We start from the raw sequence: 99917 nt of genomic DNA on the forward strand, positions 1-99917 counted from the left end.
CTACCGGTACTAGGAGCCCCCCCGCCCGCGGGGACGGGCGGGGTGGGGAGCGGATTAGGACTCTGGGGGGGGGGGGGGGGGGGGGGGGGGGGGGGGGGGGGTGGGGGGGGGGGGGGGGGGGGTTGGGGGGGGGGGGGGGCCCCGGGCGGGCCCCCACCCCACCCGGGAACGGGGCCGTCAGGACTCATCTGACGGCCCCCCGCGTCGCCCCCGGTCGTCTATCTACTGGAGCCAGTCGGACTCGGCCGCGGCCGGTCCGGGCTTGCCGGGCTCACCGGGCTTGCCGGGCTCACCGGGCTTGCCAGGGCCACCGGGCTTGCCGGGCTCGGGCTTGTCGTTCGTGTGGATCACGACCTTGTCGACGGTGGAGCCGACCGGCGGAGCGGCGCTCGCGCCGTTGTCCGGGCCGCACCACGACTCCTGGCCCAGCTCGACCGCGGCGTTGGGGGCGGCGCAGGTGCCGCTGCGGAGGTTCTCGACGACGAGCTTGTCGCCGCGCACCTGGACCCGCACGTACGTACGGACGTGCTCCTGGTTCTCGACCGAGTTGGCCCAGTGGTTCTTGGGGTTCAGCGGGTCGGGACCGTAGTTCGGGTCCTTGGTCGCGTCCGGAGCGGTGAGGTCGTAGTACTTCGACCCCGACGCCGAGTTCGCCGTCACGTAGATGACGCCGCCCGGGCCCTTGACGACCTCGGTGTCGCCGGGCTGCTCGTTCGGGTTCGCCTTCTGCCCGTTCTTGATCACGTAGCTACGGGAGTAGCTGTGGTCGTGACCCTGCAGGACCAGGTCGACGCCGAGGTTCGAGAAGGCCGTCGGGAAGTCCTGACGGCGCACCTTGTTGTCGCCGTCGTTGGCGTGGCTGGCCGGCGAGTAGATCGAGTGGTGGTAGATCAGCACGATGTGCTTGGCGCCTCGGCCGTGCTTGTTGACGACGTCGGTGACGTAGTTGATGTGCGCGGCGTCGGACCCGTTGGCGTACGCGTTGCTGTTCAGGTCGACGAACAGGATGCTCTTGTACGTGAACCAGTAGTCGCCGCCCGACCGGGTGGCCGCGTCGCCGTTGTAGTACGGCGTGGAACGGTCGGTGTTGGGCGTCCAGAAGTGCTGCTCGTACGCCTTACCGCCGACGTCGTGGTTACCGATGGTGGCGACCCACGGGTGCTGGCGCAGCTTGTCGGAGGCGAGGAACGCGTTCCACTGCGTCTCGTTGTTGGCGCTCTCGATCTGGTCGCCGCCCGACACCAGCAGCTCGGCCTTCGGGTTGGCCGTGAGGGCGACGTTCAGGGTGTCCGCCCACCCGGCGCCGTCCTTCGCCACGTCGCCCGACGAGCCGATCTGCGGGTCGCCGAAGAACAGGAAGTCGAAGTCGTTGCCCTTGAAGTTCTGGGTCGTGAAGGAGTACGTCGGGGACCATGCGCCGGGGGTGCCGACGCGGTAGGAGTACTCCGTGTTCTGCTTCAGGCCGTCGATCGTGGCGTGCCCGTTGTAGCCGCCGTTGACGCTGTTCGCCGTCACGGTGGCGGGGAAGGTGACCGAGTTCTTCGGGAACTCACCGCCCACGAGGTTCTTGGTCGGCGCGACCTGGACCACCTGAGCGGCGCCTTCCGAGGCGTACCACGACACGACCCGCTGCGCCTCGTTGGCGCCCACGCCGAGGACGATGCCGCTCACCGCCGTGGCGGAGTCGGCGTGGGCCGCGGTCGCGAGGCCGCCGCCGAGCACGGCGGAGGCGCTCAGGGCCGCCGCGGCGGCGCTGACGGCCACCCGGCGCAGGACGAGCCCGGGGTTGTGTGTCCCCTTGTCGAGCTTCATGCTTTTCCATCCATGTGGGGGAATTGGAGCGATTTGCACGATTTCGAGGTCCGGTGTCGCGGAGATGAACATGGGGCGGGCGGGCACTTGCGCTTACCGGAAGTTGTGATGCGATCTCACGAGTGAGGTGCTCTCACAGCCCGAGAACTCTCTGCACGAACCACACCAGGCCCATGGCGGACACACCCGCCGCGATCGCCCCGGTCGTCCACAGCCCCGCCGCGGGCCGGCGGTGACGCAGCACGGCGAGCAGCGGGAAGACGGCCACGATGATGGTCAGCTGGACGGCCTCGATGCCCACGTTGAAGACGAGCAGCGACCACAGGAGCGTCCACGACCAGGCCTGGTCGATGCCCAGTGCCGCGGCGAAGCCGAGACCGTGCACGAGGCCGAAGCAGAAGACCACCGCGAGCCGTGTCCAGCCCGCGCGGTCGAGGCCGAAGTGGCCGTGACCGGCCGTCTCCAGGTCCGTGGCGTGCGACCGGCGTCGCCAGAGACGCCACAGATGCCAGCCGGCGACGACCGCGATCGAGAGGGCGATGACGGGCTCGACGAACGACGCCGGCACCTCGACGAGGCCGAGGGCGGCGAAGACGAAGGTCACCGAGTGGGCCAGCGTGAAGGTCGTCGCCGCCAGCACGATCTCGCGCAGGCGGCGTGATCCCGCGATGAGCGCGAGCAGGAACAGGATGTGGTCGAGTCCGCCGAGCAGGTGCTCGGCTCCGAGCCGGAAGAACTCCCAGAACCGCTCGAACCAGGACTGCTGCGTGGAGAACGACCGATGCTGGGCGTCGAGGGCGGTGCTGCCGGACGTCAGGTCGAGGTCGTAGGTGACGATCGTCTTGCTGTCGCGCACGTACCCCTCCGAGCCGGCGAACAGCGCGCTGCGCACCTCGTGCGCATCGGCGGGCTTCGGGCACCGGTAGTCGAGGGCCAGCCGTGCGTACGGGACGCCTTCGCGTTGCCCGATCGTGAAGCCGCCGTCCCTGGCCGGGACGCACGCCGTGCCCCCGGCGGTGACGCCGAAGCGCTGGGTGACGTACGCGACGACCGAGCCGGCGTGGGCGTCGAGCGCGGCGGCCTGCTGTGCCGCGTCACCGCCCTCGAACGCCGCGGTGCCCGCCTTGAAGAGCGGGTCGTCCTTCTCGTAGTCGGCGGCGGAGACGACGAGCAGGTCGTACTCCAGCTGGAGCTCGGTGCGGACGTGCCCGGCCTGGGGCGAGACGAGGTTGACGTACACCGTCGAGGTGAACCCGTGAGCGAGGGCGGGCAGGGCGCCCAGCAGAGTGGAGAGGGCGCTGAGCAGGACGGCCACGGCTGCGGCGGCGATGACAGCACCGACACGACGCCGAGCGGTGGGGGACATATGACTCCTTTTAGGCTTTGGTGTACGAAATCTGCTCGATAGAGGTGAACGAGCGGTATCTCGTACAAGAACCGTCAAGGAACCACGCCCGGCGGAGACCGCCTCGCCGCCGAAGGCCGCGAATCATGCGGTAGGAAATAGGCGCACTTCCCGGCGCTCCGAAGGACGATCCCCATGCGCTCTCGGCTTCTGCCTGCCTGCACGCTGGTTGCGGCGGTCGCGACCGCCCTGCTGGCCGGCGGATGCGGCTCCGGCGACGACTGGTCCGGGCCGCACGCGAAGCCCACCTCCGTCGGCACCCCCGGCCCGGGCTTCTTCCCGGCCGTGTCCCCCGCCCCGGAGGCGACGGTCACGCCCCGGCCCGGCTCGTGGAACGGGGTGCGTCCGCCGGAGGGCTACCGGGTGGTGCTGCTCACCGCGGGGGAGGACCGCCAGACCACGACGCTGGTGCGCGCGGTGACGGCGTGGGCCGAGGAGGAGGGCGTCAGCCTCAGGACCGTCACGGCCACGGGGCCGGACGGGTTCGTTCCGGCCATCACCAGGGCGATGGGCATGAAGCCCGACCTCATCGTCAGCGCCGGCGACGCCCTCGTCGACCCCCTGGCCCTGGTCACCCCCAACCACCTCGACCAGCAGTTCCTCGTGGTCGGCGCGGAGCTGGCCGAGCCCACGGAGAACGTCACCGCCGCCGACTGGGCCGGTGCGTCGTTCCGCGGCGAGGGGCTCGGCATGTCCTCGACGTACGATTCCGCCACCTTCACCCCCGAGCGCGCCGCGCGTGCGGTCCGGGCGGGGGCCGCGGCCGTGCTCAACGGCATGACCGGCGTCGTGCTCTGGCTCGACTGACGGCGCTGTGTGGCGCCGTCCGGGTCAGGGCCGGACGGCCAGCACCCGGAAACTGATCCCGCTGGTCGCGCGCGCCACCGACTCGATCGCGAAACCGGCCTGCTCAAGGTAGGGCCGGGGATCGCGCGTGAGGTAGTCGGCCTCGAACCGCACCGACAGCGGCTCCAGCAGCCGCATCCCGGCCCGGACGACCGGGTTGCTCGACGGTCCGTGCTCGGCCAGCACGAACCGCCCGCCCGGTTTGAGCACGCGATAGGCCTCGCGTGCCGCGGCCCGCGGATCCGGGATGGTGCACATCGTGAACGTGGACACGACCGTGTCGGCGACGCCGTCGGGCAGGTCCAGGCGCTGCACGTCGCCCTGCCGCAGCTCCACCCGCTCGCCGAGACCGGCCTGCGCCACCCGCAGCCGGGCCAGTTCCAGCATGCGCTCGGACAGCTCGATCCCCACGACCGTGGTGCCGGCGTCGTACAGCGGGAGGTTGAGCCCGGTGCCCACCGCCATCTCCACGACGTGACCGCGCGCCTGCCCGACGGCCCACTCCCGGCTGCCCGGGAACAGGCGGCGCTCCCAGGCCTGCATCTGACTGTCGTACCGGTCCGCCAGCCGGTCGAACACCCGGCGTACGTCGGCATTCGTGATGGTCCGCATCGAACGCCCCTTCGGAACGGGAGACTCCGCACATGCTGTCACGTGACGTGACGGCAGGCCATATCCGCGGCCATGCGTGTGCGGGGCGGAACTACCTCAGGGAGGTCAACCGGCTGCGGAACTCGGCGTTCGCGCTCTCGATCAACCGGTTCATGTGCTCTATCTCGGCCGCACTCGGTTTCCGGCGGAGCCGCACCTGGATCGCGAACTCGCCGTCATCGACGCCCACGTCGAGGTCCTCCAGGAGGTCTCCCGGCAACCTGGACATGACGAACTCGCGGAACGCCTCGGCGATCGTGCCCTGGACGTCTCCGCAGCCGCAGGCGCGTCCCTGGACGATGGCGCCGAGGTGACTGCGCCCCACGATCGCGTCGGGGTGCGCGACGTCCAGCGTCGACAGCCCGGCCTCCACCACCTGTCGTGCCTCGCCCAGCCGCTCTTCGTGCTGCAGGAACAGGCCGAGCGCGATCCGCGAGCGGCCGAGCATCTCGTGGTCGTGCCCGAGATCGGCCGCGGCCACGGCGTCGCGCAGACGCCGCTCCGCCTCGGCCGTACGGCCCGCGGCCGACAGGGCCAGCCCCCAGTTACGCAGCACCTGGGCACGCAACTCAGGACGGCCGATGCGGTCCGCCCGAGCCCACGCGTCCTCGAACGTCCGCAGCGCCGCGGCGGTGTCGCCGGTGTCGTCCTGCGCCATGGCGAGGCCGAGCGCCGCCATGAGCGCGTCCTCCGCCCGGCCCTGCCGGTCGTAGGAGGCGAGCACCTTCTCGATCGCCCGCACCCGCCCCGTCTCGTCGCCGATGTCGTGGCCGGTGTTCGCCAGCTGGGACAGTGCGTTGAGCGTCGTCTGGTGATCGGGGCCGAGCCGTTCCTCCAGGGCGGCGATCAGGCTGGTGAGCACCGCCCTGCCGGTCGCGGGGTCCTTGCCGGTCCGGCTCATCACGGTGTGCGCGATCTGTTCGACGACGTCGTCCGGCAACTGCTCCAGTCCTGTGAAGGCGGATTCGCCGGCGGCCGCGGCGACGACGATCTCCGCCCGCAGCGCGAGTGCGGTGGCGACCCGTTCGTGTCCGTTGCGCCAGAAGTTGCCGACCGCCTCTTCCACGAGCTGACGGGCCTGGCCGATGTCTCCACGTCTGAGCAGGACGTCGGCCAGGGGCTCCAGGGCGTAGGCGTAACCCGGATGCTCACGGCCGTAGAAATCGCGCCGCTCCTGGAGATTGCGGCGCAACTCGTCCTCGGCCTCGTCGAGCCGCCCGGCGGTCGTCAGCACCATGCCGAGGTTGAGCCGGTAGGTGAGGTGGTCCTTGTACGCCTCCGGGTCGCCCGCCGGCGGACGGGAGCAGGCGCTGCGATAGCAGTCCACCGCCCGGTCGAGCCGGCCGGAGCTGAACAGGAGGTTGCCGAGATCGCACTGGGCCGACGCCCACTGCGGGCTCCCGGGTCCGTGCTTACGCTCGGCCTTCCGCAGCTCCTTAAGCAGGAGCTGTTCCGCGTCGATCAACCGGCCCTCTTCCAGAAGGCCGTACGCGATGTCGAGTGAGGACGGCGATCTTGACATGCGGGGAGTATAGGGACCGGATCCGACAGAAGGGGAACGGCCGGGAAGCGTGGTCTGTCCGGCCGTTCCCGGGAGCGTCGCCGGGGCTCGGCGAGGTCAGTACGCGACGGTGAAACGGGTCCGGTGGTGGCGCGGGCGTTCGGCCTCGTCCAGCAGCGCCACCGCGAGGTCCTCCATCGAGATCCGGGACTCGCCGTCGGCGTCGACCACCAGCTCGTCGGCGCCCAGCCGATAGAGGCCGGTCCGCTCGCCCGGCACGAGCAGGTCGGCCGGGCTCAGATAGGCCCAGTCCGCCGTGGTGTCGGCCCGGCAGGCCGCCAGCTGCTCGACGCACGCCGACGCGATCGGCAGCAGGAAGGACGGATAGCCCTCCCGGTCCATCAGGCGACCGCCGCCTTCGACGGTCAGGCTGCCCGCGCCGCCGACGAGCAGCAGGCGCGCGCCGGTCTTGGCGCACGCCGAGAGCAGGGTGGTGGCGACCGCGACCAGCTGGCGCTCGTCGCCGGGCGCCGGACAGGTCGCGGTGATCACGACGTCCTGCCCGGTGGTCAGCGCCACGGCGTCGTCCACGTCGGTCGCGTCGCCGACCCGGGCGCGCGCCTCGCCGGGCAGCCCGGCGAGCCGCACCGGATTGCGGGCCACGCCGGTCACCTCGTACCCACGGGACACGGCCTCGGCCACGACGCGCCTGCCCACGTTCCCGGTCGCCCCGAACACTGTGATGCGCATGCCGCTACTTCCTCTCGATCTCGGGGGTGCCACGGGCGGTACCCTTGCGGTGTGCCGGATCATGTGGACCACGTCCTGCAGCAGTGGGCCGACGCCCGCCCTGACCTGGACGTGTCTCCCATGGCGGTCTTCGGCCGGCTGTCGAGGCTGACGCAGCTCGTCAACAACGAGCTGCGCCGCACGTTCGCCGCACACGACCTGGACCCCTCGTCGTTCGACGTCCTGGCCACCCTGCGCCGCGGCGGCCGGCAGGCCCCGGCGGAGCTGATGCGCTCGGCCATGGTCACCTCGGGGGCGGTCACCCAGCGCCTCGACCGGCTGGAGGCGCGGGGCCTTGTGACGCGGACGCCCAGCGACGTCGACGGCCGTGGTGTGCACGTGGATCTGACCGACGCCGGCCGCGAACTGATCGACCGGGCGCTGCCCGACCACGTGGACACCGAACGGCGCCTGCTCGCCGGGCTCACCCCCGCCCAGCGGGAGAACCTGGCCGAGATCCTCAGGCAACTGCTGACGGCGCTGGGCGACGAGCGGAGTTCCTAGACCCGCCTGGTGCCGGACACCACCAGCGACGTCAGGACCACGAGCCCCGCCGCGACCCACAGCACGCCGGTCACGGCGACCGCCCCGACGATGAGGCTGGCGAACAGCGCTCCCAGCGCGATCGCCAGGTTGAACATGCAGGTGTTGAGCCCGGTGGCGGCCTCGACGCCCTGCGGGGCCGCCTTGATGATCCAGGTCTGCACGCTCACCGGCAGGCCGCCGAACGCGAAGCCCCACGCGATCAACAGGATCGAGCCGGTGACCGCGTTGCCGCCGAGGAAGGGGAACGCCGCCAGGATGACCGCGAGCGCGACGCTGACCACGACGATCGTGCCGCGGACGTTGCGGCCCGCCCACGAGCCGGCGATGAGGTTGCCCGCCATCCCGGCCACGCCGTACGCCAGCAGCAGCGGGCCGACGAACGCCGCGCCGACCCCGGAGACGTCCTGCAGGATCGGGCTGACGAACGTGAAGGCGCCGTAGTGCCCGGACACCAGCAGGAAGGTGGCGACGACACCGACCCGGACGGCGGGCACGCGCAGCTGCTCGCCCAGCGTGCGCAGCCGGACGGGCTCGGTCGCCGGCATCCGCGGCAGCAGCACGCTCAGCGCGATCACCAGCAGGAGCGCGACCGCGGCGACCGCGCCGAACGCGATGCGCCAGCCGGTGAGCTCGCCGACGAGCGTGCCGGCGGGGACGCCGAGGACGTTGGCGGCCATGGCGCCGAAGAAGATCAGCGAGGTGGCCCTGGCGACGTGCGCCTCGGGGACCAGCCGGACGCCGAGGCCCGCGGCGAGCGCCCAGAACCCGCCGATGCTGACGCCCACGAACAGCCGGGCCACCATCAGCACGGCGTAGGTGGGAGTCACCGCGGACACGACGTTGGCCACCAGCGCCAGCAGGATCAGGCCGAGCAGGACCACCCGCCGGTCCAGCCCGCGGATCGCCACGGGGAGCAGCGGCGCGGTGACGGCGGCGACCAGGCCGGACACGGTCACCATCAGGCCGACTTCGCCGTCGGAGACGTGCAGACCGCCGCCGATGGCCGTGAGCAGACCCATGGGGAGGTTCTCGACGGTCACCACCAGGAAGGTCCCCAGCGCGACGGCGATCACCGCGAGCCAGTTCTTGATGGGGACGCGATCCGGTGTGCCGGTCCCGGCGGAGACGGACTCGATGACTGTCATCTGGTTCCTCCTGTGCGCGTGGGCCCGGTCCGGGCTGGCGAGAGCGAACGTCGTGCGTCGGTTGGGTCGAACGGTGGCGCCGATCGGCCCCGGCGGCCGTGGATCAGTGGCGGGCACATCGCTTAGCACTAAGAGACATTACCTTAGTGCTAAGCGATTGGCCAGACGTGGGCCGGCCGGGTTCGAGGTGCGCGGGCCACTGGCGGCACGTGGCCCCCGCATGGCCCCCGCGTCGGGGCGGCGTGGACGGACGCGAGATCCGGCGGTGGCGGTGCCCGGAAGCGGGGAACCGTGCCGGCGAATCGCCTGGGGAGATCGGTTGCTCGTGGTGCATTCTCACCACCGCCGTTTCTCACGCGTGCTCGTCGGGGCACTCCGAGACGGAGGCTAGTTTCGCGTTTCCCGCCGGGTCAACGAGAGTCGCGCGCGACTCGGGACGGGCCGTTTCTCTATAGGGGGTGTGAGGGGTTGTGGACCGTCTCTTGCGCACCCCTCCTGGTGGCTCCCGAAAAGTCCAGAGGTGTCCCGGATCGTCCTGACATGCTGTGGGGCCGCTAGGGGTTGTGAGGAAAGCCCGCCGGCGCGAATTCTGAGTAGGCCTCGCAGGCCGGAATATTCGCGCCGTAGCGAATTCCATCTCGAAAGGCCGCACTGTCGCAGGCTGCTCAATGCCATTGTTCGTGGCCGTTTGCAATTCGTTTCCGACCGAGGCCGCTCAGGCCGGTTCGAAAGGCGGGCAACATGCAGGGACTGATTCAGGTGGCCGGTGTCATCGACCAGGCCGAGGCGGACCTGATCCGCGAGGAAGGCGCGGACTGGCTCGGCTTCGCCTTGCGGCTGCCGGCGAAGAACGAGGACCTGTCCGAGGAGGAGGCCGCGGCGATCGTCAAGGAGATCCAGCCGGAGCACAGGGGCGTCGTGATCACATACCTGACCGACGCCGAGGAGATCAAGACCTTCTGCGAGGAGTTGGGCGTCACCGCGATCCAGCTGCACGGCGACGTGACGGGCGAGGAGCTGCGGAAGCTGCGGCGCATCGCCCCCGACCTGTACGTGCTCAAGAGCCTCGTGGTCAAGCAGGACAACCTCGACGAGCTGGCCGCGATCGTGGACGAGGCGGCCGAGTGGGTCGACATGTTCATCACCGACACCTTCAACCCGGCCACCGGTGCCAAGGGCGCCACCGGACTGCTGCACGACTGGTCGATCAGCGCGGAGCTGGTCCGGATCTCGCCCAAGCCGCTGATGCTCGCCGGTGGGCTGAACCCGGACAACGTCGCCGCCGCGATCACCGAGGTCCGCCCGGCCGCGGTCGACGCGCACACCGGCCTGGAGGACCCGGTGACCCGCCGCAAGGACCGGCTCAAGGTGCGCAAGTTCGTCCAGGAGGCCCGCCGGGCCTTCGCGCAGCTGGCGGCGGGTGAGCAGGCATGACCATCACGGCGACGCAGGCGGCCGGCCCCCTGAACGTGACCGTGAACGAGACGGTGAACGAGACAGTGCACCTGCTGCCGCAGACCAGGCAGCTGCGGGCGCTGCACACCGTCATCCGCGACCGGCACGCCGACCTGGGGCGTTTCGTCACCACCTCGGGCCGGATCATCCGCCAGCTCATCGAGACGGCCCTGGACCTCCTGCCGTACGAGCCGGTGGACGTGCAGACCCCGGTGGGGGAGACCTACCACGGCCTGCGGCCGGCCAAGCCGATCTGCGGGGTGCCCGTCGTGCGCGCCGGAGAGAGCATGGAGCACGAGCTGCGTGCGGTGTCGCCGGGAGTCCGGATCGGCAAGATCCTGATTCAGCGGGACAAGGTGACGAAGCTGCCGCGGCTGTACTACTCGGCGCTGCCCGCGGACATCGACCGGCACAGCGTGCTGCTGCTGGACCCGATGCTCGCCACCGGCGGGACCGCGCTGGCCGCCGTCGAGGTGCTGCTCGACCACGGGGTCGCGGAGGACGACATCGTCTTCGTCGCCCTGCTGTCGGCGCCGGAGGGCATCGCCGCCGTCCACGCGCGCCACCCGAACCTGCGGATCGTGACCTCGGCCATCGAGGAACGGCTGAACGAGAACGCCTACATGATCCCCGGCATCGGCGACTTCGGCGACCGGTACTTCGGCACGGACGTCCCACGCTGACACCCTCCCCTCCCCGAGGGGGAGGGGATCCCCGCCGTCGCCGGTTCGATCTTTCCGCGGCACCGGCGACGGCCCCCGGGACCGACCCACCCCGGGGTCTCGCGTGGCCTCTTCCACAGTCCGCACATCCCGCCGGTCCGGCGGCAGGCCCGACCGGCCCGCGGCGCGGCCCGGGCCGGTCACCCCCGCGGCGGAGCGCGGGACACGGGTGACGGCGCCGAGGGCCGCGGTTTCCCAGCAATCCTTGTCCGCCCATCGCAGGGGGAGGAAATGATCACCACTCCAGCCGTTGAAGCGAGACGGGAACCACCGGAGGACGCCTGTCTTCCCGATCTGCTCGATGCCCAGGCCCGGTTGCGCCCGGGCGCCATCGCGGTCGTCTGCGGAGAGCGGCGGCTGACCTTCCGCGAGCTCGCGGAGGGCGGCGCGGCCCTCGGCGGGCACCTGCGGGAGCTCGGCGTGGACCTCGACGAGTGCGTGGGGCTGTTCGTCGAGCCGTCGATCGACCTGATGGTCGGCGTTTGGGGAATCCTGCGGGCCGGCGGCGCCTACCTGCCGCTGTCCCCCGAATATCCCGAAGAGCGCCTCCGCTACATGATCGAGGACGCCGGCGTGCGGGTCGTCGTCACCCAGGACGAGCTCGTGGACAGGCTGACCGAGCTGGCGCCCGCGGAGACGAGGATCGTCACCCTGAAGGACGTGGAGGGGTTCGCGGATTCGCCCGGAGGCGACCGGCGCCCCGGCCGGCACCCGGGCCTGCGTCCGGGCAACCTCGCGTACGTCATCTACACCTCCGGCAGCACCGGCAAGCCGAAGGGCGTGATGATCGAGCACCGCAGCATCGTCAGCCAGATGCGGTGGCTGCGCGCCGGTTACGGGATCGACCAGGACAAGGTCATCGTGCAGAAGACGCCGATGAGCTTCGACGCGGCACAGTGGGAGATCCTCGCGCCGGTCTGCGGCTCCCTGGTCGTCGTGGGCCCGCCCGGGGTCTACCGGGACGCCGAGCGGCTGATCGACGTCATCAGGACGCACGACGTCACCACCTTGCAGTGCGTTCCCACGCTGCTGACGGCGCTGCTGGACACCGAGGAACTGCAGAGCTGCACCTCGCTCACGCAGGTCTTCACCGGAGGCGAGGTGCTGTCCAAGGGGCTGGCGACGAGCTTCCTCGACGCCATGCCCGGGTGCGCGCTGGTCAACCTGTACGGCCCCACGGAGTGCACGATCAACTCGTCGGCCTACACCGTGGACCCGGCGACCGTCGACGAGGGCCCGAACGCGATCTCGATCGGCGCGCCGGTCGACCACACCGACTATCACATCCTCGATCCGGCCGGGGGGCCGGTGGCCGTCGGCGAGATCGGCGAGCTGTTCATCGGAGGCGTCCAGGTCGCCCGCGGCTACCTGCACCGGCCCGAGCTGACCGCCGAGCGGTTCGTGGACAACCCGCTCGGCGAGGGCAGGCTGTTCAAGACCGGCGACCTCGCGTACTGGAACGCCGACGGCACCGTCCAGTTCGTCGGCCGCGCGGACAACCAGGTCAAGCTGCGCGGGTTCCGGGTCGAGCTGGACGAGATCAAGCTGGCCATCGAGACCCACGACTGGGTCAAGCACGCCGCGGTCATCGTCAAGAACGACCCGCGCACCGGCTTCCAGAACCTGATCGCCTGCGTGGAGCTGAACCCCAAGGAAGCGGCGCTGATGGACCAGGGCAACCACGGCGCCCACCACCAGTCCAAGGCGAGCCGGCTCCAGGTCAGGGCGCAGCTGTCCAATCCCGGGCTCAGGGAGGCCGCGGAGCTCGACGGCAGGCCGGTGATCGACCTGCCGGGCAGGCAGGCGACCGCGCGGCAACGCGGGCTGGCGTTCGCGCGCAAGACCTACCGGTTCTACGAGGGCGGGGAGCTCGGCCGGGGCGACATCCTGAAGCTGCTGGCCAGGAAGGCCGAGGGCGCGCACTCCCGCGGCCTCGACACCGTCGGCATGGACACGCTCGGCGAGATCCTGCGCTACCTCGGCCCGCACCACAGCGAGGAACGCCTGCTGCCGAAGTACGCGTACGCCTCGCCGGGGGCGTTGTACGCGGCCCAGCTCTACCTGGAGATCGACGGGATCGGCGACCTCCAGCCGGGCTTCTACTACCACCATCCGGTGGACCACAGGCTCGTGCTGGTCGGGCCGGCCGCCGGGGGAGCGCAGCCGAGGGTGAGGCTGCACTTCGTCGGCAAGAGGCGGGCGATCGAACCGGTCTACAAGAACAACATCCGCGAGGTCCTGGAGATCGAGACCGGCCACATGGTCGGCCTGTTCGAGGAGGTGCTGCCGGAGTACGGCCTGGACATCAGGCCCCTGGAGTACGCGCCGGCCACGATGGACCACCTGGACTGCGCCGCCGAGGACTACTACCTCGGGACGTTCGAGCTGGTCCCGTACGCCGGGCCGCGCCAGGACGAGATCGACCTCTACGTCCAGGCGCATCCCGGGAAGATCGCCGACATGCGGGCGGGCCAGTACGCCTACGAGAACGGGCGGCTGCGGCTGATCTCCGACGAGCTCATCCTGAAGAAGCAGGTCATCGCGATCAACCAGGCGGTCTACGACCGGTCGAGCCTCGGCATCTCGGTGATCAGCAGGAACAACGAGGAGTGGTTGCACTACATCGACCTGGGGCGCACGCTGCAGCGCCTGTCGATGAACGACGTGAACATCGGGTTCATGTCGTCCGGATACAGCTCCAAGTCCGGCGACGCCCTGCCCTCGGCGCGCAGGATCGACGACATCCTCCACGCCAACGGCCGGCCCACCGGCCCGTCCTACTTCTTCATCGGCGGCCGCGTGAGCGACGAGCAGCGGCTGAGCGAGGGGATGAAGGAGGACTCGGTCCACATGAAGGGACCGGCGGAGATGATCAGGGACGACCTCATCAACTTCCTGCCGGACTACATGATCCCGAACAAGGTCGTCGTGCTGGACCGGCTCCCGTTCACGGCGAACGGGAAGATCGACGTGAGGGCCCTCGCCGAGTCCTCCGCGACGGACGCGGACAACGCCGACCGGCCGTACGTCGCGCCGCGGACCATGACCGAGCGCCGGATCGCCGAGCTGTGGAAGAAGGCGATGAAGCGGGAGACGGTCTCGGTGGAGGACGACTTCTTCGCCTCGGGCGGCAACTCGCTCATCGCCGTCGGGCTGATCAACAAGATCAACCGGGAGTTCTGCGGCTCGCTGCCCCTCCAGGTGCTGTTCGAGTGCCCCACCATCGAGAAGCTCGCCCGTCGGCTCGACGGGACCGAGTCCGAGGCGTGCTCCCGGCTCGTGCCGCTGCAGCGGGAGGGCTCCGGGCGGCCCGTCTACTGCTGGCCCGGCCTCGGCGGCTACACCATGAACCTGCGCACGCTGGCCGCCAGGATGGGCGCCACCCAGCCCTTCTACGGGATCCAGGCGTACGGGATCAACCCCGAGGAGGTGCCGTACGCGACCATCGGCGAGATGGCGGCCGAGGACGTCAAGGCGATCCGCCGGCTGCAGCCGTCCGGTCCCTACACCCTGTGGGGATACTCGTTCGGCGCGCGTGTCGCGTTCGAGGCCGCCTACCAGCTGGAACAGGCCGGTGAGCGGGTGGAGCACCTGTTCCTGATCGCGCCGGGCTCGCCGAAGGTCCACACGGCGGGCACGTCCGAGCACGAGCGCGAGGCCGGTTTCGGCAACAAGGCGTACGTGACGATCCTCTTCTCGGTCTTCGCCGGCACGATCACGGGCCCGCTCCTGGAACGGTGCCTGGCCGAGGCCGTGGACGAGGAGAGCTTCGCCGCCTTCATCCATCGCAACTTCCCCGACCTGGACGCCGACCTCGTACGCCGGATCATGCGGGTGGTGGGCGAGACCTTCGAGTTCAGCTACACCTTCCGCGAGCTGGCCCGGCGGCGGATCGACGCGCCGATCACCATCTTCAAGGCCAGGGGCGACGACTACTCGTTCCTGGAGAACAGCAGCGGCTATTCGGCGACGGCCCCGGTCGTCGTCGACCTGGAAGCCGATCACTACGGCCTGCTCAAGGAACCGGAGATCGACGAGCTGGTCGCAGCCATCAGGGATCGTCTCGGGACCCACGGTAAGGAGATCATCATGCCGCACGTCAGCATCAAGCACTTCCCCGTCCCCCTCACCGAGCAGCAGCACTCCGACCTGGTCGCCGCGGTGACCAAGGCGATGACGAGCGCCTTCGGCTGTGAGGAGGGCTCGGTGTCGATCATCCTGGAGCCGGTCGCGAAGGAGCTGTGGGACGAGAAGGTCTACATCCCGGAGATCCTCAACCAGAAGCACAAGCTGAACAAGCTGCCGAACTACGGCCCGGCCGCGAACTGAGGAGCGACGATGACCCGGGAGCATGGACGCGTCCCGCTGGTGTTCAGCGACGAGGTCGCGGACGCACTCGCCGAGAGGCGGCCGGTGGTGGCGCTGGAGTCGAACGTCATCACCCACGGACTGCCCTATCCGGACAACGCGGCGACCGCGCGCAAGGTCGAGGACGCCGTCCGCGCGGGCGGCGCGGTCCCGGCCACGATCTGCGTCGAAGGCGGGCAGATCAAGGTCGGCATGACCGACGAGGACGTCGAGCGGTTCGCCTCGACGCCCGGCATCCCCAAGGTCAGCAGCCGGGACCTGCCGGTGATCCTGGCCCAGGGCGGGCTCGGCGCGCTGACCGTGGCCAGCTCGGTGGTGGCGGCCGAACTGGCCGGCATCCCGTTCTTCTCGTCGGCCGGCATCGGCGGGGTGCACCGGGGCGCGGAGAAGACGATGGACGTCTCCTCCGACCTGATCCAGTTCACCCGGTCGAAGGTCGCCGTCGTCTGCGCCGGGGCCAAGAGCATCCTCGACCTGAACCTGACGATGGAGTATCTGGAGACCCACTGCGTGCCGGTGGTGTCGTACCGGTCGGACGACTTCCCCGCGTTCTACTGCGTCTCCAGCGGCATCCGCAGCCCGCAGCGGCTGGACGACGAGCGGGTGATCGCACGAGCGGTGGAGAACCACTGGGCGCTGGGCAACGACAGCTCGTTCCTCATCACCACGCCGGTGCGGGAGGAGGACGCGATCGACGCGTCCGAGGTGGACGCCGCCATCGCCGGTGCGATGGCCGCGGCCGAGCGGGACGGCGTGCGCGGCAACGCGATCACCAAGTATCTGATGCGCGCCGTGGACGCGGCCACCGAGGGCCGGTCGTCGAGGGCGAACATGTCCGTGCTCGTCAGCACGGCCGAGGTCGGCGGCCGTCTGGCCGCGGCCCACGCGCGGTATCGGGAGGAGACCGCCTGATCCGAGCCCTGGTCCGAGCCCTAGTCCGAGCCCTGGTCCGAACCCTGAGCCGAGCGCAGAACCGCCCCGGAGCCCGCCCGCTCCGGGGCGGTTCTGCGTCCACGGAGGAACCGCCGGCGGAAAGTCAAGGGATAGCGCAGGGGCCGGTCCGCGCGGTACAAACAACCCACATATTTTTTCGGGGCTTGATACAAGGTCGGCTCAAGAGAGAGCGCTCTCTCGGCTGCGTACGCAGCGGAAAGGACGAACCGTATGACGACCCAGACTCCTGGAACTGGGAGTCCCCTGAGGTGGCGTTCCGGCCGCCGGTTGATCGGCCGGGCGTTCACGTTCGGTCTCGTGCTGACGACCGCCGTCGTGACGGCGGGAACGACCGCCGCCACCGCCGCCGCGCCAGCCCACGCGATCCCTGGAACTCCGGGAAGCCCTGGAGCTCCGGGAAGCCCCGGAGGAGTCGCCGATCTCGGGCCCGGCGTCACCGTCTTCGACCCGAGCATGCCGGTCGACCAGATTCAGGCGACCCTCGACGCGGCGCACACGGCGCAGGTCGACAACGAGATGGGCGCCGAGCGGCACGCCTACCTCTTCAAGCCCGGCACGTACGGCACCGCGGACCATCCGCTGCAGATCAAGGTCGGCTACTACACCGAGATCGCCGGTCTCGGCGCCTCGCCGACCGACGTCGTCATCAACGGCAAGGTCGAGGTCTACAACCGCTGCCTGGAGAACAACGGCACCGGCAACTGCCTCGCGCTCGTCAACTTCTGGCGCACGCTGTCGAACCTGTCGATCAACGTCAACGCCGCGGGCCAGGACGGCTGCCGCCAGACGGCGAACTTCTGGGCCGTCTCCCAGGCGGTCTCCATGCGCCGCCTCAACGTCACCGGCGGCACCCTGTCGCTGATGGACTACTGCACCGCCGGCCCGCAGTACGCGAGCGGGGGCTTCATCGCCGACTCCCGCCTGCCGTCCGTCACCAACGGCTCCCAGCAGCAGTGGCTGACCCGCAACACCGAGGTCGCCGGGTGGTCCAACGCGGTGTGGAACCAGGTCTTCTCGGGCGTCGTCGGCGCGCCGGACGAGTCCGGCTTCCCTGACCCGCCCTACACCACCGTGGAGAACACCCCCGTCAGCCGGGAGAAGCCCTACCTGTTCACCGACGCGCAGGGCAGGCTCAACGTCCGCGTGCCCGCCGCCAGGAAGAACACGCGCGGCGTCTCGTGGGCGGACGGCATGACGCCGGGCCGCACGGTGCCGTTGTCGGACTTCTACGTCGCGAAGCCGTCCGACTCGGTGCAGGCCATCAACAGCCAGCTCGCGCGCGGCAGGAACCTGCTGCTCACGCCCGGCGTGTACGACATCGCGCGGAGCATCGAGGTCAAGCGTCCCGACACCGTGGTCCTCGGCCTCGGGCACGCCACCCTCACCGCCTCACGCGGCGCGACCCCGCTCGACGTCGCCGACGTTCCCGGCGTGGTCGTCGCCGGCGTCACCGTCGACGCGGGTCTCCAGAAGTCCCCCGTGCTGCTGCGGGTGGGCAAGGAGCACGGCGAGCACGGTCACCGGACCCCGGCGGACAACCCGACGACCCTGTCCGACGTGTACTTCCGGGTCGGCGGCCCGCACGTCGGCAAGACCGAGACCGCTCTCGAGGTCAACAGCGACAACGTGCTCATCGACCACACCTGGGTGTGGCGCGCCGACCACGGCGTCGAGGGCTTCACCGACACGCAGCGCTGGAACACCAACATCGGCCGTTATGGCGTCGTCGTCAACGGCGACCACGTGACGGCGACCGGCCTGTTCGTCGAGCACTTCCAGCGCTACAACACGGTCTGGAACGGCGAGGACGGCACGACGATCCTCTACCAGAACGAGCTGCCGTACGACCCGCCGACGCAGGCCGACTGGATGAACGGCTCCGTGGAGGGCTACGCCGGCTACAAGGTCGGCGACCGCGTGAAGAGGCACAACCTCTACGGCGCGGGCGTCTACGTCTTCAACCAGAACAACCCGCAGATCCACACCGAGAACGGCTTCGAGGTGCCGCAGACCCCGGGCGTGCGGTTGCACCACATCATGACGGTCAACCTCAACGCCGGGACGATCGACCACGTCGTCAACGGCGTCGGCGACGCGGCCGACACGACCAAGGTCGGCGCGCCGCAGTACATCGCGGACTACCTGGCCCAGTAGTCACCCGCGTGGGCCGGAGTCCGGGGTCACGTCCCCGGACTCCGGCCCACGCCGGCGGAACCGCTCACACGGCGTCGCCGGACTCGCAGCGCCGTTTGAGGCTCTCCGCCTCCGTGCGTACGTACCTGCGGGTGCGGCCGCCGGCCAGCAGACTCATCAGCGGAGCCAGCGGCCCGGACTGGTCGATCCCGAGCAGGACCGACACCCCGCTCTCGCGAGGCGTGAGCACGTGCGTCCCGACCGTGGCCACGCCACCGCCGGTCGCCTGCCAGGCGAAGGAGACGCCGTCGGTGAACTCGGTCACCTGCCAGACCATCGGGGGAAGCCCCGGCTGCTTGATCCTGAACCGGCCGCCGAGGCCGAGCGGGCCGTCGCCGAGGGGCTCGACCGTGGTCATGGTGGGGGTGAACTCGGGCCACCTGGCGACGTCCGTCATGACCCGCCAGACCCGCTCCGCGGCGGCGTCGATGTCGACGCCGGTCTCGAACCGCATACCCGCCCTCACTCCCTCTTCGTCTCCCACCCGGATCGGCCCCGCGGCTCACGCGAGCGCCGCGGGCACCCTCATGATGACGCAGTGGTCCCCTGCGGCCGATCAACGGGAGAGCCCTCGGCCGCCCGGCCCCCGCGTACGGCGGCGGTCGCCGCCACGACGGCGGGCACCAGGATGACCGCCGCCGCGATGTTGACCGCGCGGAATCCGCCCCCGGCGAGGATCGGCCCGGCCAGCGCGGCCGCGGCGGCGCCCGCGTAGTTCATCCCGGCGTCCGTGGCGCCCTGCAACGGCACCCGCACGTGGTCCGCGGCGGTGCCGGCGAGCAGCGCGGAGGCGGAGATCAACGACACCGACCAGCCCAGCCCGAGCACGGTCAGCGCGAGCGCGGTGAGGGCGCTGCCCTCCGCGGCGGAGGCGGCCACGAAGCCGAGCACGACGGCCGCCGCGAGCAGCAGCATCCCGCCGCACGCCGTGCGGACCGCGCCGATCCGGTCGGCCAGCCAGCCGAAGACCGGGCTCAGGGCGTACATGCCGAGCACGTGCAGGCTGATCACCACGCCCACGAGCCGCAGTGACATGCCGTGGTGCTGCATGTGCAGCGGCGTCATCACCATGACCATGACCATCATCGCGTGCGCCACCGAGATGAGCACGACCGCGAACCGCGCCGCCGGGTCGGCCGCCGCCCAGCGCAGCGCCGCGACCGCTCCCACCGCCCGGGTGCTCGTGCCCGCCTCGCCGGTGCCCGCGTCGTTGGTGGCCGCATTGTTTGTGGCCGCGTCGTTCGTGTCCGGGGCGGACGACCGCGCGGCGGGCCGGAGGAACACCGCCACCACCGCGCCCGCCAGGGCGAAGGACACGACCGAGAACAGGTAGGGACCGGTGAGGCCGGGCAGCCCGAGCCACCGGCCGAACCGGTCGGCCACGTCGCTGAGGTTGGGGCCGGCCACGGACCCGATCGTGGTCGCCCAGATGACGATCGACATCGTCCTGGCCCTGGCGCCAGGAGCCGCGCCGTCCGCGGCGGCGTACCGGGACTGCAGGTTCACCGCCTGCCCGACGCCGAACAAGGCCAGCCCGGCGAGCAGCACGACGAGCTGCGCGACGACGGCGGCCGCGACGATCAGCACGCCGCCGAGCACGGCGATGGCGTAGCCCAGGGCGAGCGAACGGCGCCGTCCGTGCCGCGCCGCGACGCCGGCCAGCGGCACCGCGGCGACCGCCGCGCCGAGCACGCTCGCGGCCTGGCCGAGCCCGGCGACGGACGTGCCGCCGAGCCGCTCCAGGAGCAGCCCGCCGACCGCGATGCCGGAGGCGACCGCGACGCCGCCGAGCAGGTTGCCGGTGACGAGGGCGCCGATGCCCCTGCTGCGCTCCACGTTCGGCACGGACATCACCGCCGGGACCACCTTCCCCTCGCGCCGGTCCGGTGTGATCCGGGAAACGGCACTCGATCATATGTCCGGCATCAGGTGACGTGTCTCCCTATTTAGAGCGGCGTTCCATCCCGTGAGTTCCGTCTGATGCGGTTTCACGCACCTCACCACGAGGGGGGTGGATTCTCCTCGTCGGCCGTCTATCGCGTTGCGAGCGGGATCTCGGGGAACTCCACGGGCACGGCGGGCCGGCCCGCCTGGACGACCCAGGCACGCCCGGTTCGCCGATCGCCGAGGACGGACTGGACGGCGGCGGCGATCTCGCCGGGATCGGCCAGCAGCAGCCCGTGAGCGAGTATGGCCGTGCGCGCCCGTGCGAGGACGGGCGTGTCCACCAGCCCCGGGCAGACGATGTTGAGCCGGATGCCGTCGCGTGCCAGGTGCGGTGCGGCCGAGCGGACCAGTCCGATGAGGGCGTGCTTGGCGGTGGCGTAGAACACATCGGGCGATCCGGTCAGCCCCGCGAGGCTCCCCGTGACGACGATGTGCCCGCTCCTCTGCCGGCGCAGTCGGGGCAGGGCGGCGTGCAGGCCGTAGACGATGCCGTCGAGATCGGTGCGCATGGTTTCCCGGTAGTGCTGCTGCGTGAAGTCGTCCAGTCCGCAGCGACCCGCGATCGCGGCATTGAGCACGACCGCGTCCAGCCGACCGTGTGCCCGGACGGACTGCGCCACCGCGTGCTCGTTGTCGTGGAGCGAGGTGACGTCGGTGTGGATGAAGAGCCCGCCGCAGTCATCGGCGACACCGGCGCCGCGGGCGGCGTCGACGTCGGCGATGACCACTCGCCACCCCTCGCCGGCCAGCCGCCGAGCGGTCGCGGCTCCGATCCCTGACGCACCGCCGGTGATCAGCGCCACCGCGCCGGCCGTCACGCCGACTGCTCGGTGGCGGGTATGGGCGTGATCAGCAGCCCACGGCTGCGCAGCCCGTTGCGGCGCAGGAATGCACGCCCGAAGAACCGCTGGAAGGACAAGATCACCAGTACGGTGACCGCCAGCAGTACATCGTCGAGCACCGGAACCAGGTCGATCGGCAGGGTCATCGCCATGACGACCCGCACCGCGGTGTCGGCCAAGCACGCCAGGCCCCAGAACGCGCTGCAGATCCACAGGAGCCGACGGAACGCCGGATAGCGCTCCCAGTTCACTTCGAGCGTATGCCGCTTGTCCTCGTCCACGACGATCCTGGTCGCCTCGTACAGGAACGGCCGCCGGAACAGCAGCGTGCACAGCATCCACACGCCGATCGCGGCCATGCCCCAGCCATTGCGGATCAGCAGAAGGCGTGGGCTGCCGGTGACGAACGACATGGCGACGGTGAGGCCCATCGTGCCGAGCGTGAAGACGTCCAGCCCGCCGGCCCGGCGCTCGGTGACGATACGCCGGACCGCCCCGGTCGCCGGGATCGCGGCTCCTACCAGCAGCGCGAGGATCTGGTTCACACCGAGCCAGCGCAGGCCGTAGAAGAGGGCGAGCGGGACGATCAAATGGACCAGCAGCACACGGCTCAGCCCGGCGGGCCGCACCGAGAGTTGCGCACCGAAACTCCTTGCCATGGCACGACCTTCCTGTCGCGGGTCTTCGAGGGGGTTCGCTCGGGACACAAATTCAGCCGGAGCGGGCGGCGAGCGTGAACGCGGTGACCAGCTCGCGGGTGTACGCGTCGAAGTCCAGCCCCGGTTCCCCGCGCAGCCGCTGGGCCGCGGCGTCGATGGCGCCGCGGATCATCACCGCCATGGACCGGGCGTCGAAGTCACGGAACTCGCCGCTCCGCTGTCCCGCGGAGAGCAGGCCCTCCAGGCCTCGCACGCTCGGCTCCTGGGCACTCTGCGACGTGTAGGGCAGGCCGCTCGCGTCACGCGCATGGGGGCCGATCTCGGTGAGCGCCGCCATCTCCTGTGGGTGTTCCCGCAGGAACTGCAGGTTGGCCTCCAGATATGCGCGCAGCTTGCCGGTCATCGTCTCCTCGGCCGCCATCCGAGCGCCGATGAACTCCGCGCCGGCGACGAACACCTCCCGGACGATCTGATGGATCAGATCGTCCTTGTCGGTGAAGTGGTACGAGATCATCCGCGGACTGCTCAGCCCGGCCCGCTCGGTGATCTTGGCGAACGACGCCTTGGCGTAGCCAAGTTCGGCGATCACGTCCACTGCCGCCTTCACGATCTGCGCGCGCCGCGCCGCATTGGTAAATGTCCGCTTCGTCTGTCCGGTTGGTTCCACTGCCTACCCTTCAGATTTATCTAGCCAGATAAATCCTACGCCGACTGAATCAATTTGGCCAACGCGAGGGCCGCCCACCCTGTCTGCCGTCGCAGGCTGGGGCGTACGGCCCTGATACAAGGGATGTACGGGCGTGCGGAGGGGGATCCGATGCCTGGAGACCGGTGGCAGTTCTGGGTGGACCGCGGCGGGACGTTCACCGACGTCGTCGCCCGCCGCCCGGACGGGCGGCTGGTGACGCGCAAACTCCTGTCGGAGAACCCGGCGCGCTACTCCGACGCGGCGGTGGCGGGCATCCGCGCCCTGCTGGACGTCCCCGCGGGCGAGCCGATCCCGGTCGGGCGGATCGAGTCGGTGCGGATGGGCACCACGGTCGCCACCAACGCCCTGCTGGAACGCCGCGGCGAGCGGACGGCGCTGGTCATCACCAAGGGGTTCGGCGACGCGCTGCGCATCGGCTACCAGGACCGCCCGCGCATCTTCGAGCGGCGGATCGTGCTGCCGGAGATGCTGTACGAGCGTGTGGCCGAGGTGGACGAGCGGATCACCGCCGACGGCACCGTGATCCGGCCGCCCGACCTCGAAGGGCTCGCGCCGCGGTTGCGGCGGCTGCGCGAGGAGGGCGTCCGGGCGGTCGCGGTGGTCTGCCTGCACAGCCACCTGCACCCGGCGCACGAACGCGCGATCGGGAGCCTGGCCAGGAGCGCTGGCTTCGCCCAGGTGTCCTGCTCCAGCGAGGTCAGCCCGCTGATGAAGCTGGTGCCGCGCGGGGACACCACCGTGGCCGACGCCTACCTTTCTCCCGTCCTGCGCCGGTACGTCGAGGCGGTGGCCCGGCAACTGCCCGGCGTACGGCTGATGTTCCTGCAGTCGAACGGCGGGCTGGCGGAGGCCGGGCACTTCCGCGGCAAGGACGCGATCCTGTCCGGCCCGGCCGGGGGCGTCGTGGGCATGGCGAGCATGTCCCGGCTGGCCGGATTCGACAAGGTGATCGGCTTCGACATGGGCGGCACCTCGACCGACGTGTCCCATTACGCGGGCGCGTACGAGCGGGTCGTCCGGACCCAGGTGGCCGGCGTACGGCTGTCCGCGCCGATGATCGCCGTCCACACGGTGGCGGCGGGCGGCGGGTCCGTCCTGCGTTTCGACGGCGGGCGCTACCGGGTCGGCCCGGACTCCGCGGGAGCCGACCCCGGCCCGGCCTGCTACCGCAACGGCGGGCCGCTGTGCCTCACCGACGCCAACGTGATGCTCGGCCGCATCCAGCCCGGCCACTTCCCCGAGGTCTTCGGCCCGGACGGCGACCTGCCGCTGGACGCGGACGAGGTGCGGCGGCGGTTCGCGGAGACGGCCGCGGACATCCGCGGGCGGACCGGCGACGAGCGCGACCCCGAGCAGGTCGCCGAGGGCTACCTGCGGGTCGCGGTCGAGAACATCGCCAACGCGATCAAGCAGATATCCGTGCGGAAGGGCCGCGACGTCACCGAGTATGCCCTCACCACATTTGGCGGGGCCGGAGGGCAGCACGCCTGCGCGGTGGCCGACGCGCTCGGCATCCGCACCGTGCTGGTGCCCCCGATGGCGGGCGTGCTGTCCGCCCTGGGGATCGGGCTGGCCGACACGACCGTGCTGCGGGAGCAGTCGGTCGAGGCCCGGCTGGAGCCCGCCGCGACGCGGCGCCTGAGCGGCCTCGCCGACGCACTGGAGGCGGCGGCCCGCCGCGAACTGTCGGACGAGGGGGTGCCGGACGCGCGCATCCGGGTGAGCAGGCGGGTGCGGCTGCGCTACGACGGCACCGACACGCCGCTGCAGGTGGACCTGGCCGCGACGGACGCGATGGTGACGGCGTTCGAGGCCGCCCATCTGCGGACCTACTCCTTCCTCATGGACCGGCCGCTGGTCGCGGAGGCGGTCTCCGTCGAGGCGGTGGGCCTGACCGAGCGGCCCGGCCTCCCGGACCTCGCCGCCGGACCCGCTTCCGGACCCGCTTCCGGGCCCGCCGCCGGAGCCGGTTCCGGAGCCGCCGCCAGACGCGCTTCCGGAGCCGGCGCAGGGACGCGTACGGCGACCACCGTGCGGATGTACACCCGCGGCGGGTGGCGTGAGGTGCCGCTCCACCGGCGGGAACTGCTGCGCCCCGGCGACACGTTCGGCGGCCCGGCGATCGTGGCCGAGGCCGACGCGACCACCGTCGTCGACGACGGCTGGCGGGCCCGGGTGACGCCGTACGGGCACCTGCTCCTGGAACGGGACCGGGCACGCCCCCGCGCCACGGGCGTGGGCACCGCGGCCGACCCCGTGATGCTGGAGGTCTTCAACAACCTCTTCATGTCCGTCGCCGAGCAGATGGGCGCCCGGCTGGAGGCCACCGCGCAGTCGGTGAACATCCGGGAGCGGCTCGACTTCTCCTGCGCCCTGTTCGACCCGGGCGGCGATCTCATCGCCAACGCGCCACACATCCCGGTGCACCTCGGGTCGATGGGAGCGAGCGTCAAGGAGGTGATCCGCCGCCGGGGCGGCGGGATGCGGCCCGGCGACGTGTACGCGATCAACGATCCCTACCACGGCGGCACCCACCTGCCGGACATCACGGTCGTCACCCCCGTCTTCGACGACGCGGGCCGGGAGATCCTGTTCTTCGTGGCCTCCCGCGGCCACCACGCGGAGATCGGCGGGTTGACGCCCGGCTCGATGCCCGCGGGGAGCAGGAGCGTGCACGAGGAGGGCGTGCTGTTCGACTGCCGGCTGCTGGCGGACCGCGACGGCCTGCGCGAGCAGGAGACGCGGCGGCTGCTCACCGAGGGGCCGTACCCGTCCAGGGACCCCGCGACCAACCTGGCCGACCTGCGCGCGCAGATCGCCGCGAACGCCAAGGGCGTCGAGGAGGTCGGCGCGATGATCGGCCACTTCGGCCTCGACGTCGTGCGGGCCTACATGCGGCACGTGCAGGACAACGCCGAGAGCGCGGTCCGCGCGGTCGTCGACGCCCTCGGCGAGGGGAGCTTCCGCTACGAGACGGACTCCGGCGCCGTGATCTCGGTGCGGGTCTCGGTGGACCGCGCCCGCCGCGCCGCGACGATCGACTTCACCGGCACCTCGCCCCAGCTCGACACCAACCTCAACGCGCCGTCCGCCGTGGTCACCGCCGCCGTGCTGTACGTCTTCCGCACCCTGGTGGCCGACGAGATCCCGCTCAACGACGGCTGCCTGCGGCCCCTGCGGATCGTCGTGCCCGAGGGGTCGATGCTGGCCCCCGCGTACCCCGCGGCCGTGGTCGCCGGCAACGTCGAGACCTCGCAGGCGATCACCGGGGCGATCTACGCCGCGCTGGGCGTCCAGGCCGAGGGGTCGGGGACGATGAACAACGTCAGCTTCGGCGACGAACGGCGCCAGTACTACGAGACCGTCGCCTCGGGGTCCGGGGCGGGAGACGGGTTCGACGGGACGGCGGTGGTGCAGACCCACATGACGAACTCCCGGCTGACCGATCCCGAGGTGCTGGAATGGCGGTTCCCCGTGCTGCTGGAGGAGTTCGCCGTACGGCGCGGCAGCGGCGGCGGCGGACGGTGGCGCGGCGGGGACGGGGCCGTGCGCCGCATCCGGTTCCGCGAGCCGATGACGGTCAGCGTGCTGTCCGGCCACCGGCGCGTGCCGCCGTACGGCATGGCCGGCGGCGCCCCCGGCGCACTGGGCGTCAACCGGGTGCGGCGCGTGGACGGAATCGTCGTCCACCTGGCGGGATGCGACTCGGTGCGCGTCGAGCCGGGTGACGTGCTGGAGATCGAGACACCGGGCGGCGGGGGATACGGGCCCCCGACGGGCTCTCGTCGCGGCGCTGATCGCGGCTCTGGTCGTGGCTCTGGTTGAGCCTCCCGTTGGGCTCCGCCCTCCTCGGCCTTCGCGGCGAGGAGGGCGGGCTTCCAGCGGTTTCGCCGTTACCACACCGGGCGGCTTTTTCTGGCGATGAGCCGCGGGGTTCCGCACCTGACACGGCAGGCGCTTGCTCAGGAGTCTCTCACCCGGCCCTCACGTCCGGGTGCAAGCCGACTCCATGATCGAGCCAAGAAAGCGCCGGTCACAGCGTCGAGCAGACCGTGCCGTCCAGGCGGAACACGGTGGGAGAGGGGTAGGCCCCCTCGTTGGCGCCGACGAACCCGACGGTGATCGAACCACCCGCCGGGATCGTCGGTGCCTGCTGCCCTGCCTGCTCACCGGGGACGACCCGCACGTCCTGACCCTCGGACGTCCACGTGCCGCCCCATCCGCCGGAGACCCGCTCCCCGGCGACCGGGAACCGGAACGTCAGTGCCCAGCCGGTGAGGTCCGCGGTGCTCCGGTTGGTGACGGTCACCTCGGCGGTGAAGCCTCGCCCCCAGCCCTGCGTCACCCGGTAGCGGACCGCGCAGGTGCTGTCCGGCGGCGTGGGGGCGGTGAAGGTCACCGGCGCCGACGGCCGCGACAGCCGCCCGGCCCGATCCCTGGCCAGCACGTTGACGGTGTAGGAGGCGCCGGGCTCCAGGCCGCGCAGCGTCAGTGAGGTGCCCCGGGTGGTGCCCAGCAGGACGGTGTCCGTGCCCGTCTGCCGGTACACCTCATAGCTGTCCGCCCGTAGCCCGGCGGACGGCCAGCTCACGGTGACAGCGCCGGGGACGCCGCCCGCGTCGCCGCGTGCCGTCGGCGTGCCCGGGGCCGGCGCGGGCTTCGGGCCCTTCGCCGCCCGCACGGTCATCGTCGTGATCGAGTACGGCGGCAGCGTCCGGATGTACGGGTCGCCCTGCTCGGCCCGGACGATCCCGGTGGCCCCCCTCGTGAAGGTGTACGTCACCGGGCTCCGGCCGGAGGGCGTGAACCCGGTGTAGCGGAGCCGTACGGGATAGGCGGTGGCCGGATCCTTGTTGATCATCACGACGGCCAGGTCGCCGCCGACTTGCCGTACGGCGTGCACGGCCACCTCCGGCCGGCTGGAGCCGGCCCTGACCAGGCTGTCTCCCGGCCCGGCGGCCGCATGCAGGATCTCGATGCCGTGGTAGGCGGGAAACGGCGTGTTGAGCGGCGGCTCGCAGACGCCGTCGGCGCACTGGCCGAGCGACAGGAAGCCGATGTCCTGGAAGTCGGTCTCGCCGTCGATCACGGAGACCCTCTCCAGCGTGTTGTGGGTGTCGAACCAGTCCACGGTGAAGACGCCGTTCTCCAGCGCGGTCAGGTAGGTGTCGGCGGCGAACAGCCCGGCCGCGTGGGTGTTGCGCCCGATGTTGGAGGCGACCTCGGTCAGCGCGAGCGGGACGTCGCGCCCGCCCAGGGCGGCGACGTCGGCCCGCACCTGGGCCAGCATCTCGGCGAGGCCGGGCGGAGAGGCCAGCAGCGCGGCGACGTCGCCGCTGGTGTCCGGGATGCTCGTGCCCGGATACCAGTGCACGGTGAAGAAATCGATCTCGGGCGCCACCACCGGGATGACCGTGTGGTTCCAGTTCGCCGCGTCGCCTGCGGCGACCACGCCGTCCGGCCAGCTCCCGGGGATCGTGAGCACCGCCCCGATCTTGATCGTGGGATCGACGGCCTTCATCGCGCGGACGAACTCCAGCGTGGTGCGGGCGTACGCCGCGGGGCTCTTGTCCGGGTGGTCGTCGGCCTCCCAAGTGGCCCCGTAGTAGCCGTTGCCGTAGAGCTCGTTGCCGATCTCCCAGTACTTCACGCCGTACTTCTTGGTCACGTTGGCGTACCGGACCCACCCGGCGGCCTCCTCGGGCGTCCCCGTGCCGTAGTTTGCGATCACCACGGCCTGCGCGCCTGCCGCCCTGACCGTGCCCATGAACCGGTCGAACCCCGTGCCCGGTGCCACGGTCCCGCCCGGCGCCGTGTGGGTCTCCCAGTGGTAGAGGTCGCCGTACGACCCGCCGGGATAGCGCACTGCGGCGATGTGCGCCCGCTTGTACAGCCGCGCCACCTCCGGGTCGTTCATGTGCGGGTCCCAGACGGCGGCGTTGGCGCCGTACGCCGCCTCGTGGACGGTGCCGAGCCCGGCGTGCGCATCGACCGAGATCTCGACGGCGCCGCCCTGCGAGGGCGCCGGACTCTGGGCGGGGTCCGCCGCCGCGAGCAGGGAGGCGGCCAGGACCGCGGCGAGCGGGAGGGCCAGGGCTCTGCGCATCGATCGCTCCGGGGTCGAAGGGGACCGGTTCGTGGAGTCAGGCCCCGACGATCACCCGCGGCCGTGTCCCGGTCAAGCGCCCGGGACATCACCCCTGATCGGTACGCGTGGTTCTTTCATCGGCGGTCGCCCGTCGTGCCCTCGGGCAGCGAGTCGGCGAGGTACGCGCCGAGGTCGGGCCGGTCGGGGGCGAGCATGTGCCGCACCCACGCGTCGCGTTCGTGCAGGATCGGCGGCAGCTCCCAGACGCAGCCGATGAGCGGGCGTTCCAGCCGGACGAAGTGGGTGGGATCCCGGTCGGGGCACCCGAGCACCGGCTGACCGGCCACCGCGTTGCCGTTGTGCAGGGCGTTGTCCCAGGCCCAGGTGTAGGCGTTGATGTAGGCCCCGTCGTCCCCGCCCCTGTGAAGGACGACGAAGGCGGCCGGGGGCGTGCCGTCCGGATCCGGCAGCAGCTCGGGCAGGACGGCGTACGCCGCCTTCTCGACCTCCGGGTCGATGCCGGCCGGGTCTGCCGTGACGTGGTAGCGCTTGACGTGGTAGCCGCTCACCTTGATCGGGGGCGGCACGAAGAGCAGTTTCTCCGCGAAAGCCATGCCGGGAACGGTAGGGCCGCTTCACTGACACCTTCCGTCAGTGGAATCGTGCGATGGTGACATCGTGCGCGCGTCCCGGCTCCTGTCGATCCTCCTGCTGCTGCAGTCGCGCGGCCGGTTGACGGCCCGGCAGCTCGCCGGCGAGCTGGAGGTCAGCGTCCGCACGATCTACCGGGACGTCGAGTCCCTGCACGCCGCCGGCATCCCGTTGTACGGCGAGGCCGGGCACGAGGGCGGCTACCGGCTGATGGACGGTTTCCGCACCCGGCTCACCGGCCTGACCGAGCGGGAGGCCGCGGCGCTGTCCCTGGCCGGGCTGCCGGGACCGGCCGCCGATCTCGGCCTCGGCGCGCTGCTGGCCGCGGCGGAGCTGAAGATCGAGGCCGCGCTCCCGGCCGGTCTGCGGGAGGAGGCGCGGCGGGTGCGGGCGCACTTCCTCCTCGACGCGCCCGGCTGGTACTACGACGGCGACCGGTCGCCGTACCTGCCGGAGGTCGCGGAGGCCGTCTGGAACACCCGGGTCGTCCACGTCCGCTACCGCCGCTGGGCGGAGCCCTGCGAGGTCGAGCGGAGGCTGGAGCCGTACGGGCTGGTCCTGAAGGCGGGGAAGTGGTATCTCGTGGCGCGGTGCGACGGAGCGCTGCGCACCTACCGGGTCGGCCAGATCCTCGCCCTCACGGTGACCGATGAGACGTTCGAGCGCCCCGAAGGCTTCGACCTGGAGCGACACTGGCGCGAGCATCTGGCCGGCTTCCGCTCACGGCTGCTGCGGGGGCACGCGGTGGTCCGGCTGTCGCCGCGGGGCCGGGAGCGGCTTGGAGAGGTCATGAGCTCGGCCGTCGCCGGGGCGGTGGACGAGACGGCGGGCCCGCCGGACGAGCGGGGCTGGGTCGCGGCGACGGTGCCCATCGAGTCGGTGACGCACGCGCGGACGGAGTTTCTCAAGCTCGGGGCCGAGGTGGAGGTACTGGAACCGGCCGAGCTGCGGCGCGAGATGGCGGCGACCGCGCACGCTCTCGCGGCCCTCTATCCGCCTGCTTCGCGGCCTGCTTCGCCCCCTGCGGAGGGGCCTGTGCAGGGGTCGGCTGCGGGGCCTGCTTCGCGGCTGCCGTAGCGGCGCCGAGGAAAAAGCGGCCGTAATTCCGGCGGGTCCGATAAAAGGTGATACCAACTCGGCGAGTGCCCTGACAGCGTGCGGCCCGAGTTCTATCCTTGACGGCGTCACTGACAAGATTCTCGCGATTGCGGGAGAAAAAGTGCCCAAGACCACGCGTACGCCGCGAAGGGAGAAAGCGCGAAGCGAGGGCGCGCGAGTGGACGGGCTTCGTGATCCGGATGTCGAGACCTTCGTCGGCGCGATGGGGACGCGTATCCGCGCGGACGCCGAGACGGTCGGAGTCGGCCTCCGGACTCTGGAGATCCAGGTAAGACTGCACCTGCCCCGGTTGAGCAGGCCGGCCATCGCCGGCTGGTCTCCGGACAAGGTGTACGAGGAGATACGGCTGCAGGCCGTCGTCCGGGCGGCCCAGGTGCGCCAGTCGGCGGAGGACGCCGCCCACCAGGCGCACGCCTCCGTCCTCCTCAATGTGCACAAGGCGCACCGGGACCTGACCCTGTCGTTCGGCGACGGCTACCGCACCCGCCTGCGCTTCGCCGAGGTCAGGCCGAGCGCCGGCCATCTGGTGCAGTCGAGACTGCACTACCTCCACAGCGAGAGGGCCGACACCGTCGCCCAGTTCGGGCTCTTCCTGCCGGGCGCGACGATGCCGATCACGTACGCCGCCTTCTCGCGATGCGACCGCCAGTACGTCCTGGACGCGCTCACCGGGCACGGGCTGGACGTGAATCCGGACCGGATAATGGTCCTGACAAGAATGCACGGGCTGGCGGGAATTCCGGCGAACCTCATGAGCCTGACGATCGCCCGCGCGGTCCGGGAGATCAGGGCGGAAAACGCCGGGGATTATGTCATCACGGCATACAATCCCATGCTCGGTTTCGACGGCGCCTCATTCCTCGCATCGGGCTTCAAACCGATCGCCCTGTCGCCCGTGGCATATCGCTACGACGACAAAGGCCTTTTCCAGACCCGCCGCATGTCCGGAGAGTCGGTGCCGCAGCTCCTGGACACCCCGGACAACGTGCTCATGGTCCTCGGCGTCACCCCGGCCGCGAAGCGGAACGCCGGAGGGATCGGGGGCCTGATCAGGGTGTCGAGCCGGACCCACTCGGGCGGTGACCACGTGAGACCCCTCAAGGCGGACTTCGCCTCGCCGGAGTGGAGGGACCGCCTGCTCGGCTACCGCCGGATGCTGGAGCCCTCCTGGTCGGACCGCACGGTCCATCCGCGCTATCAGGAGTCGCCGGTCGCCGCGGGCGACCCCCGGGGCCAGTGCGGGGTCACCTCCGTCTGGCTCGCCCGCAGGCTCCGCACCGACCTGCTGCTCGAACCCGTCTACTGCTACGGCCGGCTGCGGGTCGGCCGCGACGACGGCCGTGACGACGCCGAGGACGTGAGCCACCACTGCTGGGTCGAGATCGGCCCGGCCCACGACCCCCGGCGGTTCGTCATCGACCTGACCGGCGACCAGTCGGACGGCGTACGCGAGCCGATCATCCTGGGCGAGCACCGGGCGCTGGCGGACCGGGGGCTGCGGTACGAGGCCGCGGCGAGCCTGCGCCTCGACGAACTGCCGAGGGACCGGGTGTGGCCGCGCTTCCTCGCGCTCGACGACCGCCTGCGCGATCGGGACGAGCTCCGGAGGCGGACATGACCCCCCGCATGGCCCCGGGCGCGACCGTGCCGCGCACGGCCGGAGTCCGGCCCTCGGTGCTGCTGCTGTCGTCCGACAGCAGGCGGCGGTACGCGGAGGACGTCCTGAGGGCGCTGGCCCTGCCCAGAGGGGCGATCATCCAGTTCCGGTACGAGACCGACTATGTGGCGGGCGCCCTGCAACAGGCGATCGCGAACGGCTCCGCCGTCGGCCGGCGGTGCCTCGTGACGTTCCTGGCCGACCGGGAGTCGCCCGAGACGGAGCCGTTCGTCGTGCCCGTGCGCTTCGCCACGGTGGTGGCGACCGCGTGCGTGGCGGACATGGCCGTGTTCCGGCTCCGGGTGGACGACTACGCGAACCTGGAGGAGTTCCCGCTGAGCGAGGCGGACATCAGGGCCAAGGGCGGCTGGTTCGTGGACCGGCTCGCGGAGGCCAACGGCGGGCGCTGGTATCCCGCCACCACCCGCTTCCCCGACCTCCACCTGCACGAGCGGCCGGGCGACGACCCCGACGCGTGGCTCGGGGTGGCCCGGCGGCTGGCCCGGCATCCCACCTACAGGTCCTCCTACTTCGTGCGCACCGAGGAACCGCTGCTGGGCAGGGACAGGACGGGCACGCTCGACGCCGAGGGGCGGCTGCATCTGAGCGACGGCGACTCGGTGAAGATGCGGGTCAGCTTCTACTCCGACGGCTACACGCCGGCCGCGAAACGGCTCGTGTGCGCGACCGACGGCACCTTCCTGAAGATCGCATCCGACGACTCCTACGACGTGGCGTCGCGATACGACACGGTGGAGTTCTGGCTGCGGCCCGAGACGCTGGGCTTCGACGCGCTCGCGCGGGTCGGGATCACCCTGGCCGCGGACACCCGGGCGGGCCCGGCGCCGGGCGGCGACTCACTGACGACGAGCGCCGGATTTCCCGTGGTCGTGCGCCGCTCGCGGTCGCGTCTCCTCGCGTGGGTGTCGGCCAGCGCGGCCGGGGCCTTCCTCGTCGCCCTGCCCGCCGTGCTCGGGCCGGGCGTCCAGTTGCCGCTGAGGGTGCTGTGCGCCGTCTGCGGAGCGGCCCTGCTCGCCGTCGCGAACATCGTCATCTCCCATGCCAGGTGACACCCCACCCGAGAACAGGTGCGGACGCCGTGCGAACTCCCGGCACAGCTCGTCGAACAACGGCAGCAGTGCCGGGCAGCTCATGCGTATCTTCCGCCTGGCCGTGATCTCCGTGCGCTTGTACGCCGCCCAGGTCGGCCGCAGCGGGTGGTGGTCGGCCAGCAGCACGTTGACGTGGGGGAGCAGCTTGTCGAGGGCGTAGACGAACCTGCTCTCCGGGTCGTGCTGCGCCGTGTAGCCGTACAGGTCCTCCACCAGCCAGGGGAACGTCCCGCCGAAGTCACGGCTGATGATCTCCCGCGCCTCCTCCTCGCGTACGGCCTTCTTCTCGCGTTCCGCCGGGCCGGCGTAGACCGAGACGTCCCCCGCGTGGACCTCGGGCAGGTCGTGGACCAGCGCGTACCTGGCGACCCTGCCCGGGTCGAGGGCGGGGTCGATCAGCGGGGCGAGACAGACCGCGGCCAGGCCCAGGGCGAAGGAGTGCTCCGCGTCGTTCTCCTGCCGGGTGACGTCCTGCGGCGCCACCGAGGACCGTTCGATCGCGTACGGAGGGAATACCAGTTCGCGCATGAGGGCCATCAGAGTGTTCGCGCCGACCGGGGAGCCGGTGTTTTCCGCGTCGTCCCTCGCCATCGGGCCGCCCTCGCATTGTTCGCCCGCACGCGGCCGCGGCGTTTCGCGCACGGCCTGATTCCCAGCGTAGCCGACCATTCATCGACGCCGTGGGAAGTGTTTCCCAGGGAATGGCCGCGGGAGCCGAATGCCTGTTCGGTAATCGGTATTTCCGCATTTCAGGCCGCATAGTCCTTGAGAGTTATCGAGGTGGCCGCCTTGGTGCTCAGCTTGTCGAGCACACCCATCAGCGGCCCGGCGGTGAGCACCCGGTAGGCCAGATTGCGCCGCAGGATCGCGCCCCGCGTCACCGGGGCGAGGAACGAGCCCGCGTTGCCCGCGACCCGCTGGCACGCCTTGGCGAACCCCCTGATCGTCCGCTCGTACTCGGGGAACGCGGAAGGTCACCTCCACGCCGTCCGGGGTCTCGGTCATGGACGCGATGGAGTCCGGAAGTCGACCGCCTGGCCGCCCTCGCGCAGGGCGGGGGCCCGCTCGAACCCCGGGCCCCGCGAAAAGTCCGAGCTTGCGAGGAGTTTTCGCGGGCGGGGCCACGGTGGGGGCGAAGCCGTGCCGGCGCAGCCAGTAGACGAGGGCGGGGCCGGCGATGCTCGCGCCGGAGATCAGAACCGATCGGGTCGTCATGTCGCGCTCCTCTGATCCGAGGCCGCGCTGGCGTCGCGGCCATGGGAGGAGCGTCACCCCCGGCGCTGAGGGACCGCCCACCGGCGGCTGACCGGACCTTACGGCCCCCTGACCGGATCACATGTTGATCATGTGCCCGGCCAGGCCGTGGATCGCCTCCTTCACCGCCTCGCCCAGGGTCGGGTGGGCGTGGACGTTGCGCGCCACCTCGTGCACGGTGAGGTCCCACTGCTGGGCCAGGGTCAGCTCGGGCAGCAGCTCGGTCACCTCGGGCCCGATGAGGTGGGCGCCGAGGATCTCGCCGTACTTCGCGTCGCTGAGCACCTTGACGAACCCGGTCGGGTCGCCCAGGCCGTGCGCCTTCCCGTTGGCCGTGAACGGGAACTTGACCACCTTCACGTCGAAGCCCTGCTCGCGCGCCTGGGCCTCGGTGTAGCCGAAGCTCGCGATCTGCGGCTGGCAGTAGGTCGCCCTGGGGATCATCACGTAGTCGAGCTCCATCGTCTCGGCGCCCGCGATCGTCTCGGCGGCGATGATGCCCATCGACTCGGCGGCGTGCGCCAGCATGAGCTTCGCGGTGACGTCCCCGATGGCGAAGATGTGCGGCACGTTCGTGCGGCAGAGGCCGTCCACGGCGATCGCGCCCCGCTCGGTCAGCCGTACGCCGGTGTGCTCCAGGCCGTATCCCTCGACACGCGGCTGGAAGCCGATGGCCTGCAGCACCTTGTCGGCCTCCAGCACGGACGTCTCGCCGTTCCTGGAGACCGTGACCCGCACCTTGTCGCCGCTGTCGTCGATCGACTCGACCCGGGTGGAGGTCAGCACCTCGATGCCGAGCCGCCGGTAGCGCCGCGCGAGCTCCGCCGACACCTCCTGGTCCTCCAGCGGCACCATCCGGTCGAGGAACTCGACGATCGTGACCTTCACGCCGTAGTTGTGCAGCACGTACGCGAACTCGACGCCGATCGCGCCGGCGCCCGCGATGACCACGCTCTCCGGCAGCGCCTCGCTGAGGATCTGCTCCTCGTACGTCACCACGCGCTCCGACAGGGACGTCCCCGGCAGCAGGCGGGTCGTCGCCCCCGCCGCGATGATGCAGTGGTCGAACGTCACCGTGCGCACCGAGCCGTCCGCGCCGCGCACCTCCATGGAGTCCGGCCCGGTGAAGGTGCCCCGGCCGTCGTACTCGGTGATGCCGTTCTTCTTCATCAGGTAGTGGACGCCCTTGACCCGCCCGTCCGCGACCTGGCGGCTGCGGCGGAAGGCCGCGCCGTAGTCGAGCGTGATCGGGCCGTCCACCTGGATGCCGAACGTCTTGGTCTCGTTCGTGAGGATGTGGGCGAGCTCGGCGTTGCGCAGCAGCGCCTTGGAAGGGATGCATCCGACGTTGAGGCAGACACCACCCCAGTAGCGCTCCTCGACGACCGCTGTGCTGAGCCCGAGCTGGGCCGAGCGGACCGCGGCGGTGTAGCCGCCGGGCCCCGCGCCGAGGACCACGACATCGTAATGATCGGTCATGCACCGGACCCTACGCCGCCGCGCGCCCCCGGCGGGGAAGGGGGTGCCCACCAGGCGCCGAGCCGGAGGATGGACCGGACCGCGGCGGGTAGGGGCCCCTACGTCGACAGAGGGAGGAGTGACGGATCATGACCGAGTTCGAGCGGTCCCGCAGGATGCCCGCCCCGGCCGACCAGGTGTTCCGGCAGGCGTGCGACGTCGGCAAACTCGATCTCTGGATGCCCCGTGAGCTGCACGTGCACGCCGAGGAGCCGCCCGCGGTCACCGTCCACGAGGACGAGACGGGTCAGGACGAACGCGCGCTGCTGCGGGCCGAGCAGGACCAGTTGCGGATGGAGTGGGGCACCCGCGACGTGGACCGGTACGCCGGATGGCTGCAGGTCGCCGGAATCGACGACGACAGCAGCGACGTGACGGTCCACCTGTCCTTCTTCGACGAGCGGCACGCGCCCCCCGCCGAGGCGGTGGAACAGGCGCTGGACGACAGCCTCGAACGGCTGGCCGAGCAGGTGCGTCAGGCGGCCTGACCGGCCTCCCGCCCGGCCCGCCCGGCACGCCGAGCACGCCGGGCCCGCTCGGCCAGCTCGGGCTACTCCGCGTTCCCGCCGTGGTCCGGGCCGTCCGCGTCCGCGGAACGACCCGGGTGGCCCGGGCCGGCGGGCGGGGAGGGCGGCAGCGGCGGGGTGAACGCGGAGGCCCGGGCGCCGGCCAGGCCGAGAACCTGGCGGATCCACGCCTCCAGTCTCGTCGGGTCCGGCGGGATCACCGGGCCCTGCCCGTTCTGCCCACCCTGCCCGTTCTGGCCGCTCTGCCTGTTCTGTTCGCTCTGCCTGTTCTGGCCGCCCTGCTCGCCGCGCCCCCGCCCGGAAGCCGCCGTGGTCACGACGTCATCCCAGGAGAGCGGGGGCCAGCAGCCGCAGGTGCTCGATCTGCGTGCCGACCGAGCCGACCAGTGGTTGCACGCACACGTGGTCGGCCCCCGCGTCGTGGTGGGCGCGTACCCGCTCGGCGATCGTCTCCGGCTCGCCCCAGACCACGATCGCGTCGATGAGCCGGTCGCTGCCCCCGCCCGCGAAGTCGTCGTCGGAGAAGCCCAGTTCGCGCAGGTTGTTGGTGTAGTTGGGCAGGGAGAGATACATGGCGGCGTACTCGCGGGCGATCTCCCGTGCGCGGTCCGGGTCCGTCTCGACCACCACGGCCTGCTCCGGGGCGAGGACCGGGTCCGGACCGAGGATCTCGCGGGCCTTCGCGCTGTGCTCGGGCGGCACGAAATAGGTGTGGGCGCCCTGGGTGCGCCGCGCCGCCAGTTTGAGCATCCGATGCCGGAGCGCCGCGAGCATCCGGGGCGGCGTCTCCGTCTGCGGGAGCTCGATCGAAGCCCGGTCCATCCCGTCGAGGTAGTCCCACATGTACGCGAGCGGCGCCGAGTAGTCGTGGCCGCGAGGGGTGACCAGCGGCTTGTGGCTGACGCCGAGGCCGAGCACGAACCGCTGGTCCCACGCCTCCGCGAGGGTCGCGGCGGCGTTGGCGGCGGCGACGGGGTCGCGGCCGTAGATGTTGGCGATGCCCGTGGCCACGTGCAGCCGCGCGGTGGCCGACAGCAACAGCGCGGCGTGCGTGAAGGCCTCTCGCCCGAACGGGGTCTCACCGATCCACAGCGCCGGGTATCCGAGTTCCTCGATCTCCGCCGCGGCACTCCTGGCCTCCGCCGCGGGGATCGCCGCCAGAGAGGACAGCCACACTCCCGTACGGCCGAGGCGACGCCTCAGCTGGGACGGTTCCACGGTGGGCGGTTGCGTGCGCTCGGCCATCCGGACGCTCCTTGTCTGTCACGCGAGATCGGGCGAAGGGGGCGGTTCGCCGGGGACGTCGCCCCCGCGGGCCGGACGGCCGCGCCGGCGGGCGTCGCAGCCTCAGCATGGCATCGCGCGCGCCGGTGACCTCGGCACCTCCCCGCGATCGGTTCACGTGTCGGGGCGCACCGCCGCGCCCGTACGGCTTACTCCGATTTCCCCGAATCCTGCGGTTCATCCGCGTTGGTGGTGGATTCACCCCGAGGGTGGCGTGAGGCCTGTGAGCCGCAACCCACGAAACGGCAAAGGCCTGTCCTGGATCTTCGCGTCCGGGCGGCGGGGCCGCCGTCGCCGCGTGTGTCCTTGGAGCCGACTCGCTCACTTCTCAGGAGGCCGAACATGAGGAAACTGCTGTATGCCGGCGCGGTCGCGATCAGCCTGCTGGCCGCCGGATGCGGCGGTGCCGGCGACGAGGGCGCCAGCCGCGTCGCCAACGACCAGCTCAACGAGTCGCAGACGCCCGAGCCCTCCGAGAACACCTCGGAGACGACGCCGTCCGCCACCGGATACTCGGCGTCTCCGACATCTCCCGTCCAGGCGTCCCCCACGGGGCCCGCGCGCATCGACGCGGCGCCCACCTCGCTCGGCAGCGTGCTGGTCGGCGTGGACGGCCGCACGGTATACCTGTTCACGAAGGACAAGGGCGGCGCCTCCGCCTGCACCCAGGCCTGCGCCGCCGCGTGGCCGCCCGTGCTCACCGCCGGCGCGCCGCAGGCCGGCACGGGCGTGCACGCGAACCTGCTCGGGACGCTCCACCGGGAGGACGGCACCACGCAGGTGACCTACAACAAGCACCCGCTCTACTACTACGCGAAGGACCAGAAGGCCGGCGACGTGCTCGGCCAGGACGTGAAGGACTTCGGCGGCGAGTGGTACGCCGTCACCCCCGAGGGCAAGAAGGCCAAGCGCTGATTCCTGGGCCTGGCCATGCTGTGCGGCAGCCGGGCGAGCAGGGCCGATGACTGCCCGCACTCGTCCGGCGAACAGCCGCCTTCCCGGCCCGTTTTCCGATCCGCCTTCCCCTGCGGGAGGGCGGATTTCTCATGCCCGTCGCAGTACGGGCGGCCCACCCTTCCGGCAACCCTCGGGTTCACCTGGCTACCACTGCGTGGAGCCCACTAGGCTTAGGGGCACTCCGCCCTGTGTCCGCGGCCGCTTCATCATTTGAAAGTGGGCTCGCGATGGCATCGGACGCGCCGTCTGTTCTCGAGAACGTCCTCACCGGCATGGCCGGCCTCTTCGGGGTCGACGGCGCCGCGTTGATGCTGCTCGACGGCCAGGACCGCCTCCGTGTCGTCGGGGCGACCGACGACGACGGCCTGCTGCTGGAGTCCGCCCAGGAGTCCGTGGGCGACGGTCCCGCCATCGAGAGCGCCGCCAGCGGCGGCCTCGTCGCGATCCCCGACCTGCATGCCGCGAGGCCCATGGGGTTCCCGCACGTGGCCGTCCACGCCCCGCCGGTCCGGGCCGTCCTCTCCGTGCCGCTCATCGAGGATCGCGAACTCATCGGCGTCCTGGATTTCTACGCCCGCGACGGACGCCTGTGGGACCGCACGGAGGCGGAGGCCGGATCACGCCTCGGCGAGCTGCTGGTCATCGTTCTTCAGGTCCTGGCAGAGATCAGGACTGATCGAGCCCCCTCCGGGCAGTTGTGATGGCTGAATCGGCGCCTCTTCCCCAGGCCACGGCGGTGCGAGGTGAGGTTCACGAGAGGATACGGAATGACCCATATCGATCCTGAGGCTCTTGTCGCCAGCCTGCGACGTCTGCAGAAGGACAGGGCGGCGACCGGGATCGTGCACCACCTTGAGCGCATCGTCCAAGTGGTGGACCGGCTTTTCGGATACTCCGGCGCCGGCCTGATGTTCGCCGAGGAGGACCGCACACTTCGCTACCTCTTCGCCACCGACGAGCGTGGCCGCAGCCTGGAGCGCGCTCAGGCGGTGACGGGCCAGGGCCCGTGCGTGGCGGCGTACGCGGGCGACACCGCGGTGACGACGGCCGACGTGCGGTCCGACCGGCGGTGGCCGGCCCTGCGCGAACTGCTGCATCCCGAGGTGCGCGGAGTGGCGGGAGTGCCGATCCGGCTCGGCGGCGTGCCCGTGGGCACCCTCAACGTCTACCAGGACGCGCCGCACGAGTGGCAGGAGAGCGACACCCAGGCCCTGCACGCGTACGCGCACGTGATCGAGCAGGTCCTCGTGGCGTCGATGGAGGCGGACGAGAAGGCGGTGCTCGCCGACCAGCTCCAGTACGCCCTGGACTACCGCGTCGTCATCGAGCGGGCCATCGGCTATCTCATGGGCAAGCACGACCTGACGGCCTCGCAGGCGTTCACCGGGCTGCGCAAGCAGGCCAGGGACAGCAGACGGAAGGTGTCCGAGCTCGCGGCGGAGCTGTTGGGCGAGCAGGGCCAGAGGAATGTTGCGAATCCAGACCACGTCGTCTGAGGCCGGCGTCCGCATGGCCGTGCACGGCGACCTCGACGTGTCCGCGGTGCCGGAGCTCCGTGCCTGCCTGCGGCAGGTGCTGGGGACCCGCCGCCCCGGGCACGTCGAGGTCGACCTGGCCGGGGTCGGCTTCCTCGACTGCGCGGGCGCGCGGAGCCTCCTGTGGGCCGACGCGCGCGTGCGGGAGCAGGGCGGCCGCGCGACCTTCGTCCGCCCCGCCCCGCCGGTGCTGCGGCTGCTGCGGCTGCTGGGCTTCGACTCCATGCTGACCATCCGTACGGCGTCGCACGTGCCGCTGCCTCAGCCCACGGCCCAGGCCCGTCCCCTGCCCGACTGACCGGACGTACGGTCGTGGGCCCTGCGGGCCGAGGTGCGCCGTGACCGGGCGATAGTCTTGCCGTGATGTATCGACTCGTGTTCACGCAGGTCCTGAGCCGCCTCGACGCGGAGGCCGTCCACCACCTCACGATCAGGCTGCTCCGCCTGCTCGGGATGTTTCCGCCCCTCGTGCGGCTGCTGCACCGGCTGCTCGCGCCGAGGGCGGAGTCGCTGCGCGTCCAGGCGTTCGGCGTCCACTTCGCCTCGCCGTTCGGGCTCGCCGCCGGGTTCGACAAGGACGCCGGATGTGCCGAGCCGCTGTCGGCGCTCGGATTCGGATACGTCGAGGTCGGCACGATCACCGCGCACGCCCAGCCGGGCAACCCCCGGCCGCGGCTGTTCCGCCTGCTGGAGAGCCGGGCGATCATCAACCGGATGGGCTTCAACAACGCCGGTGCGGCGGCCGCCGCCAAGCGGCTGCGCAGGGTGCGCCACATCCCGGCCGTGGTCGGCGTCAACATCGGCAAGACCAAGGTCGTGCCCGAGTCCGAAGCCGTGCGCGACTACGTGGACAGCGCCCGCAGGCTCGCGCCGCTCGCCGACTACCTCGTGGTCAACGTGAGCTCGCCCAACACCCCGGGCCTGCGCGACCTGCAGGCCGTGGACCGCCTGCGCCCGCTGCTGTCGGCCGTGAAGGAGGCGGCCGGGCGCACCCCGCTGCTCGTGAAGATCGCGCCGGACCTGGCGGACGAGGACGTGGACGCCGTGGCCGAGCTCGCCGCGGAGCTCGGGCTGGCGGGGGTCATCGCGACCAACACCACGATCAGCCGCGAGGGCGTCGCGAGCACCGAGGCGGGCGGCCTGTCCGGACAGCCGCTCAAGGCCCGCTCGCTGGAGGTGCTGCGCCGCCTGCGCCAGAAGGCCGGCGACCGGCTCACGCTCGTCTCTGTCGGCGGCGTGGAGGACGTCGACGACGTCTGGGAGCGGCTGCTCGCCGGCGCGACCCTCGTGCAGGGATACACCGGCCTGATCTACGAAGGCCCCTTCTGGCCGTCCAGGATCAACCGCCAGCTCGCCCGCCGGCTGCGGCGGCACGGCTACGGCTCGGTCCGCGAGATCGTCGGCCGCACCGCATGAATCCCCTTTCCCCGGAAACGGAGAGCGCCATGAGCGTCAAGACCTACACCGTGCAGGGCATGACCTGCGGCCACTGCGTGAGCTCGGTCAAGGAGGAGGTCGGCGAGGTCCCCGGTGTCACCGGCGTCGACGTCGACCTGGACAGCGGCCGGCTCGACGTCTCCGGCGACGTCGCCGACGACGCCGTGCGCAAGGCGGTCGAGGAGGCCGGCTACACCCTCGTGTGAGCGCTCGGCCGCGCCCATGCCGTGATCGATAAGGTGACCGGCATGGGCGTTCTGGTCGACTACTTCACCGCCGACTCCGAGCGATCCGCCCGGCGTGCCCTGTCCGCCGGGCCGGGGGCGGCCGGCCTGCCGTACGTGGACTGCAAGGGATGGCTCGACGAGCTCGACACTCTGGTCGCCGAGCTCAGCGGGCGCGACCTCAGCGAGTTCGGCGACACCCGGACGATCGCGGGGGACGACGAGGGGCCGGCCCTGGAGCGCATGGCGTCCGACACCGTCGAGGCGCTCGCCGCCGTGGACGACGCTCGGCTGCGCGAGTACGCCGAGGAGGAACTGCTCGACGAGTTCGAGGTCGAGCGCGTCACGGAGCTGCGCGACCTGGCCCGCACCGCCGTACGGCTCAACCAGGAGATGTATCTGTGGATGAGCCTGTGAGCGCCTCGAACAGCTCCTGACGGAGGGCGGGCGGCAGCCTGCGGCCCATGTCCAGAGGGCTCACCACCGCATGGTCGTCGTTGCGCTCCATGGCATTGCCGGCGAGGAACTCCAGGCTGAAGCGGGCCTCCTCCCGGTGTTTCGGGTCCGGCCACGCCTCCACGAGCGGCAGCACCGCCCGCACCCGCGCGCTCACGCGGGCGAGGAGCGCGTAGCCGGGCGGGCCGGGCCAGCGCTGCGCGTGCAGGTCGATGTGCCTGAAGGCGACGTCCTCCAGCTCGGCGGCGGTGAAGTCGTTGCCGCTGAACGCGTTGCGCTCCCTGCCCAGCGCGGCCTGCTCATCGGTGGGGCGCCCCCAGAAGTTGGTCTCGCGGAGCCGCCCGGAGAAGACGCAGCCGACGAACTCGGCCTCCGTCGTGAATGTCTGCCGCCTCAGCCGGGACCGGTCGAACACGCACCTCTCGAACCGCACGTTGCCGAACGAGGTGAGCGGCGCGAAGCGCGTACGCCGGAACACGCAGTCGCGGAAGACCGACTGCGGCCACCTGTCACCCCTCCACGTCCGCCGGAGTCCGGTGCCCATCGACAGGTTGTCGAAGGCGGCGCCGGAGAAGTCGCAGCCGACGAACTCGCTGCGTTCGACGATGACGTCGGCGAACCGCATGCCGGAGAAGTCGACGTTCACCAGCCGCGCCCGGTCGAAGTAGACGCTCGACACTTCGGGCGGCAGCTCGAACCGCTGGTCACGAAGCTCGCCGCTGGCGACCCAGTCTCGCCGCCACTCCTCCCGGCTCGGCCGCAGGCTGAACCGCTCGGGCCTGCTCACGCGGCCCGCCCGCCGGGGCCTTGGCCCGGGGAGAGGCGAATCACGATCATGCGCTCCGAAAGTACGAGATCATGCATGAGCGGAGTCTCGCAGCCCGCCCCGACAAAGCTAAGCGAGCGACCCCTCATGAGCGCCATCTACGACCAGGCCGACGGCGAGCGGATCGCCGTGGCCGACAGCGGTGATTCCGTGAGCATCATCAACCGCTCCGGGAGGATCGTCGTCGCGAAGAAGGACGTGCGCAGGCTCGCCGAGCGGGTCCTCGCCGCGGCGGGCCGGATGGCCGTCGTCCTGTTCCCGCCGGCCCTGCGGAAGGACACGCTGTCGGTCTCCGGCCCGTCCGGGCGGTGGAAGGTCCGCGTCTCACCGAAGAACGGCGCTCGCGTCCTCGTCGAGGTCGATCCGCAGGGTCTCGGGCCGGCCGAGGCCTACGAGCTCGCCGCCGCCGTCGCGGTGGCCGGGCGCCACATCGGCGACGCGGAACAGGCAGACCTGAGCCTGACCGCGAGGATCCGCGACGTGATCGACACCTACCAGGGCCTCGACCCGGAGAAGATCGCGGCCGCCATCGTCGCCGAGGTCCTCGACGGAGCCTGACACCCCGTCCGCCGCCTCCCGGTGCGCCTGATCGTGCCGCACCCCCTGAATCCCCGCACGCCTGATCGTGCCGGCCCGCCGCCGTCCGCCGCGTCTCCACGGGCACCTGCGGCCCGCACAGGCGCCCGATGACGCGGGGAAAAGCCGTTGCCCCGCGCGACGGAGCCCGCGGAGGATGCCGGTCATGGGAGACGGGCACGTGCGCGGGCTGGAGCTGTCGCGGCGGTTCTACCTGGAGGCGGTGGCACCGCTGCTGGCGCGGCGCTTCGGCGGCCTCACGCACACGGCGGCGCTCCTCGGTGCGGGCTCGGAGGTGCTCGGATACGACACCGAGCGATCCACCGACCACGACTGGGGCCCCCGGCTGCAGCTGTTCCTGAGCCCCGAGGACGCCGCCGCGTACGGCGAGGCCGTGGACGCCGTGCTCGCCGGGAGCCTGCCGCCGCGATTTCTCGGCTATCCCACGAACTTCGGCGCGACGGGGGCCGGCGGCACCCGGCACATGGAGACGACGGACGGGCCGCTCCGCCACGGAGTCGTGGTGGCCGATCTGACCGCATGGCTCACCGGGCACCTCGGGTTCGACCCGATCGCGGGCGTCGGCCTGTCCGACTGGCTGGCGACGCCCACCCAGACGCTCGCGGAGATCACGGCGGGAGAGGTCCTCCACGACGGCCTGGAGCTGCTCCTGCCGGTCCGGCGGCGCCTCGCCTGGTATCCCGGCGACGTCTGGCGCTACGTCCTGGCCTGCCAGTGGCGGCGGATATGCCAGGAGGAGGCGTTCGTAGGCCGTGCCGGCGAGGTCGGTGACGAACTGGGCTCGGCCGTCACCTGCGCCCGTCTGGTGCGGGACCTCATCCGGCTCGCCCTGCTCATGCACCGCCGCTACCCGCCGTACGGAAAGTGGCTGGGCAGCGCCTTCACCGCCCTGCCGTGCGGCCCGGATCTGGCGCCCGTGCTCAGGGCGGCCGTGTCGGCCACCGGCTGGCGGGAGCGCGAGAGCCACCTCGCCACCGCCTACGAGGCCCTCGCGGCTCTGCACAACGACCTCGGCCTCACCGCGCCCGTCGATCCGCGCACCCGGCCCTACCACAGCCGCCCCTTCCGGGTGCTGCACGCCGAGCGCTTCACCGAGGCGCTGCTGGAGACCATCGCAGATCCGGAGGTGCGGCGGCTGCCTCTCACCGGCGCGGTGGACCAGTACGTCGACAGCACCGACGTGCTGGGGGCCCGCTCCCGGGTGCGGCGCGTCGCCGGTGCGGCGCGACCTTAGAGACCGCACCGGGCCCTCAGAGGCCGGGTCTTCAGAGGCCGTGCCGGCGCCCTGGAGACCGGGCCGGGGTCAGAGACTGGGCCGGGTGGAGTCGGCCGACAGGCTGAGCTCGTGCAGGTGGCGCATCACGTCGTGCACGGCGACGGCGCCGGGGCGGTGGCGACGCCATCCCGTGCCGCCCCGCTGCCAGGGCCGGGGGCCGGACAGCGGGCGATACTCCACGCCGAACGCGTCCAGCCGCGTCAGATGGGCCTCGACGCGGCGGAAGAAGTCCTCGGGCCCGGCCGGGCCGCCGGTCCACGCCACCTCGGCAGCCGCGCAGCCCCGGGGCCACGCGCGATAGTCGAGCGTCCGGCCGTCAGGGATGCGCTCGCTCCAGAGCTGGAACTGGACGCCGATCACCCGGGCGCGCTCCTCCTCCGGCCACTCGGACGGCGCGGGCGCGAAGGCCGCCACGTCGGCCACGGTGATCGCGTCTCCCAGCCCGGCCGGCTCCTCGGGCGAGGCCGCCTCGGCGTAGTCGAAGTACATCGGGAAGACCGGCGTCGCCACCACGTCATGGCCGGCCGCCGCGGCCCGGCGGGCCACGTGCTCGCCGCGCCAGGGCATCACGACCGTGTCCGGCCTCAGCCTGCCGCTGACGAACGCCTCGTCCCACGCCACCGTGCGGCTGCCGCGTTCCGCCAGCGCCTCCGAGAGCCGCCGCAGGAACCACGCGTGCAGGTCACCCGTGCTCTCCAGGCCCAGCGAGGCCTGGTACGCCGAGATCTCGGCCGACGCTGCCCAGTCGTCGAGCACGCACTCGTCGCCGCCGATGTGGAAGTAGGGCACGTCGCCCAGGGCGTCGGCGATCTCGGCGAACACGGCGGTCAGGAAGTCGACGGTAGCCGGAAGCGGGGACAGGATCGCTGGCGAGATGCCCCACCGGTCCAGCACCTCGTAGCGCTGCTCCGGCCGGGACGCCAGCGCGGGATAGGCGGCGAGCACGGCGGAGGCGTGCCCCGGCACGTCGATCTCCGGCACGACGGTCACCGCCCGCGCCCGGGCGTACGTGGCGATCTCCCTCAGATCGGCGAGCGTGTAGTGGCCGCCGTGCGGGACGCCGTCGAAGGCGAGTGCCTCACCCCTGTGGCTGGTGATCGTCCGCGGGCGGTGCGAGCCCACCTCGTGCAGCAGCGGGAACGCCCTGCTCTCCACCCGCCAGCCCTGGTCGTCCGCCAGGTGGAGATGCAGCCGGTTCAGCTTGTGCAGCGCCATGAGGTCGATCATCCGCAGCACCTCCCGCTTCGGCAGGAAGCTGCGGGCCACGTCGAGGTGCGCGCCGCGCCAGGAGAACTCCGGCGCGTCCTCCACCCGTCCGCAGGGAACCGTCCAGGACGTCCCGGGCACGAGGGCCGACCGGAACGCCTCGGACGGCAGGAGCTGCCGCAGCGTCTGCGCGGCGTAGAAGGCGCCCGCCCGGTCTCCCGCGGCGATGCGCACACCGTCGCCCGCGATCGTCAGCGCGTACGCCTCCGGCCCGAGCCGGGGGTCCTCCTCCACCCGCACGGCCGCCGTCGCGGCGTCGCCGGGCCTGAGGTCGAGCACGGCGAGCGCGAGACGTACGGCGTCGGTGAGCGGGGCCGGGCCCGACACGGCGGAGCCGGACGCGATCTCAGCCGACCCCGGGCCCGTCTCGACGAGCCTCGGCAGGGGGAGGAGATGCTTCATTCCGCCGATGATGCCAAACCCCTCCGACGGTTCCGCCACTCGGTCCACAGCCCGCTGAGAGCCGCATGAGAGCCGTCTGAAGCCGCTGAGAGCCGCGGAGGCGCGGTCAGCGGGCGGAGGTGAGGTAGTTCTCCAGGCCCTTCGCCAGCGACCGCGCCATCTTCGCCCGGAACGCGGAGTCCTTGAACCTGGCGGCGTCCTTGGCGTTGCGCATGTTGCCGCACTCGATGAAGATCTTCGGCACCGTCGACAGGTTGAGCCCGCCGAGGTCGCTGCGGTAGTTCAGCGCCTGCCTGCCGATGTAGTTCGAGTACGGCAGGCCGGTGCCCTCGTGGAAGGCGTCCCGCACGTTCGTGCCGAGCCGCGCCGAGTCCTTCACCACCCGGTCGACCGGACCGCCGATCTTCTTCGGCATGATGATGTGGAACCCGCGGAGGTTCGCCCCCGCGCCGTCGCCGTGGATGGAGATCGCCGCGTCCGCCTTGGCCTTGTTCCCGACGGCGGCCCGCTGGTTGATGCAGGGCCCCCACGCGGTGCTGCTCGTCCGGGTTAGCTTGACCGTGGCCCCCTGGGCCCGCAGCAGCTTGGCGAGCCTGTTGGACACGTCCCAGGTGAAGGCCGCCTCGGTGTAACCGTCGTTCGTCGACGTGCCGGTCGTGTCGCAGGCCTTCTTCTGGTTGGAGATGTCGACCAGCTGGTTGATCTCCCTGGTGTGGCGGAAGTTGCCGCCGTTGTGGCCCGGGTCGATCACCACGACCTTCCCGGCCAGCGGCCGCGCCTCCGTCTCGGAGGCGGCCGCCGTACGCGTGGTCGGGGCGGCCGTCCCGGCGGAGGCCGTGTCCGCGGAGGCCGTGTCCGCCGCCTGGTCCTGGGTCGCGGCCGGCCGGCCGAGCCGGGACGAGGCGGCGGGAGCCGAGGCCCCCGTGCCGGAGACCTCAGCGCCGCCGCAGGCGACGGCTCCGACCCCGCACAGGGCCAGGGCTGCGGCGGCGAGTGGTCGTCTGATCACGGTCGAAGTCCCTTCCCGGAGGTGTGGTCTCCCCAACCTAACCGGGGCGGAGTCGTGATCAGACCGTTATGCCGGAAACCTGGCCGCCCACGCCGGCTCGGGGACCTCCTGCCGATGCAGGAGAGCGGCCAGCTCACGGGCGTCCTCGGCGTCGAGGCCCAGCACCACGCGCGGCCGTCCCCAGGGGTGGTCGATCGAGTGGGCGACATAGCTTGCCACCGACTCGGCGACGTCCTCGCTGCCGAGCCCCCGGCTCTCCCTCCAGTGCGCCCAGGCCCGCTCCAGTTCGCCGGCGGCCCGCTGAGCGCAGGAGACCAATTCAGGATCACGCATGAATCCCCCCGATTTCCGGTCGCCGGCCTGCGGGCAGCCCTTCCGCGACCCGCCGGGGCCCGGCGCCACGGCTGCAGTCAACACCGGCCGCGAGGGGACACGTCGGTGATTGACCTAGCTTTGGCCGTCGCTTGGAGCGGGCCCGGTGCTGCGCCGTACGACGAGTTGCGGGCTGACCTGCCGCAGCCGGGCGGTCTTGCCGGGCTCGGTGATGCGGTCGCTCAGCAGCGCCGCCGCCGAGCGGCCCATGGCCCGCCGGGGCTGGTCCACGCTGGTCAGCGAGATGTGGGTGACGGCCGCGAGATGCGTGTTGTCATATCCGACGACCGACACGTCCTCGGGCACCCGTAGCCCCAGCTCGCTCGCCGCGGTGAGCACGCCCATGGCCACGATGTCGTTCGCCGCGAAGATCGCCGTCGGCCGGGGCTCGCGCTTGAGCAGCGCCAGCGCCGCGCGCCGGCCGCCCTCCTCGCTGAAGTCCCCGTGCTCGACCATGATGTACGGCGCCAGCGCGTGGCGGCGCATGGCCACCAGGTAGCCCTCGCAGCGGCAGCGGGCGGCCGACGAGGGGGCGCCCTCGATGTGGGCGATGCGCCGGTGGCCCAGCTCCACGAGGTGGTCCACGGCGAAGCGGGCGCCGAGCTGGTCGTCGTCGACGACGATGTCCACGCCCTCGAGTTCGACGTCGCGCTCGCCGACCACCACGGTGGGCGTGTAGGCCGAGGCCTCGGCCAGCGTGTCGCTGGACGGCGCGACCCCGAGCAGGACCAGGCCGTCCACCCGCAGCTCGAGGAACGCCTCGACGGCCTCGTCCTCGAACGCCGGGTCCCAGCGACCGCTGCCGATCAGCAGCCGCAGCCCGTCGCCGTGCAGGCTCTCCTGCAGGCCGTCCAGGAACTCCGCGTAGAAGGGGTTGTGCAGGTCGGCCACGAGCGCGCCCACCAGGTGGGTGCGCCCCTCGACCAGACTGCGGGCGACCGCGTTAGGCCGGTAGCCGAGCTCCCGGGCGGCCTGGAGGACCGCCTCCCTGCGGTGCTCGCTCACATGCGGGGAACCCCGCAGCACGAGAGACACCAGCGACTTGGAGACTCCTGCCCGCTCGGCCACGTTGCGGATCGTCGGGCGTGGCCGCGGGCTGAACCCATCGGACAGTCCCCCGGTGGGGATCGCGACCCCGACGTCTTTCCGGGCAGTGGTCTGCATGGACGGTCCTGACATGGTTCTCCCCACGATGCGTGGACGTGCACCTGACACACCAAACGATCGAGTTGCCCTGAGGGTACGGGTTGATCGCGGTTAGACAGGAACCTTCCTCTAATCGGGCGTTGGGAAGGTTAGCCGTAGCACGGGTAGGAGGGCGGAGCCGGGAGGGGGTTCGAGGGCAACCCTTGATTCGGCCGCTCCTCCTCCCAGGGAGGCGATTCGCTAAGGTGCGAGGTGTGAGTGCCACACGCCAAGCGGAAGACGGGGCACGGCCGGCGCGACGCAGGCTCAGCGTGGACCGGCGGCGTGAGGAACTCATCGCCGCCGCGCTCGAGCTGTTCAGCAGGCACGACGCCGAGGACGTCTCGATCGACGATGTGGCGGCTTCCGCGGGCGCGTCGAGGGCGCTCGTCTACCACTACTTCGGCGGCAAGCAGGAGCTCTACGTGGCGGCCCTGCGGAGCGCGGCGGCCGAACTGCAGGCGCGGTTACAGGCGCAGGGCGAGGGCGGGCCGCTGGAACAGCTCAGCGCGGGCCTGACGCGTTACTTCGACTTCGTCGAGGAGCACGCGGCCGGTTTCGCCGCGTTGCTCAGGGGAGGCCCGGCCAATCGCACCGGGGAGATCGGGGAGATCGTCGACGGGGTGCGGCAGCGCATGCTGCGCATGATCGTTCATCAGATGGGAGTCGACGCGCCCGGTCCGGCGTTGCGCGTCACGCTGAGGTCGTGGGTCGCCTCGGTGGAGACGGCCGGCCTCGACTGGCTGGAGCACCGCGACATGGAGCGGGCCGAGCTGGAGCGCCTTCTGGTGGACCAGATGGTCGCGCTCCTGCGGGCGGCGAGCGAGCACGATCCGGGGGTGCGGGTGCTGCTGGAGACCCTGCTGTCCGGGCACGCGGCTTCCGAGAACCGGGCACCTGGGAGCCCGGCATCTGCGAACCGTGAGGCCGTTTCCTGAGCCCTCGCCGCGTGTGTTCACGAGACGTCCCGAGGTGCGGCAACCGGGGCGACGCAGCGGGAGACGGCAGCGGGAGACAGGGGAACCACCGGGGGCGGACGAATCGCGTACGCGGGGAGGCGCCGGGCGGGCGGCGCCGACCCCAGATCCCCTCCCATGACCCGTAGCGGTCACGGGAGTGTGGTGGACGCGCTCACATCCCCGACGCGAGCGCGCCGTCGTTCCCCCCGTGGCGTGACGGCCACGTCCTACTCGGACCGCTGCTGCGGAATCCCCGCGAGCAGTGCCCGGACCTCGGTCTCCCGGTACCGCCGGTGACCGCCGAGGGTGCGGATGGACGTCAACTTGCCCGCCTTCGCCCACCGGGTGACGGTCTTGGGGTCGACGCGAAACATCGTGGCGACCTCCGCCGGGGTGAGCAGTGGCTCGGCCTCGGGTGTACGAGCTGACATTTGTGCGGCCTCTCCTCCGTGTGGACCGCCGGCAGCGATCCTGCGACTTGTCTGGCGCAAGTGCCCCTTCCGCCAATCCCTGCCTCGTCGCGTCGGCCAGAGCGGCGTTGTCCGCCTCGACGCCGCTGCGTTCGGGCAAATCTTGTCGGTCGCGGCACTGTCACGGATGTCCTTCAATGATCCAAAAACGTGCGGTTTCTGGGATCATTTACGGCATCACCCGATGTGACCATACAGCCACGTAGCGCGATTGGCGAGCCCTCTGGGCACAACGTCTCGACCACGGGTTGATGTCACGCTCGGTGATTCTAGCGACACGTTTCGTGGTATCGCAGTGAAAACGGCAAACTACTCAGTTCGTAGATGTGAGATCGACGATGTCATGACCAGAATCGGCAGGTCAGGGCACGTTCATGACCGTCAGTTTGCCGACTCCAAAGCGCGGATCGACCTCCAGCGGAGAATCACGCGCTGATACATCGCGAAGGCAAGTTCTTCCTGACCGTTGTCCAAACCCGCGAGGGCGGTCGCCACCTCCGCGACGGACTGGTCGCCCTGGAGGGTCCGGTCGTCCATCAGGTGGACGAGGCCGCCGTAGTCGAGCTCCACCAGCGAGTGGGGATGGAACTCCTCCAGCCAGCGGCCCACCTCCTCGACCTCGGTGAGGGCGGCCACCTGCCCGACGTGCCTGCGGATCACCACCAGCGCCCGGGCCACCCGGCGCCGGGCCTGCGCCATCGAGGTGACGTACAGCATGTTCCTGGGCGGCGCGGCGGTGGTCTGCGCGCCCGTCTCGGCCGGCTGTTCCGAGCCCAGCACGAGCCAGCGCTCGGCCGAGTCGAACGGCACGAACCACGCGATCGGCACATGCCAGGTGCTCGTGCGGATGTGGGTGCGCAGGGACGGCTCGCCCCGCTTGAACCGATCGAAGTCGTCGGCGGTCTGCTCCGCGATGGCCTGCGGCACGAACCGGGAGGCGAGCTTGACCGGGACGCTGCCGCGGAACGACGCGAACGCCAGCCATGACCGCAGCCTGCTCTGCCAGGGGCAGACGTACAGCGTCTCCTCCACCCGGCGCAGGTACGCGTTGGGGCTCTCCCGCTCGGGCGCCGGCAGCGGCGGGACCGGCAGCAGGCGGCGGACCGCCTCGCCGTGTTCGACCTCGAGCGCGCCCGCCCGGCGCGGCCGGTCGCGCGATTCGGCGTACCGGGCCCACCGAGCCTGATCTTGCGGGGCGAAAGCGGTCAGCGGCTCGTACACACGGAGATAGGCGGCGTAGGGGAGCACACCAGAATCGTGCCACGTCGTGGGACGCCTGTGCAGCACCGTCCCGGCTTTTCATGATCGTTTTGCGGGCACATCCGATAAGCTGGAGGCCGATCGCCGCAACGAGGCGGCGTACACGATCAGGAGTCACTACCGTGACCGACGTTTTCGGGCTGTCCCACAAGGATTCCAGCTCCGGCGGCGACACGAACCCCGCCCAGCCGGTGCGACATGAACAGGTCGTCTTCTGCTCAGACGAGCGTAGCGGCCTGTACGCCATCATCGCGATCTACAGCACCGCCCTCGGACCGGGGCTCGGCGGCACCCGGTTCTATCCCTACCCGAGCGAGCAGGCCGCGCTCGCCGACGTGCTCAACCTCTCCCGGGCCATGGCGTACAAGAACGCGCTGGCCGGCCTCGACCTCGGCGGCGCCAAGGCCGTCATCATCGGCGACCCCACGACCGACAAGAGCGAGGCCCTCCTGCGGGCCTACGGCAGGTTCGTCCAGTCGCTCGGCGGGCGCTACTACACGGCCTGCGACGTGGGCACCTACAGCGAGGACATGGACGTCGTGGCGCGCGAGTGCTCCTACGTCACCGGCCGCACCCAGGCGCACGGCGGCGCCGGGGACTCCTCCATCCTCACCGCCTTCGGCGTGTTCCAGGGGATGCGGGCCGCCGCCGACCACACGTACGGCACCTCCTCCCTGAGCGGCAGGCGGGTCGGCGTCGAGGGGGTCGGCAAGGTCGGCCACCGCCTGGTCGAGCACCTGCTCGAGGACGGCGCCGAGGTCGTGATCTGCGACGTGAACGAGCAGGCCGTCGAACGCGTGCGGCAGCGCCACCCCGCGGTCGAGGTCGTGCCCGACGCCGCCACCCTCGTGGCCTCCGACATCGACGTGTACGCGCCCTGCGCCCTCGGCGGCGGGCTGGACGACGCGACCGTCCCCCGGCTGAAGGCGAAGATCGTCTGTGGTGGGGCCAACAACCAGCTCGCCCATCCCGGTGTCGAGAAGCAGCTCGCCGAGCGGGGCATCCTGTACGCCCCGGACTACGTCGTGAACTCCGGCGGGGTCATCCAGGTGGCCGACGAGATCGAGGGCTTCGACATGGACCGGGCCCGCGCCCGGGCGGCGAAGATCTTCGACACGACCTTGAAGATCTTCCGCTCGGCCGAGGAGGAAGGCGTCCCTCCCGCGGTCGCAGCGGATAGGCTGGCAGAGCGGAGAATGTCAGAAATCGGTCGGCTAAGGGGTATTTGGCTCCGGCGCTGACCGCCACCGCTCGTACGACGTACCGAGCGGCGCACAAACCAGGTACGGTAATAGGCGAACGAGAGACTGACGCCTGAAGTCAGGTGGCGTCGGTGCGCGGTGCGTTAGTGACGAGGGGTCGGGCACGGCCCCGCATGAGGGGGTCGAGCCAATGGGGCGCGGCCGAGCCAAGGCCAAGCAGGTCAAGGTCGCCCGTCAGCTGAAGTACAACAGCGGCGGTACGGATCTTGAGCGCCTGCGCGCGGAGCTCGGAGTCGTGGACGCCGACGATTCCGGCCACAGTGACGAGCATGACCCTTACGACGAGTTGGCTGATCGCTACGCCGATTACGCGACCGTCGACGACGACGACGGCGACGACGACCGCCGTGGGCGGCGTTGACCCAGTTCTGATCGCCAAGTGAGCGACCCGGCGGGGACGTTCCCGCCGGGTTCTCTCACTGTCCGCGAGTCGCTCTTCCGCGAGCCCCTCGCCTCCGGCACGGGGACGGACGGGGGAGAGCCGGGTTCGTCACACCATTGCGGCCGGCCGTATAACCGCACCATTGTGGTCGGCCGTATATGTGGCCGGACACGGTCACAGGCGGTCGGCGTCGTCAGGCGGGTCTCCTCGTCATCGAAAACGTCGAGATCGTCGAGTCGGCCGGGCCGGGACCATCAGCCGCGGACTCCGCGAGCCGGATGATCGTTATGTGGCGGGACCGTCGTGGTCGCCGCCACGTTGCCGTACCCGGACGCGTGCACGGCTGCTCGCGGCGGCGCGTCCTCGAGAGTGCTCGCGGCGAACCCGGGAGAGGCCGCCAGCCGTGGCCGTCGGGGGCCGTCAGGCCACGACCTCCGCCCGGTGACCGTTCATCGTCCGGTGACCGTTCATCGCCGGGCCGGGCGGCCGGGACCTCACTGGCGGAAACGGGCCTGTCCCTCGCCCGCGACGACCTCGCCCAGCACCCAGGCGGGCAGGCCGCGACCGGTCAGCAGCGCGAGTGCCTTGTCGGCCTCCGCCGCCGGGACGATCGCGCACATGCCCACACCGAGGTTGAACGTCTTGTCCATCTCCGCCTGGGGCACGCCGCCGCGCCCGCCCAGCACCTCGAAGATCGCGGGCGGTGTCCAGGAGCTCCGGTCGAGCAGGGCGTCCACCGTGCCGGGCAGTGACCTGGCCAGGTTGGCCGCCAGCCCGCCGCCGGTGATGTGGGCCAGGGCGTGCACCTCGGTCTCTCGGATGAGCGCCAGGCAGTCGAGCGAATAGATGCGGGTGGGCTCCAGCAGTTCCTCGCCGAGCGTACGGCCCAGCTCGGGCAGCTCCTGCTCCAGGCCCAGCCCGGCGGTCTTGATCACGTGCCTGACCAGCGAGTAGCCGTTGGAGTGGACCCCGCTGGAGGCCAGCCCGAGCACCACGTCGCCCGGCACGACCCGGTCGGGGCCGAGCATCTCGTCCGCCTCGACGACCCCGGTGCCGGCGCCCGCGAGGTCGTACTCGTCCGGGCCCATCGCGCCGGGGTGCTCGGCGGTCTCCCCGCCGACCAGCGCGCAGCCCGCGAGCCGGCACCCCTCGGCCACGCCGCCCACGATGTCGGCGATCCGCTCGGGAACGACCTTGCCGCACGCGATGTAGTCGGTCATGAACAGCGGCTCGGCCCCGCAGACCACGAGATCGTCCACGACCATGCCGACGAGGTCGATACCGATCGTGTCGTGCTTGCCGAGCTGCTGGGCGAGCATGACCTTGGTGCCCACGCCGTCGGTGGACGTCGCAAGCAGCGGCCTGCGGTAGCGCAGGAACGCCGAGGCGTCGAAGAGCCCGGCGAAGCCGCTGGCGTCGTCCACGACCTCCGGGCGCCGGGAGCGCGCCACCCGCGACTTCATCAGCTCGACCGCGCGGTCGCCGGCCTCGATGTCGACGCCGGCGTCGGCGTAGCTGGTCATCGCTGAGCCTCCAGCACGAACTTGCCGACCCTGTCGTCCTCGATAGGAATGGGATACTCACCGGTGAAGCAGGCGCGGCAGAGCCGGTCCGCCGGCAGCGTCGTCGCCCGGGTGAGCCCCTCCAGGGAGATGTACCCGAGGGAGTCGGCGCCGAGCGAGGAACGGATCTCCTCGACCGACAGCGACCCGGCGATCAGCTCCGCCCGGGTGGCGAAGTCGATGCCGTAGAAGCACGGCCAGGCGACCGGGGGCGAGGAGATCCGCACGTGGACCTCGCTGGCCCCGGCCTCGCGCAGCATCTTCACGATGGCCCGCTGGGTGTTGCCGCGGACGATCGAGTCGTCCACGACCACCAGGCGCTTGCCCTCGATGACCTCGCGCAGCGGGTTGAGCTTGAGGCGGATGCCGAGCTGGCGGATGGTCTGCGACGGCTGGATGAACGTCCGGCCCACGTAGGAGTTCTTCACCAGGCCCTGGCCGTACGGGATGCCGCTCTGCTCGGCGTAGCCGATCGCGGCGGGCGTCCCGGACTCGGGCGTCGGAATCACGAGGTCGGCGTCCACCGGGTGTTCGCGGGCCAGCACGCGGCCGACCTCGACCCGGGTGGACTGCACGCCGCGCCCGGCGATCGTGGTGTCGGGACGGGCGAGGTAGACGTACTCGAACAGGCAGCCCTTGGGCTCGGCCGGCGCGAAGCGCTGCGAGCGGACCCCGCGCTCGTCGATGGTCAGCAGTTCGCCGGGCTCGATCTCCCGGATGAACGACGCGCCGACGATGTCGAGGGCGGCGGTCTCGGACGCGACCACCCAGCCGCGCTCCAGCCGGCCCAGCACGAGGGGGCGGATGCCCTGCGGGTCGCGGGCGGCGAACAGCGTCGTCTCGTTCATCCAGACGAGCGAGTAGGCGCCCTTGACCTCCGGGAGCAGCTCGGCCGCCACGTCCTCGACCGGGCGCGAGGAGTCCTGCGCCAGGAGAGCGGTGAGCACCTCGGTGTCGGTCGTCGCCCGGGTGGAGCCGGGCGGGAGCCGTTCGGCGAGGTAGGCGGTGTTGATCAAGTTGCCGTTGTGGGCGAGCGCCAGCCCCTTGCCGTCACTGGAGTTCAGCGTGGGCTGTGCGTTCTCCCAGACGCTCGATCCGGTGGTGGAGTAACGGCAGTGCCCGATGGACAGGTGCCCCCGGAGGGTGCCGAGGATCGACTCGTCGAAGACCTGGGCCACCAGGCCCATGTCCTTGTAGACGAGGATGCGGTTGCCCTCGCTGACCGCGATGCCCGCGGACTCCTGCCCGCGGTGCTGCAGTGCGTAGAGGCCGTAGTAGGTGAGTTTGGAGACGTCCTCCCCGGGCGCCCATACTCCGAAGACGCCACAGGCGTCCTTCGGAGCGCGGTCCTGGGGGTCGAGGTCATGGCCTAGCCGGCCGTCGCCCTTCAACACGTACTTGAGTCTATTTGGGCATTGGCGCTGCTCAAACCCGGGCATGCCCGTCAGGCGCCGGAAGCATCACCCGCCCTTTGCCGTGTCACCCCTGCTCACACGCGGATTTCGGGGCAGCCTGGGCCTTCGGGAAGGCCCTGAGAATCGGATCCTGTCCGAAATCGGTAGGGGAGGGATGATCGTGACGACACCCGACGATCCCGGGCGCCCGCGGGAGCCGTACGGCCCGGGGGTTCCGGAGGAGCGGGAGCCGTCGGCTGGAGTGCCCGAAGGACCCGCAGGCCCGCCGTACGGGGGACCGCCCTACGGCCAGCCGCCGTACGGGCAACCCCCGTATGGGCAGCCGCCGTACGGTCAGCCCCCGCATGAGCAGCCGCCGTATGGGGGGCCGCTGCCGCCGCCCCCGGGACCCGGCGGACCTCCCGGCAGGCCTTGGGGGCCCCAACCGGGCGGCGGGCTCGGGACGGCCGCGCTGGTGCTCGGGATCTGCTCGATCGTCCTGCTGCTGGTCTGCGGAATCGGCACGCTCGTGGCCATCGTCGGGCTCATCATCGGCATCGTGGCGATCGCCAGGAACTCCAACCGGGGCAGGGCGGTCGGAGGAGTGGTGCTGAGCACACTGACCCTGCTGCTCGCCGTGATCGTGAGCGTGGCGCTCTACAACTGGTTCACGACCAGGCATGTGGGTGAGTGCTTCGACCGCCGGATCTACCCCACGCAGGAGGACGCGCAGCGCTGCGTGCAGGACAAGCTCTCCGGGTTCCAGTGACCCGGACGAGAGTCACCAGAGAGGGAGCAGCGCGGACAGGTCGGCCCTGGCGCCGCTGGCCGCGATCTTCCCCGCGGCGGTGGCGTCGGCCCAGGACAGCCGGCCCGTGGCCAGTTCGAGCCAGGTGCGGGGGTCGGTCTCGATGACGTTGGGCGGGGTGCCCCGGGTGTGCCGGGGCCCCTCCACGCACTGCACCGCCGCGTGCGGGGGGACCCGCACCTCCACCGACCGTCCCGGCGCCCGCTCGGCCAGGTCCTCCAGCAGGTGCCGTACGGCCGCGCGGGCGGCGGCCCTCAGCGGCGTGAGCCCGGCCTCGTAGGCGTCGAGCACGGCCAGCACGCACGCGTTCCCCGCGGCGCTCTCGGGACCGTCGAACGGTGGCCGTCCGAGATCGGCGAGCTGGGCGTCGAGCGCCTCTCTGATCTTCCCTGGGTCGAGTCTGCGTGCCGGCACCGGCCCATTGTCCCGGATCCCGCCCCCGCTCGAACTCGCGGGAAATGATGGGCGGTCTCCGTACATGAGAGGGGTGTCCGCAGGAACACCACAAGGGGAACGATCATGGGAACCGCCCGTGGATGACGAACCGTCGGCCCGGTTCGAGGCCGTCTACCGGGAGACGTACGGCCGGCTCACGGCCTATGCCGCGCGCCGGTGCGACTCGCCCCAGGACGCGGCCGACGTGGTGGCCGAGGTCTACACCGTCGCCTGGCGGCGGGTGGACGACTTACCGGAGGGGGACGAGGCCGTCCTGTGGCTGTATGGCGTGGCCCGCAACGTGGTGGCCAACCACCGCAGGGGCGAGGCCCGCCGCCGGGCGCGCATCACCGAGCTGGACGCCGAGCTGGCCGACCTGTACGGCGACACCCCCGCGAGCGGAGTCGAGCTGACCGCGATCGGCGAGGCGTTCCTGAGCCTGTCCGATGACGACCGCGAGTTGCTGTCGCTGGTCGCGTGGGAGGGTCTGGGGCGCGAGGAGATCGCCACGGCACTCGGCCTGTCGCGCAACGCCGTACGCATCCGGCTCCACCGCGCCCGTAGGCGCTTTTCCCGTGCGCTCGCCGAGGCGGGCGTCCAACTCACGTCACGCAGCCGGCTGGCGCCGGCGGGGAGGTCGCTGTGAAGGACGTCGAAGCGATGATCCGGCCGCTGGCCCGGGTCGAACCCGATGCGCCGGGCGGCCGCCCGTCCGACGCGGGGGCGCGGGCGTTGCTGGCCTCGATCACGGCCGAGCCGCCGGGCGGCGGCGTGGCTGTATCTGCGCGTGTGAGGCGCCGCGGCCCACGCCGGTTGGCGCTGGGCCTGGCGGCCGCCGCCGTGGCCGCCGCGGGCATCGTCGTCGGCCCGAGCCTGTTCGACGACGGAGCCCTCACCACGCCTTCTTATGCCGTGACCAAGGACTCCCACGGAGTCGTGTGGGTCAGGGTCCGCGACTTCCGCGACGTCGCCGGGCTGACGAAGCAACTGCGTGACCTGGGGGTCCCCGCCATCGTCGACTACGCGCCTCTGGGGAAGAAGTGCCGGGAGCCGCGTGCCACCTACGTGGAGGACATCCCCCAGGGCCTCTACGACCCGCCGACGAACATCCCGGGCGAGAAGGAGGGCTGGCAGATGCGGATCGACACCAGGCTGTTCAAGCCCGGCCAGACCTTCGTCTGGACCCTCACGGCCCTGCCGGACGGGGGAAGCGGCACCAGCACGATCCTCATGAACGACCCGGTGAAGCCGTGCGTGCTCGTGCCCGACGACACGAAGAGCGAGATCATCGAGAACCCTCCGTACCGCTTGGCGACTATGAAGGGCCGCTCGCTCGCCGGATTCCGGGTGGACGGGAAGACGGTGGGCGAGGTCGTGCCGGAGATCGAGAAGCGCGGCCTGAAGGTCGCCTATTGGATCATCGAGCCCAACCCCCGGAATCTCGGTGGCTACACCATTGATCCGCATAAACAGGACATTCCTGTCGGGAAGGACTGGACTGTCTGGGAGGCGGAAGAGTCCACCCGGAAGCCCAAACTGATCCGTCTGCTCGTGACCAAGGAGCACCTCGACTGGAATCCGCTCTACGACGGCGGTTCGCGCGACAGCGTGATCAAGGAGTAGAACCTCCCGTACGGCTCCGCGGCGTGCGGAGCCGTACGGGGGACTCAGATCGGGAGCGGGTCCTGGCCGAGGACGCGAGCGCCGTTGGCGGCGGAGGAGCGGACCGCGGCGAAACCGGAGTCGATCATCTCGCGCTCGTACGAACGCAGTGCCGGGATCAGGGGACGGCCACCGGCGAGAGCGGCGGCGAGGCCGGCGGCATCCCGGAGGGCGAGGTTGGCCCCGGCTCCCCCCGCCGGGCTCATCGCGTGGGCCGCGTCGCCGAGCAGCGTGACGCGGGTGGTGTCCCAGGGATCGATCGGAACGCTGGTCCGCAGCACCAGCGGGAAGATCTCCCGCCAGTCGGCGAGCATCCGGCGGATGCGGGGATGCCAGCCGGACGTCATCTCCATGACGAGGGATCTCAGCAGGTGCGGCTCCGAAGGCAGCTCTTCGCTTCGGGCGCTGAAGGAGAGGGTGGCGTAGTCGCGGGTGAGGGCGATGCCCACCAGACGGTGGCGGGGCCCGGTGACGGCGCTGAACACGTGGTCCAGGTCCTCGGCCGACTCTCGCGGGATCTTGCCGTAGAGCTGGGTGAGGCCGGTGCCCACGACGCGGGCGTGCGGCAGGTACTGGCGGCGGACGGCGGAGCCGGCGCCGTCGGCGCCCACCAGCACATCGCCGGCGGCCGTGGTGCCGTCGGCGAAACACGCGGTCACCTGCCCGGCCTCCACCTGGAAGGCGGTGAGGCGCTTGCCATAGGTGATCAGGCCCTTCACGTCGGCCAGCAGGGTGTCACGCAACTCCTGCCGGTCGACCGACAGGTGCCGGCCGCCGAAATCGTGCTCCTCCAGCACCCGGAGTGCCGGATCGAGACGGACGAACCGCGGCTTGGGAACGTGGGCGGCGGCCACGAACGCGGCCCGGCGCTCGGGCGCGAGCACGGATGCCAGCGCGTCGATGCCCACGTCGCCGAGATGAAGACGATATCCCTGCCCACGGATCACGGGCGAGGCGTCGCGTTCGTAGACGGCCACGTCGACGCCGGTCCCGCGCAGTCCGTTGGCCAGGGCCAGGCCGCCGAGGCCGGCTCCGATGACGATCACTTTCATCGCGGTTCACCACCGAAGTCGGCCGCGTGCTCGGCGGCCCACGCCGACAGCGGCGTGGCGGGAGCACCCGTGATGCCGAGCACGGCAGTGCTGACGGCGGGTGGCGGGTTGGCCATGAAGGTGCTGGGGCTGAGGACCTCGGGCCCGGCGAGGCTGTATCGGCGCCCGGCGTGCCAACGGGCGACCGCGGTGGGCTGTCGCTCGGGTGCCACCCCGGGACGTGCGTCGCCGCCCGTCATGAAGACGACCCGGCGGGCGTGGCGCTTGAGCGCGTCGACGAGAGGCCGGGCGGGTTCGGCCGAGTGGAACGGCCACATCAGGAACGCCGCCCCGAAAACCAGGTAAGTGCTCATGCGCCCACGATCACTGGTGACCGGCAGCACGGGCAGGCCAGAGGCATCATGGCGGCGGAAAATCGCATGAGATTATGAGATATGGCGGAAAGCGGCGTGTTGGATGACCTCGATCGTGCTCTCGTGCACGCGCTCCAGATCGACGGCCGGGCTTCCTTCCGGCAGATCGCCGAGGTCGTCGGCACCTCCGAGCACACCATCGCCCGCCGCTATCGCAGGCTGCGCTCTCAGGGGCTCCTGCGGGTGGTCGGCATGCTCGACGGCACCCGCTTCGGGCAGACCTCCTGGGCGGTCCGTCTGGTGTGCACGCCGGACGCCGCCGGGCCGGTGGCCGAGGCGCTGGCCCGGCGCGAGGACACCGTCTGGGTGCGCCTGCTGTCCGGCGGCACCGAGATCGCCTGCGGGGTCCAGTCCGGTGGGGACGGGGACGACCTGCTGCTGAAGAAGCTCCCCAGGACCCCGCGCGTCGTGTCGATGTCGGCACACGCCACGCTGCACATGTTCGCCGGATGGCGCAGCCGGGCAGCCGTGCTCTCGGATGAGCAGGCCGCGCGCCTGCGCCCGGATCGCGTGGACGAGTGCGAGATCACCCTCGGCGGCGAGGACCGTGCCCTGCTGCCGGTGCTGGCCCGGGATGGCCGGGCCGGCTTCGGCGAACTGGCGGCGGCGGCCGGGTGTTCGCAGACCACGGCCCGCCGCAGGCTGGAGCAGCTGCGCGCGAACGGCGCGCTGCGCTTCGACGTCGAGATCCCCGCCCGGGCGCTCGGCTACCACGCGGAGGCGTGGTTGTGGATGAAGGTCGAGCCCCGGGCGCTGACCGCGGTCGGTGCGGCCATGGCCGGGCACGCCGAGGCCGACGTGGTGGCCGCCACCACCGGCCCGACCAACCTCATGGCAGGGGTGACCTGCCGGGACACCCGGGCCCTCTACCACTACCTGACGGAGCGGGTGGCGACGCTGGACGGGGTGCGCGAGGTGGAGACCGCCCCGGTGATCCGCACCGTCAAGCGGGTGGGCACCCTACTGCCCTGAACGAACTCCGGGAGTCAGCCGACCGGCTCGGCCACGGCCGGTTCGCTGGGCTCGGCGGAGGCGGCGGCCCGCGTGCGGCGCAGGGAGTAGACGCTGACCGGAACGCCGACCAGCACGATCGCGGCCGCGATCAGCAGCGTGAACCGGTAGGCCTCCAGGAAGGCGTGCAGCGGAGCGCCGCCGACCGCGCTCTGCCGTGCGCTCAGGATCGCTCCCAGGATCGTGATGCCGAGCAGGCCGAAGACCTCGCGGGAGACGTTGAGCACGCCCGAGGCCACGCCCGCCCGCGCGGGGGGCATCGCGTTCAGCACGACATTGGTCAGCGGGACGAGCAGACCGGCGCCCGCGCCGTACAGCAGGAACCAGGGGAACAGGTCGCCGTAGTGGGAGCCCTCGCCCGCGCTCGACAGCCCGCCGATGGCCACCGCCATCAGACCGAGGCCGACGGCGACCGTGCCCGCGCTGCCGAAGCGCTCGGCGATCCGCGGTGAGACGCTCGCGATCACCGCCATGAGCAGCGCCATGGGCACGAAGCCCGCGCCCGCCTCCGTCGGGGAGAACCCGAGGGCGCTCTGGAGGTAGAGCGCGGTGAAGAAGTAGATGCCGAAGACGCCGAACGACCACAGGCCCATCGACAGCAGGCCGCCGCTGAAGACCCGCTCGCGGAACAGGCTGAGGTCGATCATCGGCTGCGCCGTACGGGACTCGACGACCAGGAACGCGACGGCGGCCACCGCGAAGGCCGCGAACGCCCCGAGGATCGGCGCCGAGGTCCACCCACGCGACTCGCCCTCGATGAGCGCGTAGGTGAGGGCGAACAGCGCCACGGCGGAGGTGACCAGGCCGGGCAGGTCGAGGGACCTCCGCCCGGACGCGGCCCGCTCGACCCTGATCGAACGCAGGCCGATCGCGGCCGCGACCACGCCGATCGGCAGGTTGATCAGGAAGATCCAGCCCCAGTCGGCGTTCTCGCTGAGGAACCCGCCCGTGAGCGGACCGATCGCGAGGGCCAGAGCGCCGACCGCACTCCAGATGCCGACGGCCGTCGCCCGCTCGCGCGGATCGGGGAAGATCCGCGGCAGCAGGGCCAGCGTCGACGGCGTCACCATCGCCGCGCCGAGCCCCTGCACCGCCCGCGCCGCGATCAGCGTCTCCTGGCTCCCGGCGAGGCCCGCCGCCACCGACGCGAGCGTGAAGACCGCCAGGCCGCCGAAGAACGCCGTCCGGGGGCCGAAGACGTCCGCCAGGCGTCCGCCGGCGAGCAGCAGGCCCGCGAACACCAGGATGTACGCGCTCACGATCCACTCCAGCCCGGAGATCGTCAGCGCCAGGTCCCGCTGGATCGTCGGCAGCGCCACGTTGACCACGTTGTTGTCCAGGTAGGTCATGAAGGTCGCGAGCGACACCGCGACCAGCGCCCACCATCGTCCGGACATGTGTCCTCCTCTTGTACGGAGTACATGTACGGCGTACATGTACGGTGCATAGGAGAACTTGTACGGCGTATAGTTGTCAAGTGCCGAGGAGGTAGGGAGGCTGCGGGCCATGGCGAACGCGGAGCGGCTGAGCCGTCTGAGTCTGATCGAGAAGGCCCTTGAGCTGGCCGACGCCGAGAGCCTGGAGTCGGTCACGGTGCGGCGGCTCGCCCATGAGCTCGGGGTGACGCCGATGGCTCTCTACTGGCACGTCAAGAACAAGGACCAGTTGTTCGTCTGCCTCGCCGACCACCTGCTCGCCACGGTCACTCCCGAGTTCGACCCGGCCGCGCCGTGGAATGCGCGGCTGCGGGTGATGGTCGAGGCGCTGATCGGGGTGATGCGGCGGCACCGGTACATGCCGGGGCTGTTCGCGATGGTCGAGAAGCAGGAGCTGTCGAGCTTCAACCGCGCGACCGATACCGCGCTCGACCTGCTCTCCCAAGGGGGTTTCACGCTGCGCGAGGGCTACGCCGTCTCCACCTACCTGCTGCACGGCGCCATGGCCCTGGTCGACAACGAGCCCGGCTGCCCCGGCGCGTCCAGTCCGGCGGAGGCGGCCGAGTTGCGCCGGCAGAGGCGGCTGACCCTGGAACGGCTCCCCGCCGACGAGTTCCCCCGGATCGTCGAATACGCCAAGGCGATGGAGGAGGAGCCGGACCTCGACGCCTACTACGCCTTCGGCCTGGATCTCCTGATGTCCGGGGTGGAAGCGGTGGCCGCGAAGAGGACGCCGAGCGGTGCGACGCAGACCGACGCGGAGTAGGTGGCGCGGAAGCCGACGGTCGCGCCACCGATGAGCGCGACCACCCCCGGCGGGAGATTGCAGCCCGATGAGGGCGGAGCGCGGTGACGGAGCAGACCGCCCGCCGGCGTGGCGCCGAGCCGGTTTGGAACGTTCTTGACCGCTGGGGCTTACGGATAGCGGAGATGCGTATACGTGATGTTTGGCATGACAACCTCCATATCCCTCGACGCGTGAATAACGTGCGTAACTTCTGTATTACGCGCCCTTCGTGAGCTTCAGAGAGGGAACTCCCGTGGCTATCAAGTTGCCGGGCGGACGCACCATCGGCCTGATGACGGCTGGTGCTCTGGCTGGATCGGTCCTGGTTTTGGGTGGCGCGGCCACCGCTTCGTCGGCGAGTGACGCGCCGCTGTATGCGTGTGTGAACAAGAGCACGCGGTATATGCGTCTGGTGAATGCCACGGCGACGTGTAAGGCGACCGAGACGAAGGTGTCGTGGAACAGGACCGGTCCGCAGGGTCCGGTGGGGATCGGCGGCACCGGCCCGAAGGGCGACACCGGAGCCCAGGGCCCGCGCGGTTTCCGTGGCCCGCAGGGTCTGCGTGGTCCGCAGGGGGAGCGCGGTCCCGCCGGCCCGCAGGGCCTGAAGGGCGAGACCGGCGCCCCGGGCAAGGACGGCAAGGACGGCGCTCCCGGCAAGGACGGCGAGCGCGGCCCCGCCGGTCCGCAGGGACTGAAGGGGGACAAGGGCGACCGCGGTCTCACCGGTCCGGAGGGGGAGCGCGGTCCGGCCGGCCCCGCGGGCGCCAAGGGTGACACCGGTCCGCGCGGCCTGCCCGGCGAGCAGGGCGACCGGGGCCTCAAGGGCGAGGCCGGCGACAACGGCAAGAGCGCCTGCGACATCTGGAAGGGGCGCGCCTGCACCTCCAAGGACGAGGCCGACTTCCTCAAGTGGCTCAAGGGGCAGGGCGGCAGCGGAGGCGACGCGCCCGTTCTGAGCTCCCGGATGGCGAGCCAGACCATCTCCGGAAACAGCGCGACCGCGTCCTGCGCGAGCGACGAGAGGGTCACCGGCGGCGGCTTCAAGACCAGCTCGAGCAGGACCGTCACGGGCAGCTACATGAGCGGCAACGGCTGGACCGTCGAGCTGACGGGCAACGGCGGTGGGAGCGGCAGCAACGGCCTCGTCTACGCCGTCTGCACGAAGATCTCGTAAGTCCGCCGGAGCGTTCCGGCGGAGTCCGTGGGGGCTCCACCGGACGCACCGCCCCTGCTTGCCGTACGCGACGAGGCGTTGGCGTACGGCACTGCGAAGGCCCTTCCGGAGGGGTTACCGGAAGGGCCTTCGTCGGTCTTCGGCGCTGTCGGTCTTCGGCGCTAGGGTGCTCGGTCATGACCGAGCCCTCCTACCTGCGGGTCGCCCGAACGGCCTATGACGCCGTCGCCGCGGACTACGCCGATCGCCTTCGCCGCCGGCTGGACGAGGAACCGTTCGAGCGCGCGATGCTCGCCGCGTACGCCGAGATCGTGCGGGCGTCGGGCGTTCCCGGGCCGGTGGCCGACATCGGCTGCGGGCCCGGGCGGATCACGGCGCACCTGCACGCGCTCGGCCTGGACGTCTTCGGCGTCGACCTGTCGCCTGGCATGATCGCGGTGGCCCGGCGCGAGCATCCGGACCTGCGGTTCGAGGAGGGGGCGATGGCGGCTCTGGACATCGCCGACGAGGCCCTCGGCGGCGTCGTCGCGTGGTACTCGATCATCCACACCCCACCGGAGCGGCAGCCGGCGGCGCTGGCCGAGTTCCACCGGGTGCTGGCGCCGGGCGGGCATCTGCTGCTCGCCTTCCAGGTCGGCGACGAGCCCTTCCACGCGGCCGAGGTGTTCGGTCATCAGGTCGCGCTCGACTTCCACCGCCTGTCGCCGGACCGCGCGGCGACGATGCTGGCCGAGGCGGGACTGCCGGTGGTCGCGCGGCTGAAGACCGAGCGCCGCGAGTTCGAGCGGACCCCTCAGGCGTACCTCGTCGCCCGAAAACCAGCGCCTCCGCGGTGACAGGACCGGCAGATGCGGGGTGGCCACCGGGAGACCGCATGGGACCTTCACCGAGTTAGCACGGACCGGTCGTTTCGATCTCGACGGGGAGGGGGGACGGGCGGTAGCGGCCGGAGAGACGGGCGAGCTTGAGGCTGAGATGCAGGCTCAGCCGCTCCTCGCCGTCCCTGAGATCGGTCTCCGCGAGTTCCTCGACGCGGCGAAGGCGGTAGTAGAGCGACGTACGGTGCAGGCGCAGGCGGCGGGAGACGGCCTGGGCGTTGCCGGCGAGGTCGAGGTAGATCTCCAGGGTCTCCAGCAGCGGCCGGTGCTGGGCCTCGTTCAGCAGCCGTGCCAGCCCCGGATGGAGGTTGCCGTGCGGCACTCCGGACAGCATGCGATAGACGCCGAGGCGGTCCCACTCCGCCGAGGGCCCGAACTCCGGCACGTTCGCGACGACCTCGGCGGCGTGCAACGCCTCCTCGTACGACTCGGCCGCGAGGGAGAGCGAGGGGCGTGGCGAGCCGATCCCGACCAGGACCGGCGTCCCGAGGGCCGCGTGCATCTCCTCGGGAAAGGCGCGGGTGCCCGCGGTGAGCAGCACGGCGTGGTCGTAGCGCACCAGGTGCAGGGGATGATGCCGGGCCAGAAGCCGCCGCAGGGCCAGCAGCCCGCGCTCCAGCGTCAGCCGCAGGGTCTCGTCGGCTCCGCCGCGGACGGGCCGGGCGACCGCCACGGTCACGGGCTGATTGTGCGGGAACGCGCCCGCCTCGATCAGGGTCCTGTCTGCGTCGGGCTCGCGAAGCAGCAGGCCGGTCACGGCCTCCAGCTCGCGGCGCGAGGCGAGCTCGGAGGCCATGCTCTCGTGGAACAGGGTCAGGGCGAGGGTGGGCGCGACCTCCGCCGCGACCGCGATCTCCGGCTCGGTCATGGCCGGGGCCGCGTCGATGAACCAGAGGAAGCCGAGCGGCAGGCCGTCGTGCCGCACGGGAACGCAGACCCGGGGCAGCAGCCCCAGCTCCGGGGCGCCGGGCGTGCGCAACGGCCTGGTCGCCTCATGGATGCCCGTGGCGCGCAGGAAGGCGCGTACGTCGGGGGTGGTGTGGCGGCGGAGGATCGAGTGGCGGCGGACGTCGTCCATCGGCCCGTCCTGCTCGCTGTAGGCGACGACGCGCTGGCGGCCGTCCTCCAGCAGCAGCGGTCTTTCCAGGCGAAGGGCGAGGTCGTCCACGACTCGCTGCAGATCCACCACTCGGCCTCCACCTGGGCGCCTCGACATCTGTAGGAGAAGGCCCCGCTGGTCTTCCCTACAAGTGACCGATGATCTACGTCAATAGTCTCTATAGCGTCATAATTCGTGAAACTCTCAAAAACACTGTTCCCGGGCATAGTGGCGGCCCTCGCGCTCGCCCCGCTCGCGCTGACGGCGGCGCCCGCCTCCGCGGCCCCCGGCGGAGACCCCGATCTTCCCTGGCGTCGTGACCACTGGCCCCAGACCCAGCCCTGGCAGCGCGACCAGCCGGACGAGGCGCAGGCCCTGCGCGGCCGCGCGTCGCGGGTCGTCACGCCGATCGACCCGCAGAACTGGAAGAACCCCGACCACATGACGTGGACGGACTACAAGAAGATCCCGGGCACCGACTGGGCGAACCCCGCCGTGAAGGGCTCGGCGCGCACCTTCAAGGGCGCGCTCGTGCTGCTGGACTACCCCAACCAGCCGTTCGTGGTCACCCAGCCGCAGAACTCGACCGTGTTCGGCAACCCCAGCTCCCAGGCCCACGACATCCCCCGTGACAAGGTCGCCAAGTTCTACCAGGACTTCCTCAACACCCCCGGCCAGCTCAACCAGGGCCACACCCTGCACGAGTACTGGATGGAGGACTCCGGCGGCCGGTACGGCGTCGACCTCACCGCGTTCGGCCCCTACACCATGCCGGGCAAGTCGCACGAGTACGCGATGGAGTACCAGCGTGACGCCTGCCCGGCGGGGGACAACTGCAACAGGAACCTGCGCACGGACGGCAAGGCCGCCTGGGTCGCCGACGTCGGCCAGGACGTCGCCTCCCAGTTCGACTTCGTCTTCTACCTGAGCGCCGGCCAGGACGAGTCGTCGACCTGGCAGGAGTTCGGCATGATGAAGTTCCCCACCAAGGAGGACGTCACCGACGACTTCGGGCCGCCGGACCCGAACCTGCCCAACTGGTCCAAGACCCGCTACGTGGACTGGACGTCCTGGGCCGCCGGCTCGACGTTCTGGCCCAACGCGAACATCGGCGTCGACTCCGTCCAGGCCGAGAGCTCCGGCCAGGGGGTCTTCGCCCACGAGTTCAGCCACATCCTGGGCGTCCTGGACAACTACAACAACCCGTACGGCAACCCGCCGGTCCGGGCGTACACCGGCATCTGGGAGATGCTCAGCCGCGGCAGCTTCAACGGCCCCGGCGGCCCGCACAGCCGCTGGCTGATCCCGCCGACGGCGGGCGCGTCGATGGGCGCCCAGCACATGCTGCGCAACAAGATCAAGCTGAACATGGTGGACGAGCAGAACGTCCTGCGCCTGTCGCGTGAGGCGCTCCGCGACTCCGGCATGGTCGTCGCCAAGGTGACCGCGCGCGAGATCCAGCCGGGCAAGAACGGCCTGACGGGCGTCAACGTCTCCTTCGACACCGGCGACAAGTCCACCGGGGCGTGCAGCCAGCGCACCGACCCGCTCTGCGACGGCGGCGGCTACGACAACTACACCGTGGAGGTCGTCGACCGGATCGGCAGCGACTCCTTCACCCCCGACTCCGGAGTGCTCCTGGCCAAGACCAAGAACCAGGACCGGGCGCCGTTCGAGTGGGTGATCGACGCCAACCCGCAGGACATCAACATGACCGACTACGTGCTGCCCGACGGCACCGAGGTCCCGATCGCGGTCGGCGACTACCGGCAGCTCGCCGACGCCCTCTTCCACGCCGGCACCGACTCGGGCAGCCAGTACGAGTACGTGGACCAGGCCAACCGCCTGCACTTCTACGTCACGGACGTGCAGCGCGACGCCAAGGGCATCCTGTCGTACACGGTGGCGATCAAGTCCCTCGACGGCGCGGGTCCGCAGAAGCGGGGCGTGAAACTGCTGCCGGGCGCCGGCGTCCCCGGCGCCGAGAAGGGCGTGTCGATGTGCAGCTTCCCGCTGTTCAACACGGGCAAGGCGGCGCCCGCGCAGGGACAGCACCCCGAGGACGTCAGCGCGTACCTGAACAGCGACGTCTACCGGCTGAAGGCCGAGGTCGAGGGGAGCGGCTGGACGACGATCACGCCCAACGCCCTCGCGACCGTCGACTTCGGTGACAAGGAGACCGTCACCGTCTTCGCCCAGCAGTCCGCGGGCGGCAGCCGTCACGCCACGGTGAAGCTCACGGCCACCTCCGAGAGCGACCCGTCCACGACGATGACCGCCACCTGCCGCGTCAACGCCGTCTGACGGCACGCGCCCGCCCTCCCGGCCACCCCTCCCGCCGTGTCGGCGGCGCCCTGTGCCGGCGCCGCGACCACCGGTCTGGGGTGCGCCGGAGGGCTCGGCGCCGCCGCGCCCCGGTCGGTCACTCCGATGGCCGGGGTGCACTGGATCGTCAGGCTCAGATCAGCGCCGCGACGGCGGTGTCCACGTCGGCTTCCGTCGTGTAGAGGTGGAAGGCGAGGCGTGCCGCGCCGTTGCGGACGGATGCGCGGATGCCGGCCTCCGCGAGCCGCTGGGCCGCGCCCGGGCGGGTGACGGTGACGATCGCGCTGTCGCCGGGCGGCATGCCGAGGCCGGTCCGGAACCGGTTGGCCAGCCGTACGTCGTGGTCGTTGATCGGACCGATGCCGATCTCCAGGAGCAGCTCCAGCGTGGGGGCGGCCGCGACGTAGGAGAACCAGGGGGCGGCGATGTCGAATCGCCGGGCGTCCTTCGCCAGCCGCAGGGGCGGGCCGTACGACGCGTCGCCCTCGCCGGCGTACCAGTTGGCGGCGATCGGCCGGATGCGGTCGCGCACGGCCGGGCTCACGTAGCAGAAGGCGGTGCCGCGCGGGCACATCAGCCACTTGTACGCCGAGACGGCGAGGACGTCGAAGGGCGTCGCCTCGACCGGCATCCAGCCGACCGCCTGGGTGGCGTCGGCGACGACGAGTGCGCCGTGCGTCCGCGCCGCCGCGACGACCTCGTCTGCGGCCGCGACCTCACCCGTCGCGGACTGGACCAGGCTGAAGGCGACCGCGTCCGTGCGTTCGTCGATCGCTCCGGGCAAATCCGCGGGCGGCACCGTGCGCACGTCGAGATCGTGCGCGAGCCAGGGGAACAGGTTCGACGTCTGCTCGATGTCGGGGACGACGACGCGCGAACCTGGCGGCAGCGAGGCCGCGACCGGGGCCAGCACCTGCGACGCGGAGGCGCCCACGGCCACGTCATCGGCCGCGACGCCGACCAGCCGCGCGAACGCGGCGCGCGCGCGATTGGTGGACCGGTCCCACTTGTCCCAGCCGTTGGCCCCGCGACGCCACTCGGCCAGCGCGCTCTGTAGCGCCTCGAAAGCCGGCTCGGGCGGTATGCCGTAGCTCGCGGTGTTCAGCCATCCCGGTTCCGGATCCCACAGACGTACCGCCTCGTCAAGTTTCATCCTGGTAAGGCTAGCTCTGATCTTGGCTCGTGCAGGGCTCGTGCACGGCTCGCCGCCGGTGATGGCCGACGGCGAACTGGAGATCCTGCCGTACCCGCCCGCCCGCACCGCTCGGCACGCGTCGGCGACTCGGCGCGATCCCGCCGCTCGTGCGGGCACGACACCACGATCGCTGGTTTCCCCTGACCGTCGCCGAGCAGCACTCCCGCTTCGTCAGCGACGTCCCGGACGGGCACCCGCCCGTGCTGACCCCGCAGTTCGACCAGTGGGCGTCGGAATGGCTGGCGACCGACCCGGTCTCCGGCGGGGGCAGCACGCCGAGTGTGCGTACTCCCAGCGGGCCACGGGCCGACATGCTCGCCGCGTGGTCGGGCGATCCGCCCTACGAGCCGGGTCTGATCGAGGCGCCGACCTGCATCGTCCGGGGTGAGTGGGACTCGATGTGCACGGACGAGGATGCCCGCGGCCTGTTCGCCGCGATCACGTCATCGCCGCTGCGGCAGGACGTCAAGATCAGTGAGGGAGGTCACCTCATGCATCTGGAGTCCGGCCATCGCGCACTTTACCGCGCAGCCGCGGGATTTCTGCTCGTGTGATCGTCCGCGCCTGGGCTACCGGTCCATCGTGCGGGCCGGGGCGGAGGGCGGCCAGAGCTCTGTTCGACCGGGGCTGCTCCTGCCTGGGTCTGACAGAGCCAGGCGGGAGCCAACAAGCCGCCACTTCCCTGCGCCTGCTGGCGAGCCTCGCCACCGGGCCCGGGTACGCCGCCGAACCCGAAGGCCGGGCCGGTCAGGCGGAGCGACGGACGCTGTGGAAGTAGGCGTTGGCCGTGCTCACGGCGACCGTGACAGGCGAAGGCCCTTCCGGACGACGGACGATCCGCTCCGGAAGGGCCTTCACTCGATCAGAATCAGCCGAAGACGCGCGGGAGCGCGGACGAGTGGACCTCGCGAAGCTCCTCCACCGGGACGTCGAGGACGCCCTCGACCGTGAGCGCGGAACCGCCGGTGAGGCCCAGCCCGGAGCAGGGAACGTCGTGGCGCACGCACAGGTCGGCGAAGGCGTCGAACGCCTCGGGCCGCACGCACACCAGCGCCCGCGCGGCCGACTCGCTGAACAGCTCGACGAAGGCGTCCTCGCCCGGCAGGGTCACCGCGCAGCCGACGCCCTGGGCCAGGCACGACTCCGCCAGGGCGACGGCGAGACCGCCGTCGGACAGGTCGTGCGAGCCCTCGAGCAGCCCGCGGGCCGCCGCCTCGGTCAGCACCGCGGCAAGGGCGCGCTCGGCCTCCAGGTCCGCCTGCGGCGGCAGCCCGCCCAGGTGCCCGTGGGCGACGTGCGCCCACTCCGAGCCGCCGAACTCCTCGCGGGTCTCGCCCAGCAGGAGGACCCGCAGGCCCGGAGCCGTGAAGCCGGACCTGACCCGCTGGGCCACGTCGTCGATCACGCCGAGCACCCCGACGACCGGCGTCGGGTTGATCGCGGTCGAGCCCGTCTGGTTGTAGAACGACACGTTGCCGCCGGTCACCGGCACACCCAGGGTCCGGCAGGCGTCGGCGAGCCCGCGTACGGCCTCGGAGAACTGCCACATGACCTCGGGGTCCTCCGGCGAGCCGAAGTTGAGGCAGTTGGTGACGGCGAGCGGCTTCGCGCCGGTCACCGCCACGTTGCGGTACGCCTCCGCCAGCGCGAGCTGGGCCCCCGTGTACGGATCGAGCTTCGCGTAGCGGCCGTTGCCGTCGGTCGCGAGCGCGATGCCTCGCGTGGTCTCCTGCGCGCCCGGCATGACCTCGGAGATGCGCAGCATGCCGGAGTCGGCGGGCTGGGCCAGGACCGTGTTGCCCCGGACGTACCGGTCGTACTGGGAGGTCACCCACTCCTTCGACCCGACGTTGGGCGAGCCGAGCAGCGTGAGCAGGGTCTCCCGCAGGTCCTCGGGCCGCGGCAGGCGCTCGGGGCCGTCGGCGTTGAGGGCCGCCTGCCCGGCGGGCTCGTGGAACGGGCGCTCGTAGACCGGGCCCTCGTCGGCGGCCGTGCCGGGCGGGATGTCGACGATGACGTCGCCGTCCCACGTCATGACGAGCCTGCCGGTGTCGGTGACCTCGCCGATCACGGTCGCCGGCACGTCCCACTTGTCGCAGATCGCCATGAAGGCCGGGATGTCGTCGGGCGTGACGACCGCCATCATGCGCTCCTGCGACTCGCTCATGAGGATCTCCTCAGGCAGCAGCGTGGGGTCGCGCAGCGGCACGAGGTTGAGGTTCACCTCCATGCCGCCGGTGCCCTTGGCGGCCAGCTCGGTCGTGGCGCAGGACACCCCGGCCGCGCCGAGGTCCTGGATGCCGACGACCACGTCCGCCTGGTACAGCTCAAGGCAGCACTCGATCAGCAGCTTCTCCATGAACGGGTCGCCGACCTGCACGGCGGGCCGCTTGGCATGCGACTCGTCCTCGAAGGTGGCCGACGCCAGCACGGACGCGCCGCCGATGCCGTCCGCGCCGGTCCTGGCGCCGAACAGCACGACCTTGTTGCCGGGGCCGGGCGCGGTGGCCAGCTTGATCTGGTCCTTGCGCAGCAGGCCGACGCACAGGGCGTTGACCAGCGGGTTGCCGATGTAGCAGGGGTCGAACGCGACCTCGCCGCCGATGTTCGGCAGGCCGAGGCAGTTGCCGTAGTGGCTGATGCCCTCGACGACCCCGGGCAGCACACGGCGCGTGTCGGGCTGGTCGGCCCCGCCGAAGCGCAGCGAGTCCATGACCGCGACAGGCCGGGCGCCCATCGACATGATGTCGCGCACGATGCCGCCGACGCCGGTCGCGGCGCCCTGGTGCGGCTCGACGTACGACGGGTGGTTGTGCGACTCGATCTTGAAGGTGGCGGCCCAGCCGTCGCCGATGTCGACCACGCCGGCGTTCTCGCCCATGCCGACGAGCAGGGCCTCCGACTTGGGCGCCTTGGTCCCGAACTGCCGCAGGTGCACCTTGGACGACTTGTAGGAGCAGTGCTCGCTCCACATGACCGAGTAGATCGCCAGCTCGGAGCTGGTCGGCCGGCGGCCGAGGATGTCGCGTACGCGCTGGTACTCGTCGTCCTTCATGCCCAGCTCGGCGTACGGCTGGCGCTCGGCCGGAGTCTCCAGCGCCCGCCTGACCGAATCGGTGCTCATGCGTTCACCAGCCTCTTGAGGATCGAGGTGAAGAAGTGGCGGCCGTCCACGCTCGGCGCGCCGGTCAGCTCCTCGACCGCGTGCTCGGGGTGGGGCATCAGGCCGACGATGTTCCCGGCCTCGTTGGTGATCCCGGCGATGTCGTTGAGCGAGCCGTTCGGGTTGCCGCCGGCGTAGCGGAAGACCACCCGGCCCTCGCCCTCCAGCGCCGCCAGCGTGTCGGCGTCGGCCACGTAACGGCCCTCTCCGTGCTTGATCGGCAGCACGATCTCCTGGCCGTCGGTGAAGTCCGCCGTCCACGCCGTACGCGTGCTCTCCACGCGGATGCGCTGGTCACGGCAGATGTAGTGCAGACCCTCGTTGCGGGTCAGCGCGCCCGGCAGCAGGTGCGCCTCGCAGAGGATCTGGAAGCCGTTGCAGGTGCCGAGCACGGGCAGCCCGGCCTGGGCGGCCGGGATGAGCTCGGTCATGAGAGGGGAGAACCGGGAGATCGCCCCGCAGCGAAGATAGTCGCCGTAGGAGAACCCGCCGGGCAGGAAGACGGCGTCGACTCCCTTGAGGTCGTGATCGGCGTGCCACAGGGGCACCGCCTCCGCTCCGGCCAGCCGTACGGCTCGCGCGGCGTCCTGGTCGTCGAGTGTTCCGGGGAAGGTGACGACGCCCACCCGGGCAGCGCTCATGACAGTTTTCCCTCCAAGGGTCCCCACCAAGCCGTACGCCACCGTCATCTGGCCGGACGGCGGTCTGTGGCGGTACACCTCAGGGTATCGGAGCCGCCAAATCGGCTCCCCCCGCGGAGGTCACTTCGGATCACGCGTCACGCCGGGCTTTCCCGGGCCCGGCGTGCTGCGGAGCCGGGGTCCTCAGACCCCGGCGAGGTGACGGTCGAGAGTGAGGTGGTGGGCGATGGCGTCTTCGTCCCAGTCGAGTTCCTTGCACAGGCGCACGGTCGTGCCGCGCCCGGGCGTGATGTCGAACGAGAGGTCGTCCACGACGGCACGCATGATCAGGATGCCCCGGCCGTTCTCGGTCTCGGCCGGCGGGTACTGGCGGGGGATCATGTGCAGCCCCTCGCCTCCGTCGGCGACGCGCAACTCGCAGCGGCCGTTGCCTATGGTGGCCATGACCTCGTAGCGGTTGGCGGGACCACCGTGCCGTACCGCGTTGGCGCACGCCTCGGACGTGGCCAGGAGTATGTCGGACACGCACTCCTCGGTCACCCCGAGAGACCGCAGCGCGTCTCCCACCACTCGGCGAACCATCGGGATGCCGATCGCGTCCCGTGGCATCGCCAATGAGAACTCAATGTCCACCGGACCCCTCCCCGGCGTCGAAGGTCACCAAGGTAGGCTTCCCCGATGAATCAGGGCTAACCGCAAAATCACGTCCCCGTTATTCAGCACGCACTGGATAGGTGGGTTCGAGACGGACCGATGCCTGATTAGGGGTGGACACGCCGCGGAAATAGGTATGTGAAATGTGTCACTTCACCCTTCGACCCGGATCGAGAAGTCCTCGATGACGGTGTTCGCGAGCAGGGTTTCGGCCATCTTCCGGACATCCGAAAGCGCGGCCTCGTCGGCCGGGCCGTCCAGCTCCACCTCGAACCGCTTGCCCTGCCGCACCTCGGAGACGCCGGAGAAGCCGAGTCGCGGCAGCGCCCGCGCGATCGCCTGGCCCTGCGGGTCGAGGATCTCCGGCTTGAGCATGACGTCGACGATGACGCGCGCCACGATGTTCCTCCAATTCGAGTGAGGGCCCGCCGATTCGGGAAGGTCGGCCCGTTCGGGGGTCCGTTTGGGGTCAAGCCTAGTGCCGCCCTGCCGGCTCGCCCCCGACGCGTCTCCCGTTGACGTCGCCCGGCGGTCCGGAGCGGGTGTGGCGTTCCGCAGTCCGGGAATCGGAGAAGTGTGGACGGGCGGGCCGGGGCTTGCGCTCAGGGGTGTGAGTTCTGCCACGATGTCCACATATGCGCCCGGTCGTCCACCCCAACGACCGTACGCCAGACGACCCGGCCTTCCTGCGGGGGTGACCCCACCCGCGGGGGCCCGACACGCACAGGAGTGGCACGTGACAGCCGACGCCCCTCGTGGTGTAGACGCACCCCCGGAGCTCGTCCAACTGCTCACCCCCGAAGGGGAGCGGGTCGAGCATCCCGACTACGACATCGAGCTGACCGCGGAGGAGGTCCGCTCCCTCTACCGTGACCTGGTCCTCGTCCGCCGCATCGATCTGGAGGCCGTCGCGCTCCAGCGGCAGGGCGAGCTCGGCATCTGGGCGTCCCTGCTCGGTCAGGAGGCGGCGCAGATCGGCTCGGGCCGGGCGCTCACGGACGCCGACATGGCCTTTCCCACCTACCGGGAGCACGGCGTGGCCTGGTGCCGCGACGTCGACCCGGTCAAGCTGCTCGGCCTCTTCCGCGGCGTGAGCAACGGCGGGTGGGACCCGGCCGAGCACAACTTCCACCTCTACACGATCGTCATCGGCTCCCAGGCTCTGCACGCGGTCGGCTATGCCATGGGCATCCAGCGCGACGGCGCCGAGGCGGCCACGATCGTCTACTTCGGCGACGGCGCGACCTCCCAGGGCGACGTGAACGAGTCCTTCATCTGGGCCTCGGTGTTCAACGCCCCCGTCGTGTTCTTCTGCCAGAACAACCAGTGGGCCATCTCCGAGCCGCTGGAGAAGCAGTCGAAGATCCCGCTCTACAAGAGGGCGTCCGGCTTCGGCTTCCCCGGCGTCCGGGTCGACGGCAACGACGTGTTCGCCTGCCTCGCCGTGACCCGCCGGGCGCTCCAGAACGCCCGCGAGGGGCAGGGGCCGACGATGATCGAGGCCTTCACCTACCGGATGGGGGCGCACACCACCTCCGACGACCCCACCCGCTACCGCCTCGCAGACGAGCTGGAGGCGTGGAAGCTGAAGGACCCCATCGAGCGGGTCAAGGCGTACCTGTTCAAGAACCAGCTCGCCGACCAGGAGTTCTTCGAGAAGATCGACGCCGAGGCCGACGCGCTCGGCAAGGACGTGCGAAGCCGGTGCCTCGCGCTGCCCGACCCGCCACCTGGGGCTATCTTTGATCACGTGTACGCCGGCGCCCACCCACTCCTCGACGAGGAACGCGAGCAGTACCTGACCTACCTGGCGGGGTTCGAACGATGACCACACTGACACTCGCCAAGGCGTTGAACGAGGGCCTCCGCCGTTCGATGGAGGACGACCCCAAGGTGCTCGTGATGGGAGAGGACGTCGGCAAGCTCGGCGGCGTCTTCCGCGTCACCGACGGCCTGCAGAAGGACTTCGGCGAGGACCGCGTGATCGACACGCCGCTCGCCGAGTCGGGCATCATCGGGACGGCGATCGGCCTGGCCCTGCGCGGCTACCGGCCGGTCTGCGAGATCCAGTTCGACGGGTTCGTGTTCCCGGCCGCCGACCAGATCATCACGCAGCTCGCCAAGATGCCGCTGCGGTCGCTCGGCACGCTGAAGCTGCCGGTCGTCGTGCGCATCCCCTGCGGCGGCGGCATCGGTGCGGTCGAGCACCACTCGGAGTCGCCCGAGGCGTACTTCACCCACACCGCGGGGCTGCGGGTGGTCGCGTGCTCGAACCCGGCGGACGCGTACACGATGATCCAGGACGCCGTCCGCTGCGACGACCCGATCATCTTCTTCGAGCCCAAGCGCCGTTACTGGGACAAGGCCGACGTCGACCTCGCCGCCCCCGGCCTGTCTCTCGACCGCGCCCGCACCGTACGGCAGGGCCGCGACATCACGCTGGTCGCGTACGGGCCGATGGTGAAGACCTGCCTGGAGGCCGCCGCGGCGGCGGAGGAGGACGGGCGAAGCATCGAGGTCATCGACCTGCGCTCGCTCAACCCCCTCGACGTGGACGTCCTGACCGAGTCCGTGACGCGGACCGGACGGTGCGTCGTCGCCCACGAGGCCCCCGTCTTCACCGGCTTCGGGGCCGAGCTGGCGGCGCGCATCACCGAGCGCTGCTTCTACAGCCTGGAGGCGCCGGTGCTGCGGGTCGGCGGGTTCTCCACGCCCTACCCGCCGTCGCGGCTGGAGGACCACTATCTGCCCGACCTCGACCGCGTGCTCGACGCCGTTGACCGCTCGTTCGCGTACTGAGGGGAGGGATTTCTGATGCTCCGTGAGTTCAGGCTCCCCGACGTGGGCGAGGGGCTGACCGAGGCCGAGATCGTCAAGTGGCACGTCGCCCCGGGCGACGCGGTGAAGATCAACCAGACGATCGTGGAGATCGAGACGGCCAAGGCCGTCGTCGAGCTGCCCTGTCCGTACGAGGGCACGGTCTCCGCCCTGATGGTCAGCGAGGGCCAGACCGTTGACGTCGGCGCGCCGATCATCTCGGTCCAGGACGGCGAGGGCGGTGACGGCGCAGGCGGTGACGGTGCGGACGCGGGCCGCAAGGCGCTGGCGGACGACATGGTGCCGGATGTGCGGAAGGCCGCTCCGGCGAAGGAGGAGCGCCAGCCGGTGCTGGTCGGGTACGGCGTCAAGACGAGCGCCACCCGCCGCCGCCCCCGCAAGCCCGCCGCTCCCGCTCCGGCCACGTCCGCTCCGGCCGCTCCGCCGGTCGTGTCAGCTCCGCCGGTCGTGTCCGCTCCGCCGGTCGCGCCGGTTCCCCCCGCTCCGGCGCGAGGTGCCGCCGGTCCGGTGCAGGGCAACGGCTCCGCGGCGCCCGTACGGGCGCGCGTCCTGGCCAAGCCGCCGGTCCGCAAGCTCGCCAAGGACCTCGGCGTCGACCTGACGACCCTCACGGGCACCGGCCCCCAGGGGTCGATCACCCGGGCTGACGTGGAGGCCGCCCTGGCGGCGCCCGCCCCCGTTGCCGCCGCCTCGCGGTGGGAGGCCGGGGTGCGGGAGGAGCACATCCCGGTCAGGGGGGTCAGGAAGGCGACCGCGCAGGCGATGGTGGCCAGCGCCTTCTCGGCCCCGCACGTGACCGAGTGGCTGCAGGTCGACGTCACCGAGACGATGGAGGCGGTCCGGCGGCTGCGTACGCTGCCCGAGTTCGCCGAGGTCAAGGTCTCGCCGCTGCTCCTCGTGGCGAAGGCCCTGATCACCGCGGTGAAGCGGCACCCGATGGCCAACGCCACGTGGACCGGTGAGGAGATCGTGGTCAAGCACTACGTGAACCTCGGCATCGCCGCCGCCACCGATCGCGGGCTGATCGTGCCGAACGTCAAGGACGCCGACGCGATGTCGCTGCCCGAGCTCGCCCGGGCCCTGGGCGAGCTCACCGAGCGGGCGCGGGCCGGCAAGTGCCAGCCCGCCGAGCTGAGCGGCGGCACGATCACGATCACGAACGTCGGCGTCTTCGGCGTCGACGCCGGCACGCCGATCCTCAACCCGGGAGAGGTGGCGATCCTCGCCGTGGGCCAGATCAGGGACATGCCCTGGGTGGTCGACGGGCAGCTGGCGGTCCGCAAGGTCACCACGCTGGCGCTGTCGTTCGACCACCGCGTGGTCGACGGCGAGCTCGGTTCGTACGTCCTGCGTGACGTCGGCGCCATGCTGGAGGACCCCCTCCGCATGCTGGCCTGGAGCTGAGCGGGGACCGCTCAAGTCGGATGCAAGATCCGAACCAGTGAGGCGCAAGCTCGGATTCCTACCGTTCGCCTGTGATCCTCATACTGAGCGACCGGGAGGACACCACCGTGCGCCGTGTCCTCCCGGAGATCGAGCACCGGTGCGTGCCCGTGACCTGGTGCGGCAGTGGTGAGTCCGCCGCCAGGTCACGGGTGACCGCGGCCTCCGGAGGCGAGCACCTGCCCCTGGAGATCGATCCGGACGGCGCGCCGGCGCCGGTGGAGAAGCGCGCCGGGCCGCCGGTCAGAGAAGCCGTCGCCGCCTGGCCGGCGGCATGACCGCCGTGCCGGTGACGGCGTTCGCCGCGGTCCTCACGGTCGACCGCGTGCGCCTGCGCCTCGCCGAGGCGCTCATGCTGCTGCCCAGGCGGCCGTACGGCGATCGCGACGTCCACGACGAGATCGTCGAGCAGTGCCTGCTGATGAACGAGACGCTGGAGGACGGCGAGCCCCTCGGCGACGCCGACATCCGGGCCGCCACCGAGGAGTTCCGTGCGGGCCACGGCCTGTGTGACCGCGCCTCCACGCTGGCCTGGCTGGCGGAGATGTCGCTGTCGGGCGAGCAGTTCGAGGCGTTCATCGCCGGGATCGCGCGACGGCGGCGCTTCCGGCGGCGCAAGGAGGCCGAGCTCGCGCCGGGTCACCTCGCGGCCCACCGCGGCGACTTCGACCGCGTACGCGCGCTGTGGGTGATCGGCTCGCAGCCGGTGAACGGGGAGTCGCTGCGCGGGGGCGGCCTGGTGGCCTGCGCGGAGGCCGTGGTGACCGTCGGTGAGCGGTGGGCCAGGGACCTGCCCGCACCCCTGCGCCGCGCCGCGCACGACACGCTGGTCGGCCCGGTGACGTACGGCGACGGCTACCTGACCGGGATCGTGCTGGAGCGCCGGGCGGGGCGGGACGACCCGGAGACGCTGGCCGCGGCGGGGGAGACCGCCTTCGGCGAGTGGCTCGCCGACCGGCGCAGGCGGGCCTCCATCGAGTGGCACTGGCTGTGAGGACCTGACGGAGGCGGGCGACGGCCAGGCGCCGGGCATCGGCGGGCCGGCCGTCGCCGCGTCCCGGGTCCGGGGAGGACCCGGGGCCCTCCCGTCAGGCGGCGTCGAGAGCTTCGGTGATCTTGCGGGCCATGTCGGCCATGGTGGGGCCGGGCTCGCCCTTCTGGGCCCGGGCGGCCGCTTCGACGGCGACGAGGACGGTGCTGCGGAAGTTGTCGGCCTCGGCCGGCGCCTGCCGCTTGAGCAGGTGCACGGATGCCGTCAGGGCCGGCAGCACACGGTCGGCGAGTTCGGCGACGGACTTGCCGCTCAGGTCCATGCCCGTCGACTTGTCGGCGAGCACGTGCCCGACGAGGCCGGTCGCGGAGGCGAGGGCGATGGAGCCCTGGGTGGCGACCTTGTGGGGCGAGCCGGTGGCGCCGGCGGCGGCCAGCAGCGAGACGGCGCCGTAGGCGGCGGTCCGCAGGGTGATCTTGTCCTGGTCGGTGAGGGTGACGGACATGGTCGTGTGGTCCTTTACATCTGATGCATGGATGGGGGAAGGGGTCCCGCCGGTGCCCGGGAAAGGGCTCGGGGCGGGGCCGAGGGGGCTGAGGGGGCTGGGCTGAGGGCGGGTCTGCCGCGACGCGGGCCCGGTGTCAGTCGTCGATCGCCTGGTAGAGCGTGGTCCAGAAGTCGTGGATGAGCTGCATCGAGTCGGGGGTGGACGCGCCGACCTGGGTGAGCAGGAGTCCGGTGAGCTGGTTGGCCGGGTCGGCGTAGGCCGCGGCGCCGCTTCCGCCGTCCCAGCCGAACTGGCCGACGGGGGCGTAGTCGCCGCGGTAGGTGCGCACCGCCATCCCGAAGCCCCAGCCGCCGTGCTGTCCTTGGCCGTGCGAGATGTGGACGTTGTCGACGGCCATGGCGGTGCGGGCGGCGTTCTGCTCGGGCGTGAGGCGGTTGGTGGTCATCAGTTCGACGGCGGGCCGGGACAAGATGCGCTTCCCCTGGTGCGTCCCGCCGTTGAGCAGCATGCGGAAGTAGGCGTGGTAGTCGTCGACGGTGGAGACCAGCCCGCCGCCCCCGCCCTGGAACGCCGGAGGCTCGCTCCACCGTCCGCCCTTGGCCTCGTCCCACACGAGGAACTCGCCGGTCTGCGGGTCGGGGGCGTAGAGGGTCGGCAGCCGGTCGATCTTGTCGGCGGGCACGTGGAAACCGGTGTCGGTCATCCCCAGCGGATCGAAGATGCGCTCGCGCAGGAACTCCTCGAACGACTGGCCGGTGACCCTGGACACCAGCACGCCGAGCAGGTCGCTGCTGATGTGGTACTGCCAGCGCTCTCCGGGCTGGTACATCAGCGGGAGCTCGCCGAGGCGGCGCATCCACTCGTCCTGCTCGGGCATCGGCACCGGCAGGTTGGGCGTGAGCCCCTGCTCGAAGACCGCGTTCATGATCGGGGTGCCCAGCGAGGTCATGTCCATGCCGAGTCCGAAGGTGGAGGTCAGCACGTCCCGCACGGTGATCGGCCGCCGCGCCGGCACGGTGTCGTCCAGCGGACCGTCGATCCGCTTCAACACCCGGCGGCCGGCCAGTTCCGGCAGCCACGGGTCCACCAGGTCGTCCAGTCGCAGCCTGCACTCGTCCAGCAGGACCATCGCCGCCGCCACCGAGACCGGCTTGGACGTCGAGGCCATCCGGAAGATCGTGTCCCGGCGCATCGGCGCGCCGCCGTCATGACGCATCGTCCCGATCGCTTCCACATGTGTCCGGCCGCTCCGGCTGACCAGGGCGACAAGCCCGGGAATCCGCCCCGAGTCGACATATCGCGTCAGCACCTCGCGCACCCTGCGCAGCCCGGTCGCGGAGAAGTCGCTGTCTCCGGTTCTCATCGTCAATCTCCTCACACAGTGATCGATCGGCTTTCGCCGGGACTCCCTCCGCGGTGCCATCGGCACTCACGTGTGTTCGGGAATCTCTGAACGTCTGCGACACTACATTGCATTCACCAAACGGTCAACAAGCAAAGATGGCCTTTTATCCCTTGTAGACGGAGGAATGTGGGAGGCTCTTTGCAATGAATATGAAGCTGAATGCAATGGATGATCAGATGCGCATTGCAATGGACTGCGAGTGAATGCATACTGTGCAGCGTGCGAGCGCCGAGCTCCACGCGTGTCGGGAGACAGGGGACGAGCGCCGATGCCCGGAGGCAGACTCACCAACGAGGACCGTCAGCAGATCGCTGAGGGGCTGGCCGAGGGGCTCGGATACGCCGAGATCGGCCGGCGCCTGGGACGGCCCGCCTCGACGATCATGCGGGAGGTCACCCGCAACGGCGGACCCGACGACTACGGAGCCGACCGGGCGCACGAGGCCACCCGGCACCGGGCGCGGCGGCACAAGCAGGCTCGGCCTCCGGCGCCGCCGGTGTCCGACGGCGGCCATGGGCGTGACCCCCAGGCGGTGCAGGACTTCACCGAGTCCTTCATCGCCATCCTCGTGCAGCAGGGGCTGCCCCGGATGGAGGCCAGGGTGCTGGTCTGCCTGTACGTCACGGACTCCGGGGCTCTCACCGCCGCCGACCTGGTCCAGCGGCTCCACGTCAGCCCTGCCTCGATCTCGCACGCCATCACCTTCCTCGAACAGCAGGGCATGCTCAGGCGGGAACGGGTCCCCGGTGCGCGGCGCGAACGCTATGTCATCGACGACGAGATCTGGATCCGGTCCATGCTCGCGTCCATGCAGATGAACGACGCCCTGGTGGCCGCATCGCAGCGCGGAGCCGAGGTCCTCGGAGCGGCGACCCCGGCGGGCGCCCGCTTCGAGTCCTCCGCCGAACTTCTGTCTCTTGTGAGCGCGGCGTTCCGGCAGGTCGTGGAGCAGTGGCAGGGCCGGAGCGCTCGTCGATCGGTCCCCCCGCCCGGCGATTGACGCGGGCTCCGGCTGATGGCCGGTCGGGCCGATCGCCCGGCCGGCCACCCCGAACACCCACCGCGCCTACGCCTCCGTCATCGATGATGAGAGGATGAGCGCCGTGAAGGCGGCCGTCCGGCCGCGTGCGTCTCATCCCAGGGGGAGTGCATGTTCCGCCACGTCGTGCTGCTGCAGTGGACCGAGAACGCCACCGAGGAGCAGCGGGCCGAGGTGGCAAGGCGGCTGAGCGGGCTGCCGGATGCCATCCCCGAGGTGCGCTCCTACCGGATCGGTCACGACGCGGGCGTCAACGAGGGCAACTACTCCTTCGCCGTGGTCGCCGACTTCGACTCCCCCGAGGACTACGTCGTCTACCGTGACCACCCGGTCCACCTGGCGGTGGTCGACGAGTGCATCGCGCCGATCCTCGCCGCCCGCGCGGCCGTGCAGTACGTTCTCTAGGGTCACGAAGGCGTGCCTCCGGCTCGCCTTCGGCGGGCGTCGGGGCTCAGCCCTGCACGTGCAGTGATTCGACCGCTTCGACCAGAGGGGCGAGCCGGGGGTTCCGGGCCGCCTGGTCGAGAGCTTCCCGCAGGGCGGCGTCGTTCGTGGGCCGGGCCTCGGCGAGCAGCGCCAGGCCCGCGGGGCTGACGTCGGTGTAGATCCCGCGGCGGTCGGTGGGGCACAGGTAGCGGGTGAGCAGTCCCCGCTCTTCGAGCCGGGTCACCAGGCGCGTCGTCGCGCTCTGGCTGAGCACCACGGCGTCGGCGACCTGCTTCATCTGCAGGTGGCCGCCGGGGCCGTCGTGCTGCCGGCTGAGCGTCTCCAGCAAGGAGTACTCCCGCACGCTCAGGCCGTGCTCGCTCTGCAGGGCGCGCTCGATGTGCGCCTCGATCTTCTCGTGCAACAGGGAGAGGGCGCACCAGCCCTGCGCGAGAGCGGTGAGGGCGGGGTCCGTGGCCGTCATCGACTCTCCTCCGTTCGCGTGCGACTCAGTCGAGGATACTGCACCCCTGCAATAGCCCGCGCTTGCAAGTATCGAGCGTCTGCAACTATTGTCGGCGCGTGTTACTTGCTCGTGCAATCGTTGGGGGACGTTCATGCCGCTCGCACTCGTAGCCCTCGCCATCGGGGCCTTCGGGATCGGGACCACCGAGTTCGTGATCACTGGGTTGCTCCCGCAGGTGGCGTCCGACCTCGGCGTCTCCATTCCGACCGTCGGCCTGCTCGTCACCGGCTACGCCCTGGGCGTGGTCGTCGGTGCCCCGCCGATGACTGTGCTGGGGACGGCCATGTCCCGCAAGCGCGTGCTGATGCTGCTGATGGCGCTGTTCGTCGCGGGCAACCTGCTCTCGGCCCTCGCGCCGGGCTTCGGGGCGATGCTGGCCGGCCGGGTGATCGCCTCGCTCGCGCACGGCGCGTTCTTCGGCATCGGCTCCGTGGTCGCGGCGGAACTGGTCGCCCCGCACCGGAGGGCCGGTGCGATCGCTCTGATGTTCACCGGTCTGACCGTGGCCAACGTCGTCGGCGTCCCCCTGGGCACCCTGGTCGGCCAGGTCGCCGGATGGCGGACGACCTTCGCCATCGTCGCCGGGCTCGGCGTCGTCGGCCTGATCGGCATCGCCGTGCTCGTGCCCGAGATGCCGCGGCCCGAGGGCGTACGCCTGCGCCATGAAGTGGCCGCACTCCGCGACGTCCAGGTGTTGCTCGCGATGGGCATGACCGTGCTCGGGTTCGGCGGCGTCTTCGCGGCCATCACGTACATCGCGCCGATGATGGTCCGGGTCGCGGGCTACCCCGAAGGCGCGGTGACCTGGCTGCTGGTCCTCTTCGGTCTCGGCATGGTGGCCGGCAACCTCGTCGGGGGAAAGTTCGCCGACCGCGCGCTGATGCCGATGCTGTACGTCTCGCTGGGCGCCCTCGCGGTCGTCCTCGCCGCCTTCACCCTGACCGCGCACAGCAAGATCCTCGCTCCGGTGACCGTCGCCCTGGTGGGGGCGCTCGGCTTCGCCACCGTGCCGCCGCTGCAGAAGCGCGTGCTCGATCTCGCCCACGGCGCGCCGACGCTGGCCTCGGCGGTCAACATCGGCGCCTTCAACCTCGGCAACGCCCTGAGCTCCTGGCTCGGCGGCCTCGTCATCGCGGCGGGCCTGGGCTACACCGCGCCCAACTGGGTGGGCGCCCTCCTCGCCGCCTCCGCGCTCGTGCTCGCCGTCCTCTCGGCCGCGCTCGAACGGCGCTCCGCCGTGGTCGCGGCCGTCTGACCCGCTCTCCCGTGCGCCCGGGCGTGCTCATGCGAGGGGTGGGCGTGTTCAGGGAGGGGTGGGGCGTGCTCTTGCGAGGGGCGGGCGTGCTCGTGCGAGGGGCGGGCGGCGCCCCTTGTCCTCCTCTCCAATCGCGCACGTCCGCTGCCGGACGATCACCGGTGCCAGGCGGTGACGGGTCCGTTCTGTGCCGCTTGCTGGAATCTCATTTCGCCGCACACTTTCACCCTCCACCCGGTGCGAGATCAAGGCCGTTCCTGATAACGATTCAGATACACGAAGCTGGTTCAGGAATATGAACGCCCTGTGACCTGCGTCACGAGTCCGGCCCGCTCTCGCGTACGCCCGTGACCTGCGACACCGCCATTGACGCCGGGCGGGGGGCGGGCGCATCGTAACGAGGCCAGGCGGTTGTCGGTCCGGGTGCCGCCGTTCACCCGGAGGTACGACGCGCGTGAACCCATTGGACTGGTGCGTTCTGGGCGCCTATTTCGTCGTCATGGTGGCGATCGGCGTCTACTCGCACCGGCGTATCGGCAACATCAGTGACTTCTTCACCGCCGGGGGCAAGATGCCCTGGTGGCTGGCCGGCATCTCGCACCACATGTCCGGCTACAGCGCCGTCATGTTCACCGGGTACGCCGGGATCGCCTACCTCTACGGCGCCACCTCGTACGTCACCTGGGCCTTCCCGATCGCGATCGGCATCGCGATCGGCTCGGTGCTGTTCGCCCCGAGGCTGAACCGGATCCGGTCGAAGCTCAGGGTCAGCTCGCCGCTGGAGTTCCTCGCCAAGCGCTACAACGTGCCGACCCAGCAGGCGCTCGCCTGGTCGGGCGGCCTGCTGAAGATCGTGGACGTCGGCGCGAAGTGGGCCGCGATCGCCACGCTGCTGTCGACGTTCACCGGCCTGTCGCTCAACCAGGGCATCCTGATCACCGGCATCGTCACCGCCGTCTACTGCACGGTCGGCGGCCTGTGGGCCGACGCGCTCACCGACTTCGGGCAGTTCGTCATCCAGCTCCTCGCCGGCGTCGTGATGCTCTTCGCCGTCCTCGCCAAGCTCGGCGGCATCGGCGCGGTGGGGGACATGTGGGACCGGCTGCCGCCCGATCACGCGAATCCGCTCAACGGCCCCTACACGATGACGTTCTTCCTCGCGTTCCTGTTCATCAAGACGTTCGAGTACAACGGCGGCATGTGGAACCAGGCGCAGCGTTACATGGCCGCGCCGACCGCGGCGCAGGCGGCCCGCGGCGCGCGGCTGTCGGCCGCGCTGTGGGCGGTCTGGCCGCTGCTGCTGTTCTTCCCGATGTGGGCCGCGCCGCTGCTGGTCCACGCGACCAAGCCGGACGCGAGCGACTCGTACGCGCTGCTGACCACGCAGCTCATCCCGCACGGCCTGCTCGGACTGGTGATCGCCGGCTTCTTCTCGCACACGATGGCGATGGCCTCCTCCGACGCCAACGCGATCGCCTCGGTCTTCACCCGCGACGTGCTCCCTGTGCTGTCCCGGGCGGCGCGGGCCTGGGACACCAGGGCCGCCCTGGTCGCGGCCCGGGTCACCACAGTGGCCTTCATCGCGCTGTCGATGGCCGTGGCCACCCAGGTCAACAGCCCGGTGCTGAAGGACATCATCACGGTCGTCATCAAGTGGGTGGCCGGGCTCATCGGCCCGATCTCGATCCCGCTGCTGCTCGGGATGCTGCCGCTGTTCCGCAGGTCCGGCCCGACGGCCGCGCTGATCTCATGGGCGGCAGGCCTGTTCGTCTTCTGGCTCACCAACTACGGCATGAGCGGCGTCTCGACCGCCGTGGCGACGGCCGCGCCCGTGGCCACCTCGCTGGTGCTTTTCACGATCATCGGCTTCATCCGCCCCGAGAACACCCCCGAGCGCGAGGAACTCCTCCAGACCGTCAACACCGACGACCACACCACCCCCCACCCCCTCCCCGCGTGATCTTGTAGTTTGTCGCACATAAGCCTTCGACCTCGGGCGATACCGTCCGCACGACCGGGGTTAGAAGGAGTCTTCGGGCAATTCCATGAGGTCCTGGCCGGTGGCGGCGAGCACGCGGCGCTCGGCGGCCAGACGGGGGAGCACGGTCTGCACGAAGAACGAGGCCGCGGCCACCTTGCCCGTGTAGAACGCCTTGTCCTCCTCCGAGGCGGACAGGGCGTTCAGCGCGATCTCGGCCTGGCGCAGCAGCAGCCAGCCCAGCACCAGGTCGCCCAGCCCCATGAGGAACCGGGTGGTGTTGAGGCCGACCTTGTAGACCTCCTGCGGCGTCTCCATGGAGGCGATCGCCCAACCGGCCATCGTGTCGGCCATCGCCTTCACCTCGTCGGCCGCCTCGTCGAGCAGGCCGCGCTCGACCTTCAGCCGTCCGTTGCCCGCCTGGGAGGCGGCGAACGCCTTGATCTCGCCCAGCAGCGAACCCAGCGCCGCGCCCTGGTTCTTGAGCACCTTGCGGAAGAACAGGTCCTGGCCCTGGATCGCGGTCGTGCCCTCGTACAGCGAGTCGATCTTCGAGTCGCGGATGTACTGCTCGATCGGGTAGTCCTGGAGGAAACCCGAGCCGCCGAGCGTCTGCAGCGAGCGGGCCAGCAGCTCGTACGACCGCTCGGAGCCGACGCCCTTGACCAGCGGGAGCAGCAGGTCGTTGAGCGCCTCGGCGGCCTCGTCGCGGCGGCCCTCGAACTCGGCGATCTGGATCTGGTCCTGGATCGTCGCCGTGTAGATGACCAGTGCCCGCATGGCCTCGGCGTACGACTTCTGCAGCATGAGCTCGCGGCGTACGTCGGGGTGGTGGGTGATCGTGACGCGCGGGGCGGTCTTGTCGCCCGAGCGCGTGAGGTCGGCGCCCTGGACGCGGTTCTTCGCGAAGTCCAGCGCGTTGAGGTAACCGGTGGACAGCGTGGCGATGGCCTTGGCACCCACCATCATGCGGGCGTTCTCGATCACCATGAACATCTGCCGGATGCCGTCGTGCGCGTCGCCGACCAGGTAGCCGATGGCGGGGTGCTTCTCGCCGAGCGTGAGCTCGCAGGTCGTGGAGACCTTCAGACCCATCTTCTTCTCGACGTTGGTGACGTAGACGCCGTTGCGCTCGCCCAGCTCGCCGGTCTCCAGGTCCACCAGATACTTCGGCACGAGGAACATCGACAGCCCCTTGGTGCCGGGCTTGGCGCCCTCGGGCCGGGCCAGCACGAGGTGGAAGATGTTCTCGGCCATGTCGTGCTCGGCGCTGGTGATGAAGCGCTTGACGCCCTCGATGTGCCAGGTGCCGTCGGGCTGCCGGACCGCCTTCGTACGACCCGCGCCCACGTCGGATCCGGCGTCGGGCTCGGTCAGCACCATGGTCGCGCCCCAGTGCCGCTCGACGGCCAGTTCGGCGAACCGCTTCTGCTCGGGGGTGCCGAGCTCGAAAAGCAGGCGGGCGAAGGCCGGGCCGCAGGCGAACATCCACACGGCGGGGTTGGCGCCGAGCACCATCTCGGCCATGGCCCACACCAGGCTGCGCGGGGCGGGCGTGCCGCCGAGCTCCGGCTGCAGCTCCAGGCGCCACCACTCGGAGTCCACCCACGCCTGGTAGGAGCGCTTGAAGCTCTCCGGCATGGTCACGCTGTGGGTGGCGGGGTCGAAGACGGGCGGGTGGCGGTCGGCGTCCTCGAACGAGGCGGCGAGGGGGCCGGTGGCCAGCCGGTTGACCTCGTCCAGCACGCTTCGCGCGGTGTCCTCGTCGACCTCGGCGAACGGGCCGGTGCCGAGGATCTCCCCGCGGCCGAACACCTCGAAGAGGTTGAACTCCAGGTCGCGGACGTTGCTCTTGTAGTGACCCATCTGTGTGCGCTCCTAGAACCGAACCCGGGGGTAACGTACTGGTCGGTAACTCTAAACGAATGCTACCCGCGAGTAACCGGTGGTATCCATGGTCTGCGCCATAGATCGCACGGTTTGGTGACGCACAACAGGTATGGTCCCGTTGTGAGAAGGCCGCGATCCGCGGTCTCCCCGGACGAGGTGCCCGCCGTACCCGGCCCAGCGAAGACGGTGGGCGGAAGGACATGGACCAAGTTCTGCAGATCGCCGGCGCCGTTCTCATCCTCGGCGCGTTCCTGCTCTCCCAGATGAACGTCCTCGACAACCGCTCGAAGATCTACCTCGTGCTCAATCTCGTCGGCTCCGCGGTGCTCGCGTGGCTCGCGTACGCGGGCGACGACTGGGGATTCCTGCTGCTGGAGGGGGTCTGGGCCCTGGTGTCCGCGGTCGGCCTCGCCAGGGAGCTGCGACCGCGACGGGCGGCGACGTAACTTGCTTGACACCTTTGCCGGTGTCGGGATTGGGTGGGCGCATGATTGAGATCCACACGATGACGATCGACTGCGCCCGGCCGTACGAGCTGGCCCAGTGGTGGAGCGAGGCCCTGGGCTGGCCGCTCGTCGACTCCGAGCCGGAGGACGACGAGGTCATGCTGGACCGTCCGGAGGGCGCTCCGCACCTGCTTTTCATCCGGGTGCCCGACGGCAAGACGGTCAAGAACCGCCTGCACCTCGACGTGACCCCCACCGGAGACGGCACCCGGGATCAGGAGGTGGAGCGGCTGCTCGCGCTCGGGGCCAAGCCGTACGAGGACCATCGGACGCCGGACGGCGCCGGATGGGTCACTCTGCTCGACCCCGAGGGCAACGAGTTCTGCGTCTGCCGCAGCGCGGCGGAGCGAGAGGACTGAGGGTCAGGCGCCCTTGGCCCGGCCCCGCATCGAGAACGTGAGGACGGCGGTGATCAGCAGCACGAGCGCGCCGCCCCACAGCGCGTCGAAGGCCGCGCCGAAGAGGCCCTCGCGGTCGATCACCAGCTGCACGGGATACATGAGGGCCGCCGCGCCGAGGCCCGGGTAGAGCGAGAAGCGCCAGGGGTGGCGCAGCGCCCACAGACGGGCCTGCCGGGTCACCCGGTCGCCGGTGTCCGGCTTGGAGATCGCGCCGATCGCCGCGACGAGGGCGAACACGGTGATCCCCGCGCACAGGGCCCACGTCAGGTCGGCCGGGCCGGGCAGGATGACGCCCAGGATGAAGCTCGTGGCCGCGACCGCCCCACCGGACGTCGCCGCGGCTCGCCAGGGCGCGCCGCGCAGGGCCGCGCCGGCCAAGGACATCTCGTCCATGCGGGTCAGTTCGTTCATGACTACAGCGTGCCCTTTCGGGCGTTTCAGCGGCATCGGGGAAGTCCCTGAGCCGCCCCTGACACCCCCCGGTTAGGCTCCCCGGCATGGATCTGCGATTCCGTACGGCCCGGCGTGAGGACGTCCCCGTCATCGTCAACCTGATCAACGAGGACCCGATCACCGCCGCCCGCCCGTCTTCGGGGGAGCCGGACTACTACGCCGCCTTCGAGGCGGTGGACACCGACCCGCGCAACGAGCTGATCGTCGTCGAGTCGGACGGCGAGGTGGTCGGGACCATGCAGATCACCTACATCCCCGGACTGTCGCGGCGTGGCGGCGAGCGCGCGCTGATCGAGGCGGTCAGGGTCGCCGTGCCCCACCGCAACCGGGGGATCGGCCGGGAGATGATGCGGTGGGCGGTCGAGCGGGCCCGGGAGCGCGGCTGCGCGCTGGTGCAGCTCACCTCCGACAAGGCCCGCATCGAGGCCCACCGCTTCTACGGCTCGCTCGGCTTCGCCGCGTCACACGAGGGGTTCAAACTGCTCCTCGCTTGAGAGCGGGGCGACGTCGACGAAGTTGTCGTGGTAGACCGGGCCCCGGCCCATGTCGGCGTCCCGCTCGTCCACCAGCGCGTTGGGGTTGGCGCCCGCAGACAGCTTCGGCCAGTGGCCCTTCGGCGCCGCCACCACCCCCTGCGCCACCCGGTCGCTGACCTCCACGTACGCCCTGAACTCGCCGTTGCCGTTGAAGACCCGGGCGGCCTGCCCGTCCACGAGGCCCCGGGACGCGGCGTCGGCCGGGTTGACCATCACCCGCGGGCCCTTCGAGCGCTTGCGCAGCTCCGGGTTGTTGGCGAACTGCGTGTTCAGGAACGTGTGCGCGGCCGGGGTGATCATGACGAGCGGGTGCGGCCGGTCGGCGGGAGCCGTACGGGCGGTGAACGAGGGGACGTAGCCCGCCACGCGCGGCAGCCCGGCGGCCTCGGCCTTCGCGGAGACGAACTCCAGCCGTCCGCTCGGCGTCGGGAAGCCCTCCGCGAACGGCACGAACGGATCGGCAACCCGCAGACGCGCCCACCCCTGCTTGCGGCACTCCTCCACGGAGATCCCCACCTGGGCGAGCGTCTGCTCGGCCAGGTCGAGGTCGCTGTCGTACAGGGAGGGCTCGGTCAGGCCCATCTTGCGGGCCAGCCGGCGGAACGTCTCGGTCGTCGACAGGCACTCGCCCGGCGGCTCGACGGCGGGCTCGTTCCACACCATGTACATGTGACCGTAGCCGTGGTGCACGTCCAGGTGCTCGATCTGCATCGTCGCGGGCAGCACGTAGTCGGCGTAGTCGGCGGTGTCGGTCGGGAACTGCTCCATCACCACCGTCAACAGGTCCTCCCGCTCCAGCGCCGCCCTGATCCGGTTCTGGTCGGAGGTCGAACCGAGCGGGTTGGCCGCGTAGACCCACAGGCACTTGACCGACTCGTCGAGCCCGTCGGCCAGCCGGGTCATCGTGAGCGTACGCACGGGGTGGGGGAGCAGGTCGTCGCGCGGGTCGGGGCCCGTGGGCGCGTATCCCGAGGTGGAGTAGGCCACGCCGCCGCCCGGGTGGCGCCAGTCGCCGGTGACGCCGGGAATGCAGGCGATCACCCGCATCGCGGCCCCGCCGCCCGCGTGCCGCTGGATGCCCATCGTGGCGCGGATGCCGGTCGGGCGGGTGTGCGCGAGCCGTACGCCGAGGGCGCGGATCCGCTCCTCGGGCAGGCCGGTGATCTCCGCCACCAGCGCCGGCGGATGCCTGCGGATCTCGGCTTCGAACTCGTCCCAGCCGGTCGTGTGCTCCTCGATGTACGCGCGGTCCTCGGTGCCCTCCTCCAGCACGACGTGCAGCAGGCCGAGGGCGAGCGCGGCGTCGGTGCCCGGCCGGATCGGCAGGTGCTCGTCCGCCTGGTCGGCCGTACGCGTGCGGATGGGGTCGATCGCGACGACGTACGCCCCGGCGGCGCGGGCGTCCTGGATGAACTTCCACAGGTGGTGGCCGCTGGTCAGCGTGTTGGTGCCCCACAGCAGGATGAGCCGTGACAGGGCGAACGTCTCCGGGTCCATGCCGCCGGGAGTCCCGTTGACGTACCGCAGCCCGTCGTTGCCGGCCCGCGCGCAGATGTTGAGGTCGTGCCGGGACGCGCCGAGGGCGTTCCAGAACCGCCGCCCGGCCTGACCCGACTCGCCCTGGACGTAGCCGAGCGTCCCGGTGCCCTGGTAGGGCCAGATCGCCTCGCCGCCGTGCTCCTCGACGATCGACGTCAGCTTGGCGGCGATCTCCGACAGCGCCTGGTCCAGGCTGATCCGTTCGAACCGGCCGGAGCCCTTCGGCCCCACCCTCTTCAACGGGTGGAGAACGCGGTCGGCCGACCGCACCTGCTCCAGGTAGCGGTTGACCTTCACGCACAGGGCCCCGCGCGTGTAGGGGTGGTCGCGGTTGCCGCGCAACCCGACGGCCTCGCCGTCGCGTACGGTGACGACCCACGAGCAGGTGTCGGGGCAGTCGAGCGGACAGGCGCCGAGGACGGGTAGCGACGTGCTCATGGCATCGACGTTAGCGTGCGGCCCACGGTCGGTCTCTACCGGATTTCCCCCACGTAGGAGATGTTCGCCGCGTCCTCGGGCTCGGTGCTCGGCGACCCCGAGAACCAGGCGTCCAGGATCTCCGCCAGAACCTGCTGGGAGGTGAGGCGGAGACTGAGCGCGAGCACGTTGGCGTCGTTCCACGTGCGGGCGCCCGCGGCGGTTGCGGCGTCGGTGCACAGCGCCGCCCGCACGCCCGCTACCTTGTTTGCCGCTATGGAAGCGCCGGTGCCGGTCCAGCAACAGACCACGGCCTGGTCCGCGCGGCCCTCCGCGACGTCCCTCGCCGCGGCGGAACAGCACCACGCCCAATCGGCCCGGTCGCCGGGGGCCAGTGCTCCATAGAGTGTGACTGAATGGCCGCGCTGTTCCACCTCGGCCGCAAGCACCGACGCGATTCCGTCGAGGCTGTCCGAGGCCAGGGATATACGCATGCCGTCAATTGTGGACACCGAGTGCGAAGATCGCACAGAATCGCTGGTGGTGAGAGGCATCAAGGAGCAGGACATAACGCTGGACACTCCTGGCCAAGGAGCTGTCCTCGTCGTCGAGCCTCTGCTGCCGCAGCGGATCCGCCGTCCTTCCGACGCACTGCGGTTCCTGCTCACGCTGCTGGGCCTGGCCGCCGTCATACTGATGGCGCTGGCCCTGCAACGCACGCTGAACGGCCTGGAGACCGATGTTCAGGCGGGCACCGGCCGCGCCCCCGAGGTGCTGTCGGCCGCCGCCGGGCTGCTGGGCGGCGTCGCCGTGCTCATCGTCCCGGTGGCGTTCGCCGTCGAGCGGGTCTTCCACCGCGACGGCATGCGCGTCACCCAGGGGCTGATCGCCGCGATCCTCGCTCTGCTGGTCTCGTACGTGCTCGGCGAGTCGCTGATCCACTCCGGTCCGGCCGATCTGGTGCAGCTGCTCACCGGCGGCAGGGAGGTCGAGCCGCTCAACACCGTGCTCACCCCCGCCATCGCGTACGCCACGGCGGTGCGGATGGGGCGGCGTCCCCACTGGCGCGCGCTCATGTGGGTCGCGCTCGCCCTGGACGTGTTCGCGCTCTTCACCGCCACCAAGGTCACCGCCCTCGGCGTGATCATGACGTACGTCGTCGGCCTCGCCGTCGGGTTCGGCACGCTCTACGGCATCGGCAGCGCGAACACCAGGCCGCCCGGCAGCGCCGTGCTGGCCGCGCTGCGCAGGCTCGGCTTCGCGCCGGTCAGCGCCAGGCGGGTGGAGGACGACAGCTCGGGCAGCCGCCGCTACCTGGTCGGCCTCGTCGGCGACCAGCGGATCGATGTGACCGTGCTCGACCGCGACCGGCAGGTGGCGGGCGTCCTCTACCGGCTGTGGCGGCGTTTCCTGCTCAACAACGAGACCCGGCGCAGGGCCATCCGCTCGCTGCGTGCCGAGCTGGAGCGCGAGGCGCTGATGGCGTACGCCGCGCAGGCCGCCGGGGTACGGCTGCCGCGCCTGCTCGGCACGAGCGAGGTCGGCACCGAGGCCGCGCTGCTCGCCTACGAGCACGTGGACACCCGGCCGGTGAGCGACCTGCAGGACGAGGACTTCGACGACGAGCTGCTGGAGCGGATGTGGGAGCAGGTCCGGCTGCTGCACGCGCACCGCCTGGCCCACCGCCACCTCACCGGCGAGAGCATCCACGTCGACACCCAGCGGAACGTCTACCTCGTGGACGCCCGCAGCGGCGAGATCGCGGCGGGCGACCTGCTGCTGCGGCTCGACATCGCCCAGCTCCTCGCCTACCTCGGCACCCGCGTCGGAGCCGAGCGCTCCGTCGGGGCGGCGGCGAAGGTGCTGGGAGAGAACACGCTGGCCGGGGCGATGCCGCTGCTCCAGCGGATCGCGCTGAGCCGGGACACCCGGACGGCCGCCCGCAGGGACAGGAAGCTCCTGCCCGCGATCCGGGAGCAGATCGTCGCGCTGAAGCCGCAGGTCGAGGTCGAGGAGGTGCGGCTCGAGCGGTTCCGCCCCCGGACGCTGGTGACGATCATCGTCAGCGCGCTCGGCGCCTATTTACTGCTCACCCAGCTCAGCCGGGTCAACCTGATCACCGTGCTCACCACGGCCAACTGGGCGTGGAGCGGTGTCGCGCTGGTCGCCGGCGCCCTCAGCTACGTCGCGGCGGCGATCCTGCTGCGCGGGTTCGTGCCCGAGCCGCTGCCGCTCGGCCGTACGGTCCTGGCCCAGCTCGCCGCGTCGTTCGTGAAGCTGGTCGCGCCCGCCGCGGTCGGCGGCGTCGCACTCAACACCCGCTACCTGCAGAAACGTGGCGTCCCGCCGGCGGCGGCGGTGACCAGTGTGGGGGCTTCGCAGCTCATCGGCCTGGCCATGCACATCATGCTGCTGCTGCTGTTCGGCTACCTCACCGGGACGCAGGCCGCGCCGTCCCTCACTCCGTCACGGGGCCTGCTCGTCGTGCTGCTCGGCGTCGCGGTGCTCTTCCTGATCGTGCTGGCCGTGGGGCCGCTGCGCCGCTTGCTGACCACCCGACTGCGTGCCATGTTCTCCGGGGTGATCCCGCGGCTGCTCGACGTCGTGCAGTCACCCAAGAAGATGGTCGAAGCGGTGGGCGGGACCCTGCTGCTCACGCTCAGCTTCGTGATCTGCCTCCAGGCGTGCGTGCAGGCCTTCGGCGGTGAGGCCAGCTTCACGGCGGTCGCCGTGGTGTTCCTGGCCGGCAACGCCATCGGCTCGGCCGCTCCGACGCCCGGCGGCCTCGGCGCGGTGGAGTACGCCCTGTCGCTCGGCCTGCAGGTCGCCGGCGTGCCGGGCCCCATCGCCACCTCGGCCGTGCTGCTGTTCCGGCTGATGACGTTCTGGCTGCCCGTCCTCCCCGGCTGGGCCTCCTTCGCCTACCTCCAGCGTCAGAACGCCCTCTGAGCCGTCCTGCCGCCCGGCTGCCGGGCCAGGCGGATCGCGGGGGTCAAAAGCCGGGGGCCGACGAGCCGGGGGCCGACGATTCGGGGGTCAGAAGCCGGTCGTCACAAGCCGGGGGCACGCGCCGGCCGCGCCGTGCCCCCGCGGCTCGTGGACGCTCAGTGCGCGCTGGAATCGGCCCAGAGGTTGATCCCGCACTCGACGGCGTCCTTGTCGATCGCGTCCAGCTCGTCCTGGGTGAAGTCGAGCCGGTTGATCGCGTCGAGGCTCTCGTCGAGTTGCTCGACGCTGGACGCGCCGATCAGTACCGACGTCACCCGCGGGTCGCGAAGCGCCCAGGCCAGGGCCATCTGTGCCAGCGACTGCCCGCGCTGCCCGGCGATCTCGTTGAGCCGCCGGACATGGCGGAGGCTCTCCTCCGTGAGCAGGGACGGATCGAGCGACTTGCCCTGGGCCGCCCGCGAGTCCTTCGGGATGCCGTTCAGGTAGCGGCCGGTCAGCATGCCCTGTGCCAGCGGAGAGAACGCGATGCAGCCGGCGCCCTCCTCCTCCAGCACGTCGAGCAGCCCGTTCTCGATCCACCGGTTGAGCATGGAGTAGGAGGGCTGGTGGATGAGCAGCGGCGTGCCCATGTCCCGCAGGATCGCCGCGGCCTGCCGGGTTCGCTCGGGAGAGTAGGACGAGATCCCCGCGTAGAGCGCCTTGCCCGAGCGGACCGCGTGGGCCAGCGCCCCCATGGTCTCCTCCAGGGGCGTCTCCGGATCGAAGCGGTGGCTGTAGAAGATGTCCACGTAGTCGAGGCCCATCCGCTTCAGCGACTGGTCGAGGCTCGCGAGCAGATACTTGCGCGACCCCCAGTTGCCGTACGGGCCGGGCCACATGTCGTACCCTGCCTTGGTGGAGATCACCAGCTCGTCGCGATACCTGGCGAAGTCCTGCTGGTAGAGGTGCCCGAAGTTGATCTCCGCGGAGCCGTACGGCGGACCGTAGTTGTTGGCGAGGTCGAAGTGGGTGACCCCGCGGTCGAAGGCCCGGCGGAGGATGGCCCGCTGGGTCTCGATCGGCTTGTCGTCGCCGAAGTTGTGCCACAACCCGAGCGACACCGCGGGCAGCCTCAGCCCGCTCCGTCCGGTCCGGTTGTACGGCATGGGCCCATACCGGCCCTCGGCAGCCACATAGCTCACTCGGTCACTCCAACTCGGTTGAGGATCCAGGAGAGCGCGAACGCCTCCTCACGCCAGGCGTCGTAACGGCCGCTGCGGCCTCCGTGGCCGGCGCCCATCTCGGTTTTCAACAGGAACGGGCCGCCTTGCGCGGTGGCACGGAGCCGGGCGATCCACTTGGCCGGCTCGTGGTAGAGCACCCGCGTGTCGTTGAGGCTGGTGGTCGCCAGGATCGGCGGGTATGCCCGGCCGTCGACGTTCTCGTAGGGCGAGTAGGTCTTCATGTACGCGTAGACCTCGGGGTCGTGCAGCGGGTCGCCCCACTCGTCCCACTCGGTCACCGTGAGCGGCAGCGACGGGTCGAGGATCGTGTTCAGCGCGTCCACGAAGGGGACCTCGGCGACGATCCCCGCGAACTCCTCGGGCGCCAGGTTGGCGACCGCGCCCACGAGCAGACCACCGGCCGAACCGCCCCTGGCGATGACCTTGTCGGACCATCCCTCGGCCTTCAGATGCCGAGCGGCCGTCACGAAGTCGGTGAAGGTGTTCTTCTTGCTGGTGAGCTTGCCGTCCTCGTACCACCGGCGGCCCATCTCGCCGCCCCCGCGCACGTGGGCGATCGCGAACACGAACCCTCGGTCCAGCAGCGAGAGCCGGGCTACCGAGAAGTAGGGATCGATGGACGACTCGTAGCTGCCGTAGCCGTAGAGCAGGGTGGGGGCGGGCCGGCTCGTGTCCTTCCGGACCACGATCGAGATCGGGATCCTGGTGCCGTCAGGAGCGGTGGCCCATTCGCGGAACTGCTCGTAGTCGGCGGGGTCGTAGCCGCCGAGCACCGCCCTCTGCTTGAGCAGGATCAGCTCGCGCGAGCGCAGGTCGTAGTCGTACACCGACGGCGGAGTGACCATGGACGTGTAGCTGAGGCGCAGCCGGCTTGTCTCGAACTCCGCGTTGCCGGTCGGCGCGACGTCGTACAGCGGCTCCGGAAAGGAGATCTCGTACGGCTCGCCGCCGTCGCCCGGCAGGATCCGGACGCCGGTGAGACCGTCACGCCGGAAGTGGACGCTGACGAAGTCCTTGAACGCGTCCACATCGAGCAGCCGTGTGTCGTCCCTGTGCTCGATCAGCGGAGTCCAGCTCCCCGGATCGTCGATGGGCGCAGTGGCGAGCTCGAAGTTCACGGCGCCGCCGTCGTTGTGCAGGATGAGGAAGCGGCCGGCCGCGTGCTCCAGCCCGTACTCCACGCCGGTCTGCCGGGGGCGGACCACCGCGAACTCGCCTCCGGGGGCGGCCGCGTCGAGGACCCGGACCTCGCTGGTGATCTTGCTGCCCGAGGTAAGCACCAGGTAGCGCTGGCTGCGGGTCAGGCCGATGCCCACCCAGAAGCGCTCGTCGTCCTCCTGGTAGACGACGGCGTCATCCGTCGAGCCGAGCGTGTGCCGGTGGATCCGGTACGGCCGCCACGCCTCGTCCACCGTCGTGTAGAAGAACGTGGACCCGTCGGCCGACCAGGCGCCGCCGTAGAAGACACCCGGAATCTCGTCCGGGAGCAGTTCGCCCGTCTCCAGATCCTTGAAGCGGAGAGTGAAGCGCTCGTCTCCGGAGAAGTCGGTCGAGTAGGCGAGCTTCGTGCCGTCGGGGCTGACCGCGCTCGTGCCCATGGAGAAGAAGGGGCTGTCGCCCGCGAGCTCGTTGCCGTCCAGAATCACCTGTTCGCCGGGAAGCGACGCGCCAGCCTCCAGCTGGGGCGGGCTGTCGCCGTCGGCGGCCACGCGGCACTGGATGCCGTACTGCTTGCCCTCTTCGGTCCGGGAGTAGTACCACCAGGCGCCCTTGCGCGTGGGCACCGACAGGTCGGTCTCCAGCGTCCTGCCCTTGATCTCCTTGAAGATGCTCTCCTGGAGGTCCTGCAGGTGGCCGGTCATCTCCTGGGTATAGGCGTTCTCCGCCTCCAGGTACGCGATGGTGTCGGGATCGTCCTTCTTGAGCAGCCACGCATACTCGTCGACCACGGTGTCACCGTGATGCGTGCGCTCCAGGGGAACCTTCTTCGCTACAGGCGGCATGTCGCTCACCCGCCAAAGTCTATGTTCGGCATGGTCCCGCCACGTCTCCTCGCTGTGGCCTGTGGATAACCCGTGCCGGGGAACAGGAGGCCGGGGCCGGCGCGTCGCGGTCCCCGCCTACCGGCCGTGAGACAACCGGAATACATCCGGGGGCCCCAGGCGTTCTCTGCAAGTTGGGTCATGGCGGTGCCGGACCCTGGTAATCTTGTGGTGTCGGCGCGGTTCGGCGCACTCCTCTTCGATCACTTCGGTGGTTGTCTTGTGTGTGCG

The 99917-nt window shown here is 71.0% G+C and carries 91 protein-coding genes and 1 riboswitch; of the genes, 45 read left to right on the forward strand and 46 right to left on the reverse strand.

Annotation, left to right across the window (positions count from 1 at the left end; genetic code table 11):
- Positions 1 to 222: 222 nt before the first annotated feature.
- Complete coding sequence (locus tag ACIBK1_RS36780; protein ID WP_396740286.1) at positions 223 to 1812, reverse strand: fibronectin type III domain-containing protein; 1590 nt, start codon at positions 1810 to 1812, stop codon at positions 223 to 225.
- A gap of 133 nt (positions 1813 to 1945) precedes the next feature.
- A complete protein-coding gene (locus ACIBK1_RS36785) occupies positions 1946 to 3178 on the reverse strand; it encodes a HupE/UreJ family protein (RefSeq protein ID WP_396740288.1) in 1233 nt (410 codons plus the stop codon).
- A 174-nt stretch (positions 3179 to 3352) separates the two neighbouring features.
- Between ACIBK1_RS36785 and ACIBK1_RS36790 the strand changes: the two genes are divergently transcribed.
- Entirely contained in the window at positions 3353 to 4024 is a 672-nt protein-coding gene (locus ACIBK1_RS36790; RefSeq protein ID WP_030508759.1) for a type 1 periplasmic-binding domain-containing protein, read from the forward strand.
- A gap of 24 nt (positions 4025 to 4048) precedes the next feature.
- Here ACIBK1_RS36790 and ACIBK1_RS36795 read toward each other — a convergent pair whose 3' ends face one another.
- The 3 genes from ACIBK1_RS36795 to ACIBK1_RS36805 form a co-directional block, all read right to left on the reverse strand.
- Entirely contained in the window at positions 4049 to 4675 is a 627-nt protein-coding gene (locus ACIBK1_RS36795; RefSeq protein WP_396740290.1) for a class I SAM-dependent methyltransferase, read from the reverse strand.
- 91 nt (positions 4676 to 4766) lie between these two features.
- Positions 4767 to 6236: a tetratricopeptide repeat protein gene (locus ACIBK1_RS36800; RefSeq protein ID WP_396740292.1), complete on the reverse strand. Its 1470-nt coding sequence runs from the start codon at positions 6234 to 6236 to the stop codon at positions 4767 to 4769.
- Between the two features lie 96 nt (positions 6237 to 6332).
- Positions 6333 to 6965: an NAD(P)-dependent oxidoreductase gene (locus ACIBK1_RS36805; RefSeq protein WP_396740294.1), complete on the reverse strand. Its 633-nt coding sequence runs from the start codon at positions 6963 to 6965 to the stop codon at positions 6333 to 6335.
- A gap of 51 nt (positions 6966 to 7016) precedes the next feature.
- Here ACIBK1_RS36805 and ACIBK1_RS36810 point away from each other — a divergent pair, with 51 nt between their 5' ends.
- The gene (locus tag ACIBK1_RS36810) at positions 7017 to 7508 is read left to right on the forward strand and encodes a MarR family winged helix-turn-helix transcriptional regulator (protein ID WP_030508763.1); all 492 of its coding nucleotides are present in this window, start codon (positions 7017 to 7019) and stop codon (positions 7506 to 7508) included.
- Here ACIBK1_RS36810 and ACIBK1_RS36815 read toward each other — a convergent pair.
- A complete protein-coding gene (locus ACIBK1_RS36815) occupies positions 7505 to 8695 on the reverse strand; it encodes an MFS transporter (RefSeq protein ID WP_030508764.1) in 1191 nt (396 codons plus the stop codon). The genes ACIBK1_RS36810 and ACIBK1_RS36815 overlap by 4 nt on opposite strands.
- A 741-nt stretch (positions 8696 to 9436) precedes the next feature.
- Here ACIBK1_RS36815 and ACIBK1_RS36820 point away from each other — a divergent pair.
- From ACIBK1_RS36820 to ACIBK1_RS36840, 5 genes are all read left to right on the forward strand, one after another.
- On the forward strand, positions 9437 to 10129 hold the full coding sequence (locus ACIBK1_RS36820) for a phosphoribosylanthranilate isomerase (protein WP_030508765.1): 693 nt from the start codon (positions 9437 to 9439) through the stop codon (positions 10127 to 10129).
- Positions 10126 to 10833, forward strand: a complete 708-nt coding sequence (gene upp / locus ACIBK1_RS36825; protein ID WP_396740296.1) for a uracil phosphoribosyltransferase — start codon at positions 10126 to 10128, stop codon at positions 10831 to 10833. The genes ACIBK1_RS36820 and upp overlap by 4 nt, the downstream gene beginning before the upstream one ends.
- Positions 10834 to 11103: 270 nt before the next feature.
- Positions 11104 to 15201: an amino acid adenylation domain-containing protein gene (locus tag ACIBK1_RS36830; RefSeq protein ID WP_396740298.1), complete on the forward strand. Its 4098-nt coding sequence runs from the start codon at positions 11104 to 11106 to the stop codon at positions 15199 to 15201.
- Between the two features lie 9 nt (positions 15202 to 15210).
- Complete coding sequence (locus tag ACIBK1_RS36835; protein ID WP_396740300.1) at positions 15211 to 16152, forward strand: pseudouridine-5'-phosphate glycosidase; 942 nt, start codon at positions 15211 to 15213, stop codon at positions 16150 to 16152.
- Between the two features lie 252 nt (positions 16153 to 16404).
- Positions 16405 to 18348 (forward strand): adenylyl cyclase, encoded by a 1944-nt coding sequence (locus ACIBK1_RS36840; protein WP_396740302.1) that lies wholly within the window; start codon positions 16405 to 16407, stop codon positions 18346 to 18348.
- A 64-nt stretch (positions 18349 to 18412) separates the two neighbouring features.
- Here ACIBK1_RS36840 and ACIBK1_RS36845 read toward each other — a convergent pair whose 3' ends face one another.
- The 5 genes from ACIBK1_RS36845 to ACIBK1_RS36865 all read right to left on the reverse strand — a co-directional run bounded on the left by ACIBK1_RS36845 (position 18413) and on the right by ACIBK1_RS36865 (position 22502).
- Positions 18413 to 18841, reverse strand: a complete 429-nt coding sequence (locus ACIBK1_RS36845) for an SRPBCC family protein (RefSeq protein ID WP_081903629.1) — start codon at positions 18839 to 18841, stop codon at positions 18413 to 18415.
- A 71-nt stretch (positions 18842 to 18912) separates the two neighbouring features.
- Positions 18913 to 20238, reverse strand: a complete 1326-nt coding sequence (locus ACIBK1_RS36850) for an MFS transporter (RefSeq protein WP_396740304.1) — start codon at positions 20236 to 20238, stop codon at positions 18913 to 18915.
- Positions 20239 to 20420: 182 nt separating this feature from the next.
- Positions 20421 to 21152, reverse strand: coding sequence for an SDR family NAD(P)-dependent oxidoreductase (locus tag ACIBK1_RS36855; protein WP_396740306.1), 732 nt, complete (start codon positions 21150 to 21152; stop codon positions 20421 to 20423).
- Complete coding sequence (locus tag ACIBK1_RS36860; RefSeq protein WP_396740308.1) at positions 21149 to 21835, reverse strand: VC0807 family protein; 687 nt, start codon at positions 21833 to 21835, stop codon at positions 21149 to 21151. The genes ACIBK1_RS36855 and ACIBK1_RS36860 overlap by 4 nt, the downstream gene beginning before the upstream one ends.
- A gap of 52 nt (positions 21836 to 21887) precedes the next feature.
- On the reverse strand, positions 21888 to 22502 hold the full coding sequence (locus ACIBK1_RS36865) for a TetR/AcrR family transcriptional regulator (protein ID WP_396740310.1): 615 nt from the start codon (positions 22500 to 22502) through the stop codon (positions 21888 to 21890).
- 150 nt (positions 22503 to 22652) lie between these two features.
- Between ACIBK1_RS36865 and ACIBK1_RS36870 the strand changes: the two genes are divergently transcribed.
- The gene (locus tag ACIBK1_RS36870; protein WP_396740312.1) at positions 22653 to 26369 is read left to right on the forward strand and encodes a hydantoinase B/oxoprolinase family protein; all 3717 of its coding nucleotides are present in this window, start codon (positions 22653 to 22655) and stop codon (positions 26367 to 26369) included.
- Positions 26370 to 26577: 208 nt separating this feature from the next.
- On the opposite strand, the gene ACIBK1_RS36875 is transcribed toward ACIBK1_RS36870, so the two are convergent.
- Positions 26578 to 28650: a cellulose binding domain-containing protein gene (locus tag ACIBK1_RS36875; protein ID WP_396740314.1), complete on the reverse strand. Its 2073-nt coding sequence runs from the start codon at positions 28648 to 28650 to the stop codon at positions 26578 to 26580.
- Between the two features lie 116 nt (positions 28651 to 28766).
- Positions 28767 to 29246: a hypothetical protein gene (locus ACIBK1_RS36880; RefSeq protein ID WP_396726069.1), complete on the reverse strand. Its 480-nt coding sequence runs from the start codon at positions 29244 to 29246 to the stop codon at positions 28767 to 28769.
- Positions 29247 to 29286: 40 nt separating this feature from the next.
- On the opposite strand from ACIBK1_RS36880, the gene ACIBK1_RS36885 reads away from it, so the two are divergent.
- Both ACIBK1_RS36885 and ACIBK1_RS36890 read left to right on the forward strand, forming a co-directional pair.
- A complete protein-coding gene (locus ACIBK1_RS36885) occupies positions 29287 to 30360 on the forward strand; it encodes a helix-turn-helix transcriptional regulator (protein ID WP_396740316.1) in 1074 nt (357 codons plus the stop codon).
- A gap of 199 nt (positions 30361 to 30559) precedes the next feature.
- Positions 30560 to 32020: a hypothetical protein gene (locus ACIBK1_RS36890; RefSeq protein ID WP_396740318.1), complete on the forward strand. Its 1461-nt coding sequence runs from the start codon at positions 30560 to 30562 to the stop codon at positions 32018 to 32020.
- Between the two features lie 896 nt (positions 32021 to 32916).
- On the opposite strand, the gene ACIBK1_RS36895 is transcribed toward ACIBK1_RS36890, so the two are convergent.
- From ACIBK1_RS36895 to lpdA, 3 genes are all read right to left on the reverse strand, one after another.
- Complete coding sequence (locus ACIBK1_RS36895; protein ID WP_396740320.1) at positions 32917 to 33762, reverse strand: HD family hydrolase; 846 nt, start codon at positions 33760 to 33762, stop codon at positions 32917 to 32919.
- A 158-nt stretch (positions 33763 to 33920) separates the two neighbouring features.
- Positions 33921 to 34052, reverse strand: a complete 132-nt coding sequence (locus ACIBK1_RS36900) for a hypothetical protein (protein WP_269321790.1) — start codon at positions 34050 to 34052, stop codon at positions 33921 to 33923.
- A gap of 451 nt (positions 34053 to 34503) precedes the next feature.
- Positions 34504 to 35904 carry a dihydrolipoyl dehydrogenase gene (gene lpdA, locus ACIBK1_RS36905; protein ID WP_396740322.1) on the reverse strand — a complete coding sequence of 467 codons (1401 nt, stop codon included), beginning with the start codon at positions 35902 to 35904 and terminating at the stop codon, positions 34504 to 34506.
- Between the two features lie 128 nt (positions 35905 to 36032).
- On the opposite strand from lpdA, the gene ACIBK1_RS36910 reads away from it, so the two are divergent.
- Positions 36033 to 36431, forward strand: coding sequence for an SRPBCC family protein (locus tag ACIBK1_RS36910; RefSeq protein ID WP_030508779.1), 399 nt, complete (start codon positions 36033 to 36035; stop codon positions 36429 to 36431).
- A 62-nt stretch (positions 36432 to 36493) separates the two neighbouring features.
- Here the strand turns inward: ACIBK1_RS36910 and ACIBK1_RS36915 are convergent, their stop codons facing one another.
- Both ACIBK1_RS36915 and ACIBK1_RS36920 read right to left on the reverse strand, forming a co-directional pair.
- A complete protein-coding gene (locus ACIBK1_RS36915) occupies positions 36494 to 36787 on the reverse strand; it encodes a hypothetical protein (protein WP_030508780.1) in 294 nt (97 codons plus the stop codon).
- A gap of 4 nt (positions 36788 to 36791) precedes the next feature.
- Entirely contained in the window at positions 36792 to 37715 is a 924-nt protein-coding gene (locus tag ACIBK1_RS36920) for a TIGR03620 family F420-dependent LLM class oxidoreductase (protein ID WP_396740325.1), read from the reverse strand.
- 381 nt (positions 37716 to 38096) lie between these two features.
- On the opposite strand from ACIBK1_RS36920, the gene ACIBK1_RS36925 reads away from it, so the two are divergent.
- The 7 genes from ACIBK1_RS36925 to ACIBK1_RS36955 all read left to right on the forward strand — a co-directional run bounded on the left by ACIBK1_RS36925 (position 38097) and on the right by ACIBK1_RS36955 (position 42324).
- Positions 38097 to 38669, forward strand: coding sequence for a COG4315 family predicted lipoprotein (locus tag ACIBK1_RS36925; protein WP_030508782.1), 573 nt, complete (start codon positions 38097 to 38099; stop codon positions 38667 to 38669).
- A 269-nt stretch (positions 38670 to 38938) separates the two neighbouring features.
- Complete coding sequence (locus ACIBK1_RS36930; protein ID WP_396740327.1) at positions 38939 to 39412, forward strand: GAF domain-containing protein; 474 nt, start codon at positions 38939 to 38941, stop codon at positions 39410 to 39412.
- A 66-nt stretch (positions 39413 to 39478) separates the two neighbouring features.
- Complete coding sequence (locus ACIBK1_RS36935) at positions 39479 to 40207, forward strand: GAF and ANTAR domain-containing protein (RefSeq protein WP_076438693.1); 729 nt, start codon at positions 39479 to 39481, stop codon at positions 40205 to 40207.
- Entirely contained in the window at positions 40179 to 40544 is a 366-nt protein-coding gene (locus tag ACIBK1_RS36940; protein WP_081903622.1) for an STAS domain-containing protein, read from the forward strand. Before ACIBK1_RS36935 ends, ACIBK1_RS36940 begins: the two co-directional genes overlap by 29 nt.
- A gap of 65 nt (positions 40545 to 40609) precedes the next feature.
- Positions 40610 to 41662 carry a quinone-dependent dihydroorotate dehydrogenase gene (locus ACIBK1_RS36945; RefSeq protein ID WP_030508786.1) on the forward strand — a complete coding sequence of 351 codons (1053 nt, stop codon included), beginning with the start codon at positions 40610 to 40612 and terminating at the stop codon, positions 41660 to 41662.
- Positions 41663 to 41691: 29 nt separating this feature from the next.
- Positions 41692 to 41889, forward strand: a complete 198-nt coding sequence (locus tag ACIBK1_RS36950; protein ID WP_030508787.1) for a heavy-metal-associated domain-containing protein — start codon at positions 41692 to 41694, stop codon at positions 41887 to 41889.
- A 42-nt stretch (positions 41890 to 41931) separates the two neighbouring features.
- Positions 41932 to 42324, forward strand: coding sequence for a hypothetical protein (locus ACIBK1_RS36955; protein ID WP_030508788.1), 393 nt, complete (start codon positions 41932 to 41934; stop codon positions 42322 to 42324).
- On the opposite strand, the gene ACIBK1_RS36960 is transcribed toward ACIBK1_RS36955, so the two are convergent.
- Positions 42290 to 43150: a pentapeptide repeat-containing protein gene (locus ACIBK1_RS36960; protein ID WP_396740329.1), complete on the reverse strand. Its 861-nt coding sequence runs from the start codon at positions 43148 to 43150 to the stop codon at positions 42290 to 42292. The genes ACIBK1_RS36955 and ACIBK1_RS36960 overlap by 35 nt on opposite strands.
- A gap of 126 nt (positions 43151 to 43276) precedes the next feature.
- On the opposite strand from ACIBK1_RS36960, the gene ACIBK1_RS36965 reads away from it, so the two are divergent.
- The gene (locus ACIBK1_RS36965; RefSeq protein ID WP_030508790.1) at positions 43277 to 43747 is read left to right on the forward strand and encodes a hypothetical protein; all 471 of its coding nucleotides are present in this window, start codon (positions 43277 to 43279) and stop codon (positions 43745 to 43747) included.
- A 184-nt stretch (positions 43748 to 43931) separates the two neighbouring features.
- Entirely contained in the window at positions 43932 to 45020 is a 1089-nt protein-coding gene (locus ACIBK1_RS36970) for a DUF4037 domain-containing protein (protein ID WP_036407035.1), read from the forward strand.
- Positions 45021 to 45089: 69 nt separating this feature from the next.
- On the opposite strand, the gene ACIBK1_RS36975 is transcribed toward ACIBK1_RS36970, so the two are convergent.
- The 4 genes from ACIBK1_RS36975 to ACIBK1_RS36990 all read right to left on the reverse strand — a co-directional run bounded on the left by ACIBK1_RS36975 (position 45090) and on the right by ACIBK1_RS36990 (position 49290).
- Positions 45090 to 46730: a beta-N-acetylhexosaminidase gene (locus tag ACIBK1_RS36975; RefSeq protein ID WP_396740332.1), complete on the reverse strand. Its 1641-nt coding sequence runs from the start codon at positions 46728 to 46730 to the stop codon at positions 45090 to 45092.
- Between the two features lie 106 nt (positions 46731 to 46836).
- Positions 46837 to 47739: an N-acetylmuramoyl-L-alanine amidase gene (locus ACIBK1_RS36980; protein WP_030508793.1), complete on the reverse strand. Its 903-nt coding sequence runs from the start codon at positions 47737 to 47739 to the stop codon at positions 46837 to 46839.
- A 66-nt stretch (positions 47740 to 47805) separates the two neighbouring features.
- Complete coding sequence (locus ACIBK1_RS36985; RefSeq protein ID WP_030508794.1) at positions 47806 to 48072, reverse strand: hypothetical protein; 267 nt, start codon at positions 48070 to 48072, stop codon at positions 47806 to 47808.
- A gap of 114 nt (positions 48073 to 48186) precedes the next feature.
- Positions 48187 to 49290, reverse strand: coding sequence for a LacI family DNA-binding transcriptional regulator (locus tag ACIBK1_RS36990; protein WP_036407037.1), 1104 nt, complete (start codon positions 49288 to 49290; stop codon positions 48187 to 48189).
- 221 nt (positions 49291 to 49511) lie between these two features.
- Between ACIBK1_RS36990 and ACIBK1_RS36995 the strand changes: the two genes are divergently transcribed.
- Positions 49512 to 50234 (forward strand): TetR/AcrR family transcriptional regulator, encoded by a 723-nt coding sequence (locus ACIBK1_RS36995; RefSeq protein ID WP_396740334.1) that lies wholly within the window; start codon positions 49512 to 49514, stop codon positions 50232 to 50234.
- Between the two features lie 248 nt (positions 50235 to 50482).
- Here ACIBK1_RS36995 and bldC read toward each other — a convergent pair whose 3' ends face one another.
- Both bldC and ACIBK1_RS37005 read right to left on the reverse strand, forming a co-directional pair.
- Complete coding sequence (bldC, locus tag ACIBK1_RS37000) at positions 50483 to 50686, reverse strand: developmental transcriptional regulator BldC (RefSeq protein ID WP_013133571.1); 204 nt, start codon at positions 50684 to 50686, stop codon at positions 50483 to 50485.
- Between the two features lie 420 nt (positions 50687 to 51106).
- Complete coding sequence (locus tag ACIBK1_RS37005; protein ID WP_030508797.1) at positions 51107 to 51973, reverse strand: hypothetical protein; 867 nt, start codon at positions 51971 to 51973, stop codon at positions 51107 to 51109.
- Positions 51974 to 52107: 134 nt separating this feature from the next.
- On the opposite strand from ACIBK1_RS37005, the gene ACIBK1_RS37010 reads away from it, so the two are divergent.
- A complete protein-coding gene (locus ACIBK1_RS37010; protein WP_396740337.1) occupies positions 52108 to 53226 on the forward strand; it encodes a Leu/Phe/Val dehydrogenase in 1119 nt (372 codons plus the stop codon).
- Between the two features lie 151 nt (positions 53227 to 53377).
- Positions 53378 to 53608: a DUF3073 domain-containing protein gene (locus tag ACIBK1_RS37015; RefSeq protein WP_030508799.1), complete on the forward strand. Its 231-nt coding sequence runs from the start codon at positions 53378 to 53380 to the stop codon at positions 53606 to 53608.
- A gap of 515 nt (positions 53609 to 54123) precedes the next feature.
- Here ACIBK1_RS37015 and purM read toward each other — a convergent pair.
- Entirely contained in the window at positions 54124 to 55152 is a 1029-nt protein-coding gene (purM, locus tag ACIBK1_RS37020) for a phosphoribosylformylglycinamidine cyclo-ligase (protein ID WP_396726091.1), read from the reverse strand.
- Positions 55149 to 56585, reverse strand: a complete 1437-nt coding sequence (gene purF / locus ACIBK1_RS37025; RefSeq protein ID WP_030508801.1) for an amidophosphoribosyltransferase — start codon at positions 56583 to 56585, stop codon at positions 55149 to 55151. The genes purM and purF overlap by 4 nt, the downstream gene beginning before the upstream one ends.
- Before the next feature lie 181 nt (positions 56586 to 56766).
- Here purF and ACIBK1_RS37030 point away from each other — a divergent pair, with 181 nt between their 5' ends.
- The gene (locus ACIBK1_RS37030) at positions 56767 to 57354 is read left to right on the forward strand and encodes a hypothetical protein (RefSeq protein ID WP_396740339.1); all 588 of its coding nucleotides are present in this window, start codon (positions 56767 to 56769) and stop codon (positions 57352 to 57354) included.
- Positions 57355 to 57366: 12 nt separating this feature from the next.
- Here the strand turns inward: ACIBK1_RS37030 and ACIBK1_RS37035 are convergent, their stop codons facing one another.
- A complete protein-coding gene (locus ACIBK1_RS37035) occupies positions 57367 to 57807 on the reverse strand; it encodes a sterol carrier family protein (RefSeq protein WP_143734522.1) in 441 nt (146 codons plus the stop codon).
- 118 nt (positions 57808 to 57925) lie between these two features.
- Between ACIBK1_RS37035 and ACIBK1_RS37040 the strand changes: the two genes are divergently transcribed.
- Positions 57926 to 58474: an RNA polymerase sigma factor gene (locus tag ACIBK1_RS37040; protein ID WP_396740341.1), complete on the forward strand. Its 549-nt coding sequence runs from the start codon at positions 57926 to 57928 to the stop codon at positions 58472 to 58474.
- Complete coding sequence (locus tag ACIBK1_RS37045; RefSeq protein ID WP_396740343.1) at positions 58471 to 59451, forward strand: hypothetical protein; 981 nt, start codon at positions 58471 to 58473, stop codon at positions 59449 to 59451. The genes ACIBK1_RS37040 and ACIBK1_RS37045 overlap by 4 nt, the downstream gene beginning before the upstream one ends.
- A gap of 44 nt (positions 59452 to 59495) precedes the next feature.
- Here the strand turns inward: ACIBK1_RS37045 and ACIBK1_RS37050 are convergent, their stop codons facing one another.
- Both ACIBK1_RS37050 and ACIBK1_RS37055 read right to left on the reverse strand, forming a co-directional pair.
- The gene (locus ACIBK1_RS37050; protein ID WP_051761848.1) at positions 59496 to 60542 is read right to left on the reverse strand and encodes an FAD-dependent oxidoreductase; all 1047 of its coding nucleotides are present in this window, start codon (positions 60540 to 60542) and stop codon (positions 59496 to 59498) included.
- A complete protein-coding gene (locus tag ACIBK1_RS37055; protein ID WP_030508806.1) occupies positions 60539 to 60895 on the reverse strand; it encodes a hypothetical protein in 357 nt (118 codons plus the stop codon). The genes ACIBK1_RS37050 and ACIBK1_RS37055 overlap by 4 nt, the downstream gene beginning before the upstream one ends.
- Positions 60896 to 60991: 96 nt before the next feature.
- Here ACIBK1_RS37055 and ACIBK1_RS37060 point away from each other — a divergent pair, with 96 nt between their 5' ends.
- Positions 60992 to 61927 (forward strand): Lrp/AsnC family transcriptional regulator, encoded by a 936-nt coding sequence (locus tag ACIBK1_RS37060; RefSeq protein WP_396740346.1) that lies wholly within the window; start codon positions 60992 to 60994, stop codon positions 61925 to 61927.
- Positions 61928 to 61941: 14 nt separating this feature from the next.
- Here ACIBK1_RS37060 and ACIBK1_RS37065 read toward each other — a convergent pair whose 3' ends face one another.
- Complete coding sequence (locus ACIBK1_RS37065; protein ID WP_030508808.1) at positions 61942 to 63363, reverse strand: MFS transporter; 1422 nt, start codon at positions 63361 to 63363, stop codon at positions 61942 to 61944.
- A gap of 109 nt (positions 63364 to 63472) precedes the next feature.
- Between ACIBK1_RS37065 and ACIBK1_RS37070 the strand changes: the two genes are divergently transcribed.
- The 3 genes from ACIBK1_RS37070 (at position 63473) to ACIBK1_RS37080 (ending at position 66202) form a co-directional block, all read left to right on the forward strand.
- Entirely contained in the window at positions 63473 to 64168 is a 696-nt protein-coding gene (locus ACIBK1_RS37070) for a TetR family transcriptional regulator (RefSeq protein WP_030508809.1), read from the forward strand.
- A 424-nt stretch (positions 64169 to 64592) separates the two neighbouring features.
- Entirely contained in the window at positions 64593 to 65366 is a 774-nt protein-coding gene (locus ACIBK1_RS37075; protein ID WP_156080959.1) for a collagen-like domain-containing protein, read from the forward strand.
- Positions 65367 to 65542: 176 nt separating this feature from the next.
- A complete protein-coding gene (locus ACIBK1_RS37080; protein WP_030508811.1) occupies positions 65543 to 66202 on the forward strand; it encodes a class I SAM-dependent methyltransferase in 660 nt (219 codons plus the stop codon).
- 55 nt (positions 66203 to 66257) lie between these two features.
- On the opposite strand, the gene ACIBK1_RS37085 is transcribed toward ACIBK1_RS37080, so the two are convergent.
- Positions 66258 to 67430 (reverse strand): PucR family transcriptional regulator, encoded by a 1173-nt coding sequence (locus ACIBK1_RS37085; protein ID WP_396740349.1) that lies wholly within the window; start codon positions 67428 to 67430, stop codon positions 66258 to 66260.
- Positions 67431 to 67538: 108 nt separating this feature from the next.
- Here ACIBK1_RS37085 and ACIBK1_RS37090 point away from each other — a divergent pair, with 108 nt between their 5' ends.
- The gene (locus ACIBK1_RS37090; RefSeq protein ID WP_396740351.1) at positions 67539 to 69647 is read left to right on the forward strand and encodes a M6 family metalloprotease domain-containing protein; all 2109 of its coding nucleotides are present in this window, start codon (positions 67539 to 67541) and stop codon (positions 69645 to 69647) included.
- 154 nt (positions 69648 to 69801) lie between these two features.
- On the opposite strand, the gene ACIBK1_RS37095 is transcribed toward ACIBK1_RS37090, so the two are convergent.
- Positions 69802 to 70821 carry an aminotransferase class V-fold PLP-dependent enzyme gene (locus ACIBK1_RS37095; RefSeq protein WP_396740352.1) on the reverse strand — a complete coding sequence of 340 codons (1020 nt, stop codon included), beginning with the start codon at positions 70819 to 70821 and terminating at the stop codon, positions 69802 to 69804.
- Positions 70822 to 70970: 149 nt separating this feature from the next.
- On the opposite strand from ACIBK1_RS37095, the gene ACIBK1_RS37100 reads away from it, so the two are divergent.
- Entirely contained in the window at positions 70971 to 71417 is a 447-nt protein-coding gene (locus ACIBK1_RS37100) for an alpha/beta fold hydrolase (protein ID WP_396740354.1), read from the forward strand.
- A gap of 314 nt (positions 71418 to 71731) precedes the next feature.
- Here ACIBK1_RS37100 and purL read toward each other — a convergent pair whose 3' ends face one another.
- The 4 genes from purL to purS form a co-directional block, all read right to left on the reverse strand.
- Entirely contained in the window at positions 71732 to 73987 is a 2256-nt protein-coding gene (gene purL / locus ACIBK1_RS37105) for a phosphoribosylformylglycinamidine synthase subunit PurL (protein ID WP_030508814.1), read from the reverse strand.
- On the reverse strand, positions 73984 to 74667 hold the full coding sequence (gene purQ / locus ACIBK1_RS37110) for a phosphoribosylformylglycinamidine synthase subunit PurQ (RefSeq protein ID WP_030508815.1): 684 nt from the start codon (positions 74665 to 74667) through the stop codon (positions 73984 to 73986). The genes purL and purQ overlap by 4 nt, the downstream gene beginning before the upstream one ends.
- A gap of 183 nt (positions 74668 to 74850) precedes the next feature.
- Positions 74851 to 75300 (reverse strand): ATP-binding protein, encoded by a 450-nt coding sequence (locus ACIBK1_RS37115; protein ID WP_076438741.1) that lies wholly within the window; start codon positions 75298 to 75300, stop codon positions 74851 to 74853.
- 174 nt (positions 75301 to 75474) lie between these two features.
- Positions 75475 to 75720, reverse strand: a complete 246-nt coding sequence (purS, locus tag ACIBK1_RS37120) for a phosphoribosylformylglycinamidine synthase subunit PurS (protein ID WP_030508817.1) — start codon at positions 75718 to 75720, stop codon at positions 75475 to 75477.
- 337 nt (positions 75721 to 76057) lie between these two features.
- On the opposite strand from purS, the gene pdhA reads away from it, so the two are divergent.
- The 5 genes from pdhA (at position 76058) to ACIBK1_RS37145 (ending at position 80596) form a co-directional block, all read left to right on the forward strand.
- Positions 76058 to 77149, forward strand: coding sequence for a pyruvate dehydrogenase (acetyl-transferring) E1 component subunit alpha (pdhA, locus tag ACIBK1_RS37125; RefSeq protein WP_030508818.1), 1092 nt, complete (start codon positions 76058 to 76060; stop codon positions 77147 to 77149).
- The gene (locus ACIBK1_RS37130; protein ID WP_030508819.1) at positions 77146 to 78120 is read left to right on the forward strand and encodes an alpha-ketoacid dehydrogenase subunit beta; all 975 of its coding nucleotides are present in this window, start codon (positions 77146 to 77148) and stop codon (positions 78118 to 78120) included. Before pdhA ends, ACIBK1_RS37130 begins: the two co-directional genes overlap by 4 nt.
- A gap of 15 nt (positions 78121 to 78135) precedes the next feature.
- Complete coding sequence (locus ACIBK1_RS37135) at positions 78136 to 79563, forward strand: dihydrolipoamide acetyltransferase family protein (RefSeq protein ID WP_030508820.1); 1428 nt, start codon at positions 78136 to 78138, stop codon at positions 79561 to 79563.
- A gap of 71 nt (positions 79564 to 79634) precedes the next feature.
- Positions 79635 to 79880 (forward strand): hypothetical protein, encoded by a 246-nt coding sequence (locus ACIBK1_RS37140; protein WP_396740358.1) that lies wholly within the window; start codon positions 79635 to 79637, stop codon positions 79878 to 79880.
- Positions 79877 to 80596: a hypothetical protein gene (locus tag ACIBK1_RS37145; protein WP_396740360.1), complete on the forward strand. Its 720-nt coding sequence runs from the start codon at positions 79877 to 79879 to the stop codon at positions 80594 to 80596. The genes ACIBK1_RS37140 and ACIBK1_RS37145 overlap by 4 nt, the downstream gene beginning before the upstream one ends.
- Before the next feature lie 94 nt (positions 80597 to 80690).
- Here the strand turns inward: ACIBK1_RS37145 and ACIBK1_RS37150 are convergent, their stop codons facing one another.
- Positions 80691 to 81098: a hypothetical protein gene (locus ACIBK1_RS37150; RefSeq protein ID WP_357025037.1), complete on the reverse strand. Its 408-nt coding sequence runs from the start codon at positions 81096 to 81098 to the stop codon at positions 80691 to 80693.
- A gap of 136 nt (positions 81099 to 81234) precedes the next feature.
- Positions 81235 to 82464 (reverse strand): serine hydrolase, encoded by a 1230-nt coding sequence (locus ACIBK1_RS37155; protein WP_396740362.1) that lies wholly within the window; start codon positions 82462 to 82464, stop codon positions 81235 to 81237.
- 310 nt (positions 82465 to 82774) lie between these two features.
- On the opposite strand from ACIBK1_RS37155, the gene ACIBK1_RS37160 reads away from it, so the two are divergent.
- Together ACIBK1_RS37160 and ACIBK1_RS37165 are read left to right on the forward strand one after the other, a co-directional pair.
- A complete protein-coding gene (locus ACIBK1_RS37160; protein WP_030508825.1) occupies positions 82775 to 83506 on the forward strand; it encodes a GbsR/MarR family transcriptional regulator in 732 nt (243 codons plus the stop codon).
- A gap of 150 nt (positions 83507 to 83656) precedes the next feature.
- Complete coding sequence (locus ACIBK1_RS37165) at positions 83657 to 83950, forward strand: Dabb family protein (RefSeq protein ID WP_396740364.1); 294 nt, start codon at positions 83657 to 83659, stop codon at positions 83948 to 83950.
- A gap of 46 nt (positions 83951 to 83996) precedes the next feature.
- Here the strand turns inward: ACIBK1_RS37165 and ACIBK1_RS37170 are convergent, their stop codons facing one another.
- The gene (locus ACIBK1_RS37170) at positions 83997 to 84455 is read right to left on the reverse strand and encodes a MarR family winged helix-turn-helix transcriptional regulator (RefSeq protein ID WP_076438759.1); all 459 of its coding nucleotides are present in this window, start codon (positions 84453 to 84455) and stop codon (positions 83997 to 83999) included.
- 133 nt (positions 84456 to 84588) lie between these two features.
- Here ACIBK1_RS37170 and ACIBK1_RS37175 point away from each other — a divergent pair, with 133 nt between their 5' ends.
- Both ACIBK1_RS37175 and ACIBK1_RS37180 read left to right on the forward strand, forming a co-directional pair.
- A complete protein-coding gene (locus ACIBK1_RS37175; RefSeq protein WP_030508828.1) occupies positions 84589 to 85752 on the forward strand; it encodes an MFS transporter in 1164 nt (387 codons plus the stop codon).
- A gap of 454 nt (positions 85753 to 86206) precedes the next feature.
- On the forward strand, positions 86207 to 87712 hold the full coding sequence (locus ACIBK1_RS37180) for a sodium:solute symporter family protein (protein WP_396740367.1): 1506 nt from the start codon (positions 86207 to 86209) through the stop codon (positions 87710 to 87712).
- Between the two features lie 60 nt (positions 87713 to 87772).
- On the opposite strand, the gene ACIBK1_RS37185 is transcribed toward ACIBK1_RS37180, so the two are convergent.
- A complete protein-coding gene (locus tag ACIBK1_RS37185) occupies positions 87773 to 89596 on the reverse strand; it encodes an acyl-CoA dehydrogenase (RefSeq protein ID WP_396740369.1) in 1824 nt (607 codons plus the stop codon).
- 147 nt (positions 89597 to 89743) lie between these two features.
- A riboswitch (guanidine-III (ykkC-III) riboswitch) is annotated at positions 89744 to 89815 on the forward strand.
- 5 nt (positions 89816 to 89820) lie between these two features.
- Between ACIBK1_RS37185 and ACIBK1_RS37190 the strand changes: the two genes are divergently transcribed.
- Positions 89821 to 90066, forward strand: a complete 246-nt coding sequence (locus ACIBK1_RS37190) for a CBU_0592 family membrane protein (protein ID WP_030508831.1) — start codon at positions 89821 to 89823, stop codon at positions 90064 to 90066.
- Between the two features lie 41 nt (positions 90067 to 90107).
- Positions 90108 to 90485: a VOC family protein gene (locus ACIBK1_RS37195; RefSeq protein WP_396740371.1), complete on the forward strand. Its 378-nt coding sequence runs from the start codon at positions 90108 to 90110 to the stop codon at positions 90483 to 90485.
- 3 nt (positions 90486 to 90488) lie between these two features.
- On the opposite strand, the gene ACIBK1_RS37200 is transcribed toward ACIBK1_RS37195, so the two are convergent.
- On the reverse strand, positions 90489 to 90938 hold the full coding sequence (locus tag ACIBK1_RS37200) for a hypothetical protein (RefSeq protein ID WP_030508833.1): 450 nt from the start codon (positions 90936 to 90938) through the stop codon (positions 90489 to 90491).
- A gap of 86 nt (positions 90939 to 91024) precedes the next feature.
- On the opposite strand from ACIBK1_RS37200, the gene ACIBK1_RS37205 reads away from it, so the two are divergent.
- Positions 91025 to 91474 carry a GNAT family N-acetyltransferase gene (locus ACIBK1_RS37205; RefSeq protein ID WP_387076286.1) on the forward strand — a complete coding sequence of 150 codons (450 nt, stop codon included), beginning with the start codon at positions 91025 to 91027 and terminating at the stop codon, positions 91472 to 91474.
- Here ACIBK1_RS37205 and ACIBK1_RS37210 read toward each other — a convergent pair.
- A complete protein-coding gene (locus tag ACIBK1_RS37210; RefSeq protein WP_396740373.1) occupies positions 91442 to 93493 on the reverse strand; it encodes a molybdopterin-dependent oxidoreductase in 2052 nt (683 codons plus the stop codon). The two genes, ACIBK1_RS37205 and ACIBK1_RS37210, sit on opposite strands and share 33 nt — an antisense overlap.
- Before the next feature lie 35 nt (positions 93494 to 93528).
- Positions 93529 to 93966 (reverse strand): RpiB/LacA/LacB family sugar-phosphate isomerase, encoded by a 438-nt coding sequence (locus tag ACIBK1_RS37215; RefSeq protein ID WP_030508836.1) that lies wholly within the window; start codon positions 93964 to 93966, stop codon positions 93529 to 93531.
- A gap of 49 nt (positions 93967 to 94015) precedes the next feature.
- Between ACIBK1_RS37215 and ACIBK1_RS37220 the strand changes: the two genes are divergently transcribed.
- Positions 94016 to 96421, forward strand: coding sequence for a lysylphosphatidylglycerol synthase transmembrane domain-containing protein (locus tag ACIBK1_RS37220; RefSeq protein ID WP_231513935.1), 2406 nt, complete (start codon positions 94016 to 94018; stop codon positions 96419 to 96421).
- Positions 96422 to 96576: 155 nt separating this feature from the next.
- Here the strand turns inward: ACIBK1_RS37220 and mgrA are convergent, their stop codons facing one another.
- Positions 96577 to 97602: an L-glyceraldehyde 3-phosphate reductase gene (gene mgrA / locus ACIBK1_RS37225; RefSeq protein WP_076438771.1), complete on the reverse strand. Its 1026-nt coding sequence runs from the start codon at positions 97600 to 97602 to the stop codon at positions 96577 to 96579.
- The gene (locus ACIBK1_RS37230; protein ID WP_396740375.1) at positions 97599 to 99647 is read right to left on the reverse strand and encodes a S9 family peptidase; all 2049 of its coding nucleotides are present in this window, start codon (positions 99645 to 99647) and stop codon (positions 97599 to 97601) included. Before ACIBK1_RS37230 ends, mgrA begins: the two co-directional genes overlap by 4 nt.
- Positions 99648 to 99917: the final 270 nt, after the last annotated feature.

Origin of the sequence: Microbispora rosea, from assembly GCF_044460045.1 — a bacterium.
Taxonomy (GTDB): Bacteria; Actinomycetota; Actinomycetes; order Streptosporangiales; family Streptosporangiaceae; genus Microbispora; species Microbispora rosea.

Coding starts and splice junctions, on each gene's coding strand:
- ACIBK1_RS36780 (WP_396740286.1), bottom strand. CDS start 1,812: ATGAAGCTCGACAAGGGGACACACAACCCCGGGCTCGTCCTGCGCCGG.
- ACIBK1_RS36785 (WP_396740288.1), bottom strand. CDS start 3,178: ATGTCCCCCACCGCTCGGCGTCGTGTCGGTGCTGTCATCGCCGCCGCA.
- ACIBK1_RS36790 (WP_030508759.1), top strand. CDS start 3,353: ATGCGCTCTCGGCTTCTGCCTGCCTGCACGCTGGTTGCGGCGGTCGCG.
- ACIBK1_RS36795 (WP_396740290.1), bottom strand. CDS start 4,675: ATGCGGACCATCACGAATGCCGACGTACGCCGGGTGTTCGACCGGCTG.
- ACIBK1_RS36800 (WP_396740292.1), bottom strand. CDS start 6,236: ATGTCAAGATCGCCGTCCTCACTCGACATCGCGTACGGCCTTCTGGAA.
- ACIBK1_RS36805 (WP_396740294.1), bottom strand. CDS start 6,965: ATGCGCATCACAGTGTTCGGGGCGACCGGGAACGTGGGCAGGCGCGTC.
- ACIBK1_RS36815 (WP_030508764.1), bottom strand. CDS start 8,695: ATGACAGTCATCGAGTCCGTCTCCGCCGGGACCGGCACACCGGATCGC.
- ACIBK1_RS36820 (WP_030508765.1), top strand. CDS start 9,437: ATGCAGGGACTGATTCAGGTGGCCGGTGTCATCGACCAGGCCGAGGCG.
- upp (WP_396740296.1), top strand. CDS start 10,126: ATGACCATCACGGCGACGCAGGCGGCCGGCCCCCTGAACGTGACCGTG.
- ACIBK1_RS36830 (WP_396740298.1), top strand. CDS start 11,104: ATGATCACCACTCCAGCCGTTGAAGCGAGACGGGAACCACCGGAGGAC.
- ACIBK1_RS36835 (WP_396740300.1), top strand. CDS start 15,211: ATGACCCGGGAGCATGGACGCGTCCCGCTGGTGTTCAGCGACGAGGTC.
- ACIBK1_RS36840 (WP_396740302.1), top strand. CDS start 16,405: ATGACGACCCAGACTCCTGGAACTGGGAGTCCCCTGAGGTGGCGTTCC.
- ACIBK1_RS36845 (WP_081903629.1), bottom strand. CDS start 18,841: ATGCGGTTCGAGACCGGCGTCGACATCGACGCCGCCGCGGAGCGGGTC.
- ACIBK1_RS36850 (WP_396740304.1), bottom strand. CDS start 20,238: ATGTCCGTGCCGAACGTGGAGCGCAGCAGGGGCATCGGCGCCCTCGTC.
- ACIBK1_RS36860 (WP_396740308.1), bottom strand. CDS start 21,835: ATGGCAAGGAGTTTCGGTGCGCAACTCTCGGTGCGGCCCGCCGGGCTG.
- ACIBK1_RS36870 (WP_396740312.1), top strand. CDS start 22,653: ATGCCTGGAGACCGGTGGCAGTTCTGGGTGGACCGCGGCGGGACGTTC.
- ACIBK1_RS36875 (WP_396740314.1), bottom strand. CDS start 28,650: ATGCGCAGAGCCCTGGCCCTCCCGCTCGCCGCGGTCCTGGCCGCCTCC.
- ACIBK1_RS36880 (WP_396726069.1), bottom strand. CDS start 29,246: ATGGCTTTCGCGGAGAAACTGCTCTTCGTGCCGCCCCCGATCAAGGTG.
- ACIBK1_RS36895 (WP_396740320.1), bottom strand. CDS start 33,762: ATGGCGAGGGACGACGCGGAAAACACCGGCTCCCCGGTCGGCGCGAAC.
- lpdA (WP_396740322.1), bottom strand. CDS start 35,904: ATGACCGATCATTACGATGTCGTGGTCCTCGGCGCGGGGCCCGGCGGC.
- ACIBK1_RS36910 (WP_030508779.1), top strand. CDS start 36,033: ATGACCGAGTTCGAGCGGTCCCGCAGGATGCCCGCCCCGGCCGACCAG.
- ACIBK1_RS36920 (WP_396740325.1), bottom strand. CDS start 37,715: ATGGCCGAGCGCACGCAACCGCCCACCGTGGAACCGTCCCAGCTGAGG.
- ACIBK1_RS36925 (WP_030508782.1), top strand. CDS start 38,097: ATGAGGAAACTGCTGTATGCCGGCGCGGTCGCGATCAGCCTGCTGGCC.
- ACIBK1_RS36930 (WP_396740327.1), top strand. CDS start 38,939: ATGGCATCGGACGCGCCGTCTGTTCTCGAGAACGTCCTCACCGGCATG.
- ACIBK1_RS36935 (WP_076438693.1), top strand. CDS start 39,479: ATGACCCATATCGATCCTGAGGCTCTTGTCGCCAGCCTGCGACGTCTG.
- ACIBK1_RS36940 (WP_081903622.1), top strand. CDS start 40,179: ATGTTGCGAATCCAGACCACGTCGTCTGAGGCCGGCGTCCGCATGGCC.
- ACIBK1_RS36945 (WP_030508786.1), top strand. CDS start 40,610: ATGTATCGACTCGTGTTCACGCAGGTCCTGAGCCGCCTCGACGCGGAG.
- ACIBK1_RS36950 (WP_030508787.1), top strand. CDS start 41,692: ATGAGCGTCAAGACCTACACCGTGCAGGGCATGACCTGCGGCCACTGC.
- ACIBK1_RS36955 (WP_030508788.1), top strand. CDS start 41,932: ATGGGCGTTCTGGTCGACTACTTCACCGCCGACTCCGAGCGATCCGCC.
- ACIBK1_RS36965 (WP_030508790.1), top strand. CDS start 43,277: ATGAGCGCCATCTACGACCAGGCCGACGGCGAGCGGATCGCCGTGGCC.
- ACIBK1_RS36970 (WP_036407035.1), top strand. CDS start 43,932: ATGGGAGACGGGCACGTGCGCGGGCTGGAGCTGTCGCGGCGGTTCTAC.
- ACIBK1_RS36975 (WP_396740332.1), bottom strand. CDS start 46,730: ATGAAGCATCTCCTCCCCCTGCCGAGGCTCGTCGAGACGGGCCCGGGG.
- ACIBK1_RS36985 (WP_030508794.1), bottom strand. CDS start 48,072: ATGCGTGATCCTGAATTGGTCTCCTGCGCTCAGCGGGCCGCCGGCGAA.
- ACIBK1_RS36990 (WP_036407037.1), bottom strand. CDS start 49,290: ATGTCAGGACCGTCCATGCAGACCACTGCCCGGAAAGACGTCGGGGTC.
- bldC (WP_013133571.1), bottom strand. CDS start 50,686: ATGTCAGCTCGTACACCCGAGGCCGAGCCACTGCTCACCCCGGCGGAG.
- ACIBK1_RS37015 (WP_030508799.1), top strand. CDS start 53,378: ATGGGGCGCGGCCGAGCCAAGGCCAAGCAGGTCAAGGTCGCCCGTCAG.
- purM (WP_396726091.1), bottom strand. CDS start 55,152: ATGACCAGCTACGCCGACGCCGGCGTCGACATCGAGGCCGGCGACCGC.
- ACIBK1_RS37050 (WP_051761848.1), bottom strand. CDS start 60,542: ATGAAAGTGATCGTCATCGGAGCCGGCCTCGGCGGCCTGGCCCTGGCC.
- ACIBK1_RS37055 (WP_030508806.1), bottom strand. CDS start 60,895: ATGAGCACTTACCTGGTTTTCGGGGCGGCGTTCCTGATGTGGCCGTTC.
- ACIBK1_RS37065 (WP_030508808.1), bottom strand. CDS start 63,363: ATGTCCGGACGATGGTGGGCGCTGGTCGCGGTGTCGCTCGCGACCTTC.
- ACIBK1_RS37070 (WP_030508809.1), top strand. CDS start 63,473: ATGGCGAACGCGGAGCGGCTGAGCCGTCTGAGTCTGATCGAGAAGGCC.
- ACIBK1_RS37075 (WP_156080959.1), top strand. CDS start 64,593: ATGCGTCTGGTGAATGCCACGGCGACGTGTAAGGCGACCGAGACGAAG.
- ACIBK1_RS37080 (WP_030508811.1), top strand. CDS start 65,543: ATGACCGAGCCCTCCTACCTGCGGGTCGCCCGAACGGCCTATGACGCC.
- ACIBK1_RS37095 (WP_396740352.1), bottom strand. CDS start 70,821: ATGAAACTTGACGAGGCGGTACGTCTGTGGGATCCGGAACCGGGATGG.
- purL (WP_030508814.1), bottom strand. CDS start 73,987: ATGAGCACCGATTCGGTCAGGCGGGCGCTGGAGACTCCGGCCGAGCGC.
- purQ (WP_030508815.1), bottom strand. CDS start 74,667: ATGAGCGCTGCCCGGGTGGGCGTCGTCACCTTCCCCGGAACACTCGAC.
- ACIBK1_RS37130 (WP_030508819.1), top strand. CDS start 77,146: ATGACCACACTGACACTCGCCAAGGCGTTGAACGAGGGCCTCCGCCGT.
- ACIBK1_RS37135 (WP_030508820.1), top strand. CDS start 78,136: ATGCTCCGTGAGTTCAGGCTCCCCGACGTGGGCGAGGGGCTGACCGAG.
- ACIBK1_RS37145 (WP_396740360.1), top strand. CDS start 79,877: ATGACCGCCGTGCCGGTGACGGCGTTCGCCGCGGTCCTCACGGTCGAC.
- ACIBK1_RS37150 (WP_357025037.1), bottom strand. CDS start 81,098: ATGTCCGTCACCCTCACCGACCAGGACAAGATCACCCTGCGGACCGCC.
- ACIBK1_RS37155 (WP_396740362.1), bottom strand. CDS start 82,464: ATGAGAACCGGAGACAGCGACTTCTCCGCGACCGGGCTGCGCAGGGTG.
- ACIBK1_RS37160 (WP_030508825.1), top strand. CDS start 82,775: ATGCCCGGAGGCAGACTCACCAACGAGGACCGTCAGCAGATCGCTGAG.
- ACIBK1_RS37165 (WP_396740364.1), top strand. CDS start 83,657: ATGTTCCGCCACGTCGTGCTGCTGCAGTGGACCGAGAACGCCACCGAG.
- ACIBK1_RS37170 (WP_076438759.1), bottom strand. CDS start 84,455: ATGACGGCCACGGACCCCGCCCTCACCGCTCTCGCGCAGGGCTGGTGC.
- ACIBK1_RS37175 (WP_030508828.1), top strand. CDS start 84,589: ATGCCGCTCGCACTCGTAGCCCTCGCCATCGGGGCCTTCGGGATCGGG.
- ACIBK1_RS37185 (WP_396740369.1), bottom strand. CDS start 89,596: ATGGGTCACTACAAGAGCAACGTCCGCGACCTGGAGTTCAACCTCTTC.
- ACIBK1_RS37190 (WP_030508831.1), top strand. CDS start 89,821: ATGGACCAAGTTCTGCAGATCGCCGGCGCCGTTCTCATCCTCGGCGCG.
- ACIBK1_RS37195 (WP_396740371.1), top strand. CDS start 90,108: ATGATTGAGATCCACACGATGACGATCGACTGCGCCCGGCCGTACGAG.
- ACIBK1_RS37200 (WP_030508833.1), bottom strand. CDS start 90,938: ATGAACGAACTGACCCGCATGGACGAGATGTCCTTGGCCGGCGCGGCC.
- ACIBK1_RS37205 (WP_387076286.1), top strand. CDS start 91,025: ATGGATCTGCGATTCCGTACGGCCCGGCGTGAGGACGTCCCCGTCATC.
- ACIBK1_RS37210 (WP_396740373.1), bottom strand. CDS start 93,493: ATGAGCACGTCGCTACCCGTCCTCGGCGCCTGTCCGCTCGACTGCCCC.
- ACIBK1_RS37215 (WP_030508836.1), bottom strand. CDS start 93,966: ATGCGTATATCCCTGGCCTCGGACAGCCTCGACGGAATCGCGTCGGTG.
- ACIBK1_RS37230 (WP_396740375.1), bottom strand. CDS start 99,647: ATGCCGCCTGTAGCGAAGAAGGTTCCCCTGGAGCGCACGCATCACGGT.